111 protein-coding genes, 1 tRNA gene and 1 pseudogene (2 of these 113 only partly in view) are annotated in these 113995 nt (G+C 62.0%); 49 read left to right on the top strand and 64 right to left on the bottom strand.

Going from position 1 to position 113995, the window contains the following annotated elements; genetic code table 11:
* The 12 genes from AB8A23_RS17745 to rpoZ all read right to left on the bottom strand — a co-directional run.
* Positions 1-1157, bottom strand: partial view of a TolC family protein gene (locus tag AB8A23_RS17745; protein WP_439058715.1) — the 5' portion only. It extends 310 nt beyond the left edge of the window; the window shows 1157 of its 1467 coding nt (coding positions 1-1157); the start codon lies at positions 1155-1157; its stop codon lies off the left edge, out of view.
* Between the two features lie 9 nt (positions 1158-1166).
* The gene (locus AB8A23_RS17740; protein WP_439058716.1) at positions 1167-1460 is read right to left on the bottom strand and encodes a hypothetical protein; all 294 of its coding nucleotides are present in this window, start codon (positions 1458-1460) and stop codon (positions 1167-1169) included.
* 77 nt (positions 1461-1537) lie between these two features.
* A complete protein-coding gene (locus AB8A23_RS17735; protein WP_439058717.1) occupies positions 1538-1972 on the bottom strand; it encodes a hypothetical protein in 435 nt (144 codons plus the stop codon).
* A 135-nt stretch (positions 1973-2107) separates the two neighbouring features.
* Positions 2108-2857 carry a DNA repair protein RecO gene (recO, locus tag AB8A23_RS17730; RefSeq protein WP_089263820.1) on the bottom strand — a complete coding sequence of 250 codons (750 nt, stop codon included), beginning with the start codon at positions 2855-2857 and terminating at the stop codon, positions 2108-2110.
* 45 nt (positions 2858-2902) lie between these two features.
* Positions 2903-3295 (bottom strand): hypothetical protein, encoded by a 393-nt coding sequence (locus AB8A23_RS17725; protein WP_120292114.1) that lies wholly within the window; start codon positions 3293-3295, stop codon positions 2903-2905.
* A gap of 33 nt (positions 3296-3328) precedes the next feature.
* Positions 3329-4282, bottom strand: a complete 954-nt coding sequence (era, locus tag AB8A23_RS17720) for a GTPase Era (protein WP_184517685.1) — start codon at positions 4280-4282, stop codon at positions 3329-3331.
* Entirely contained in the window at positions 4272-5093 is an 822-nt protein-coding gene (gene rnc / locus AB8A23_RS17715; RefSeq protein ID WP_089263817.1) for a ribonuclease III, read from the bottom strand. The genes era and rnc overlap by 11 nt, the downstream gene beginning before the upstream one ends.
* Positions 5090-5848, bottom strand: coding sequence for a signal peptidase I (lepB, locus tag AB8A23_RS17710; RefSeq protein WP_089264616.1), 759 nt, complete (start codon positions 5846-5848; stop codon positions 5090-5092). Before lepB ends, rnc begins: the two co-directional genes overlap by 4 nt.
* A gap of 285 nt (positions 5849-6133) precedes the next feature.
* Positions 6134-6553, bottom strand: coding sequence for a holo-ACP synthase (gene acpS, locus AB8A23_RS17705; protein WP_175368494.1), 420 nt, complete (start codon positions 6551-6553; stop codon positions 6134-6136).
* Positions 6550-7314 carry a pyridoxine 5'-phosphate synthase gene (locus AB8A23_RS17700; protein ID WP_439058718.1) on the bottom strand — a complete coding sequence of 255 codons (765 nt, stop codon included), beginning with the start codon at positions 7312-7314 and terminating at the stop codon, positions 6550-6552. The genes acpS and AB8A23_RS17700 overlap by 4 nt, the downstream gene beginning before the upstream one ends.
* 33 nt (positions 7315-7347) lie before the next feature.
* Positions 7348-9669 carry a RelA/SpoT family protein gene (locus AB8A23_RS17695; protein ID WP_439058719.1) on the bottom strand — a complete coding sequence of 774 codons (2322 nt, stop codon included), beginning with the start codon at positions 9667-9669 and terminating at the stop codon, positions 7348-7350.
* A 153-nt stretch (positions 9670-9822) separates the two neighbouring features.
* A complete protein-coding gene (gene rpoZ / locus AB8A23_RS17690; protein WP_068732476.1) occupies positions 9823-10215 on the bottom strand; it encodes a DNA-directed RNA polymerase subunit omega in 393 nt (130 codons plus the stop codon).
* Between the two features lie 369 nt (positions 10216-10584).
* Here rpoZ and AB8A23_RS17685 point away from each other — a divergent pair, with 369 nt between their 5' ends.
* Together AB8A23_RS17685 and AB8A23_RS17680 are read left to right on the top strand one after the other, a co-directional pair.
* Complete coding sequence (locus AB8A23_RS17685; RefSeq protein ID WP_068732474.1) at positions 10585-11211, top strand: LabA-like NYN domain-containing protein; 627 nt, start codon at positions 10585-10587, stop codon at positions 11209-11211.
* The gene (locus AB8A23_RS17680; RefSeq protein WP_439058720.1) at positions 11192-11899 is read left to right on the top strand and encodes a uracil-DNA glycosylase; all 708 of its coding nucleotides are present in this window, start codon (positions 11192-11194) and stop codon (positions 11897-11899) included. The genes AB8A23_RS17685 and AB8A23_RS17680 overlap by 20 nt, the downstream gene beginning before the upstream one ends.
* A 1-nt stretch (position 11900) precedes the next feature.
* Here the strand turns inward: AB8A23_RS17680 and AB8A23_RS17675 are convergent, their stop codons facing one another.
* Positions 11901-12794: a LysR family transcriptional regulator gene (locus tag AB8A23_RS17675; protein ID WP_439058721.1), complete on the bottom strand. Its 894-nt coding sequence runs from the start codon at positions 12792-12794 to the stop codon at positions 11901-11903.
* Positions 12795-12904: 110 nt separating this feature from the next.
* On the opposite strand from AB8A23_RS17675, the gene AB8A23_RS17670 reads away from it, so the two are divergent.
* Positions 12905-13789: an NmrA family NAD(P)-binding protein gene (locus AB8A23_RS17670; RefSeq protein ID WP_439058722.1), complete on the top strand. Its 885-nt coding sequence runs from the start codon at positions 12905-12907 to the stop codon at positions 13787-13789.
* Positions 13790-13795: 6 nt separating this feature from the next.
* Here the strand turns inward: AB8A23_RS17670 and AB8A23_RS17665 are convergent, their stop codons facing one another.
* The 4 genes from AB8A23_RS17665 to dapA form a co-directional block, all read right to left on the bottom strand.
* Positions 13796-14371, bottom strand: a complete 576-nt coding sequence (locus tag AB8A23_RS17665; RefSeq protein WP_093761390.1) for a peroxiredoxin — start codon at positions 14369-14371, stop codon at positions 13796-13798.
* A 38-nt stretch (positions 14372-14409) separates the two neighbouring features.
* The gene (smpB, locus tag AB8A23_RS17660) at positions 14410-14883 is read right to left on the bottom strand and encodes an SsrA-binding protein SmpB (RefSeq protein WP_068732465.1); all 474 of its coding nucleotides are present in this window, start codon (positions 14881-14883) and stop codon (positions 14410-14412) included.
* Between the two features lie 64 nt (positions 14884-14947).
* Positions 14948-15364 carry a large conductance mechanosensitive channel protein MscL gene (gene mscL, locus AB8A23_RS17655; protein WP_439058723.1) on the bottom strand — a complete coding sequence of 139 codons (417 nt, stop codon included), beginning with the start codon at positions 15362-15364 and terminating at the stop codon, positions 14948-14950.
* 100 nt (positions 15365-15464) lie between these two features.
* Positions 15465-16358, bottom strand: a complete 894-nt coding sequence (dapA, locus tag AB8A23_RS17650) for a 4-hydroxy-tetrahydrodipicolinate synthase (RefSeq protein WP_093761388.1) — start codon at positions 16356-16358, stop codon at positions 15465-15467.
* Positions 16359-16694: 336 nt separating this feature from the next.
* Here dapA and AB8A23_RS17645 point away from each other — a divergent pair, with 336 nt between their 5' ends.
* Positions 16695-18854: a lytic transglycosylase domain-containing protein gene (locus AB8A23_RS17645; protein ID WP_439060503.1), complete on the top strand. Its 2160-nt coding sequence runs from the start codon at positions 16695-16697 to the stop codon at positions 18852-18854.
* Between the two features lie 174 nt (positions 18855-19028).
* Here the strand turns inward: AB8A23_RS17645 and AB8A23_RS17640 are convergent, their stop codons facing one another.
* Positions 19029-20573 (bottom strand): porin, encoded by a 1545-nt coding sequence (locus tag AB8A23_RS17640; RefSeq protein WP_120292097.1) that lies wholly within the window; start codon positions 20571-20573, stop codon positions 19029-19031.
* A 659-nt stretch (positions 20574-21232) separates the two neighbouring features.
* On the opposite strand from AB8A23_RS17640, the gene AB8A23_RS17635 reads away from it, so the two are divergent.
* Positions 21233-21323 (top strand) — tRNA-Ser (locus AB8A23_RS17635).
* Between the two features lie 80 nt (positions 21324-21403).
* Here AB8A23_RS17635 and AB8A23_RS17630 read toward each other — a convergent pair.
* Positions 21404-22003 (bottom strand): hypothetical protein, encoded by a 600-nt coding sequence (locus AB8A23_RS17630; RefSeq protein WP_439058724.1) that lies wholly within the window; start codon positions 22001-22003, stop codon positions 21404-21406.
* A 137-nt stretch (positions 22004-22140) separates the two neighbouring features.
* Positions 22141-22443: a hypothetical protein gene (locus tag AB8A23_RS17625; protein WP_439058725.1), complete on the bottom strand. Its 303-nt coding sequence runs from the start codon at positions 22441-22443 to the stop codon at positions 22141-22143.
* Between the two features lie 151 nt (positions 22444-22594).
* On the opposite strand from AB8A23_RS17625, the pseudogene AB8A23_RS17620 reads away from it, so the two are divergent.
* Positions 22595-22942: pseudogene (locus AB8A23_RS17620) on the top strand (AprI/Inh family metalloprotease inhibitor); the annotation flags it as partial.
* A 111-nt stretch (positions 22943-23053) separates the two neighbouring features.
* Here AB8A23_RS17620 and AB8A23_RS17615 read toward each other — a convergent pair.
* From AB8A23_RS17615 to AB8A23_RS17595, 5 genes are all read right to left on the bottom strand, one after another.
* Positions 23054-23323, bottom strand: a complete 270-nt coding sequence (locus AB8A23_RS17615) for a hypothetical protein (protein WP_068732448.1) — start codon at positions 23321-23323, stop codon at positions 23054-23056.
* Between the two features lie 1395 nt (positions 23324-24718).
* Entirely contained in the window at positions 24719-26203 is a 1485-nt protein-coding gene (gatB, locus tag AB8A23_RS17610) for an Asp-tRNA(Asn)/Glu-tRNA(Gln) amidotransferase subunit GatB (RefSeq protein ID WP_439058727.1), read from the bottom strand.
* A 95-nt stretch (positions 26204-26298) separates the two neighbouring features.
* Entirely contained in the window at positions 26299-27267 is a 969-nt protein-coding gene (locus AB8A23_RS17605; RefSeq protein WP_439058729.1) for an aliphatic sulfonate ABC transporter substrate-binding protein, read from the bottom strand.
* 2 nt (positions 27268-27269) lie between these two features.
* Positions 27270-28388 (bottom strand): LLM class flavin-dependent oxidoreductase, encoded by a 1119-nt coding sequence (locus AB8A23_RS17600; RefSeq protein WP_439058730.1) that lies wholly within the window; start codon positions 28386-28388, stop codon positions 27270-27272.
* 15 nt (positions 28389-28403) lie between these two features.
* Entirely contained in the window at positions 28404-29462 is a 1059-nt protein-coding gene (locus tag AB8A23_RS17595) for an ABC transporter substrate-binding protein (RefSeq protein ID WP_439058732.1), read from the bottom strand.
* Positions 29463-29589: 127 nt separating this feature from the next.
* Between AB8A23_RS17595 and AB8A23_RS17590 the strand changes: the two genes are divergently transcribed.
* Positions 29590-30474 (top strand): aliphatic sulfonate ABC transporter substrate-binding protein, encoded by an 885-nt coding sequence (locus tag AB8A23_RS17590; RefSeq protein WP_439058734.1) that lies wholly within the window; start codon positions 29590-29592, stop codon positions 30472-30474.
* Between the two features lie 61 nt (positions 30475-30535).
* Here AB8A23_RS17590 and AB8A23_RS17585 read toward each other — a convergent pair whose 3' ends face one another.
* The 7 genes from AB8A23_RS17585 to AB8A23_RS17555 form a co-directional block, all read right to left on the bottom strand.
* Positions 30536-31924 (bottom strand): patatin-like phospholipase family protein, encoded by a 1389-nt coding sequence (locus tag AB8A23_RS17585; RefSeq protein WP_439058736.1) that lies wholly within the window; start codon positions 31922-31924, stop codon positions 30536-30538.
* A gap of 201 nt (positions 31925-32125) precedes the next feature.
* Positions 32126-33223, bottom strand: a complete 1098-nt coding sequence (locus AB8A23_RS17580) for a sensor histidine kinase (RefSeq protein WP_184517718.1) — start codon at positions 33221-33223, stop codon at positions 32126-32128.
* Between the two features lie 87 nt (positions 33224-33310).
* Positions 33311-34789 (bottom strand): Asp-tRNA(Asn)/Glu-tRNA(Gln) amidotransferase subunit GatA, encoded by a 1479-nt coding sequence (gatA, locus tag AB8A23_RS17575; protein WP_439058738.1) that lies wholly within the window; start codon positions 34787-34789, stop codon positions 33311-33313.
* On the bottom strand, positions 34790-35023 hold the full coding sequence (locus AB8A23_RS17570) for a hypothetical protein (RefSeq protein ID WP_439058739.1): 234 nt from the start codon (positions 35021-35023) through the stop codon (positions 34790-34792).
* Positions 35024-35054: 31 nt separating this feature from the next.
* On the bottom strand, positions 35055-35342 hold the full coding sequence (gatC, locus tag AB8A23_RS17565) for an Asp-tRNA(Asn)/Glu-tRNA(Gln) amidotransferase subunit GatC (protein ID WP_093761362.1): 288 nt from the start codon (positions 35340-35342) through the stop codon (positions 35055-35057).
* A 90-nt stretch (positions 35343-35432) separates the two neighbouring features.
* Entirely contained in the window at positions 35433-36509 is a 1077-nt protein-coding gene (locus AB8A23_RS17560) for an NAD(P)H-dependent flavin oxidoreductase (protein ID WP_439058741.1), read from the bottom strand.
* 148 nt (positions 36510-36657) lie between these two features.
* Positions 36658-36882: a hypothetical protein gene (locus AB8A23_RS17555; protein ID WP_068732430.1), complete on the bottom strand. Its 225-nt coding sequence runs from the start codon at positions 36880-36882 to the stop codon at positions 36658-36660.
* A gap of 83 nt (positions 36883-36965) precedes the next feature.
* Here AB8A23_RS17555 and AB8A23_RS17550 point away from each other — a divergent pair, with 83 nt between their 5' ends.
* Genes AB8A23_RS17550 through AB8A23_RS17540 form a run of 3 tightly spaced genes read left to right on the top strand, consistent with a single transcriptional unit; the run spans position 36966 to position 38993 of the window.
* Complete coding sequence (locus AB8A23_RS17550; RefSeq protein WP_439058742.1) at positions 36966-37523, top strand: GNAT family N-acetyltransferase; 558 nt, start codon at positions 36966-36968, stop codon at positions 37521-37523.
* A 47-nt stretch (positions 37524-37570) separates the two neighbouring features.
* Entirely contained in the window at positions 37571-38062 is a 492-nt protein-coding gene (gene ruvX / locus AB8A23_RS17545) for a Holliday junction resolvase RuvX (RefSeq protein WP_320444534.1), read from the top strand.
* Positions 38063-38066: 4 nt separating this feature from the next.
* Positions 38067-38993 carry an AEC family transporter gene (locus tag AB8A23_RS17540; protein WP_231080347.1) on the top strand — a complete coding sequence of 309 codons (927 nt, stop codon included), beginning with the start codon at positions 38067-38069 and terminating at the stop codon, positions 38991-38993.
* A gap of 62 nt (positions 38994-39055) precedes the next feature.
* Here the strand turns inward: AB8A23_RS17540 and AB8A23_RS17535 are convergent, their stop codons facing one another.
* The 3 genes from AB8A23_RS17535 to AB8A23_RS17525 all read right to left on the bottom strand — a co-directional run bounded on the left by AB8A23_RS17535 (position 39056) and on the right by AB8A23_RS17525 (position 42303).
* A complete protein-coding gene (locus tag AB8A23_RS17535) occupies positions 39056-39850 on the bottom strand; it encodes a lysostaphin resistance A-like protein (RefSeq protein WP_439058744.1) in 795 nt (264 codons plus the stop codon).
* The gene (locus AB8A23_RS17530) at positions 39847-41493 is read right to left on the bottom strand and encodes an acyl-CoA dehydrogenase family protein (protein WP_439058746.1); all 1647 of its coding nucleotides are present in this window, start codon (positions 41491-41493) and stop codon (positions 39847-39849) included. The genes AB8A23_RS17535 and AB8A23_RS17530 overlap by 4 nt, the downstream gene beginning before the upstream one ends.
* A gap of 66 nt (positions 41494-41559) precedes the next feature.
* Entirely contained in the window at positions 41560-42303 is a 744-nt protein-coding gene (locus AB8A23_RS17525; protein WP_439060504.1) for a M15 family metallopeptidase, read from the bottom strand.
* 272 nt (positions 42304-42575) lie between these two features.
* Here AB8A23_RS17525 and AB8A23_RS17520 point away from each other — a divergent pair, with 272 nt between their 5' ends.
* The 5 genes from AB8A23_RS17520 (at position 42576) to plsY (ending at position 47593) form a co-directional block, all read left to right on the top strand.
* On the top strand, positions 42576-43193 hold the full coding sequence (locus tag AB8A23_RS17520; protein WP_175368475.1) for a TetR/AcrR family transcriptional regulator: 618 nt from the start codon (positions 42576-42578) through the stop codon (positions 43191-43193).
* A gap of 99 nt (positions 43194-43292) precedes the next feature.
* Entirely contained in the window at positions 43293-44432 is a 1140-nt protein-coding gene (locus AB8A23_RS17515; RefSeq protein WP_439060505.1) for an MFS transporter, read from the top strand.
* 226 nt (positions 44433-44658) lie between these two features.
* Positions 44659-45612: an aspartate carbamoyltransferase catalytic subunit gene (locus AB8A23_RS17510; RefSeq protein ID WP_089263769.1), complete on the top strand. Its 954-nt coding sequence runs from the start codon at positions 44659-44661 to the stop codon at positions 45610-45612.
* A gap of 5 nt (positions 45613-45617) precedes the next feature.
* Positions 45618-46919: a dihydroorotase gene (locus AB8A23_RS17505; protein WP_089263768.1), complete on the top strand. Its 1302-nt coding sequence runs from the start codon at positions 45618-45620 to the stop codon at positions 46917-46919.
* Positions 46920-47005: 86 nt separating this feature from the next.
* Entirely contained in the window at positions 47006-47593 is a 588-nt protein-coding gene (gene plsY, locus AB8A23_RS17500) for a glycerol-3-phosphate 1-O-acyltransferase PlsY (RefSeq protein WP_175368473.1), read from the top strand.
* 45 nt (positions 47594-47638) lie between these two features.
* Here the strand turns inward: plsY and AB8A23_RS17495 are convergent, their stop codons facing one another.
* Together AB8A23_RS17495 and AB8A23_RS17490 are read right to left on the bottom strand one after the other, a co-directional pair.
* The gene (locus AB8A23_RS17495; RefSeq protein ID WP_439058749.1) at positions 47639-48292 is read right to left on the bottom strand and encodes a hypothetical protein; all 654 of its coding nucleotides are present in this window, start codon (positions 48290-48292) and stop codon (positions 47639-47641) included.
* Between the two features lie 146 nt (positions 48293-48438).
* Positions 48439-48903: a hypothetical protein gene (locus tag AB8A23_RS17490; protein WP_081421847.1), complete on the bottom strand. Its 465-nt coding sequence runs from the start codon at positions 48901-48903 to the stop codon at positions 48439-48441.
* A 108-nt stretch (positions 48904-49011) separates the two neighbouring features.
* Between AB8A23_RS17490 and dprA the strand changes: the two genes are divergently transcribed.
* Positions 49012-50130: a DNA-processing protein DprA gene (gene dprA, locus AB8A23_RS17485; protein ID WP_439058750.1), complete on the top strand. Its 1119-nt coding sequence runs from the start codon at positions 49012-49014 to the stop codon at positions 50128-50130.
* 4 nt (positions 50131-50134) lie between these two features.
* On the opposite strand, the gene AB8A23_RS17480 is transcribed toward dprA, so the two are convergent.
* Positions 50135-50515: a winged helix-turn-helix transcriptional regulator gene (locus tag AB8A23_RS17480; protein ID WP_439058752.1), complete on the bottom strand. Its 381-nt coding sequence runs from the start codon at positions 50513-50515 to the stop codon at positions 50135-50137.
* 97 nt (positions 50516-50612) lie between these two features.
* On the opposite strand from AB8A23_RS17480, the gene AB8A23_RS17475 reads away from it, so the two are divergent.
* Complete coding sequence (locus tag AB8A23_RS17475) at positions 50613-51221, top strand: FMN-dependent NADH-azoreductase (RefSeq protein WP_439058754.1); 609 nt, start codon at positions 50613-50615, stop codon at positions 51219-51221.
* A gap of 172 nt (positions 51222-51393) precedes the next feature.
* Here the strand turns inward: AB8A23_RS17475 and AB8A23_RS17470 are convergent, their stop codons facing one another.
* Positions 51394-52167, bottom strand: a complete 774-nt coding sequence (locus AB8A23_RS17470) for a glucose 1-dehydrogenase (protein ID WP_120292057.1) — start codon at positions 52165-52167, stop codon at positions 51394-51396.
* 126 nt (positions 52168-52293) lie between these two features.
* Here AB8A23_RS17470 and AB8A23_RS17465 point away from each other — a divergent pair, with 126 nt between their 5' ends.
* Positions 52294-52743 (top strand): winged helix-turn-helix transcriptional regulator, encoded by a 450-nt coding sequence (locus AB8A23_RS17465; protein ID WP_439058756.1) that lies wholly within the window; start codon positions 52294-52296, stop codon positions 52741-52743.
* Here the strand turns inward: AB8A23_RS17465 and AB8A23_RS17460 are convergent.
* Entirely contained in the window at positions 52732-52938 is a 207-nt protein-coding gene (locus AB8A23_RS17460) for a hypothetical protein (RefSeq protein WP_439058757.1), read from the bottom strand. The genes AB8A23_RS17465 and AB8A23_RS17460 overlap by 12 nt on opposite strands.
* 232 nt (positions 52939-53170) lie before the next feature.
* Here AB8A23_RS17460 and topA point away from each other — a divergent pair, with 232 nt between their 5' ends.
* The 5 genes from topA to AB8A23_RS17435 all read left to right on the top strand — a co-directional run bounded on the left by topA (position 53171) and on the right by AB8A23_RS17435 (position 59886).
* The gene (gene topA, locus AB8A23_RS17455; protein ID WP_439058759.1) at positions 53171-55915 is read left to right on the top strand and encodes a type I DNA topoisomerase; all 2745 of its coding nucleotides are present in this window, start codon (positions 53171-53173) and stop codon (positions 55913-55915) included.
* A gap of 11 nt (positions 55916-55926) precedes the next feature.
* Entirely contained in the window at positions 55927-58323 is a 2397-nt protein-coding gene (gene rnr, locus AB8A23_RS17450; protein ID WP_439058761.1) for a ribonuclease R, read from the top strand.
* Between the two features lie 4 nt (positions 58324-58327).
* Positions 58328-58750: a DUF983 domain-containing protein gene (locus AB8A23_RS17445; RefSeq protein WP_089263757.1), complete on the top strand. Its 423-nt coding sequence runs from the start codon at positions 58328-58330 to the stop codon at positions 58748-58750.
* 53 nt (positions 58751-58803) lie between these two features.
* Complete coding sequence (locus AB8A23_RS17440) at positions 58804-59541, top strand: NUDIX hydrolase (protein ID WP_439058763.1); 738 nt, start codon at positions 58804-58806, stop codon at positions 59539-59541.
* 126 nt (positions 59542-59667) lie between these two features.
* Positions 59668-59886 carry a hypothetical protein gene (locus tag AB8A23_RS17435; RefSeq protein ID WP_439058765.1) on the top strand — a complete coding sequence of 73 codons (219 nt, stop codon included), beginning with the start codon at positions 59668-59670 and terminating at the stop codon, positions 59884-59886.
* Positions 59887-59937: 51 nt separating this feature from the next.
* On the opposite strand, the gene AB8A23_RS17430 is transcribed toward AB8A23_RS17435, so the two are convergent.
* Positions 59938-60675 carry an SDR family oxidoreductase gene (locus AB8A23_RS17430; protein ID WP_089264610.1) on the bottom strand — a complete coding sequence of 246 codons (738 nt, stop codon included), beginning with the start codon at positions 60673-60675 and terminating at the stop codon, positions 59938-59940.
* A gap of 117 nt (positions 60676-60792) precedes the next feature.
* On the opposite strand from AB8A23_RS17430, the gene AB8A23_RS17425 reads away from it, so the two are divergent.
* From AB8A23_RS17425 to AB8A23_RS17410, 4 genes are all read left to right on the top strand, one after another.
* The gene (locus tag AB8A23_RS17425) at positions 60793-61707 is read left to right on the top strand and encodes a LysR substrate-binding domain-containing protein (RefSeq protein ID WP_439058767.1); all 915 of its coding nucleotides are present in this window, start codon (positions 60793-60795) and stop codon (positions 61705-61707) included.
* Positions 61708-61918: 211 nt separating this feature from the next.
* On the top strand, positions 61919-63244 hold the full coding sequence (locus tag AB8A23_RS17420) for an LLM class flavin-dependent oxidoreductase (RefSeq protein WP_089263753.1): 1326 nt from the start codon (positions 61919-61921) through the stop codon (positions 63242-63244).
* A 126-nt stretch (positions 63245-63370) separates the two neighbouring features.
* Entirely contained in the window at positions 63371-63538 is a 168-nt protein-coding gene (gene rpmG, locus AB8A23_RS17415) for a 50S ribosomal protein L33 (RefSeq protein ID WP_068732385.1), read from the top strand.
* Between the two features lie 262 nt (positions 63539-63800).
* A complete protein-coding gene (locus AB8A23_RS17410; protein WP_439058769.1) occupies positions 63801-64574 on the top strand; it encodes a hypothetical protein in 774 nt (257 codons plus the stop codon).
* Between the two features lie 7 nt (positions 64575-64581).
* Here the strand turns inward: AB8A23_RS17410 and AB8A23_RS17405 are convergent, their stop codons facing one another.
* Both AB8A23_RS17405 and AB8A23_RS17400 read right to left on the bottom strand, forming a co-directional pair.
* Entirely contained in the window at positions 64582-65955 is a 1374-nt protein-coding gene (locus tag AB8A23_RS17405; RefSeq protein ID WP_089263751.1) for a PleD family two-component system response regulator, read from the bottom strand.
* A 10-nt stretch (positions 65956-65965) separates the two neighbouring features.
* The gene (locus AB8A23_RS17400; RefSeq protein ID WP_068732379.1) at positions 65966-66331 is read right to left on the bottom strand and encodes a response regulator; all 366 of its coding nucleotides are present in this window, start codon (positions 66329-66331) and stop codon (positions 65966-65968) included.
* A 221-nt stretch (positions 66332-66552) separates the two neighbouring features.
* Here AB8A23_RS17400 and AB8A23_RS17395 point away from each other — a divergent pair, with 221 nt between their 5' ends.
* The 5 genes from AB8A23_RS17395 (at position 66553) to AB8A23_RS17375 (ending at position 73620) form a co-directional block, all read left to right on the top strand.
* Positions 66553-66846 carry a DUF3572 domain-containing protein gene (locus AB8A23_RS17395; RefSeq protein WP_092144364.1) on the top strand — a complete coding sequence of 98 codons (294 nt, stop codon included), beginning with the start codon at positions 66553-66555 and terminating at the stop codon, positions 66844-66846.
* Positions 66843-68138 (top strand): DNA polymerase IV, encoded by a 1296-nt coding sequence (locus AB8A23_RS17390; protein ID WP_439058771.1) that lies wholly within the window; start codon positions 66843-66845, stop codon positions 68136-68138. Before AB8A23_RS17395 ends, AB8A23_RS17390 begins: the two co-directional genes overlap by 4 nt.
* Positions 68139-68657: 519 nt before the next feature.
* Complete coding sequence (locus AB8A23_RS17385; protein WP_089263747.1) at positions 68658-69065, top strand: FixH family protein; 408 nt, start codon at positions 68658-68660, stop codon at positions 69063-69065.
* On the top strand, positions 69062-70468 hold the full coding sequence (locus tag AB8A23_RS17380; protein WP_439058773.1) for an efflux RND transporter periplasmic adaptor subunit: 1407 nt from the start codon (positions 69062-69064) through the stop codon (positions 70466-70468). The genes AB8A23_RS17385 and AB8A23_RS17380 overlap by 4 nt, the downstream gene beginning before the upstream one ends.
* On the top strand, positions 70465-73620 hold the full coding sequence (locus AB8A23_RS17375; RefSeq protein ID WP_439058775.1) for an efflux RND transporter permease subunit: 3156 nt from the start codon (positions 70465-70467) through the stop codon (positions 73618-73620). The genes AB8A23_RS17380 and AB8A23_RS17375 overlap by 4 nt, the downstream gene beginning before the upstream one ends.
* Positions 73621-73648: 28 nt before the next feature.
* Here AB8A23_RS17375 and AB8A23_RS17370 read toward each other — a convergent pair whose 3' ends face one another.
* Entirely contained in the window at positions 73649-74695 is a 1047-nt protein-coding gene (locus tag AB8A23_RS17370; RefSeq protein ID WP_439058777.1) for a peptidase M29, read from the bottom strand.
* 140 nt (positions 74696-74835) lie between these two features.
* On the opposite strand from AB8A23_RS17370, the gene AB8A23_RS17365 reads away from it, so the two are divergent.
* Complete coding sequence (locus tag AB8A23_RS17365; RefSeq protein ID WP_439058779.1) at positions 74836-75837, top strand: flavin reductase; 1002 nt, start codon at positions 74836-74838, stop codon at positions 75835-75837.
* Positions 75838-76038: 201 nt separating this feature from the next.
* On the opposite strand, the gene AB8A23_RS17360 is transcribed toward AB8A23_RS17365, so the two are convergent.
* Positions 76039-77025 (bottom strand): ABC transporter substrate-binding protein, encoded by a 987-nt coding sequence (locus AB8A23_RS17360; protein WP_120292027.1) that lies wholly within the window; start codon positions 77023-77025, stop codon positions 76039-76041.
* Positions 77026-77199: 174 nt separating this feature from the next.
* On the opposite strand from AB8A23_RS17360, the gene AB8A23_RS17355 reads away from it, so the two are divergent.
* Positions 77200-78579 carry a malonyl-CoA decarboxylase gene (locus tag AB8A23_RS17355; RefSeq protein WP_093761301.1) on the top strand — a complete coding sequence of 460 codons (1380 nt, stop codon included), beginning with the start codon at positions 77200-77202 and terminating at the stop codon, positions 78577-78579.
* A 170-nt stretch (positions 78580-78749) separates the two neighbouring features.
* Here AB8A23_RS17355 and AB8A23_RS17350 read toward each other — a convergent pair whose 3' ends face one another.
* The gene (locus AB8A23_RS17350; protein WP_439058782.1) at positions 78750-79625 is read right to left on the bottom strand and encodes a cell envelope integrity EipB family protein; all 876 of its coding nucleotides are present in this window, start codon (positions 79623-79625) and stop codon (positions 78750-78752) included.
* Positions 79626-79876: 251 nt separating this feature from the next.
* Here AB8A23_RS17350 and AB8A23_RS17345 point away from each other — a divergent pair, with 251 nt between their 5' ends.
* The 4 genes from AB8A23_RS17345 to AB8A23_RS17330 all read left to right on the top strand — a co-directional run bounded on the left by AB8A23_RS17345 (position 79877) and on the right by AB8A23_RS17330 (position 83007).
* Positions 79877-80344 (top strand): RidA family protein, encoded by a 468-nt coding sequence (locus AB8A23_RS17345; protein WP_439058784.1) that lies wholly within the window; start codon positions 79877-79879, stop codon positions 80342-80344.
* Positions 80345-80422: 78 nt separating this feature from the next.
* Complete coding sequence (locus AB8A23_RS17340) at positions 80423-81169, top strand: glycerophosphodiester phosphodiesterase (protein WP_439058786.1); 747 nt, start codon at positions 80423-80425, stop codon at positions 81167-81169.
* Between the two features lie 102 nt (positions 81170-81271).
* Positions 81272-82507 carry a GNAT family N-acetyltransferase gene (locus AB8A23_RS17335; protein ID WP_439058788.1) on the top strand — a complete coding sequence of 412 codons (1236 nt, stop codon included), beginning with the start codon at positions 81272-81274 and terminating at the stop codon, positions 82505-82507.
* 71 nt (positions 82508-82578) lie between these two features.
* Complete coding sequence (locus AB8A23_RS17330) at positions 82579-83007, top strand: HIT family protein (protein WP_089263737.1); 429 nt, start codon at positions 82579-82581, stop codon at positions 83005-83007.
* Between the two features lie 227 nt (positions 83008-83234).
* Here the strand turns inward: AB8A23_RS17330 and tsaA are convergent, their stop codons facing one another.
* From tsaA to AB8A23_RS17305, 5 genes are all read right to left on the bottom strand, one after another.
* Positions 83235-83726 carry a tRNA (N6-threonylcarbamoyladenosine(37)-N6)-methyltransferase TrmO gene (gene tsaA, locus AB8A23_RS17325; RefSeq protein WP_092144388.1) on the bottom strand — a complete coding sequence of 164 codons (492 nt, stop codon included), beginning with the start codon at positions 83724-83726 and terminating at the stop codon, positions 83235-83237.
* Positions 83727-83741: 15 nt separating this feature from the next.
* Positions 83742-84728: a Bug family tripartite tricarboxylate transporter substrate binding protein gene (locus AB8A23_RS17320; protein ID WP_439058790.1), complete on the bottom strand. Its 987-nt coding sequence runs from the start codon at positions 84726-84728 to the stop codon at positions 83742-83744.
* A gap of 90 nt (positions 84729-84818) precedes the next feature.
* On the bottom strand, positions 84819-85163 hold the full coding sequence (locus AB8A23_RS17315; protein WP_120292013.1) for an AzlD domain-containing protein: 345 nt from the start codon (positions 85161-85163) through the stop codon (positions 84819-84821).
* Entirely contained in the window at positions 85160-85894 is a 735-nt protein-coding gene (locus AB8A23_RS17310; RefSeq protein WP_315842666.1) for an AzlC family ABC transporter permease, read from the bottom strand. The genes AB8A23_RS17315 and AB8A23_RS17310 overlap by 4 nt, the downstream gene beginning before the upstream one ends.
* 91 nt (positions 85895-85985) lie before the next feature.
* Entirely contained in the window at positions 85986-86957 is a 972-nt protein-coding gene (locus AB8A23_RS17305; protein WP_439058792.1) for a transglycosylase SLT domain-containing protein, read from the bottom strand.
* A gap of 90 nt (positions 86958-87047) precedes the next feature.
* Between AB8A23_RS17305 and AB8A23_RS17300 the strand changes: the two genes are divergently transcribed.
* Together AB8A23_RS17300 and AB8A23_RS17295 are read left to right on the top strand one after the other, a co-directional pair.
* Positions 87048-87983 carry a glycine/sarcosine/betaine reductase selenoprotein B family protein gene (locus AB8A23_RS17300; RefSeq protein ID WP_175368449.1) on the top strand — a complete coding sequence of 312 codons (936 nt, stop codon included), beginning with the start codon at positions 87048-87050 and terminating at the stop codon, positions 87981-87983.
* A gap of 134 nt (positions 87984-88117) precedes the next feature.
* On the top strand, positions 88118-88468 hold the full coding sequence (locus AB8A23_RS17295; RefSeq protein WP_068734400.1) for a PilZ domain-containing protein: 351 nt from the start codon (positions 88118-88120) through the stop codon (positions 88466-88468).
* Between the two features lie 213 nt (positions 88469-88681).
* On the opposite strand, the gene clpA is transcribed toward AB8A23_RS17295, so the two are convergent.
* Together clpA and clpS are read right to left on the bottom strand one after the other, a co-directional pair.
* Complete coding sequence (clpA, locus tag AB8A23_RS17290; protein WP_089263729.1) at positions 88682-91081, bottom strand: ATP-dependent Clp protease ATP-binding subunit ClpA; 2400 nt, start codon at positions 91079-91081, stop codon at positions 88682-88684.
* 252 nt (positions 91082-91333) lie between these two features.
* Complete coding sequence (gene clpS, locus AB8A23_RS17285) at positions 91334-91666, bottom strand: ATP-dependent Clp protease adapter ClpS (RefSeq protein WP_068734422.1); 333 nt, start codon at positions 91664-91666, stop codon at positions 91334-91336.
* A 601-nt stretch (positions 91667-92267) separates the two neighbouring features.
* On the opposite strand from clpS, the gene AB8A23_RS17280 reads away from it, so the two are divergent.
* Entirely contained in the window at positions 92268-93563 is a 1296-nt protein-coding gene (locus tag AB8A23_RS17280) for a TadE/TadG family type IV pilus assembly protein (protein ID WP_439058795.1), read from the top strand.
* Positions 93564-93634: 71 nt separating this feature from the next.
* On the opposite strand, the gene AB8A23_RS17275 is transcribed toward AB8A23_RS17280, so the two are convergent.
* Entirely contained in the window at positions 93635-93970 is a 336-nt protein-coding gene (locus AB8A23_RS17275; RefSeq protein ID WP_439058797.1) for a phasin family protein, read from the bottom strand.
* 398 nt (positions 93971-94368) lie between these two features.
* Here AB8A23_RS17275 and AB8A23_RS17270 point away from each other — a divergent pair, with 398 nt between their 5' ends.
* The gene (locus AB8A23_RS17270) at positions 94369-96192 is read left to right on the top strand and encodes a serine hydrolase (protein WP_439058799.1); all 1824 of its coding nucleotides are present in this window, start codon (positions 94369-94371) and stop codon (positions 96190-96192) included.
* Positions 96193-96409: 217 nt separating this feature from the next.
* On the opposite strand, the gene AB8A23_RS17265 is transcribed toward AB8A23_RS17270, so the two are convergent.
* The 4 genes from AB8A23_RS17265 to AB8A23_RS17250 form a co-directional block, all read right to left on the bottom strand.
* Positions 96410-97135 carry a DnaJ domain-containing protein gene (locus tag AB8A23_RS17265; RefSeq protein WP_439058801.1) on the bottom strand — a complete coding sequence of 242 codons (726 nt, stop codon included), beginning with the start codon at positions 97133-97135 and terminating at the stop codon, positions 96410-96412.
* Between the two features lie 51 nt (positions 97136-97186).
* Complete coding sequence (locus AB8A23_RS17260) at positions 97187-97909, bottom strand: VWA domain-containing protein (protein WP_439058803.1); 723 nt, start codon at positions 97907-97909, stop codon at positions 97187-97189.
* Between the two features lie 70 nt (positions 97910-97979).
* The gene (locus AB8A23_RS17255; protein WP_439058805.1) at positions 97980-98855 is read right to left on the bottom strand and encodes an alpha/beta fold hydrolase; all 876 of its coding nucleotides are present in this window, start codon (positions 98853-98855) and stop codon (positions 97980-97982) included.
* Between the two features lie 396 nt (positions 98856-99251).
* Complete coding sequence (locus tag AB8A23_RS17250) at positions 99252-100175, bottom strand: division plane positioning ATPase MipZ (RefSeq protein WP_439058807.1); 924 nt, start codon at positions 100173-100175, stop codon at positions 99252-99254.
* A 234-nt stretch (positions 100176-100409) separates the two neighbouring features.
* Here AB8A23_RS17250 and panC point away from each other — a divergent pair, with 234 nt between their 5' ends.
* Positions 100410-101261 (top strand): pantoate--beta-alanine ligase, encoded by an 852-nt coding sequence (gene panC / locus AB8A23_RS17245; RefSeq protein WP_439058808.1) that lies wholly within the window; start codon positions 100410-100412, stop codon positions 101259-101261.
* A gap of 990 nt (positions 101262-102251) precedes the next feature.
* On the opposite strand, the gene AB8A23_RS17240 is transcribed toward panC, so the two are convergent.
* The 3 genes from AB8A23_RS17240 to AB8A23_RS17230 all read right to left on the bottom strand — a co-directional run bounded on the left by AB8A23_RS17240 (position 102252) and on the right by AB8A23_RS17230 (position 107896).
* On the bottom strand, positions 102252-105740 hold the full coding sequence (locus tag AB8A23_RS17240) for an indolepyruvate ferredoxin oxidoreductase family protein (RefSeq protein WP_439058809.1): 3489 nt from the start codon (positions 105738-105740) through the stop codon (positions 102252-102254).
* 300 nt (positions 105741-106040) lie between these two features.
* Entirely contained in the window at positions 106041-106406 is a 366-nt protein-coding gene (locus tag AB8A23_RS17235) for a response regulator (protein ID WP_068731403.1), read from the bottom strand.
* Positions 106407-106408: 2 nt separating this feature from the next.
* Positions 106409-107896, bottom strand: coding sequence for an RAD55 family ATPase (locus AB8A23_RS17230; RefSeq protein WP_184517807.1), 1488 nt, complete (start codon positions 107894-107896; stop codon positions 106409-106411).
* A gap of 210 nt (positions 107897-108106) precedes the next feature.
* Between AB8A23_RS17230 and AB8A23_RS17225 the strand changes: the two genes are divergently transcribed.
* On the top strand, positions 108107-108358 hold the full coding sequence (locus AB8A23_RS17225) for a hypothetical protein (protein WP_184517809.1): 252 nt from the start codon (positions 108107-108109) through the stop codon (positions 108356-108358).
* Here the strand turns inward: AB8A23_RS17225 and AB8A23_RS17220 are convergent.
* Positions 108355-109143: a formyltransferase family protein gene (locus tag AB8A23_RS17220; RefSeq protein ID WP_439058812.1), complete on the bottom strand. Its 789-nt coding sequence runs from the start codon at positions 109141-109143 to the stop codon at positions 108355-108357. The genes AB8A23_RS17225 and AB8A23_RS17220 overlap by 4 nt on opposite strands.
* A 95-nt stretch (positions 109144-109238) precedes the next feature.
* On the opposite strand from AB8A23_RS17220, the gene AB8A23_RS17215 reads away from it, so the two are divergent.
* Positions 109239-109700: a hypothetical protein gene (locus AB8A23_RS17215; RefSeq protein ID WP_184517811.1), complete on the top strand. Its 462-nt coding sequence runs from the start codon at positions 109239-109241 to the stop codon at positions 109698-109700.
* A 59-nt stretch (positions 109701-109759) separates the two neighbouring features.
* Here AB8A23_RS17215 and AB8A23_RS17210 read toward each other — a convergent pair whose 3' ends face one another.
* Positions 109760-110068, bottom strand: a complete 309-nt coding sequence (locus tag AB8A23_RS17210; RefSeq protein ID WP_184517814.1) for an NIPSNAP family protein — start codon at positions 110066-110068, stop codon at positions 109760-109762.
* A 70-nt stretch (positions 110069-110138) separates the two neighbouring features.
* On the opposite strand from AB8A23_RS17210, the gene AB8A23_RS17205 reads away from it, so the two are divergent.
* From AB8A23_RS17205 to AB8A23_RS17190, 4 genes are all read left to right on the top strand, one after another.
* Complete coding sequence (locus tag AB8A23_RS17205) at positions 110139-110852, top strand: ArsR/SmtB family transcription factor (RefSeq protein WP_439058814.1); 714 nt, start codon at positions 110139-110141, stop codon at positions 110850-110852.
* A 72-nt stretch (positions 110853-110924) separates the two neighbouring features.
* Positions 110925-111932, top strand: a complete 1008-nt coding sequence (locus tag AB8A23_RS17200) for an alpha/beta fold hydrolase (RefSeq protein WP_439058816.1) — start codon at positions 110925-110927, stop codon at positions 111930-111932.
* Positions 111933-112119: 187 nt separating this feature from the next.
* The gene (locus AB8A23_RS17195) at positions 112120-112380 is read left to right on the top strand and encodes a GCG_CRPN prefix-to-repeats domain-containing protein (protein ID WP_439058818.1); all 261 of its coding nucleotides are present in this window, start codon (positions 112120-112122) and stop codon (positions 112378-112380) included.
* 120 nt (positions 112381-112500) lie between these two features.
* Positions 112501-113745, top strand: coding sequence for a glycerophosphodiester phosphodiesterase family protein (locus tag AB8A23_RS17190; RefSeq protein WP_439058819.1), 1245 nt, complete (start codon positions 112501-112503; stop codon positions 113743-113745).
* Between the two features lie 9 nt (positions 113746-113754).
* On the opposite strand, the gene AB8A23_RS17185 is transcribed toward AB8A23_RS17190, so the two are convergent.
* A protein-coding gene (locus AB8A23_RS17185; protein ID WP_439058821.1) for a trimeric intracellular cation channel family protein crosses the window boundary here: on the bottom strand, positions 113755-113995 show its end. 392 nt of this gene lie beyond the right edge of the window; the window shows 241 of its 633 coding nt (coding positions 393-633); the start codon falls outside the window, past its right edge — the gene reads right to left on this strand; the stop codon is at positions 113755-113757.

The following is a 113995-nucleotide window of genomic DNA, read 5'->3' as shown; positions in this document are numbered from 1 at the left end:
TCGCGGGCTTCGGAGCGGATATTCACCGCCTTCTCGGTCAACAGGTTGAAGGCCTGATTGTAGATTTCTGCGGCCTGTCGAACGCGCACTTCACCACCGTCAAAGATCGGAATCTGGAACTGCACGTCGAAGCCGGGTTCGCGGAACGGCGCGCCCTCCGGATCACGCGTCTTGCGGTCGATGCCGGCGACGTCGAGCAACGTCACGAACCGGCTTGCTTCAGTGAGGTTCAGCGACTTGGCGAGAGCAGCGAGTTCAATGCGGGCGATCTGCAGGTCAATGCGGTGTGCAACGGCATCGACCTCGATGCGCGGCAACGACAGCGGCTGGCGCGGCAGTATTGGAAGTTTTTGCGGCAGCCTGATGCCGATATCGGTGTCCCAGAGTCCGAGCAGACGGATCAAACGCTCGCGCGAACTCGTGGCCTCCTGGCGGAGCGTTGCGAGATCGGCGGTCGTCTCCGCGTAGAATACCTGCTCGCGGGCTTGGTCGAGCTTGTTCAGCGATCCGGTCTCGCCCAGCTTCTGCGCGAGTTGCGCTGTGGCTTCCGCCGTCGACTTGGCGTCCGTCAGCAGGCCAACAAGTTCATTGGCAGCGACGGCGCGGTAGTAGGCGCGTCTGACGTCAGCGGCCAGCCGCAGCGTCTCTTCCGCGGCGCGCAATTGCGCCTTCTGGAATCGCTGACGGGCGATCTCGGAGCGGAACGGCAGTGTCGCCAGCGCGAGAATATCGCCGACGACCTGTCGCTCGATTTCCAACGCGCCGTTGCCGGAAATGCGCGAGATCGAGAATGTCGGATTGGGCGGCAGGCTGTCGCCGACCAGGTCAGTCTCAGCCAGCGCCAGTTCGTTATAGGCGGCCTGCAGCCCGCGATTACTGAGCAGTGCGATCTGGACCGCGCTGTCGACTGTCAATGGCCGCCGCAGCAGGGCTTTGACGGTCGCATCGGCACGTTGTGCGTCATCCGGCGTCCGGATCGCCATCACGTCCTTGTTGATGGTATCGCCTGCGACCCCGGCGACGACGCCCATACCGCGATCCGGCGAAAACGATGCACATCCCACCAGCAACAGCGTCGATAGCAGCGTAATGCCGGCTGCAGACCTTGAACCGAATTGGCGCGCATGCGTGCGCGACTTGTGATGCCTGTTGAACATGACGTGCCCCTACCGGCCAGATTTCGGCACAGGAGCGACACGGTCGTTCTGCTCGCGCCATGCCGACGGGGCAACCGGCCGGAGGCTGCTGTAAGGAGCCACAGTGGAGCGATAGCCGACACCAGCGACCTTGGCGCCGGGATCTGCCGGGTCGGCGCCAACCAACGGTGCGGTCACTGGCATGCAGCCACCGAGCGCCATACTGGCAGCGGTCATCGCTGCGAGGATTCCAAATCTGATATCGAATAGCTTCCCGACCACCGAACAAACGGCGGCGAGCTTCGCCCCAAGCTGCGCAAGCATGTTATTTTCCTGAAATGACGATGGATCACAGGTGCGCGTGCCCTTAGCGGGCACGGCACCGCGTCGATACGATCAGATCAGGAAATGGGAGGGCGGTAGAGCCGGGCGGGCGCACTGTCGGTGACCGCGCGATAGCCTTCGGTGACACGAAGGACCGTCGGCACCGAAGGGGTCACGATGTCAGTCAGCGGTGCCGGCAGTGCGGAAATACACATCAGGCCGCAGCATGGACCGTTCGGTGAATGCGGCACTTTGTGCGAACCGGAGGCATCGTCGATCGCCGTCAATGCGTGGTCGCCATCAGCATGTGCGGCTGCAGAGTGTGCGGCTGATGCGTGCGCGACAGAATGATCGTGCGCGTGACCATCCCCATGCATGTGCGCAGACGCGCTGCTATTAACATGAACCATGCCGGTCATATGACTTTCGCCAGTCAGGCACGGCGCGACCGGGTGCTGTCCCGGCAAGGCAAAGGAGATCGTCGGCGCCAGCACGCACAACAAATAGGCCAAGGCGACGAACCACCCTGCCCTTAGTCGCTGTACTCTGGTCAGACGAACCGGCATCTGGATGCGATATCTTCCTATCAACCCGTCAACGCACGGAACATAGACGCGAATCCGGCATTCGCCAATGTCGAACTTGCCTCAGGACGATGAGATTCGCGCGAGGTGCCGCGTCACCGCGTTGATGAACCCTTCGCGGGCGTCGGAATGGCCCTGCCCGCGCGGTTCCAGCACGTTGCGGAGCAGAAAGCGCCCGGTCAGGTCGAAGCCATCCTGCAGGTCGCGGTCGGAGATGCTGTTCTGGCCGTCTTCACTCTCGCGCAGGAATGACGGCAGCCGCATCAGCCGGTCGCGATACGGTTCACCCGCGGTCCGGGACACCGCGTTGCCAGATTTGGGTGACACGTAAATCAGGTCAGAGGTCACGCCGGTGGCAGCGCAATTCTCCAGATCGAGGCCGAAGCCGAGTTCGGTCAACATCGCCAGCTCAAACCGGATCACATGGAGCGCGGCTTCGCCGACATCATCGAAGTCATCCAGGATGCGCTCCAGCGTCTCGTAGATGTCTTCATGCGGATCGCGCTCCGGCAGCAACCGCGCCAGCGAGGCGAGATGGGTGATGCCGTAGACCGCATGGGACGAACCCAGCAGCGTCGCGGCACGCATCAACGTGCCTTCCATCAGGTAATAGCCGAGCTGTTCGTCCAGCCGCGCGCGCCATATCGCCTGCACGCTATTGCCGGGTTGCAGCAGCGGTCGCATCTTTGACCCCGCACCACCGCGCACCAGGCCGAGATGACGACCATGGCTACGCGTCAGCAATTCGACGATGGCACTGGATTCGCCATGCCGCCGCACGCCAAGGATGATGCCCTCGTCCGTCCATTCCATGGGGGGCAGTTTACAGGAATTCGGCAGCCGCCGCAGTAAATGCGATCAGGCCTTGAACCACGTTTTCGCATCGCCGGTGAAAGCGCAATACAGCCCGAGCCCGGTCAGGATGCATGACACGATCTCGATCGCACTGTCGAACTGCAGTCCGTACAGGCCAAGCACCTGAAACAGCGACAATACCGAGAATGCCAGCGACACCACCAGCACCCAGCGCGGCCAGCCCTTGCGGTGATAGGCGGCGAGCCAGACGAGCCAGACGAAGAACAACAGCATGCAAGCGGCGACCAGATTCGCCGCCATGATGGTGCTCTCGGACATCGCAAGGTCAGGCGTGCGGTCCTGGAACGCGATCGACAGCGCGTCGAGGATCAGCGACATGTAGAGCAGGACTTCGAAATAGAAGACGTTCTTCGGAAGGTTGGCGGGAGCGGTCATCTTGTCGGCTGCACTTCCATCATCGCTCCCCGATCACTCGTGAGGAAATTCGAGGCCCATTTCGCGATAACGATTGGGATCGTCGCCCCAGTTTTCGCGCACCTTCACGAACAGGAACAGATGCACGGGCGCGCCCACGATCTCGGTCAGCTCCCTGCGCGAGTCCGCACCGATCTGCTTGATCGTCGCGCCGCCCTTGCCGAGCACGATCTTGCGCTGGCTTTCGCGCTCGACGAAAATCGTCTGCTCGATCCGCACCGACTTGTCCTTGCGCTCGGTCCAGCTATCGGTCTCCACGGTCGATTGGTACGGCAGTTCCTGATGCAACTGGCGAAAGATCTTCTCGCGGGTGATTTCCGCCGCGAGATGCCGCATCGGCGCATCCGACATCTGGTCTTCGGGATAATGATACGGGCCGGCGGGAACATCAGCCGCGAGCCTGCGGCGCAGGTCGTCGACGCCGTCACCGGTCATCGCCGAGATCATGAAGGTCTCTTCGAACTTCAGCCGCTCATTGGCCATCTGTGCCAGCTTCAGCAGCTTTTCCTTCGAGACGATGTCGACCTTGTTGATGACGAGGATCTTCGGGTGATTGACGCTCGCAAGCTGCGCGAAAATCGCCTCGGCCTCTTCGTTGATGCCCGCTTTGGCATCGAGCAGCACGCAAACGACGTCGGCATCATGCGCACCGCTCCATGCCGTCTTGACCATCGCCCGGTCGAGACGCCGCTTCGGCAGGAAGATGCCGGGCGTATCGACCAGGATGATCTGGGCGTGGTTCTCGATCACGATGCCGCGGATCAGTGCGCGGGTGGTCTGCACCTTGCGCGAGACGATGGTGACTTTGGAGCCGACCAGCGCATTGACCAGCGTCGACTTGCCGACATTGGGCGCACCGATCAGCGCGACAAAGCCGCAGCGGGTTTCGACGGGTGTCCCTTCGGACTCATGATCTGGTTCAGCATCGCTCACGACATTATCCTTCATTGCCGCCACTGCTGACGCCTTCACGCGCAATCATTGCCTGCGCCGCGGCCTTCTCGGCGGCGCGCTTGCTGCCGCCCTCGCCCTCGGCAGGCGCAAAACCCTTCACATCCACCTCGATCTTGAAATGCGGATCGTGATGCGGACCGGATCGTTCGACCTCCCGATAGGCCGGTGTCGGCAGACCGCGGCCCTGGGCCCATTCCTGCAACACCGTCTTCGGATCGCGCAGCGGGCGCACTGGCTTGCGCATGCGCTCGGTCCAGTTGCGCTGCACGAAGCTTTCCGCAGCCGGATAGCCCCCGTCGAGGAAGATCGCGCCGATCACAGCTTCGCAGATATCGCCGAGGACCGACTTGCGCAACCGCTGACCGGCGCCGGCGCCGACCGTGCCGAGCTTGATACCCTCGAGAAGACCAAGCAACCGTGCCACGTCGGCGCATGCTTCCTTGCGGACGAGGTCGGCGAGCCGCTTCGACAACTCGCCTTCATCCGCATTCGGGAAAGCACGAAACAACATGTCGGAGACAACGAGGCCAAGCACATGATCGCCCAAAAACTCGAGACGCTGGTAGCTCTCGGTCCGGCTGCGCTGCGACTTCAGGGCCGACACATGGGTGAAGGCTGTCGCCAGCAGCAGCGGGTCCTTGAAGCTGTGACCGATCCGCGTTTCGATCTCGGCTGCGGCGACCTTCGCCGCTGCGCGTGCCTTCTTCTTGCGGGCAGCAGCCGTCTCCGGCGTAGCCTCGGTCGTCGAGCTAACTTCGTCGGTCTTCGGCGCGGTCTCGATGGGATTGTTGGAGTCGTCGGTCATCGCACGATAGAGAAAATTCGATTCCAGCGTACGGCGGTCGGCCAGCGCCAGATCTGCCAAGCATGTTCGCCTTCGGCGATCGAGAAGAAGATCATCTGCGCGCGACCGACGAGATTCTCGAACGGCACATAGCCGACGGCCGACAGCACGCGGCTGTCCGTCGAATTGTCGCGGTTGTCGCCCATCATGAAGAAGTTGCCGGGCGGCACGGTGTAAACATTGGTGTTGTCGTAGAAGCCGTTGTCGACGCAATCGAGCGTCTCATAGGTGACGTTATTGGGCAGCGTTTCCTTCCAGCGCTTGACGCGCGCCGTTGCGTCGGAACCGCACGGATCTTCGCCGACGAAGTCGCTCATACGCTCGCGCTGCACGGGCTTCTCGTTGATGTAGAGCAGCCCCTCTTTCATCTGGACGCGGTCACCGGGCAGACCAATCACGCGCTTGATATAGTCGGTAGAGTCGTCCTTCGGCAGACGGAACACCACGACGTCACCACGCGACGGCTCGGAGCCGAAGACGCGGCCGGAGAAGATATTCGGCGACAGCGGGATCGAATAGTGGCTGTAGCCGTAGGAATATTTCGAGACGAAGAGGTAATCGCCGACCAGAAGCGTGGCCTTCATCGAGCCCGACGGGATATTGAAGGGCTGGAACAGGAAGGTCCGGATCACCAGCGCGATCAGCAGTGCGTTGATGACAACACGGATGGTCTCGCCGACGCCGCTTTCAGTCTTGGTCCCGGATGTCACACTCATCGCTTTCCCGATTCCCGCAGCGTCGCCGCGCGGCTGGCAGCGCATTTTGGGGCAAGGCGGCGTCGCGCCTCGCACGAAAAATGCATTAGATTCATATAATTACGGCAAAGTCCTGCAAATGCCATGAGCGGCGTCAGCGAGAATTGGCGTCGGTTCGGTGTCCTCGCAGGTTTAAACGGTTGTTGGTAACGGTGCAATGAACCGCCCCGAAAAGCCGCTATTTCCCGCCAGTTTGACGTGCCGGCTTGTGATCGCACCGCTTCAGGTGCGGCTCCCGGCCAGCCCTCAGGGCTTGGGCGACGGGACGGCCGAAATTATGACGAAAGCCTGCGCCAGCGGCCAATCGTCCGTGATCGACAGATCGATCTGGGCATCATGCCCCGGCGGTATCAGGGCCTGCAGCCGCACCAGCGCACCGCCGGTGAGCTTCATGGAGGGCTTCCCCCCGGGTAGGTTGACGACGCCCATATCCCGCCACCAGACCCCCTGGCGGATGCCGGTGCCCAGCGCCTTGGACATGGCCTCCTTGGCAGCGAAACGCTTGGCATATGTCGCCACCACCATCCTCTCGCTCTTCACGCGGCGCTGCGCCCTCGCCCGCTCAGCCTCGGTGAAGATGCGATCGAGGAAGCGATCGCCATGGCGTTCGATCACCTTGGCGACGCGCGTAATGTCGATCAGATCGGAACCGATGCCGATGATCATGAGGCGCCCTTGGACTGCATCCGCCCGCGATCCATCGCCGCGCGCATCAGACGCACCGTATCGGACAGACCGATGAACAGTGCCTCGCCAATCATATAGTAGCCGATGTTCAGCTCCATGATTTCGGGCAGCGCCGAGATCGTCTCGGCGGTGGCATAGTCGAGACCATGGCCGGCATGCACTTCCAGGCCTGCGGATTTCGCCAGCCTGGCGCCGGCGGCAATGCGCTGCCACTCGTTGGCGGCCTTCGCGGTATCGCCATCGGTGATCGCGTCGCACCAGGCGCCCGTGTGGAGTTCGATCACGGGGGCCTTTAGTTTAGCGGCCATTTCGATCTGCTTGGGATCAGCCGCGATGAACAGCGACACCCGCACGCCGGCTTCGGTGAAGCGCGCGATTGATGGCTCCAGCGATTCACGCTGGCCGACCACGTCGAGGCCGCCTTCGGTGGTCAGCTCCTCACGCCGCTCCGGCACCAGGCAGACGGCATGAGGCTTCACCGCCAGCGCGATCCGCACCATGTCCGGCGTCGCCGCCATTTCGAAATTCAGCGGCTTGGAGATCTCCGCCTTCAGTCGCTCCATATCGGCATCGCGGATATGGCGACGATCCTCGCGCAAATGCGCGGTGATGCCGTCGGCACCGGCCGAAATGGCTTCCAGCGCAGCACGAACGGGATCCGGGTGCTTGCCGCCCCGCGCGTTGCGCAGGGTCGCGACGTGATCGATGTTGACGCCGAGGCGCAGCGAGGATGAAGACATGACGGAATTCCAGAAGGTGCCTAAAGGGAGACGCTATCCATTCACCCGTTCGACCTTGGCGACAACGGCCTTGGCGCGCAACTGGTTGATGATCGCGCTGAGATGTTTGAGGTCGTAGACACCGAGGTCGATGGTCTGTTCGGTGAAATCGGGCGAGCGGCGATGCATGCTGATATTGTCGATATTGCCGTCATGGTCGGCGATGACCTGAGCGATCTGCGCCAGACTGCCCGGCTCGTTGACATTCTGCAAAAAGAGTCTGGCTGGGAAACGCTGCGGCGAGGATTCATCGATATCCCAGCGCACGTCGACCCAGCGCTCCGGCTCCTCTTCAAAATCCTTCAGCGCCGGTGACTGGATCGGATAGATCGTGATGCCCTCGCCCGGCGTAACGATGCCGACGATGCGGTCGCCCGGCACGGCGCCACCGTTCGGAGCGAATTTAATTGGCAGATCGGAATCGACGCCACCGATCGAGATGATTGAGGTGAAGCGTGCCGCGCCATCCGGCGTTCTGACCTTGTCCGCCGTCGACTTCTTGTTGTTGGCCGAAAAGCGGCCGATGCGCTCTTCCTTGTAGTCGGGATACATCGCACGCGCGACGTCCGCGGCGCGCAATTCGCCGCGGCCGACCGAGGCCATCACATCGTCGATAGACGTGCGCGCCAGACGCGGCAGCGCGCCCTTCAACTGGTCGTCCGAATATTCCATCTTGGCGCGCACGAACAGGCGCTCGACGATCCGGCGGCCAAGGCTGGCATATTGATCACGGACCGCTGTTCGCGTCGCACGGCGAATGGCGGCGCGCGCTTTGCCAGTGACCGCCAGGCCTTCCCATGCGGATGGCGGCGCCTGCTGTGCGGCCGAAGTCAGCACTTCGACTTCGTCGCCATTTTGCAGCTCGGACGACAGCGGCGCGAATTTGCCGTTGATCTTGCAACCCACCGCACTGTTGCCGACGTCGGTATGCACGGCATAGGCGAAATCGACCACATTGGCATTGCGCGGCAGCGCGATCAGCTTGCCCTTCGGGGTGAAGCAGAACACCTGGTCGTGGAACAGTTCGAGCTTGGTGTGCTCCAGGAATTCTTCCGGATTGGTACTCTCCGAGAGAATGCCAATGGTATGGCGCAGCCATGAAAACGCATTCGACTCGCGCTTGAGCATTTCGGTCGGCGAACCGATGCCATCCTTGTAGAACGCATGCGCGGCGATGCCGTATTCGGCGATGCTGTTCATGTCCTCGGTGCGGATCTGCAGTTCGACGCGCTGGTTGCCGGGGCCGATCACCGTGGTGTGGATCGAGCGATAATCGTTCTGCTTCGGCGTCGAGATGTAATCCTTGAAGCGGCCCGGCACGACGGGCCAGGTGGTGTGCACGACCCCGAGTGCGCGGTAGCACGCCTCCATGTCCTGCAGCACGACGCGGAAGCCGTAAATGTCCGACAGCTGTTCGAAGCCGACCGACTTGCGCTTCATCTTGGTCCAGATCGAAAACGGCTTCTTGCGTCGGCCGGTGACCCGCGCCGCGATGCCGTTCTTCTCCAGCTTCGTGGAGAGATGGCTCTCGATCATGTCGATGAGGTTGCGATTGCGTTCGGTCAGCGAGTCCAGGCGCTGCATCACCACCAGATAGGCGTCGGGATCGAGCACCTTGAACGACAGTTCCTCGAGCTCCTCGCGCATCGCCTGCATACCCATGCGGCCGGCGAGCGGCGCATAGATGTCGAGGGTCTCCTCGGCGATGCGGCGGCGCGAGGCCGGCGGCATGAACTCCATCGTCCGCATATTGTGCAGACGGTCGGCAAGCTTGATCAGCAGGACCCGGACGTCGTCGGCGATCGCCAGCAGCAGCTTGCGCAGGTTCTCGGCCTGTTTGGCTTCGCGCGACACCAGTTCGAGCCGCTTCAGCTTGGTCAGGCCCTCGACCAGCGCGCCGATTTCGGCGCCGAACAGCTTGTCGATTTCGGTCCGGGTCGCCTCGGTGTCCTCGATCGTGTCGTGCAGCAGCGCCGCCACGATGGTGGCGTCGTCGAGCTTCAGGTCGGTGAGGATCGCCGCCACTTCCAGCGGATGGGAGAAATACGGATCGCCGGAGGCCCGTGTCTGCTCGCCATGGGCGACCATGGCATAGACATAGGCGCGGTTGAGCAGATCCTCATCGGTGTTCGGGTTATAGGCCCGGACGCGGTCCACCAGATCGTATTGCCGCATCATCCGGACACGGGACGTCCGCGGCACCTTGGCCGGAATTGGCGTCTCTGCAGACAGCGTTTCAGGCGAAACTGGCGAGACCGCGGCGACCGTGTCGTTCGCAGCCTGCATCTGCCGTTTATTACGGCGCGAAGTCGCCATCCTAGCCTCGTTCGATCCGGTCAGCAGCGACCTGGATTCTTCGTCTCAAGTTTGCCCCGAAACGGACTGCAAAAGCAAAGGCCCGGACGCATGTCCGGGCCTTTGTGATGACTGATAATCAAAACGGCTAAGCAAAAGACCGTGTGTATCGCTTTACTCGTCTTCTTCGGGCTGCTCTTCCGGCGGAGCGAGGCCTTCGAGACCCTTGAGGAGCTCTTCTTCGGTCATACGCTCGACGGCCACTTCGGTATCGTCGGCATCGACGCTGGCGCCAGCGGAACCGATCAGCGGAATCGTATCCGGCTCCGGCTCGTCGACTTCCACGAACTTCTGCAGCGAATGGACCAGTTCCTCACGGAGATCTTCCGGGGAAATGGTCTGATCAGCGATTTCGCGCAGCGAAACAACCGGATTCTTGTCGTTGTCCCGATCAATCGTAAGTTGTGAACCGGACGAGATCATTCGTGCCCGGTGTGCTGCCAGCAACACCAAGTCGAACCGGTTGTCGACCTTATCGATGCAATCTTCGACGGTTACGCGCGCCATAAAATGTCGCTCCGTTTGTTGTGGGACCGAATATGATGATTAAGTGCTGTGCGTATAGGGACTTTGCGGCATTCGCAAGGACCAATTTGGAATTGCGTCCTTCTTGGCTTGGTTTTCTGCCGCACTATGGTACCCTCAAAAAGACCGCAGAAGCGGTGGCACCATCTGGCCAGAAGCGGATATCTCGACACCAAAAGGCTTCATTGCAAGGGAAGATGGATCGGCATATTCGGGCAGTTCCAGACCAGCTGATTGCGTGGCGTCAATAAAGCCGATCCGACGAAGAGCGGACGACAAATGTGATTCAAATGCGCAACGACGAAGTCGCGCCAAAAACGCTAACAACAACAAACCACATGAGAAAACTTGATGTCCCTCACATCTAACAAGATCGCACTCTTCATCGACGGCGCCAACCTGTACGCCACCGCCAAGACCCTCGGCTTCGACATCGACTACAAGCGCCTCCTCAAGGAATTTCAGAGCCGCGGGACCCTCGTCCGGGCCTTCTATTACACCGCCATTATTGAGGATCAGGAATACTCGTCGATTCGCCCGCTGATCGATTGGCTCGATTACAACGGCTATACGGTGGTAACCAAGGCCACCAAGGAATTCATTGATGCGTCCGGCCGACGCAAGGTGAAGGGCAATATGGACATCGAGCTCGCTGTCGATGCCATGGAACTGGCCGAACATGTCGACCAGATCGTGCTGTTCTCGGGCGACGGCGACTTCCGCTCCCTGGTCGAAGCCGTGCAGCGTCGCGGTGTCCGCGTCACCGTGGTGTCCACCATCTCGAGCCAGCCCCCCATGATCGCCGACGAGTTGCGCCGGCAGGCAGACGTGTTTACCGATCTCATGGAGCTGCAGAGCAAGCTCGGCCGCGATCCGGCAGAGCGCCCTGCTCCGCGCGAGCCGCGTCACCAGACGCCGCAATTCCTGCAGCGCGCGACCACCATGGCGCCACGAGGCGATGAAGATTTCGAAGACTAAGACGCAACTCAGCAGACAACAGCCGGCGGTGGTCGCCTCCGCGATTTCCGCCGGTACTCCCACCGACCCCGGGCGCGATTGTCCCCTCTGCCCACGTCTCGTCGACTACCGCATGGCGGTGCGCGCGAAGGATCCTGGCGGCTATAACGGCCCCGTGCCGTCGTTCGGCACCTCCGATGCAGCGCTCCTGATCGTGGGCCTCGCCCCCGGCGTGCAGGGCGCCAATCGTACCGGGCGTCCCTTTACCGGCGATTATGCCGGCGACCTGCTCTACGAGACTTTGCTGGATTTTGGCTTTGCCTCCGGCACCTATGAAGCACGCCCTGATGACGGGCTGACGCTACAGGATTGCCGGATCACCAATGCCGTGCGCTGTGTACCACCCCAGAACAAGCCGCTCCCCGTCGAGATCACCACCTGCCGGCCGTTCCTGATTGCCACGATGGACACCATGCCGCGATTGCGCGCCATCGTGCTGCTGGGCCGCGTCGCCCACGACACGATGCTGAGGACGCTCGGCATTCGCGCCGTGACAGCGCCCTTTGCGCACGGCGCCGTCCACGATGTCGGCCGCTTCAAGCTCTACGACAGCTATCACTGCTCGCGATACAACACGAACACGCGCGTGCTGACGCCCGAGATGTTTCGTGCGGTGTTTGCGCGAGTGAAAGCGGATCTGGCGCAGTAAGTCAGCGAACCGTTCGCGACACAAAGTCGATGAAGGCGCGCACCTTCGCCGGCGGATGATGTCGCGACGGATATAGCGCGTAGAGCGGAAACGTCTCGTCGGCCCAATCCGGAAACAGGTTGACCAGGCTGCCTTTCGCGAGTTGATCCTTCACGGCAATGGCAAGCACCTGGCAAATCCCCGTCCCCGCCAGGCACTCCGTCAGCATGGTTCCCGCATCGCTCAATACCAGCCGGCTTGAGATCCTGACAGGAAGGACTTTGCCCTTGCGATGAAACTCCCAGTCGTAGGGGCGACCGGTCTGCGGATCGCGAAAATCGATGCATTGGTGCTTCAGCAATTCCATTGGCGCCTGCGGTCGGCCATGGCGTTTCAGATAGCGCGGTGACGAAACGGTCAGCACCTGAATATCTGCAAGCTTGCGCGAGATAAGAGATGCGCCGAGTGGCTCGCCGAACCGCACGGCCACATCAACGCCATCGGCCACCAGATCGCCGACGTGTTCGCGGGTGATCGTCTCCAGTGCCAATTCAGGAAATGTCGCGAGAAAACCACCGAGATGACCGGCCAGCACGAGGCGTGAGAAGAATGGATCGATATTGACCCGGAGCCGACCTCGCACCCGAGCCGAAGCGCCGGAGGCATCGACTGCCGCCTCCTCGATCTCCTCCAGCGACGGCCGCACCCGCTCGTAAAACCTGCGCCCCTCATCGGTGAGCGCAATCGAACGCGTCGTGCGGTCTAGCAACCTTACGCCGAGCCGGGCCTCCAGCCGCGCGATCGCGTGACTGACGCCGGATGCCGACATACCCAGCGCCTCTGCCGCCCGCGAGAAACCTCCACCTGCGATCACAGCATCCAGCACGGTCACGCCGGTCAAAAGTCGTCCGTCCATCGCAACGCCATTCCTGATGTTTTGTCAGCAATGATGTGACCTGTTCTCGTTTCAGTCAAATATCGAAAAATGGGACAACACCGGCATTCTCACCCATTCGGAGAGCCACCATGTTCGCCATCACAGGAGCCACCGGCAAAGTCGGCGGCGCTGTCGCCCGCACGCTGCTTGCCGCCAATCAATCCATCCGCGTCGTCGTTCGAGATCTCAGCAAAAGCAAGACATGGGCAGCACGCGGCGCGGATATCGCCCTCGCCGACACTCGCGATGCCTCGGCGCTGACAAAAGCTCTCTCGAACGTCGACGGCGCGTTCGCGATGCTGCCGCCGACATTTGACCCGAGCCCCGGTTTTACCGAGGGCCGCGCGATGATCGAAGCCCTCCACACCGCACTCCGCGTGGCGCAGCCGCCGAAACTGGTTGTGCTTTCAACTATTGGAGCGGATGCGCCGCAGCCGAATCTGCTCAACCAGCTCGGACTGCTCGAACACGCACTCGCCGACTTGCCGATGCCCGTGACCTTCCTGCGCGCGGCATGGTTCATGGAGAACGCGGCGTGGGATGTCACACCTGCACGCACGGATGGCGTCATTTCGAGCTATCTCCAGCCGCTGGATAAAACCTTCCCGATGGTCTCCGCGGACGACGTCGGCCGCACAGCAGCAGAGCTCTTGCTCGAAAGCTGGGTGGGCCATCGCGTGATCGATCTCGAAGGTCCACGCCGCGTGTCGCCGAACGATATCGCCAAGGCGTTCACGAACGCGCTCGGCGGTCCCGTCAAAACTCGCATCGTTGCGCGCGATGGCTGGGACAGACTATTTCGCGAGCAAGGCATGACGAATCCGACACCGCGAATGCAGATGCTCGATGGCTTCAACGAAGGCTGGATCGACTTCCCCAAACGCGAGGCGGAATCGCGCAAGGGCACGATCACAATCGATCAAGCGATCAAAGCGCTCGTTGTCGAGACACCCGTCAAAGCAGGCTCGTCCTAGCCTGGGCTAGACCGGGTTCGCCTTCAGCCATTCCAGAACATCGCCTGCGTTCCGGTCCGGCGGAAACACCGGATAGAACACATGGGTGATCTTGCCGTCATCGATGATCATGGCCATGCGCTTGATCATCGTGAGATCGGCGACCTCCATGGTCGGCAGGCTGAGTGCGTCACTCAGCTCAAGTTGCTCGTCGGACAGTACCGGAAACGGCAGATGCAGCCGTCCAGCCATTTCGGTCTGATATTCGTTGCTCTGCGTCGACAGGCCAAACACATGCTTGGCACCAGCGGCCTTCAGCTCCGCGAACAGATCCCGGAACGAACAGGTTTGCGGCGTGCAGCCACGCGCGCCCGGAATCATGTCCCAGTCATCGACCAGCCCAATCTTGCCGGGCTCGCCGGTGCGCGGATAGCCGAACACCACAGTGCGACCAGTGAGCTCGGACAGCGTGACCGCCGTATCGTTGGTGGCGCGCAGGCTGACCGGCGGGATGGTCATGCCGGTCAGATGATTGGCGGCGCCGTCGTCTTCCGGCGCCGGAATCTTGCTCCAGTCGACTTCGAGCAGGTTGCCTTGCGTCATCTCATCCTCTTGTTTGAAAGAATGGGCGACGCCCAGCCTTATCCCCGCGCGCGCAACAGACGGCCCTTCTCGCGGCCCCAGTCACGGTCCTTCTCGCTCGCACGCTTGTCGTGGAGCTGCTTGCCCTTTGCCAGCGCGAGCTGCAGCTTAACCCGGCCGCGTTCGTTGAAGTACATCTTCAACGGCACAAGGGTCATGCCCTGGCGTTCTACCGCACCCATCAGCTTGTTGATCTGCTTGCGATGCAGCAGCAGCTTTCGCGGCCGCTTCGGCTCGTGGTTGAAGCGGTTGGCCTGCAGATATTCAGGTATGTTGCAGTTGATCAGCCAGATCTCGCCGTCCTTCGGATCGGCGTAGGATTCCGCAATGGTGCTCTTGCCGTTGCGGATCGACTTCACCTCGGTGCCTGTCAAGGCGATACCCGCCTCGACCGTGTCCTCGACGGCATAGTTGAACCGCGCCTTGCGGTTCTCGGCGATCACTTTGATCGGGCGTTCGTTCTTTTCGGCCATCGTTCAATACTTTCAGCGTGCTGACCGAATATAGGGCCCCGAATGCCCGACCCAAGCCTTGGGCTCAGGCCTTCTTGAGCAGGTCGCGGATCTCGGTCAGCAGTTCTTCTTCACGGGTCGGCTTCGGCGGTTCAACCGGCTTGGCGGCATCGTTGCGCTTCAGCTGGTTCATGAAGCGGATCACCAGGAACATGACAAAGGCGACAATGATGAAGTTCAGCGTCAGGGTCAGGAAGCTGCCCCAGGCCAGCACGGCGCCCTGCTTCTTGGCGTCGGCCAGATTGGTTGCCGTAACGGATTTTGAGAGACCCGTGAAGTAATTCGAGAAATCGAGACCGCCGGTGATCGCACCGATGATCGGCATGATGACGTCGGCCACCATCGACGAGACGATGGCACCGAAGGCCGCGCCGATGATCACGCCGACCGCGAGATCGACCACATTGCCCTTCATCGCGAAATCGCGAAATTCCTTCAGCATCTGCAATTCCTTTTTGTTTTCAACGAACGACAAGTACGCGCTTACAAATAGGGAGAGATGACGCAGCCAAAATCACTCAACATCCGGTTGATGCAGATGCCTAGTTGATGAGGCCGGCGAAGACCATGGCGTCGCGGATCACCTTGCCGGTCGGCGGCGTCACCGTCATCAGCGGCAGACGTACCTCTTCCTTGATGCGGCCCAGCAAAGCGAGGCCGTGCTTGGCGCCGGCAAGGCCCGGCTCCTTGAAGATCGTGTCATGCAGCGGCGTCAGGCGATCCTGGACCTTGAGCGCCCCGGCATAGTCGCCCTTGAGCACCAGCGACATCAGTTCGGCACACAGCTTCGGCGCAACATTCGCCGTCACCGAAATGCAGCCATGACCACCCGCCGCCATATAGGCCAGCGCGGTCATGTCTTCGCCGGACATCTGGATGAAATCCGGTCCCATCGCGTGACGCTGCTTGGACACACGCGCGAGATCGGCAGTGGCATCCTTCACGCCGGCGATGTTCTTCAGCTCATACAGGCGCGCCATGGTGTCCACGGACATATCGACCACCGAACGGGGCGGAATATTGTAGATGATGATCGGAATGCCGATCGCGTCGTTCACCGCCTTGAAGTGCTGATACATGCCCTCTTGCGTGGGCTTGTTGTAATACGGCGTCACCACCAGCACCGCATCCGCACCGGCCTTCTCGGCGTGCTTCGCCAAAGCTACCGCTTCCTTGGTGGAGTTGGATCCGGCGCCAGCGATCACCGGCACGCGGCCCTTGGCTTCGTCGATGCACCATTCGACGACCTTGTAATGCTCTTCGTGGCTCAACGTCGGGCTCTCGCCCGTGGTGCCAACCGGAACGAGGCCGTTGCTGCCCTCGGCCATCTGCCAGCTGACGAGCGCACGAAAGCCTGCCTCGTCCAGCGCGCCATCTTTGAACGGCGTGACCAGCGCGGTGTAAGACCCCCGGAAATTCGTCTTGGTGGCTGCCATGGTCTGCTCCGAACGCGATGCGGCTTTAGCCGTCTGCTTGAACCGATTGATTGAACAGCAAGTCTTACCGAGTCTGTGGCTGCGGCGAAAGACCGCCCGAAGCGGTTTCAGCGCGGTTTACCGGCTGTTTGGCCGTGATTTCGCCGCCGTGGCCGGGCAGAGAGGAGCAAGCGGTTACAGAAATTGACGATTTGGTCACCGTTTCAATCAAATACATCATGGGAATGCGTGCGATTGTCTGATTCGCCGCGAGGGAACGCCGTGAAGCACCTGCTCCTCACCTCGACTGCGCGGCGGACGGCCTTGCAACGGACAGCCTTGGGCTCCGGTCTGGCGCTGGCGGTCGGAGTATCGGTGCTGGCCGTCGAGGCCTGGGCGGCCACCAAGGTTCCATTGCCGAAAGCGCGCCCCATTGCGCGCAGTGCCGCACAGGCCCCCACGGCCGTGGCGACCCCGGCGAAGCCGCTCGCGCCGGATGCTGCGAGCCCGGCTCCCGCGATCCAGCCCGCCACCCGCCAGCACGCGGCGCTTCCGCCGGCTGCCAAGAAGCCGGTCGCCCGCGCTGCCGTCGCGGCGACGACATCCACCCCACAGGCGGATGCCGAAACGCTCGAAAACGTCATCGAGCTGATCCGCAAGCGCAAGGGTTCGGAAGCCGCGCAGGTCGTGCAGACGATTGGCGATCCGGTGGCGCGCAAGCTCGGCGAATGGATCTATCTGCGCAGCGATGACAATGGCGCTTCGGTCGAGCGCTATCGCGCTTTCGTCGCCGCCAATCCGAGCTGGCCATCGCAGACCTTCCTGCGACGCCGCATCGAAGCGGCGCTGTGGGACGACAAGCGCGACGACTCCGCGATCCAGTCTTATTTCGAGAGCGAGAAGCCGATTTCCGCCAAGGGCAAATTCGCGCTCGCCAAGTCGCTGCTCGCGCGCGGCGACCGTGCCGGCGCGGAGCGGCTGATCCGTGATGCATGGCGCAGCGATCCGTTATCGGGCGATACCGAGAACATGGCCATCGACATGTTCGGTCCGCTGATCACACCCGGCGATCACAAGGCGCGCATGGACATGCTGCTCTATGGCAGCGATTCAGATGCCGCGCTGCGCTCTGCCAAGCGCCTCGGCGGCGCGCAGATGGCGCTCGCGCGGGCCCGCATCGGCGTCACCAAGAAGGCATCGAACGCCAACGCGCTGCTCGCTGCAGTGCCGTCCGAGCTGCATAGCGACCCCGGCTACATCTTCAGCCACATTCAGCAGCTGCGCCGCGAGGAGAAATTCGGCGAAGCAGCGCGGCTGATGATTGCAGCGCCGCGCGAACCGCAGCGCCTGCACAATCTCGACGAATGGTGGATCGAGCGACGTCTCACGGCGCGCAAGTTACTCGACGTCGGCGAACATCGCTCGGCCTATCTCGTGGCACGCGATGCTGCCCTGCCGGCGCGCGACATCTACAAGACCGAGCAGGAGTTCACTGCCGGCTGGATCGCGCTGCGCTTCCTGAAAGATCCCGCAACTGCCGCTCAGCACTTCGCACGTATCGGCGTCGGCAGCGTCAATCCGACAGCCCTCGCCCGCGCCGGTTACTGGCAGGGCCGTGCTGCGGAAGCCGCAGGCCGCAGCCAGGAAGCCCGGGCCGCCTACACGCGCGCAGCAGAGCAATCCACCAGCTATTACGGCCAGCTCGCGCGCGCCAAGCTTGGCCTGCAGCAGCTTGATATCAGCGGCGCGTTGACCGCCCGCGCGCGCGGGCTCGATCGACTGGAAATCGTCCGCGCGGTGCAACTGCTCTATGCCATGGACGAGCGCGAAGTCGCCATTCCCATTTTTGGCGATGTCGGCGAGAACGGCGATCCGGAAGCTGTGCTCGGCCTTGCCGAGCTCGCGCAACAGAACAAGGATGCCCGCGGCACATTGCTGGTCGGCAAGGCGGCGCTCAATCGCGGCCTGCCCTTCGATCACTATGCCTATCCGACAACGGGCATTCCGAGCTACCGCCCGATCGGTCCCGAAGTCGAGTCTGCCGTGGTCTATGCGATCGCACGGCAGGAAAGCGCCTTCAACCCGGCCGTCGTGTCACCGGCCCAAGCCTATGGTCTGATGCAGGTGACGCCGAGCGCGGCGCAATACGTCACCAAGCGGCACGGCGGCACCTATGACCTTGCGCGCCTCAAGGGCGATTCGGTCTACAACGCCACGCTGGGCGCCGCCGAACTCGGTGGCCTCCTTGAGGACTATCGCGGCTCCTACATCATGACCTTCGCCGGTTACAACGCCGGCCGCGGCAGCGTGCGCAAATGGATCGAACGCTACGGCGATCCGCGAGATCCCAAGGTCGATCCGGTCGATTGGGTCGAGTCGATTCCGTTCTCGGAAACGCGCAACTACGTCCAGCGCATCATGGAGAACCTGCAGGTCTATCGCGCCCGCTTCGGCGGTGGCTCACGGCTGCAGATCGAGGCCGACCTGCATCGCGGTGCCAGCAGCAGCGTCGAATAGCGTCAATCAGGACAGTGCAAATACGTCGGATGGGGTAGACCGCAGACGCGTAAGCGTCGAAGCGAAACCCGTCCTGCCCCTCGGCATAGCGATCAATCACGCAAGCAAAAACCCCCGGCAGTTTCCTGCCGGGGGTCTTTGTTTCAGATAGCGATTGCCGTGAGGCAGTCGATATTAGAACGAGCGTAGGATCTGCACCGAACCGTTGTAGAGGTTCTGGTTGCTCGTGTTCAGGAGCGTGCCGGCCGGCTTGCCGGACATGCTCGTCACGGCGTAGGTGCCGTTCAGGTTCTGCTCGAGGCGGCTGTAGGTGAATTCAGCCGACAGGGTCAGGTTCTTGACGGGGGTCCAGGCAGTACGGGTACCGATCTGGGCCACGGCGAAGTCGAAGTTGCCGGTGCCGGTGAAGGTGCCAGCGCGAGACGCTGCAGCCGACGAGCTGCTGGTGCCCGGGCCACCGGTGGACAGGCCCTGGAATGCGGCGAGCATCAGAGCATTGCCGTCACCATACGAGATGCTGCTGTAGCTGCCGAACAGCGACGTGCGCCATGCCGGGTTCCAGTAGTGCTCGTAAAAGCCAGCGACCGACCAAGCTTCGCTCTGGATGATCTGACCGCCGTTGCTGTAAACGCCGTCCAGAACATAGCCGAAGCCGATGGTGTTGCCGTCGACCTTCGCGAAACGACCGCCGCCCGAGGTGTCGGTGGTGCCGCCGGCGATCGCGTACTTCGCTGCGCCCTTGGCGTAGGTTGCTTCGAGCTTCAGAGTGTCGCCAGCGCCGGTAGGCAGGTTCTTGAATTCAACCGCACCGTTGACTGCGAAACCGTACTTGTCATCCGGATGACCGAGCGCCTCGGTGCCTCCACCGCCAGCCGCAGTGGCGTAGAAGCCCGGGGTTGCAGCGTGCATCGCAGCGCCGAAGTGCAGCGTGCCCCAAGCCTGGTCGAGGCGGATGTTGCCGACGACGTCAGGAATGTGGTTGCCGCCGTAGGCGTTACCCAGGAAGGTGTTCGAGTTCGTACCGTAGAACGTACCCGTGAACGTGCTCGCGCCCGGTCCGGTGATGAAGGTGTTGGTGTTCCAGAGACCTGCGTTGCGGTAGGCCGAAGCATTTTCGAGCGAGATCGTCGCCGACACGCCGTTACCGAACGAAGCGGTGTAGGCGATCTGCGGGATACCGGTCGTGTTGTTCGAACCGGCCATGAAGCCCGACGAGATGTAAGGCTTGTTGAGGGCCCACTGCGGATCGAACTGCGAGACGGCCTTACCGAAGGTGAAGCCGGCGAACTGAATGAAGGCGTAGTCGACTTCGGTGAAGCCACCAGCGATCGATTCACGGTTCTGCGAGAAGTCGAACTGCATGTTCGCGTAGGTACGAACGACACCGTATTCGGTGGCAGTGCGGGTATCGGTGGTCAGGTTGATACGTTCGCGGGTGATGAAATAATCCTTGGTCCAAAGATTATTGCCACCAGCGCCACCCTGCCAGAACGGGGTGTCGTAAGCTGCGGCGTTGAACGAGGTGTCCAAACGGATCGCGCCGCCGATCTTGATGCAGGTGTCGGTGCCCGGGATGTAGTAGAAACCCGCGCCGTAAAGGGAGCAGATCTTCACGTATTCGACCGCTTTGGCCTTGACGGGAAGATCGGCTGCCTGAGCTCCGCCAACGGCGAGCAAAGCTGCCGTCGAGCCGAGAATAAGGCCCTTAATCGTCTTCATGTAAACCTCCAAGTTGCTTTAGGGAAGGTTCTGCAACGGGGTGGAGGCCACCCTGAAGACAAGTCCCTTTAATCCCTGACAACCCGCAAACGCTCCGAATCGCAAAACCCGTCGCACAAAGTGTGCCGACGAGGTTCAGGACGAACCACCTTACGGGACGACCTCGGGATGCCCCCCTCCGTCGCACCGAGACCATCTCCTAAGGTTTCTCGCTCCGCAACAATGGAACGCCTCAAAGCGGCCTCCATTCGGCCGTTTCCCGGGCTGTGTTGCTTAAATCACACGGACCCGTGAATGTGCATTCTCGGCAAGCAATTGTTTCAACATCAGAATTTCCAGCACCGCATTTCAGGGTACCGATCCATCCCGTAACGAGCAGAAACAAATTCCCACTCGCATTCGATGTATCTGGCCGACTTTGCTGGCCCATCGGCCGAATCGCCTCGCATTTGCCTGAGCGATAAATTCCGGGCGGATGGCAATCGATAAACGGCCTCGGGGCCCATTTCCCAGCGGCAAATGCACCACAGGCGGGCGCGGCATCTGAATATTATAAAGACACATCCACATCAGATGCGTCCGATTTTTGCGAACATGCGCTGCAGACTGCGATCTGGCGCTTGCGGCTCGCGACGGTGTCGGGCATATGCAGCAATGATGGAGCTGTGGCCGAGTGGCTGAAGGCACCGCTTTGCTAAAGCGGCATACCTCTCAAGGGTATCGAGGGTTCGAATCCCTCCGGCTCCGCCATTACTTCCCGCAACTATCTGAAATCATTGATTTAGGCTCGTCGATTGGATTCTGCCCCAACACGAGCCCCAAACGCGCGATTAGAGTAGCCCAAACGGCTCGGCTGAACCGACGCTAGCAACGCCTCGGAGTTGTCCTGTGGAGAGATTGAGCCGAATTGCCGGAAGCAAGATGACCGTGGAGGCAAGCCGCCTCCTGATCTCAGATGTCCCGGGGGCCCAACCTTCCCGCTCCGTGCATTTATCCTCCAAAGCCTGGACCGAAAATTCGTAACGGTCCTTCTTTAGTCGGCCATCCTGAATCTTCAGGTGGGTTACGACAAATGAGCCATCATCCATTTGCGCGAGATGGCCGTGTGCGAGTTTTACCCGCATTTCGTTCAGTGCCAGAGCCTTGCTCATTGCCTTCCTAGCCATCTCGACGACGGGTTGCTCTAGTTTGGGTCTGTCCTGAGTGCCCGGCTGGCTGCCATACGAAGTCGCATTATCAAGACCCGCTTTAATAGCATTGGTCTTGGCGGCGAAATTTCCGATCGCTGCAAGTATAAGATCCTGATGCGGCCCCTCAGCCTTGAGCAGAGATTTCAGTACTTCTCCAATTCTCATTTCGACGTCAGCAAAGGCAACAAAGAAGCCGCCCAAAGCAAGTCGGCCTAAGCTTTTCGGATTCAGGTCTGACATCCGCCGTCCTCGCTGCGAGACATGATTATGATAGACGAAGCCGGGTACGAATCCGCCATCACCTGCCACGACAGCACGCCCCCTCCCCGGACGACGCTCGCGGTCGCCGCCGTGGCGTCACATCCTGGATGACGGATCTACCAGGTCTGGTTCCGCGAATTGTCTCCAACGCCATAACCGTAGCCGGGATAGGACTGCGCGCCGGGCGCCCCAACATAGCTGCCATAGGCATCACGCGGAGATGTGCGCCTCACCTGCCGGTTCTTGCGTGCCGCACTGATATCGGTGGATGTGACAGCAGCGGGCGCGCTGATCGATTGCGGATATGCGGGCGCCGATGCAGCAACTGCAGGCTGGGCTGCGCCAACAGCAATAACCACCAGACTCGCAAGGCCGCTGGCGCGGATGATCGATGGGAGCGTGAGTTTCTTCGTCGACATGGCATTGTCCTTTTTGTTGCGCGGCCTCTCGGCCTCGTTGCAAGCGACGAGACAGACATTGGGGCGCACATGCCCGTTACAACCGTGATGCTCGTAACAAGGCCGTGACGTGGCTACGGTACATTTGGAAACATGCGAGGGAGTGCGCGATATGAAATGGGCTGCCGTGATGGCCGTCGCGATGGCGATCTCATCTGCCGCCCCGGGGCAGACCCTCAAGCTGATGGATCTCAAGGAGGTCGATCCGGCGCTGCTCAGGGATATCTACGGAGCCTGGGAGCTGCAGGACGCCAAAGGCAGCAAACGCTGCCGCGTCGTTTTGAAGAGCGACAACACCATCGGCGGTTCACAGATCGACGTGGCCAAGGACTGCGCCAGGACTTTCCCCGTCATGGACGAGATCGCGGCATGGCGCCTCTATGAGGGATGGACGATCGGCTTTGCCGACGCGACCCGCAAACTGCGCATCCGGTTCTCGACGCCGGACAACCGCTATGTGGCGGAGCCGGAGACCGACGGCATCTTCACCGTCGTCAAAGAAGTAGCGGCTCATCACACTGCCCTGGCGGGCATCGCGCCTGCCGAACCACCGCGAAAACGCGCAGTCGGATTAGTGAACCGTCGACAGCCAGGCGCGGGCATCGCGCTGCGCGGCGGCGATCTCGACATCCGACATCATCTCGGCGACTTCGCGGCGCATCGGGATGGCGTCGACCCGGCCCTTGAGGGCAGCGAGGTTGAACCACTTGTGCGCGGCGACGAGGTCAACGATCCCCGAACGGCCCGACGCCCAGTACAGACCGCGCTCGAACAGCACGTCCTGGATGGCGGTCTCTGCGATCGGCATCGCAGCTTCAAAATCGATCTGCCCCTGAAACATCGGTCATTCCTTTTTTTGCTTTTGCCGCCCCCAACCGAGCGCGGCTCCTGTCCGTTATCTGATGCAATCCCAACCGCCGTTTGCCGGCTTGTTGGGATCAATATGACCGATCAAATTTGAAGAGCAGTTTAAGTATCGGGATGAACGAAATCTGAAGAGCCGAAGCCTGAATCGGCCCGCATGCGGCCAGAAACCCAGCATTTATGCGGGTTTTCTGCATTTTCGCGGAATTCGGTTTACCCTGCTGTTTGGGGATGCCGTAACCATCTCAGCAGCGTCGGCGACCAGGGATATTAAAAGGGCCTGCTCCGCACATGCGACGACGCCAACGCGAGAGACGTCACAGCGAGGCGATCAAAGCTATTCGGGATCGGGAAATTCAAAGCGCCGGGGATGAACCGCACCGGCAAAAACGAGGGCGTCGGCAACACGTCAGGATCATATCTCATGTGGCCGGAGCCACCGATGAAACTGCGGACCAATGATCCGCACCGAATAAAGAACGCCAATCACGGAATGACCGGCTTCTTTGCCGGACCGGTTCGCGGGAAGAGCAAGCCCTGCCCCGGTGTGACGGTCCAGCCGTTTGACCTGATGTCTCGCCGACACCCTCTTTCGTCGACCAGAGCTGCGATCAATATCCGCTTCGAGAAGCAAATTGTCGTCGAGGCTCTCGTGACGTCGCCGGCGTTGCCACCGGCGTCGATCGTGGCAGAAGAAGTTACTTCTTCTTGGCGACCTTCTTGGTCTTCTTCGCGGTCTTCTTCACAGCGCTCTTCGCTGCCTTCTTGACGGTCTTCTTGACTGCCTTCTTCGTAGCTTTCTTGGCCATGTTGCCCTCCAATAAAGAGATGACTTGATCGCTGCGTGCACTCGGGAATCGAAATGCACTTCATCCCGAATACACCAACGATTTCAAAAGAACAGTCTCCCGCTTAAGGAAGTGTTGATGAGCGCAACGCGCCACTTCCCCCACGGGCTCAGTCACAACTTGAAATCCGGCACGCGAGGCGACGCGAGAAACGCCCGAAAACGTTGCGTCCACAAATGTCAAGATTGCAGAAAGTGCTTATTTTTTCCGTACGCCCGCAATTCGTACTATCAAACAACTACACAAACTTCTGCCGCCCCCAGGCCTGAGTCGGGGCACTGAAAACAGGTGCTGCGGACTCTGAGTCGAGATTTTTGGCAATGAAAATATTTTTCGGGAAAACGCGTTCGCGACTTATCGGTGCTGGCCACAACCGCACTTTTTGTCGGCTGACGGCACGCCGATTCGCGATCTGATCCCGCGCTCGTGACCGCTTATCGCGTAGGTTACGACGCGCCAACGAGGTCTGCCAAAACGAAAACGGCGCCGCTCGAGGCGGCGCCGCGGTCATCGCAAGGCCGTCGTCAGATACCGAGCTTGCTCTTGAGGAGGTCGTTGACGACCTGCGGATTGGCCTTGCCGCCCGAGGACTTCATCACCTGGCCGACAAACCAGCCCATCAGAGCCGGCTTGGCCTGCGCCTGCGCGACCTTGTCGGGATTGGCTGCGATGATGTCGTCGACCACCTTCTCGATGGCGCCGGTGTCCGTCACCTGCTTCATGCCGCGCTCTTCGACGAGCGCGCGCGGGTCACCGCCCTCGGTCCAGACGATCTCGAACAGGTCCTTGGCAATCTTGCCGGAGATCACGCCTGCCCCGATCAGGTCGATGATGGCGGCCATCTGCGCCGCTGACACCGGTGACGATGCGATGTCCTGGCCTTCCTTGTTGAGGCGGCCGAACAGCTCATTGATCACCCAGTTGGCGGCGAGCTTGCCGTCGCGCGCCTTGTCGGCAAGCCCGGCGAGCGTCGTCTCGAAGAACTCAGCGCTCTCGCGCTCGACCACCAGCACGGCAGCGTCATAGGCCGACAGGCCGAACGCGCTGATGAACCGCGCCTTCTTTTCGTCGGGCAGTTCCGGCAGCTCGGCCTTCAGCGCTGCGACATAGTCCTCGCTGAATTCCAGTGGCAGCAGGTCGGGATCCGGGAAGTAGCGGTAGTCATGCGCCTCTTCCTTGGAGCGCATCGACCGGGTCTCGCCCTTGTTCGGGTCGTAGAGCCGCGTCTCCTGATCGATCGAACCGCCGTCCTCGAGAATGCCGATCTGGCGGCGCGCCTCGTAGTCGATGGCCTGGCCGATGAAGCGGATCGAATTGACGTTCTTGATCTCGCAGCGGGTTCCCAGGGGATCGCCCGGCTTGCGGACCGAGACGTTGCAATCGGCGCGCAGGTTGCCCTTCTCCATATCGCCGTCGCAGGTGCCGAGATAGCGCAGGATGGTGCGCAGCTTCGACACATAGGCCTGCGCCTGTTCGCTTGAGCGCATGTCGGGCTTGGAGACGATCTCCATCAGCGCGACGCCCGAGCGGTTGAGATCGACGAAGGTGTTGGTCGGGCTCTGGTCGTGCACCAGCTTGCCGGCGTCCTGTTCGAGATGCAGGCGCTCGATGCCCACGATCGCGGTCTCGCCGTCCGCAAGCTCGATCGTGACCTCGCCCTCGCCGACGATCGGCGACTTGTACTGGCTGATCTGATAGCCCTGCGGCAGGTCCGGATAGAAGTAATTCTTGCGGTCGAAGGTCGAACGCCGGTTGATCTGCGCTTTCAGGCCCAGCCCGGTGCGGACCGCCTGCTTGACGCATTCCTCGTTGATGACCGGCAGCATGCCCGGCATCGCCGCATCGACCAGCGAGACATGGCTGTTCGGCGAACCACCGAACTCCGTGGACGAGCCGGAGAACAGCTTGGCGTGAGAATTGACCTGGGCGTGGATCTCCAGACCGATGACCATTTCCCAGTCGCCGGTGGCGCCCTTGATGAGCTTCGAAGGTTTGACAGGTGCGTTCATGGAGCGGTTTCTACCGCGACCGCGGGCGCGGGAAAACCCCTTCCAGCACGTTCCGGCAGCATTGCTGCGGCACGGCCGGACCGGTCTTGCAACCGTCAGCGGCCAACCGCGATGACGTGATCCTTGATCGCCGCGGGCTTGGGCAGCAGCTTGCTGCCGACCAGCCAGTCATTCAGGCTCTCAAGTGCCACCAGTTCCTTCTCGCCGACCGGAACGGGTTCGTCGTTCCGGTAATTTGCCACCCGGGTGGCGACTGCGGGGCTGAGCTTCAGCTCCTGCACCCACAGGCGCGCAGCTTCCTCGCGATTCTGGTGAGCCCACCGCGCCGACTCCCGCAGATCCTCCAGGACATCCTTCAGAATATCCGGATGCTCCGCGGCAAACGGCGTTCGCACGACATAGACAACAGCGTTCTGCGAACCGAAGTCGCTCGCCTGCGCGATCACGCGGGCATCCCCGTCGACCAGCGCGGTGGGAAAGAAGATGCTCCAGGCCGACCATGCGTCCACATGGCCGCTGGCGAAGGCGGCAGCGGAATCCACCGGGCTGAGGAAAGCGCGCTTGACCCCCGAGGACGGCACACCCGCCTTTTCCAGGGCCTTGGTCAGTTGATAATCGCCGGTGCCGCCACGATTGACCGCCACCGAGCGGCCGGCGAGATCCGCGACGGTCTTGATGTCCGACCCGTTCCTCACCACGATGCCCGAGGAATCCCCGGCATCCCACTGATAGGCAAAGAGCGAAATCGGTGCGGTGCCGACCAGCGACGAGATTGCCGCGCTTGAACTTCCGATCGTGATGTCGATCGCATTGGCATTCAAGGCTTCCGCCGCCGGCGCATAGGCGATGAACGGCCCGACCCAGGCAACCTTGACGTTCCTGGCCGCCAGACGCTTCTCCAGCGTGCCGCGCAGGCGGCTGATCGACAGCGGTTCAGGTCCGCGCAGGAAGCCGAGCCGGACTGTCACCGGCGTCGCCGGAGATGCGGCCACGCTCGCTGACGTTGAGGCAAGCCCGATCAGAAACGCGGCGACAGCCGCCCGCAGGAAAGTAGAGCGCAACATCGTCAACCTCGTGCAGCGTTGAAGAAAGGACCGATCGGATGTGCCGTTTGTCGCCGTTCGCCGCGATCGAAAGGAAGCAGCGGCAGCAGCAGGTCCGCCACCCGGTAGGTTTCCTCGAGCAGAGGCTGGCCAGAGACGATGAAGGTGTCGAAACCGACGTCGCGATATTCCAGGATGCGCGCCGCGACCGTTTCCGGATCTCCGACGATTGCGGTGCCCGGCCCGTTTCGCACCAGTCCGAAGCCGCCCCAGACATCCGGATAGATCTCCAGCTCCTGCGCGTGTTTAGGCTTTTGCGTGCCGACAATCTCTCGCATCCGGCGTTGGCCGACCGAGTCGGAGGCGGCATTGCGTGCCTGGGCGCCCTGCACCGCAGTGTCGTCCATGCGATCGAGCAGCCACTGCGCAGCGTCCCAGGCTTCCTGCTTCGTCTCGCGGACGATCAGATTGATCCTGATGCCGAATTTCACGTTGCGACCGAGCGCCCTGGCACGCTCGCGCACCACCTTGATCTTCTCCGCAGCCTGGGGCGGCGGCTCGCCCCATGTCAGGTAGGTGTCGGCATGGCGCGCCGCGACGGACAGCGCGGGCTCCGACGAACCGCCGAAGAACAGCGGTGGATACGGCTTCTGCACCGCAGGCAATTTGAGCTGGGCGTTGCGCAGGTTCAGGTACTTGCCCTGGAAATCGACCACCTCGCCTGTCATCAGCCGGCGATACAGGCCCCAGTATTCGTCGGTGAGCGCGTAGCGTTCGTCATGAGCAAGCTCGATGCCGTAAGGCGGCATCTGGTGCTGCTCGCCGGTGACCATGTTGAGGATTAGTCGGCCGTCCGAAAACTGGTCGAAGGTCGCCGCCTTCTGCGCCAGCATCAGCGGCGCGACGATGCCCGGATGCACGGCAATGATGAACTTCATGCGCTTGGTGAGCGGGATCAGCGACGCGCCCAGAACCCAGGCATCATGCTCGCCGCCACCGGTCGCCAGCAGCGCGCCCGTATAGCCGAGCTGATCGACCGCGCGTGCGATCTGCGCGAGATAGTCATGATCGACCGGGCGCCGGCCCTTCGCGTTCCAGGGATACGGGCCATCTTGCGGGATCAGGTACCAATAGATCTCCATCGTAACCTCCCAGCCTTACTTGAGCAGCTCATGCGCGAGCGCGAGCGGCTCCGGGTTGATCCAGCCGGCCACGTCGAAATCCCTGACGATGAAGCCGTGGCGCAGCAGGAAATCCTTCTGGCTTGCCAGGCCCCGTTTCCTCACGTCCGAGAGATCGAGCCCGAAACTTCGCGGCGCGGCCGATCCATAGGCCGCGCGCGCCTCGTCGGCCGAGCGCCCGACCTCCTTGCCGATGATGTCGAACACCTCGGCCGGATGCCCCTGTGCCCAGTGCGACGCCCGCAACAGCACTGCGAGATAGCGTGCCACCACATCCGGGCGCTCGAGCGCGGTGCGCCGATCGACCGTCACCGGCCGCGGATTGCCGTTGTTGACGCGCAGCAACGGATCGTCCTGCTCCGCCAGATTGATCAGCGACCGCAGTCCATGCGTCCCCACGGTTCCGAGCCCCGGCGCGCCCTTCACATAAATGGCATCGACCTCACCGCGCGCGAGCGCGGCGGCTTCGAGCTCGTGAAAGCGGCCATTGGCGACGCCAGCCGCCACGGCGAATGTCGGCTGATCGCTGGTGATATCGACGAGTTCGCTGTCCGCGAGGTGCAGCCCGGCAATCCCGAGACCGGTCTCGATGCCGCGTAGCGACATGGCGCGCGAGAAATCAACGCGTTGGCCGTCTTGCCGCGGCAGACCGATCCTTCTGCCGCGAAGGTCGGCCAGAGAATGAATGTCCGAATCCGCGCGAACGACGATGGCCTGGTATTCATCTATCCACGTCAGCGCCACGGTTACCGTGTCGCGTCCTTCGGACTGCGCCCAGATCGCGGGAATGTTGCCGCCTTCGCGAAACAGGCCGGGCAGCGAATGATCGAAATGCGAAATGTTGACGCGCGGATCTTCGGAATCGCGGATCGATCGAAGTACGATTCCGGACGTCGCGAATTCATCGCGCAGCAGCCCTAGATCAAGCGCTATGCCGGACGCCGTCGGCACAGGACAACGTGTGTACCAGAGCTCATCGACGGAGGATGATTTTTCAAACTCACGCGTTGCCAGACGTTCCGTCGTTACAGTCATCGGCATCTCCTGTAAGTAAATCGAGCGCGTTGCGAAACTTCGATAGACCATCATCGATGGATGAACGACCGAAAAAGAGCGTCGAAGTGTAGTTTGAAATGAACACGCTGCTATCAGGAGAGATGTAATGACATTTGTTCTTCGCATTGGCGTCCACGCCAACAATCCGTCTCTTCTTGTGCTCAGCCAGAACGGGTTGTTCGAAAAACGGATCTCGGCGCGCGGCGGAAGCGTCGAATGGGTGAAGATCGCGGCAGGCGCACGCACTGTCGAATATGTCGGCGCCAATCTGATCCAGATCGGCGGCACCGGCCTGACACCGCCTATCGCCGCGCAGGCCAAAGGCGTGCCGATCGTTACTTTCGCCGCATCAGAAGCGCGCGCAGTCGGCGGCATCTATGTTCGCAAGGACAGTCCGGTGAAAACGGTTGCCGATCTCGCCGGCAAGACGATCTCGCTCGGTGTCGGCTCGTGGCTGCAGGCCCTGCTAGCAACGGCGCTCGACCGTGCCGGCCTGACCTGGAACGATATTGTGCCGCTCGATCTTACCGAGCCGGAGTCACGTCAGGCATTGTTGGCTGGCGACATCGATGCGTGGGTTTCAGGCGGAGGACTTCGTGGCGGCGCGGATGAGATCCGGGCCATCGCCAACACCGGCGATCTCGTCACCAACCCCTCGGTGTTTTTCGCACGCCGCGATTTCGCAGATGATAATCCGAACATTATTGCGGCCGTAGCGAGCGCCTTGCACGAAACGGATCGCTGGATTGCGCAACATCCGGCAGACGCTGCAGCGATCCTCGCACGCGTCGCCGGGGGGCCGCTCGACGCCGCCGAATGGGAAAAGCACATCGCACAGCGCCCATGGGGCATCCATCAGGTCGACGACAGGTTCATCACCGAGCAGCAGAAGGCAGCCGATCTTTTCTTCAGGTTTGGTCTGCTGCCACGCAAAGTCGATATTCGCGACGCAATCTATCGCCACTCGCTTAATCTCGATCACGCTGCGTAACATCCAATCCCGAAACGCATGAGCGGGTAAGAACCGCTTGTCGCATCCGTTAGGAGGCCGGCTATATCCCCGAAGCGAAGGCCCTGAACACGGAGCTGGCACGCAACGTCTCGCGACCGGCCAGGATTAAGTCATCGACCTGTCCCTGCGGCAGCTGGAAACGCGTCGGAACGGCTTCGAGCACTGCGGCACGCGCCGGATCTAGCTGATCAAACCCAAGCCGGCCGACGAAGAGCTGCAGATCGGTACAGCGCCAACCGGGCCGCGCGCCATAGCGGGCTCGCTCTGCCGCCGACAAGCCGCAGCGCCACTTGATCAGCGACGATTGCCAGTCCTTCATGGTTCGGTCGAATGCGGTGTAGCTGGAGCCGATGCTCGCATCCATGGTGGTGTCCACCGCAGCCTTGATCAGATCGACGCCTTCAGGCCCTTCCACCGTATTAATCCAGTTGCCAGAGAGACCGACTTTGGAATCCACCACCATGAAGATCCCGCGGCGCAGCCGGACCGCCTGCTGCGGTGTCATCGGGCCATAGGATGTCTCGGAGGATTCGCGCACGATGGTCAGCGCAGAGACGCCGTAATTGTCGACCAGCCCGCCATCCATCAGCTTGATGTAGGGCACCGCGCCGTCGCGGTAACGCATCACTGCCTTGGAATAGGCACTCAACATCGGCGACGCATTGCGGTTCGCGGCTGCGCGCGCGACCCAAGGCGGCAGCGGCTCGTTGCATGTGCCGGGGAAGGCCTGCACCACGGCCGGCGCAAAGGCGAGCGGCACCGCGGCCGACGCAGCCACGGCGCCCGACAGCGGATACTTGCTGAGATCGCTGCAGATCGCAGCGAAGGCCGTGTTGTCGAACACGAACGGCACGCGGTTATAGATGTCCGAGGCGTTGATCCAGACCCGTGGCGAACCGCTATTTCGCAGGCTGCCGAAAGTCGCATTGTGGAACAGGTTGGCGTCGAGCCAACTCGTGAAGCCCTTGGAGTCATTGATGCCGCCGCCCAAGGCACGGCCGATAGTACCTAGCGACAGCTGCGTCGTCAGTCCGGCCTCGGCATTCTGCAGCAGGAAACGTTCACGGAAGTCCGACAGCGCGGCGCGCTTCTTGAGGCCGAAATAGGCGGCGGTCACCGATCCGCCGGAGACGCCGGACAGAAAATCGATGCGTTCCAGCATGGTGTCGGATGCACCGCGCATGCGGATGCTGCCCAGTTCTTCCAGGACACCGAACGAAAACGCCGCAGCGCGCGTGCCACCGCCTGAGAACGAAAAACCGATCAGCAGGTCGTCCTGCTCGGCAGCATCCTTGAAAACGGCGTCGAGATTGGGATCGAGGGAGGCGCCGGCCAGCGGCACGTTGGCGGGAAGGTTGTAGACCGACGTACAGCCCAGCAGCAGCGCACAGGTCGTGACCACGACACCGATCGAACGCAACGCACTCATCACTTCTCTACCGATCCCACAAGACGGCCGCACCAAACGGCACGGACCGTGTCCGGACGGTCCCCAATCCGGAATCTCAATCAGATATTACCGTAAAGCATTGCAATTCGATGCAAACTGACGATCCGGCACCAATCGCGCCAGCAACGTGGCTAATGAATGGTGAAACAAGGTGCGCGCCAAATGGCGCGGCGCCAATCCTCAATTCAGCTGCGTGCCCGGCGCGGCATCAAATACCAGCGTGAACCAGCTACCCTGTCCGCGAATGCTCTCGGCGTTGAACTTCACGTTCGGCGCATTCTCTTTGAGCGTCTGCAGGATCAGCGCGCCGAGCTTGCGCGGCGACGGCCACTCCTGGCCTTCGCCAAGGCCGATGCCGTCATCGGCGACAACCACCGTGACGTGGCCGCCTTCCAGCTTGCAGATCAGTTTGATCTGACCGCCGGCACGGCCGATGAAGGCGTATTTCAGCGCGTTGGTGAGCATCTCGTTGACCAGCAGTCCCGCCGGCATCGCGATATTGATCGACATCGGGCAATAGCCAACCTGCAGATCGAGCGTGATATCCGCCGTCGCGCTCGCAGCCATCACGGCATTGGCGATGTCCGACAGATACTGGCCGAGATCGATCTCGGGCGTCGCATTCTCGTCGGACAGCGTCCGGTACAGTACTGTCAGCGCATCGATCCGGCTCGCCAGCCGGCCGAGCGCAACAGCCTCGCCTTCTACTGCCGAGCGGGCTTCGAGCCGCACCAGCGCCGTGATGAGCTGCAGATTATTCTTCACCCGATGCTGCAGCTCGCGCATCAGCATGTCGCGGTCGCGTATCTGGTTCTCGAATTGCTCGATCTGCGCACGCTCGCGGCCACCGACATCGACCAGCGCGGCGATCCGGAAATTCTCGACGCCGTCGTCACTCTCGATCACCGAGGCATAGGCCTGCACGATCACCAGCCGATCGACCGGCACCGAAGGACGGAAAACACCGATGAAATCCTCGCCGTCGCGGATCGCTTCGCCCAGCGTCTGGCTCTGGTTGTCTTCGTTGAGAAAGCCGTCGAGACAGGTCCAGCTCTGGCCTTCGACATCGGCCGGCGCCATTGTCATCAGTTGCTCGAAGGCCTTGTTGATATAGACAACCTGCTGATCGCTGCCCAATCCGCGCGAGATGGCGAGCGCAACGGGAACATGATCCAGCAGATGCTTGTAGCGATCATTCTCGATCGCCTGCGCAAGCTTCGGGGAACCCAGAATCTGATCGACCTGTTGGGAAGGCGGAAGCCCGTCGTCGGTGCTCATGCACGGTCCATGCTCATAGGCAAACCATGGCCAAGTGCACCGCAAAACGCAATGTCAAACGCGCAACACTTCACGCGGATGATAATGTCAGGCCCACCACTTGGGCGGCGTGAAACGCCCCGATGCCTGCTCAATGGTTTCGCCGAGCGAGAACAGCGTCTCCTCATCGAACGGACGGCCGATCAGCTGCAATCCGAGCGGCAATCCCTGCGCATCCTTGCCGGCGGGAACCGCGATGCCCGGCAGGCCCGCCATGTTCACCGTCACCGTGAAGATGTCGTTGAGATACATCTCGATCGGATCGGCGCCGCCCTTCTCACCAATGCCGAAGGCGGCCGACGGCGTCGCCGGGGTCAGGATGGCATGGATGCCCTTGGCGAAACATTCCTCGAAGTCACGCTTGATCAGCGTGCGCACCTTCTGCGCGCGCAGATAATAGGCGTCGTAATACCCGGCCGACAGAACGTAAGTTCCGATCATGACGCGGCGGCGCACTTCCGCACCGAAGCCTTCAGCGCGGGTATTCTCATACATGTCACTGATGCTGCGGCCGGGTACGCGCAGGCCGTAACGCACGCCGTCATAGCGCGCGAGGTTCGACGAGGCTTCGGCGGGCGCCACGATGTAATAGGCCGGCAGCGCGTATTTGGTGTGCGGCAGCGATACGTCGACGAGTTCGGCACCGGCGGCCTTGAGCTGCGCAGCGCCTTCCGACCAGAGCTTCTCGATCTCGGCCGGCATGCCGTCGATGCGATACTCCTTCGGAATGCCGATCTTCATGCCCTTGACGGACTTGCCGATCGCGGCCTCGTAATCCGGCACTTCGCGATCGACCGAGGTGGAATCCTTCGGATCGTAGCCGGCCATCGAGCGCATCAGGATCGCGGTATCGCGCACGGTGCGCGCAATCGGCCCGGCCTGATCGAGCGAGGACGCGAAAGCGACGGTGCCCCAGCGCGAGCAGCGGCCATAGGTCGGCTTCATGCCGACAATGCCGGCGAAGGCCGCGGGCTGGCGGATCGAACCGCCGGTGTCGGTCGCGGTGGCACCGAGGCACAGACCTGCAGCGACCGCCGATGCCGAACCGCCGGACGAGCCACCGGGCACCAGATTGACGTCGGAGCCGTCGCGCCGCCACGGATTGATCACCGGACCGAAGAACGAAGTCTCGTTCGCCGAGCCCATGGCGAATTCATCATTGTTGAGCTTGCCGAGCATCACGGCCCCGTCACGCCACAGCTGTGCGGTCACGGTCGACTCATAAGGCGGCACGAAGTTACCGAGGATCTTCGAACATGCGGTTGTGCGCACGCCCTTGGTCGCGAACAGATCCTTGATGCCCAGTGGGACGCCGCCGAGCCAGCCACCCTCGCCCTTGGCGAGTTTCGCGTCGGCTGCCTGCGCCATCGCACGCGCCTGCTCCGGCGTCTCCAGCACATAGGCGTTCAACACGCGTGCGGCTTCCATCGCCTTGAGATGCGCATCGGTCAGTTCGACTGACGTGAAGGATTTGGTCGCAAGGCCGTCACGCGCCTCGGCGAGTGTCAGCGACGTCAGATCTGTCATCTATTTATTGACCGGGCTGCAAAAGAAGGGAGAGAGCGTCTTGTCGTTTTCAGGTGCATCTTTTTTGAAAGAGCTGCGGCGGAGCTTGTCGTCAGCCTCCTGTGCGGCCTGAACCTTGTCGAGGATGGCATCCATGGCCGCGTCGACGTTCTTGACCTTCCCCTGACGCTCCATCTCGTCGAGGTAGTCCATATAGAGCTGATAGGACTTCTCATCGTCGCAAAGCAGGCACATGGCGGTTTCCGTCCAAACGGTTCTTGCTCGATTACTCGACGACCTTCGGCACCAGGAAGAAGTGATCCTCGGACTCCGGCGCATTCGCTGTCACCGCATCAACGATCTCGCCGTCATTGACGACATCGGCGCGCTTTTTCATTTCCATCGGCATCACCGAGGTCATCGGCTCGACGCCGTCGACATTCACTTCCTGCAACTGCTCGACAAAGGCCAGCATCGCGTTCAGCTCGCCCTGCAGATGGGGAACTTCGGCGTCTGTGACCGCGATCCGCGCGAGATGCGCGATACGGCGAACGGTGGCAGCATCGACGGACATTATATAGGCCTCAGAGCAACATCTGTCCGCCGTATAGCAGACGGAGGTTTCGCGCCGCAACCGGCGGACGCCTCCGCCTGTTTGGCGCCTCTAGCCCCGCAATTCAGCCATCCGCGCCAATGCGGCCGCCGCCAGCGACCGTGTCAGCTCTGCCGCAGGCCGTTCGCTGCCCATTCCGACCGATTGCCCGGCCCAGAGATTGGTAAAATCGGTCCGTCCGAGCTTCTCGGCAGCGGCTTTCAGCGGCCCAAGCGCGGTCGCCGAATGCGGGAATGCCGGCGCATCGGGCGAGACCGGCCCAACTTCCCGCATCACCCGGTTGACGACGCCCCGCGCCGGCCGCCCGGTCATGACATTGGTAATGACGGTGGAAGCATCCGACGCCCCGGCCAGGGCTGCACGACCCGGCCCGCTGACCTTCGATTCCGGCGTACGCAGATAGGCGGTGCCGATCTGCACACCGGCCGCGCCGAGCGCAAAGGCCGCCGCGATGCCACGCCCATCGGCGATACCGCCGGCCGCGATCACCGGCACCTTCACCGCATCCACCACCTGCGGCAACAGCGCGAACAGGCCGGGCTGCGCGGCGATATCCTCGGTCAGGAACATGCCGCGATGACCGCCGGCCTCCGCCCCCTGCGCAATGACCGCGTCGACGCCGCGCTCTTCGAGCCAGACGGCTTCCTTGACGATGGTCGCCGAGGCAATGACCCGACAGCCGGCTGCCTTGATGCGCTTCAAGAGCGCCGGGGCCGGCAGGCCGAAGTGAAAGCTGACCACTTCGGGCTTCAGCTCTTCCACCAGCGCACACATCGCTTCGTCAAACGGCGCACGGTTGGCCGCATTGATGTCTGCATTCGGATCGAGCCCGAGTTCGGTGTAATAGGACGACAGCCGCTTGCGCCAGTTGGCCTCGCGTGCCGGATCAGCGTCTACCGCCGTGTGGCAGAAGTAATTCATGTTGACCGGCGCGGAGACGCGCTGCCGCACGATATTGATCTGCTCACGGGCTTTCTCCGGCGAGATCATTGCGCACGGCAACGAGGCCAGCGCGCCGCCCTCCGCTGCGCCGATCATGATGTCGGCATCCTGCACACCTGCCATTGGCGCCTGCACGATGGGAAATTCGGTGCCGAATAAGTCGATCAGTCGGCGGTCGGGCCACATGGGGGATCTCCGGATTCTTGCGACAATCTTGCGGCAATGCCTCTGAATCCAGCGGCAAAGCAGTGACGATCTTGAGACAAACGTGAGGAAATGGCACGCGCATCATTGCCGAGCCATGCTCAGGCTAACACGGCCGCACCCGCGTGAGCTATGCGGTTGCGCGGGGGATGAGCATCCACTTGCGCAGCGCCACGCCGGCCCAGATCGCCTCCACCAGCCCGAACGGCCAGGCGCCCTGCAGGAAGCCATAGAGCGATCCGAGCCCGCAGGCGCCGGCAAAGGCCAGCGTGAACCACGGACTGCGCGCTTCCAGCGCGTAACAGACCAGCATGGCGCTGACGGCGAATAATCCGAACAGGCTGAGGGCGTCCATAGATCGGGCTCGTGACGTAAGACGCAGAAACGCGGGAACGATGCTACCTTGCCGCAAATCACCACCGATGTGAAACGCGACCGATGACCGCTGCCATTCCCGAACTCACCACGCCCAGGCTGATCCTGCGCCCACTCGTGCTGGCTGACTCCGATGCCGTGCAAAAGCTTTTCCCGCGAATAGAGGTGGTGCGTTTCCTGGCCAGCCGCGTGCCATGGCCCTACCCGGCTGACGGCGCCTTCACTTTCCTGCGCGATGTCGTGCTGCCAGGCATGGAGCGCGGCACCGAATGGCACTGGTCGATCCGCCTGAAGAGCGCACCGGAGCAACTGATCGGCATGATCAATGTCAGGGACAGCGGCGACGACAACCGCGGCTTCTGGCTCGATCCCGCCTGGCACGGGCAAGGGCTGATGACCGAGGCCAGCGACGCCGTCACCGAATTCTGGTTCGACACCCTGCAGCGGCCCGTGTTGCGCGTTATCAAGGCCATCGCCAACACCGCTTCGCGCCGGATTTCGGAAACGTCCGGCATGCGCGTGATTGCCACCGAGGATCGCGACTACGTCTCCGGCCGTTGGCCCTCGGAAATCTGGGAAATGACCGCCGAGGAATGGCGCGGCCGCCGTCCACCCCGATAATTGCGGCGCAGCGTTTGATCTGATGGCTCCGCGTGTTATGCGGGACCATGCCTGCAGTCATCCTTCCCCTCGTCGAAGCCGCCGCACATCTGCCCGTCCGCGGCGCACTGATCGGTCTCGATCTCGGCACCAAGACCATTGGTGTCGCGGTGTCCGATCCCGATCGCCGTCTCGCGACCGGCATTGAGACTGTCGAGCGAACTGCCTTCAAGGCCGATGCCGCACGCCTCATCAAGCTTGCCGCTGAGCGAAATATCTGCGGCTTCGTCCTTGGTCTTCCCATCAATATGGACGGCAGCGAGGGACCGCGCGCGCAATCGACCCGCGCCTTCGCCCGCAACTTCTCGAAACTGACTGAATTGCCGATCGCCTTCTGGGACGAGCGGCTCTCCACATCTGCGGTCGAGCGCGAACTGATCGCCAATGATGTCAGCCGCGCCAAACGCGCCAAGGTCATCGACGAACATGCCGCGATCTTCATTCTTCAGGGCGCGCTAGATCGCCTCGCCGCCTTGCTGCGCACGCCGGATATTCGCTGACCCCATGCTGACGGTATTTGCCGCTCTCGTCCCGGTCTTCCTGCTCATCGTGCTCGGCTACGCGCTGCGGCGCCTGCTGCTGAAACAGAACATCGAATGGGTCGGGCTGGAACAGCTCGTCTATTATGTCCTGTTCCCCGCCCTGCTCATCGACACACTGGCGCGCGCCAATCTGGCGTCGGTGCCCATCGCAGGTGTCGGCGGTGCCTTGTTGCTCTCCGTCATCCTGATGTCTGCGCTATGTCTGGCGCTGCGTCCGTTGCTGGCGCGGGCCATCGGCCTCGATGGGCCGGCATTTACGTCGCTATTTCAGGGCGCCACGCGTTGGCAGACCTTCGTGGCACTCTCGGTCGCCGGCAATCTGTGGGGCGATCTCGGCATCACACTGGCCTCCGTCGCCATGGTAGCGATGATCCCGCTGCTGAATATTCTGGCGGTCTGGGTGCTGGCGCATTACGCCTCACCGCAGCGGATGGCGTGGCCGGCGCTGCTGCTGACCATCGCCAAGAACCCGCTGATCTGGGCCTGCGTGATCGGCCTCGTGATCAACCTCGCCGGATTGCCCGTGCCGCGCCCCGCACACGAATTCCTCGATGCCCTCGGACGCTGCTCTCTGGCGATGGGTCTGCTCATTGTCGGCGCGGGCCTTCAACTCGAAGGCCTGCACAGACCCGGCATGGCTGCAGCACTGACGGTCGTCTTGAAACTCGCCGTGATGCCGCTGATTGCCATGGGCCTCGGCATCGCCTTCGGCCTGTCCGGCGCCAACCTCGCGGTGGTCGTCTGCTGCGCGTCGGTGCCGTCGGCATCGAACGGCTATATTCTGGCGCGGCAGATGGGCGGCGACGCGCCCCTCCTGGCGCAAATCCTGACCATTCAAACCACGCTGGCGGTCCTGACCATGCCTGTATTCATCGCGCTGGCGGAATAGGTTTTTCTTTTTTTGAGCATGATCTTGCCCGAAAACCGGTTCCCACTTTTCGGGATCATGCTCTAGGGCGATATCACACCGTTCGCGATGAGCAGCGTCTGAACAGTCGCCGCCAGATTGTTGAGACCGTGCAGAAAAATCGTCAGCCATGTCGAGTGGCTGCGATAGCGCATATAGCCGAACAGCAGGCCGATGGTGAAAATCTCGACGAAGAAGAACCAATCGTATTGCAGATGCATCGCCGTCCAGACCAGCGATGACGCCACGATGGCGCCAAACGGCCGCAAAAATGATTCCGACCAGCCGCGATAGAGGAAGCCACGCGCAAAGAACTCTTCGGTCATCGGCGCCCCGACGCAGAACGCGATCACGAGCAGCCACAGCGCGCCGTCGGCACGGGCCGACTTCAGCACTTCCAGCATGAAAGTCGGCGCGGAGTCGCGCCCCATGCCTTTTGCGACCAGCTCCCAGGCGCCGACCAGCGCGATCAGCGCCACCGTGCCAATGACATAGTTTTTCCAGGACGTGCCGCGCAGGCCGAGGTAGTCGGCAAAGGATTGCCGCGCCATGCGCGTCGCCAGCCACAGCGCCAGGCACACTGCCGGAAGCCCCATGAGAACGGACGCGGCGATGGTCGTACCGCTGCTCATCGCCTTGATCAGCAGCGTCGCATCGAGCGGCGCATCCTTGATCAGCAGGTAATAGGCGACGACGGTCAACTGACCGACGAACATCGCTGCAAAAGCGAACAGACCCCAGAGGCACGTGCCCCAGAATTTCCAGACCCGCGGCGGCTTTGTCGCGGGTGGCAGATCCGAGGGTACAGCGGGAGCGATCGGCGTCTCCAACGCACTCACTGCGGCAACGCCCGCTCGAGCAGTCCCCGACCCTGAGCTTCGGTCAATTCAGCGGTGCCGTAGATCGCGTTGCGCACACCATCGAGGCGGGTCCGAGCAAACAGTTCAGCATGGGGCGGATGCACCATGTTCAGCGCGGCGCAGGCTGCCAGCAACGCCAGCGATTCCACTGCTTGCCGCGCTACACGCTCGCTATCGGGCCGCAGCAAGGTGCGAATGATAAAGGCCGCAGTGTCGGCCGCGCCGGGCAGTCCGCGCGTCTCCAGCATCAGATCCTGCAGCACCGCGGTCGATGCGTCGCCTTCGCGCGACAGCGCCCGTAGCACATCGAGGCACATCACATTGCCGGAGCCTTCCCAGATCGCATTGACCGGCGCCTCACGATAGTGCCGCGCCAGAATGCCCTCCTCGACATAGCCGTTGCCGCCCATGCATTCCATGGCCTCGTAAAGGAAGCCCGGCGCCGATTTGCAGACCCAGTACTTCACCACCGGCGTGAGGAAACGCATATACGCCGCCTCGGATGTATCCTCCGCCGCCAGGTCGAAGGAGCGACACAGCCGCATCACCAGCGCCGTCGATGCCTCCACATGCAGCGCCATATCGGCGAGCACGCTTTGCATCATCGGCTGATCGGCAAGATGTTTCTGGAACACGCTGCGATGCCTGGCGTGATGCAGCGCATGAGCCAGACCCGAGCGCATCAATCCGGCCGATGCTGTGGCGCAATCCTGCCGCGTCAGCTGCACCATCTGGATGATGGTGCGGATGCCCTTGCCCTCGTCGCCGACGCGCAGTGCATAGGCGTCGTTGAATTCGACTTCCGACGAGGCGTTGGAGCGATTGCCGAGCTTGTCCTTCAGACGCTGGAAATTCAGCGCATTGAGCGAACCATCCGGCCGGAACCGCGGCATGAAGAAACAGCTCAATCCGTCCTCGGCCTGCGCCAGCACCAGGAATGCATCGCACATCGGTGCCGACATGAACCATTTGTGGCCACTGATGCGATATGCATCGCCGTCGCGCATCGCGCGCGTCATGTTGCTGCGCACATCCGTGCCGCCCTGCCGCTCGGTCATGCCCATGCCCAGCGTCATGCCACGCTTGGCCGACCATGGCGCAAAGCTCGGATCGTAATCGCGGCTGGCGATGACCGGCATCACCCGCGCCAGCACATCCGGCTGCATCGCCAGCGCGCCGACGGCAGCCCGTGTCATGGTGATCGGGCATAGATGTCCGGTCTCGACCTGCGCGGCCATGTAGAATTTTGCGGCGCGCGCCACTTCGGACGCGCCTCGCGCGGACTTGCCGTCACGCGTCCATGTCGAATTGTGAATTCCCGCTGCAACGCTCTGTGCCATCAGCTCGTGATAGGCTGGATGAAACTCAATCTCGTCGCGCCGGTTACCGCGTGCATCGAAAGTCCGCAGCTTCGGCGTATTCTCGTTGGCCAGCCGCGCGCGCTGCGCCATCTCGGCCGATCCCCAGAGCTGACCGAATTCGGCGTGGTCGACATAGGCGAACGAGCCCTCATTCATCGCAACGGCTTCCACGAGCGGCCGGTCCAGCTCGAACAGATTGACGTCCTCGAAGGGAGGCGACTGGTTGAGCACCGCATGAATGGCAGAGGTGGCGTCGGTCATGAATCAGTTCCGGCTGAGGCGATATTGCGAATCATTTTACGCCGGATCGACCGGGATTTCACGGTGCTATCTTGCCTGCCGTGCAATCGGGAAATCGTAGGCGCGTGCGCCTGCGCCGGGCAGCGAGAAGTGCCACCATTCCTTGGAATAATTCACGAAGCCCTGCCTGCCCATCGCCAACGTCAGGAGATCCCGCCAGCGCCGCTGCGCGGGTGAGATCGCGCGCGATCCGGTATGCGCCTTGGCATCGGAGCAATCGTAACCCGTGCCCATGTCGACGCTGCCCTCGGGCGCGCGCTGTGCTTCCGGCGCGATGCAGCCTGCATAGGCCTTGTTCGGATCGAATGCGGGCGACGCAGGCGCACGCAGATCGACCAGCGTCAGATCGAGCGCCGCACCGGTGGAGTGGCCCGAGCGCTCGGCGATATACCCGAGCTTGAACAGATCCGCCTTGCTGAAGGATGGATTGTAACGCTTCTGCGCAGGCGTCTCGTTGCCATCGCGCGCCCACGCCACCATGTCGCGCGACGCCCGCACCGGCCGATAGCAATCCAGCATTTTCAGCGACAGGTTTTGCGCCATCAACTCGCGCTGCACCTTCTGCAGAGCGAGGCCGACCGGGCGCTTCACCACGCATTCCGCGCTATCATAGCCGCTGAGCTTGCGGCCGACGAAATTGTTGACGCCGGCATAGCGGATGTCCTGCCGGATCGAGGGATCGATATCGCGCAGAAACACGAAATCATCGGGCAACGTCTGTGATTGCGCGGGCGTAACGCCAAGCATGATCGCGGAAAGGCCCCATATCATCGCAACGGATCGTTTGAGACAATTGATCATCAGGGCTTCCGCCATCCAATCGGGGCGACTTGATGCAAAGGCGGCTGGGGCGAACGCGCCGATAAGTCGGGTCATAGTCGTTCGAGCTGACGGACCCGCCGCCAATGATTGACCGAACAGGGCGCGCTCCGCGTCAGGAGACAGTCGTATCGGCGTGCTGACCGTTTGGAAAGGACCGAAAGCTTGGCGCTTTACCTGCTCAAAGCCCTTGATTTGGAAACGTTCATTTTCTATAAGGAGTGATGTCGAACGCCGTACCATCATCCGCTTCCCGGGGCCCCGGCCGACCGCGTGAGTTCGACGTAGACGAAGCTCTCGATAAAGCCGTTCGGGTGTTTTGTGAGCGTGGCTATCACGCCACGTCGATCGGCGATCTGACAGATGCAATGGAACTGACCCAAGGCAGCATCTACAAGGCGTTCAAAGACAAGCGCGCGGTTTTTATTGCCGCCTTCGATCGGAACAAGGCGGTTCGCAATGAAAAGCTAGCTCGCGCCATCAAAAATGGCGCAACGGGACTGGAGCGTATTCGTAATGCCCTGGCCTTCTACGTCGAATCGTCACACGGCGCGGAGGGGCTGCAGGGATGCCTTGTCGTCGGGAGCGCAACGGAACTTGCGATCTTCGACAAGGAGGTCGCCGAGCGTGTCACGGCATCCTTCAAGCGGAATGAGGCCATGATGGCCGAGTTGATTCAACAAGGGCAGGTTGACGGCTCCATTCCCACCGGGATCGACAGCAAGGCAACCGCCCGGCTGATGCTCTGCCTGCTTCAAGGCATGAGGGTCATCGGGAAGACCGGGCGAACCCGCGCGGAGATGGCAGCCGTAGTGGAGGTTGCCATGCGCACGCTCACCTGATTTTTTTGCCAAATTAGAAAACGAATGTTTCCTATTGTGAGGACGACCGTGACCACCATCACCGACCACCTGCCCGACAGGCGGATTGTTTCCACTGGAATGACTTTCCTCCTCGCCGCCGCCTGCGGGCTTATCGCGGCCAATGTTTATTATGCCCAGCCACTGGCCGGGCCGATCAGTGCCGCCCTCGGCCTCTCGCCGCAGGCGACGGGACTTATCGTCACCTTGACGCAGATCGGATACGGGGCGGGTCTGCTGCTGATCGTGCCGCTCGGCGATCTCATCGAGAACCGTCATCTCACCCTCATTATGCTTGGCGTCGCCACCCTAGGGCTGCTGGGCGCGGCACTGTCACCTCACGCACTTCCATTCCTGATCGCAGCCCTCTTCATCGGCCTCGGGTCGGTCGCGGTGCAGGTTCTCGTTCCCTATGCAGCTCATATGGCTCCTGAAGCGAGCCGGGGCCGCGTTGTCGGCAACGTCATGAGCGGGTTGATGCTTGGCATCATGCTGGCCCGCCCGGTGTCCAGTTTCATCGCTGAATTGTCGTCATGGCACGCCGTGTTCTTCCTGTCGGCGGGTGCGATGATTGTCCTCGCATTGGTTCTCAGCCGCGCGCTGCCACGGCGTATGCCGACGTCGAAACTTCGTTACGGAGAACTGCTGGCCTCGATGGGGCATCTGGCGGTGACGACGCCGATCCTGCAAAGGCGTGCGCTCTATCACGCCTGCCTGTTCGGTGCGTTCAGTCTGTTCTGGACCACGACGCCGCTGTTGCTCGCGGGGCCGGAATTCCACCTGTCGCAAGGCGAGATCGCGCTTTTCGCGCTGGCGGGTGTTGCCGGTGCTGTCGCCGCCCCGATCGCGGGCCGGATTGCCGATCGCGGATGGAGTCGCCCTGCGACCGCTGTCGCCATGCTTGCGGTGGCCGGTGCTTTCCTGATGACGCACATCGCGCCTGAAGGTTCGACGCTGGCCCTCGGTCTTCTCGTCGCAGCAGCGATCCTCCTCGATTTCGGCGTCTCGGCTAATCTGACTCTCGGGCAGCGCGCGATCTTCTCACTTAGTGCGGAATTCCGCAGCCGTCTCAACGGGCTCTACATGGCGACGTTTTTTGTCGGCGGGGCGGTTGGCTCGGCGGCAGGCGGATGGGCCTACGCGCAGGGAGGATGGACACTCGCCTCATGGGTCGGTTTTGCGTTCCCCGTCGTGGCGGTCGTGTACTTCGCAACGGAATAGAACGATGCCGAGACTGCCCAGCCGCTGTCAGCTCTTTGGACGCGGCTTGTCGGCCTCGGCGTCGCCCCTCACTGAAGGTGGTCCCAAAACGGTACGCCGTGGAGAGGATACCCGGCATTCGTCGGGCATGACGGCAAGAATGTGGTCGGACTGACCGGGGGATAACCGAAAAGCGGGCGAATCGCGCTTGCTCCGCTTTTCAACTCTGCCTATAGCTTTCGTTTTAATGACCCAAGCCACGAAATCCTCTTTCGTCCTCGGACACCGGCATTTGCTGGGCATCGAGGGCCTTTCCGCCGCGGATATCACCGGCCTCCTCGACCTGTCCGAGGAATATGTCGAGCTGAACCGCCAGGTCGACAAGAAGCGCTCCAGCCTGCGCGGTCGCACCCAGATCAATCTGTTTTTCGAGAATTCGACACGCACCCAGTCGTCGTTCGAACTGGCCGGCAAGCGGCTCGGCGCCGACGTCATGAACATGTCGGTGTCATCGTCCTCGATCAAAAAGGGCGAGACGCTGATCGACACCGCGATGACGCTGAACGCGATGCATCCGGACATTCTCGTGATGCGCCATCATGCCTCCGGCGCGGTCGAACTACTGGCCCGCAAGGTCGACGGCTCCGTCATCAATGCCGGCGACGGCGCCCATGAACATCCGACGCAAGCCCTGCTCGACGCATTGACCATCCGTCGCAACAAGGGCCGCCTCGAAGGTCTCGTGATCGCGATCTGCGGCGACGTGCTCCATTCGCGGGTCGCGCGTTCCAACATTCTCTTGCTCAACACCATGGGCGCACGCGTCCGTGTGGTCGCGCCCTCCACGCTGCTGCCACCGGGCATCGAGCGCATGGGCGTCGAGGTCGCGCGCGACATGCGCGAAGGCCTCAACGGCGCCGACATCGTCATGATGCTGCGGCTGCAGCGCGAGCGCATGAACGGCTCCTTCGTGCCCTCCTCTGCCGAATATTTCCAGTATTTCGGCCTTGACCAGAAGAAGCTCGCTTATGCCAAGCCTGACGCGCTGGTGATGCATCCCGGCCCGATGAACCGCGGTGTCGAGATCGACTCCCTCGTCGCGGACGGCGCGCAGTCGCTGATCCGCGAACAGGTCGAGATGGGCGTAGCGGTCCGCATGGCCGTGCTCGAAGCGCTCGCGCGCAACCTGCCGAACGCGTGATGCCCATGCTGACAGATCGCCGCCCTATCCTCCTCGCCAATGCGCACCTGATCGATCCATCCAGCGATCTCGACGGCGTCGGTGACGTCCTGATCGCCGACGGCGTTATCCGCGATGCCCGCCGTGGCATCGGCGCAGCCGGTGTGCCTGAAGGCACCGACATCATCAATTGCGTCGGCAAGGTCGTGGCCCCCGGCCTCGTCGACATGCGCGCTTTCGTCGGCGAACCCGGCGCCAGCCACCGCGAGACTTTCGCCTCCGCCAGCCGTGCAGCCGCAGCCGGCGGCATCACCACCATCATCTGCCAGCCGGACACCTCGCCGACCATCGACAATTCTGCCACCGTCGACTTCGTGCTGCGGCGCGCCCGCGACACCGCCATCGTCAACATCCATCCGATGGCCGCCCTGACCAAGGGCCTCGAAGGCCATGAGATGACCGAGATCGGGCTGCTGAAAGCGGCCGGCGCGGTCGCTTTCACAGACGCCGACAAGAGCATCACCAACGCGCAGATCATGCGCCGTGCTCTGACCTATGCGCGCGATTTCGACGCGCTGATCGTGCATTACACCGAGGATCCCGACCTCGTCGGCGAAGGCGTGATGAATGAAGGCGAGCGCGCGTCACGGCTCGGCCTGATGGGAATTCCCAATGCGGCCGAAGCCATCATGCTGGAGCGCGACATGCGTCTCGTCGCCCTCACCGGCGGGCGCTACCATGCGGCCTCACTGACCTGCATCGAATCCATCGAGATCCTGAAGCGCGCCCGCGACGCCGGCTTGCGCGTCAGTGCCTCGGCGTCGATCAATCACCTGACGCTGAACGAAAACGATATCGGGCCCTATCGCTCATATCTCAAATTGTCGCCGCCGCTCCGCACCGAAGAGAACCGCCGCGCGCTGGTCGAGGCCGTCGCGTCAGGATTGATCGACGTCATCATGTCCGACCACAATCCGCAGGACGTCGAAACCAAGCGCCTGCCATTTGCAGAAGCCGCGCCGGGCGCCATCGGCCTCGAAACAATGCTGTCGGCGGGATTGCGGCTGATCCACAATGGCGAGCTCACCTTCACCCAGTTGATCCGTGCGATGTCGACACGCCCGGCCGAACTGCTCGGCCTGCCGGGCGGCACGCTGCGCCCCGGCGCTGTCGCCGACATCATTGTCATTGACGCCGATGTACCGTGGGTGCTGGATCCCGCGGACCTGAAATCGCAATGCAAGAATACACCATTCGACGAAGCCCGCTTCACGGGGCGCGTCGCACGCACTATTGTCGGCGGACGCACCGTTTACGAGCACGTCTAACGCCATATGCGTGTCTTAGGACACCGAAAGCGCGGAGCGCGTCTGGGAGCACGAAAGTGCGAAGCGCGTCTTAGAATAGAGGTCCAATGATCGTTCTCTACATATTCGCCGCCGCGCTCGGTTATTTCCTCGGTTCCGTCCCGTTCGGACTGGTGCTGACCAAGCTCGCCGGCACGCAGGACATCCGCACCATCGGCTCGGGCAATATCGGCGCCACCAACGTGCTGCGCACCGGCCGCAAGGGCCTCGCAGCGGCGACGCTGCTGCTCGACGCCCTCAAGGGCACCGTCGCCGTGATCATCGCCGGCAGTGTCGGCGGTCCTGTCCCGGCCATGATCGCCGGTCTCTTCGCTTTCCTTGGGCACCTTTTCCCGGTCTGGCTCGGCTTCAAGGGCGGCAAGGGCGTCGCCGTCTATATCGGCATCATGTTCGGCCTGTACTGGCCGGCCGCCATCGTGTTCTGCCTCGCCTGGCTCGCCTGCGCTTTCACCTCGCGCTACTCGTCATTCTCGGCCCTGACCGCCAGCGCCATCACGCCGATCTTCCTGTGGTGGGCCAAGGCACCGCAACTCGCCGTGCTGGCCACGGCGCTGACGCTGCTGCTGTGGTTCATGCACCGCGAGAACATCAAGCGATTGCTGAACGGCACCGAAGGCAAGATCGGCGCGAAGTAGCTCAAAGCAGCGGAAGATTGAGAAGAAGCGGTTCCTGCGAATTGCTCAATCGAGATACTTAGCAAGTAACGAGCCTACAGCACTCATTGGGATCTGACGCCTTAAAAGCTTGAGTCGTTGCTGAGTTTTATCGGGTCCATCCCACTCAATATCCGTGTACCCACGCGGATAACCAAGCTGCTCTTCAACGTCCTCAAGCGTCCAGCCTTTGGTCAGAAGCCCATCTGCCGAGTAGATCTGATCTGGATCGATTAAAAGGCCGAACTCCCGGTAGCAATCGCGGATCAATTCGCACAGAATTCGCATATAGGTTCGGCAGGCGGCTGCCACATCTTCCTCAGGTAGCCACTCATAGCGACCGCGTTCAGGTTGCCCGAACCAGCAAACCTGAAAATTCTTGGAGCCGGAGCCGCCCATCACGGGATTAATCCCAATGTGTTGCGTATCTGTACGACAAGCGTGAAAAAAACGAGCGAGTTCATTCGCTCTCAGCTGTTGTTGCCACTTGTCGTACCACGTATCAAAACCATCTGCGTGCTTGATGGAAGCTTGTAGTGCAAACGTAACACTCCGGGCAGCGGCAACGAACGCGCTAAAATAATAGCGAACCTTGAAAAAATCCGCTCCACCTTCTGCAACTAAATCGCAGAAGAAATCGGCCTCTGCGAGCTTATCATCCACAATTCCGAAGTTGCGCACGATCCATCCCTAAAGTTTGAAGACATGATCAATGCGAAAGCGCTGCGACACAGCAAAGTTAATGGCGCTCGCGCCCTAAACTACGAATGATGAAATCAATCATATAAAAATAGCGCCGACCACCTTCCTACCTAAATAAGCCCCCGTCAAAACACTCGCGCGCCCTGCTTCGCGTCGAGATCGAACTCCCAGATCTCGACGCCGCGGCTGATCAGGTGACCGTTGTTCTTGATATAGTGCGAGATCAGACTCACCTTCGAATGCGGGTGAAGATGTTTGAGCACGAACAGAATCTTCCGATAGTCGCGCGGCGCCGCACCGAACAGCAGCATGGCTTCGTTCATGCCGCGGATCTTGGCGCTCGGCCGATTGCCGGACACTGTCCAGGTGTAGGACTTGCACTCCACCAGGATGCGCGGGCTGGCGCTGCCGAGATCGAAGCGCTTGTTCTTCTGTAGCCGGTGGCCGACGGGTACGACGAAATTGCGCGCAAGCTGCACGCCCTCGGAATGAAAGAAGATCTGCGCCGCTTCCTCGAACTCACGCCCAACGGCGGCGTTGCTCGATGCGCCGATCCGCTGGAAGTTGTTCACGTCCCAAAGCATTGCCATCACTGAACACAAGCCATCAGGGCTCACCCCTACTCTCGCACCTTAAGTGCGAATGTCAATTGAATGCATCCTTAAGTTGATAGACACTCCCCACCGGGGGAGCATGGCTTGGACAGCATCTCACAGGGCAGCACACAGCTCACGGACGCCCAGCGGCTCGACTGGTTGCGGCTGATCCGCAGCGACAATGTGGGGCCGCGTACTTTTCGATCGCTGATCAACCATTTCGGCAGCGCACGCGCCGCGCTGGAGCGGCTGCCCGATCTGGCGCGCCGCGGCGGCGCTGCCCGCGCCGGCCGGATCTGCAGCGCCGACGACGCACAGCGGGAACTCGACCTCGGACGCAAGATGGATGTCGCGCTTGTCGCGCCCGGTGAGCCCGGCTACCCGCCGCGATTGGCGGGGATCGACGATGCACCGCCGCTGCTCGGCATCCGCGGCAAAGTGGACGCGCTGATGCGGCCGATGATCGCCATCGTCGGCTCGCGCAATGCGTCCGGCGCGGGACTGAAATTCGCGGAGAGACTGGCGCGCGACCTCGGCGATGCCGGTTTCGTGATCGTGTCGGGCCTCGCACGCGGCATCGATCAGGCCGCGCATCGCGCCAGCCTGAATGGCGGCACCGTGGCTGTGCTGGCTGGCGGTCATGACAAGATCTATCCGCCCGAACACGAGGACCTGCTGTTCGCCCTGGTGGACAACGGCGGCGCGATTTCCGAGATGCCGCCCGGCCATGTCCCACGTGCTCGCGATTTCCCGCGTCGCAATCGCCTGATCTCGGGTGCAGCGCTCGGCGTCGTCGTGATCGAAGCGGCGCATCGCTCGGGCTCGCTGATCACCGCGCGGATGGCCGCCGAACAGGGCCGCGAAGTGTTTGCCGTGCCGGGCTCGCCGCTCGATCCCCGCGCCGCCGGCACCAACGACCTCATCAAGCAAGGCGCAGCGCTGGTGACCGAAGCCTCCGACGTCATCAATGCGGTCGCGCCGATCATGGAGCGGCCGATCGAATTGCCGAGCCGTGAACCTGATGACGTCACGTCATTCGATGAACCAGACAGCAGCGACCGCGCACGCGTGATCGCATTGCTCGGTCCAAGCCCGGTCGGCATCGACGATCTTATTCGCCTTGCCGGTACATCGGCTGCCACCGTACGCATCGTGCTGCTGGAGCTCGAGCTTGCCGGACGGCTGGAGCGTCATGGCGGAGGGTTGGTGTCGATGATCTGAGGACTCAGTCCTGCGAATTGCGCCCGTCGAAGTTTTTTCGTGCGGTGTCGATATCGGGCAGATGTTGCTGCGCCCATGCGCCGAGCTTTATGACCGGATCGCTCAGGCCTCGGCCGAGATCCGTGAGTTCATAGTCCACACGCGGGGGCACGGTCGGAAACACGGTACGCGTCACCAGACCGTCGCGTTCAAGCCCGCGCAAGGTCAGGGTCAGCATCCGCTGCGAGATGCCGCCGACCATCCGTTTCAACTCGTTGAAACGCCGTGGACCCTCGCCGAGCAGCATGATCACCAGGACGCTCCACTTGTCGCCGACCCGCGCCAGCACCGAGGCAACGCCGCGACAATCGCTCTCCTGATGCGGAATCGCCGGCAAAGCAGGCACCTTTTTGTGCTCGGGTTTCAAAATTGTGCCTTCTTGTGCAGTTTCGGCCAGTCACTCATGTAGCGTCAGTTACAAACCTATACCATGAGGTGACCACATGAAACTGCTCCATATCGATTCCAGCGTTCTCGGCCCCCATTCCGTCAGCCGGCAGGTTTCCGCCGCCATTACCGACCGGCTGGCCAAGGCCAATCCTGGCCTTGAGACCACCTATCGCGATCTCACCGCCACGCCGCTGGCGCATCTGTCCGGCTCCCATCTCGCTGTCGCGCAGGGCGCAGCGCCCGATGCGGCGCTTCAGCCCGATCTCGCCGCCGGTAGTGCCGTGCTGGAGGAGTTTCTTGCTGCCGATATCGTGGTGATCGGCGCACCAATGTACAACTTCACCATTCCGAGCCAGCTCAAGGCGTGGATTGATCGCATCCTCGTCGCCGGCAAGACATTCAAATACGGCGACAAGGGTGCCGAAGGCCTCGCGGGCAGCAAGCGCGTCATCGTTGCCGTTTCACGCGGCGGCTTCTACGGCGCGGACATGCCGACGGCTGCCGGCGAACATCTCGAAACCTATCTGCGCTGGGTGTTCGGCTTCATCGGCGTCACCAATCTCGAATTCATCGCCGCCGACGGCATCATGATGGGACCGGAGCTACGCGAGAAAGCCGTTGCCGGTGCCTTGCAGGCAGCGACAGATCTCCGCGCGGCTTAACTAACGCGTCGTTCCGGGGCGCGTTTTCAGCGCAGCTGAATGCGCGAACCTCAGCCACTCCAATTGGAGTGGCGAAGAACCTCGAAATGAGATTCACATATCGAGATCCCGGGTTCATGCCATCCGCTGCGCGTTCGGCCTGCCCCGGGATGACGATGCGCGTTGCGATCATTCAGCTACGATAGGCCGGTGCACCTGCCGGGGCCGATGTCACGCCGCCATCGACGAAAATCTCGGCGCCCTGGATGTTCGATGCATCATCCGACGCGAGAAACAGCACGGTCTTCGCAACTTCTTCCGGCTTGCCGAAACGCCCGAGCGGAATGGTCTGCGACAGGCGTTTCTCGAATGCGTTGAAAGCTTCCGGCGTCGGCGCAACACGGTCCCAGATCGGCGTCGCGGTCGCGCCCGGCGAGACCACGTTTACGCGGATGTTGCGCGGCGACAGTTCGGACGCCATCACGCGGGCCATCGCGCGCACGCCGGCCTTGCTCGCGGCATAGGCAGCATAGCCGGGATTTCCGAGCACGGAGATCACCGAACCGTTGAGAATGATGGACGCGCCATCGTTGAGATGCGCGGCTGCCGCCTGCACGGTGAAGAACACGGCGGTGATGTTGGTCTTCAAGACGGACTCGAACACATCGAGCGCGGTGCCACCCACTGGCGTATGCGCGCTGATGCCTGCATTGGCGAATACGATGTCGAGCTTGCCGAATTTCTCGACAGCTTTGGCCACGGCATTCTCGGTGGCAGCAATGTCAGTCGCATCAGCCACGATGCCGATCGCATTCGGGCCGAGTTCGGCCACCGCCGCGTCGAGCCTCGCCTTGTCGCGACCAGTGATGGCCACCTTGGCGCCCTCAGCGACGAAGAGCTTCGCCGTGGTCAGTCCAATACCGCTATTGCCGCCCGTGATGAGCGCCGTCTTGTTCGCCAAACGCATGGTGATCTCCTGATGATCAAGTGGTTGCTTTTTAAAACCACATGGACATTTAGGGCGGATGGTTTCATAATGCAACCACATGTCCGCTAATCACTGCATTTCTTTTTCCCGCCGCTGGAAAGTCGCATGGCCAAACGCACCAGTCTCAAGGACTCCACCTGCCCGGTCGCCCGCTCCATGGAGGTGATCGGCGACTGCTGGACGATGATGATCATCCGCGACGCCATGCTGGGCGCGCGGCGCTTCGGCGAATTCCAGAAGAGTCTCGGACTGGCGAAGAACATTCTCGCCGTCAGGCTGAAAGCCCTCGTGGAGGACGGCATCCTGAAACTGGAGCCGGCAGCCGACGGCAGCGCCTATCAGGACTATGTGCTGACCCCGAAAGGCCAGGCGGTTCATCCAATCATGGTGGCGCTGCGCCAGTGGGGCGAGGATTATGCGTTCAACCCCGGCGAACCGACGACCATCATGGTCGATCGCAAGAGTGGCAAGCAGATCAAAAAGCTGGAACTGCATGCGGCCGACGGCAGGCTGCTCAGCTATGGCGACACCACGATTGTGCCCTCAACTGCCTGAGGGCTTGCGCAGTCCTTGCAGCCGCAGGATCTCCTCGGTTTCGAGATGCGCCATATCGAGCAAGTAAGCGAGCATGTCGTGGCGATGGCGGCGCGCCATCCGCGACAGATCGCGGACCGCACTCTTTATATAAAGAGCCGCCTCCTCGGGCCCGCCATCGCCCTGCGGCTGATCGTCCGGAATGGGCGGTGTCATAGGCATTCCCTACCCGCGCAGTCCGGGCGAAATCAGCACCAAAGAAGCATCAAATCATACTCCTAATGGTTGCATTTTACAACCCCTGGTAATTGACTGGGAACCAACAGACGCGGCCATCAACAACTCACGATTTGACACGGGACCCCTTCGCACCCATGTTCGCCGCGAAACGGCTGGCGCGACTCTCGCAGACCCAAGCCGGATTCCCCCTGTAAGTTATTGGAATCACATGAATCTCGTCATTGTCGAGTCGCCTTCAAAGGCCAAGACGATCAACAAGTATCTGGGCAAGGACTATGAGGTCCTGGCGTCGTTCGGCCATGTCCGCGACCTTCCCGCCAAGAACGGATCGGTCGATCCCGACGCCAATTTCCAGATGATCTGGGAGATCGACCCCAAGGCCGCGAGCCGACTGAACGACATCGCCAAGGCGGTCAAAGGCGCCGACAAGCTCATTCTCGCGACCGACCCTGATCGCGAAGGTGAGGCCATCTCCTGGCACGTGCTCGAAGTCCTCAAGCAGAAGCGCGCGCTGAAAGACCAGAAGATCGAGCGCGTGGTGTTCAACGCGATCACCAAGCAGGCCGTCACCGACGCGATGAAGAACCCGCGCGAGATCGATGGCGCACTGGTCGACGCCTATATGGCGCGCCGTGCACTCGATTATCTGGTGGGCTTTACGCTTTCTCCTGTGCTGTGGCGCAAGCTGCCCGGCGCCCGCTCCGCGGGCCGCGTGCAATCGGTCGCGCTGCGCCTGGTCTGCGACCGCGAGCAGGAAATCGAGAAGTTCATCCCGCGCGAATACTGGTCGCTGGTGACCACGCTGGCGACGCCGCGCGGCGAGAGTTTCGAAGCCCGCTTGGTCGGCGCTGACGGCAAGAAGATCCAGCGTCTTGATATCGGCACCGGTGCGGAAGCCGAAGACTTCAAGAAGGCCATCGAAGCCGCCAACTTCACGGTCTCCACCGTCGATGCCAAGCCCGCACGCCGCAATCCGCAGGCGCCGTTCACGACCTCCACGCTGCAGCAGGAAGCCAGCCGCAAGCTCGGCTTCGCGCCGGCGCACACCATGCGCATCGCGCAGCGTCTGTATGAAGGCATCGACATCGGCGGCGAGACCACCGGTCTCATCACCTATATGCGAACCGACGGCGTGCAGATCGACCCCTCCGCCATCACGCAGGCTCGCTCCGTCATCGGCGAAGACTACGGCAAGCAGTATGTGCCGGACGCCGCGCGGCAATATACGAGCAAGGCCAAGAACGCGCAGGAAGCGCACGAAGCGATCCGTCCGACCGATATGTCGCGTCGCCCGGCGAGCCTGCGCGGCCGTCTCGATAGCGATCAGTCGCGGCTTTACGAATTGATCTGGATGCGCACCATCGCCAGCCAGATGGAATCCGCCGAGATGGAGCGCACCACCGTCGATATCGCTGCCAAGGCAGGATCGCGCCTGCTCGAATTGCGCGCCACCGGTCAGGTCGTGAAGTTCGATGGTTTCCTTGCCGTCTATCAGGAAGGCAAGGACGACGACGCCGAGGATGAAGATTCACGCCGCCTGCCCGCCATGAGCGAGGGTGAAGCGCTGAAGAAAGAAAACCTCGCGGTTACCCAGCATTTCACCGAACCGCCGCCGCGCTTCTCGGAAGCCTCGCTGGTGAAGCGCATGGAAGAGCTCGGCATCGGCCGTCCCTCGACCTATGCATCGATCCTGCAGGTGTTGAAGGATCGCGGTTACGTTCGTCTCGAAAAGAAGCGCCTGTATGGCGAGGACAAGGGCCGCGTCGTCGTCGCCTTCCTCGAAAACTTCTTCGCCAAATATGTGGAATACGATTTCACCGCGGCGCTGGAAGAGAACCTCGATAGGATCTCCAACAACGAGATTTCCTGGCAGCAGGTGCTCAAGGATTTCTGGACCGACTTCATCGGCGCCGTGAACGAGATCAAGGATCTGCGCGTGGCGCAGGTGCTTGATGCGCTCGACGAGATGCTCGGCCCGCACATCTACGCCCCGCGCGAAGATGGCGGCGATCCGCGCCAGTGCCCGACCTGCGGCACCGGTCGTCTCAATCTGAAGGCCGGCAAGTTCGGCGCCTTCGTCGGCTGCACGAATTATCCGGAATGCCGCTACACGCGTCCGCTCGCCGCCGATAGCGGCGCCAACGCCGATCGCGTGCTCGGCCCCGATCCGGTGTCAGGTCTCGAAGTGGCGGTGAAGGCCGGACGCTTCGGGCCCTATATCCAGCTTGGCGACGCCAAGGATTACGAAGAAGGCGAGAAGCCGAAGCGCGCCGGCATTCCGAAGAACACGTCGCCCAGCGATGTCGAACTCGATCTGGCACTCAAGCTCTTGTCGCTGCCGCGCGAGATCGGCAAGCATCCGGAGACCGGCGAGCCGATCACCGCAGGCCTCGGCCGCTTCGGACCATTCGTGAAGCATGAGAAGACCTATGCCAGCCTCGAGGCCGGCGACGAGGTGTTCGATATCGGCCTCAACCGCGCGGTCACGCTGATCGCCGAGAAGATCGCCAAGGGGCCATCAGGCCGCCGCTTCGGCGCCGATCCCGGCAAGCCGCTCGGCGACCATCCGACCCTCGGCGGCGTTGCCGTGAAGGGCGGGCGTTATGGCGCCTATGTCACCGCGGGCGGCGTCAATGCGACGATCCCGAGCGACAAGACGCAGGAGACGATCACGCTCGAAGAGGCGATCGCGCTGATCGACGAGCGCGTGGCCAAGGGCGGCATCAAACCGAAGCGCGGCGCCAAGAAAGCACCGGCGAAGAAGGCTGTCGCCAAGAAGGCCGATGCCGCGGAGAAGAAGCCGGCAGCCAAGAAGGCGGTTGCGAAGAAAACGGCAACCAAGCCAAAGGCTGAGGGCGCTGCCGCCAGCAAGGCGCGCGCGCCGGTGAAGGCGAAGACATCGCCTGCCAAGAAGAAGGCCGCGAAAACGGTCGCGAAGAAGAGCGCTGGCTAGAACGGACAATTGTGAACAAGAAACGTGACAGCAGCTTTCCAACCAGGGATGCCATCGTCGCGTTCGTTCGCGCGTATCCCGGCAAGATCGGCACCCGCGAGATCGCGCGTGAATTCGGACTGAAGAACGCCGCCCGTGTCGAGCTCAAGCGCATGCTGCGCGAACTCGCCGACGAAGGCGCCATCGCCAAGAAAGGCCGCAGCGTGCGCGAGCCCGCAGCGCTGCCACCGACAGTGCTGGTCGACATCACCTCCAGGGATGCCGATGGCGAGTTGATCGCCACGCCCGTCGAATGGGACGAGGCAGACGGCACGGTGCCAAAAATTCGCATTCACACGCCGCGCCGTCCCCTGCCCGGCACCGCGGCAGGTGTTGGTGACCGCGCATTGTTGCGCATCGAGAAGATCGAGAACGATGGCGAGTTAGCCAGCTATCAGGGCCGCGTCGTGCGGGTGCTCGAAGGTGCCCGCACACGTCTGCTCGGCATCTATCGCGCGCTGCCGAATGGCGGCGGACGATTGATCCCGGTCGACAAGAAGCAGGCCGGGCGCGAACTCAACATCGCCGCGTCAGACGCCAACGGCGCCGAGGACGGCGATCTCGTCAGTGTCGATCTCATTCGTACGCGTGGCTATGGCCTCGGCTCCGGCAAGGTGAAGGAACGGCTCGGTTCGCTCTCCTCCGAGAAGGCGGTCAGCCTGATCGCGATCCACTCGCACGATATCCCGCAAGCGTTCTCCCGCGATGCGCTGAAGGAAGCGGAAGCCGCGCAGCCTGCGACATTGCAGGGGCGTGAAGACTGGCGCGACGTGCCGCTGGTCACCATCGATCCGCCGGACGCCAAGGATCATGACGACGCCGTTTACGCGGAGCTCGATTCCGATCCGAACAATACAGGCGGATACATTGTCAGCGTCGCGATCGCCGATGTCGCTTTCTATGTGCGCCCCGGCTCTGCGCTGGATCGCGATGCGCTGATCCGCGGCAACTCCGTCTACTTCCCCGATCGCGTCGTACCGATGCTGCCGGAGCGCATCTCCAACGACCTGTGTTCGCTGGTGCCGGGCGAACCGCGCGGCGCCCTCGCCGTACGCATGGTGATCGGTGTCGATGGCCGCAAGAAGTCACACACGTTCCATCGCATCCTGATGCGCTCGGCGGCCAAGCTGAATTACGCACAGGCGCAAGCCGCCATCGATGGCCATCCCGACGATACTACCGGCCCGCTGCTCGAACCGATCCTGAAGCCGCTCTATGCGGCCTATGCGCAGGTCAAGCTCGCGCGCGACGAACGCGATCCGCTCGATCTCGACATCCCAGAGCGAAAAATCCTGCTGAAGAAGGACGGCACCGTCGATCGCGTCATCGTACCGGAGCGGCTCGACGCGCATAAGCTCATCGAAGAGTTCATGATCCTGGCCAACGTCGCCGCAGCCGAAACGCTTGAAAAGAAGGCTCTGCCGCTTATCTATCGGGTACATGATGAGCCTTCGGTGGAGAAGGTTCACAACCTGCAGGAATTCCTCAAGACCCTCGACATGCCGTTCGCCAAAGCGGGCGTATTGCGGCCATCGGTATTCAACCGGGTGCTGTCACAGGTCAAAGGTCAGGATTCCGAACCGCTGGTGAATGAAGTGGTTTTGCGCTCGCAAGCCCAGGCGGAATATGCCGCCGAGAATTACGGACATTTCGGTCTGAACCTGCGCCGCTACGCGCATTTTACCTCGCCTATCAGGCGATACGCAGATCTGATCGTGCATCGCGCACTGATCCGTGCGCTCGGGCTTGGCGAAGGCGCACTGCCTGAGACCGAAACCGTGGAAACACTGAGCGAAATCTCGGCGCAGATTTCGGCCACCGAACGCCGGGCCATGAAGGCCGAGCGCGAGACGTCCGACCGGCTGATCGCGCACTTTTTGGCCGACAAGATCGGCGCCACCTTCCGGGGCCGGATCTCCGGCGTCACCAGGGCTGGACTCTTTGTCCGATTGACCGAGACCGGCGCCGATGGCCTGATCCCGATCCGCACGTTGGGCACCGAATACTTCAACTATGACGAAGCTCGCCACGCCCTCGTCGGTACACGCAGTGGTGCCATGCATCGGTTGGGTGACGTCGTCGATGTCCGTCTGGTCGAGGCAGCCCCCGTTGCAGGTGCCTTGCGGTTCGAAATGCTTTCCGAGGGCAATACCGCCCCACGGAACCGCCGACGCGAACATGCCCGCAGCAATGACGCTGCAGACCGGCCGCGTCATCCGGGTGCCAGGTCTTCTGGTGCGACGAAGTTCAAATCGTCGAAGAAGGTCAAGGCGCCCAAGAAAGCCAAACCCGGTCGCAACGCCCGGCAGGCTGCCAAAGCTGACAAGGCTCGCGCCGGTGGTAACCCCGGCAAGCCAAAAAAGGGGTAACGTCATGATGACATTGACCACACCGAAGATCTGGAGCGCGACGCTGGATTCCTCCGCCAAACGCAATGTGTGGACCGCGATGAAGCGCGGCTTCGCCTGTCGCTGCCCGAACTGCGGCGAAGGCAAGATGTTTCGCGCCTTCCTGAAAACCGCAGATCACTGCGACAAGTGCGGACAGGATTTCTCTGCACACCGCGCCGATGATCTTCCCGCCTATCTCGTGATCGTCATCGTCGGTCACATCGTCGTGCCGATCGCATTGTGGATCGAGACCAACTACTCGCCATCGGTCGCGCTGCAACTTGCGATCTACCTGCCGATCACGCTGATCGCGTCGCTGTTGCTGCTGCAACCCGTCAAGGGCGCCGTGGTGGGATTGCAGTGGGCATTCCGCATGCACGGATTTGGCGACGGCCCGGCTGACTGATACGTTCTCCGTCCCTTGAACAGCACGTAATAAGAAGAATTTCAGGAGACGGAATGAGCGACGCAGTCGAGATCGGCAAGGAAGCCGACCACCATCCCTATAAGCGTCCGCGCGACGCTGCGACCCTGATGCTGGTCGATCGCTCCGGCCCGATTCCGAAAGTGCTTGTCGGCAAGCGTCACGACAAGGTCGTGTTCATGCCCGGCAAGTTCGTCTTCCCCGGCGGCAGTGTCGACACGACCGACAACAAGATTCCGGTGGCTGCACCTTTGCCGCCGGAGCTTGAAGCCAACCTGATGAAAGGCAGCCCGAAGACGCCGCCGTCGCGCGCGCGTTCGCTCGCTGTCGCTGCGATCCGCGAAGCCTGCGAAGAAACGGGCCTCTGCCTCGGCCGCAAGGTTGATGGCGCGACCAGGAAGCTCCCCGGCGTATGGGAAGCTTTTAGCGATGCAGGTCTCCTGCCCGATCCCTCGGGCCTGTTTCTGATTGCGCGCGCCATCACACCACCCGGCCGTATCAAGCGCTTCGATACGCGTTTCTTCACAGCAGATGCATCGTCGATCGCGCATCGCGTCGAGGGCGTGGTGCATGCCGATGCCGAACTGGTGGAACTGGTCTGGGTCGAACTCGGCTCCGCACATCTCGCCGACGCGCACGCAATGACGAAGAACGTGCTCAATCAATTGCAGCAGCGTCTCGCCACCGGCCCGCTCCGTCACGACGCGCCGCTGCCCTTCTTCCATTGGTACAGCGGCAAGATGCAACTCGACATGCTGCCCAGCGATAGCTGAGTTAATCAAGTAAGAGGTCTCGCTTTTCGATCTATTCTAATTCTAACTGTTTCCGTAGTGGGATAACTGGTGAGGCACGGTAAGCTACCGTTGTCTTGCTCACAGGAATTCCCAGTTATGGGACAGATGAATTGGACGCCGCAGGTCGAGTCTTCGACATTTACGCGCGCGTCACTGGAATATCGTCGCAAGGCGTCGGCACTCAGCCAGCGCGCCAGCGTGGAAGCTGACCCACGCAAAATTCGTGCATTGCTACAACTCGCCATCTCGTGGATTCAGGTTGCTGAAAACGAAGAGTTGATGGCGAGCGAGTATCGCGCCAGCGCACACATGCACAGTTTCTGACACGAGAAGACGCCGCATACGCGGCGCCTTCCTGCTCTGCCAAGCCCATCGTCAGATCTGAGCGAGACCACCGTCGACGAACAATTCTGCGCCGGCGACGAAGCTGGAGTCATCCGATGCCAGGAACAGAACCGCCTTCGCGACTTCGTCCGCGGTACCGAGACGGCCGAGCGGCACGATGGTCTTGAGGTAGCCCTTCACATCGTCATTGGCGAAGACGTCGAGGCCGGGGGTCTGGATCGGTCCGGGGCTGACGACATTCACGCGAATTTTGCGCGCCTTGAGGTCCGAGGTCCAGCTGCGCGCGAACGAGCGGATCGCTGCCTTGGTGGCGTTGTAGACGCTGAAGGACTCCATGCCCTTCGATCCCGATACCGAGCCGGTGAGAACCACCGAGGCGCCGTCGGACAGCAGCGGCAATGCCTGCTGCACCGTGAACAAAACGCCCTTCACGTTGATGTCGAACATCTTGTCATAGACGTCTTCGGTGATCTGGCCGAACGCGCTTAATTCATAGCCGCCGGCATTGGCGAACAGCACGTCGATCTTGCCCTTGGCAGCCTTCACCGTATCGAACAGATGCGCGAGATCGGCGAGCTTGGCAGCGTCCGCCTGCACGCCGACGGCCTTCGGTCCGAGCTGCTTCACGGCGGCATCGAGTTCGGCCTGGCGGCGGCCGGTGATGAACACGGTGGCGCCTTCGTCGATAAAACGCTGCGCGGCGGCCAGACCGATGCCGGCGCTGCCACCGGTGACGACTGCGATTTTGCCTTCGAGTTTGCGGGTCATGATGCTCTCCATTTGATCTGGGGCGGCGCCATCGCCGTCCGACATGGAGAACATCGTCCATTCGCTCACTGGCGGTTATGGGCTTGTTCGGATATTATTTATCCGTATTCTGGATGAATGACCGATACATTCGCCCTTTTCCAGGCTTTCATCCGCGTCGTCGAAGCAGGCTCATTCACCCGTGTGGCTGAGGAGCAGAATTCCAGCCAGCCGACCGTCAGCCGCCAGGTGGCAACGCTGGAAGACCATCTCGGCACCCGATTGTTCACCCGCACCACCCGCAAGCTGACGCTCACCGATGACGGCCGCAGTTTCTACGAGCGCGCCAAACTGGCGCTGGAAGCCGTTGCCGAGGCCGAGGGCGCGGTGGGACGACGCCGGGCCAGACCATCAGGCACGTTGCAACTGGCCCTCCCGGTGGTGTTCGGACGGCTGCGGGTGATCCCGCATCTCAAGGGCTTTCTGGCGCGCTACCCCGATGTCAGTGTCGACCTCGTGATGAGTGACGGCTTCAGCGATCTGGTCGAGGACGGCATCGATCTCGCGATCCGCTCCGGCGTCGTGACCGACCCGAACCTGATCGCCAGGAAGATCGGCGTGACACGCCGCATCCTCGTGGCGTCGCCGTCCTATCTGCGCGGCAAGACGCTGCCTGCGCATCCGAACGATCTCATCGGGCATGATTGCATCCCCTATACGCGCTTCACCGGCGGCGTGACCTGGCGCTTCGAAAGTCCGGACGGCCCGATCGCTATCGAAGCCACGGGGCCGGTGCGAACCCAGAGTTCGGAAGGCATTCGCGAAGCCGTGATGTCCGGCCTCGGTATCGGGTTTGTGCCGATCTGGCATTTCAGGGATGAGATCGAGACCGGTCGTCTCATTGTGTTGCTCGAAGCCTTCGAACCGAAACCGGTGCCGATCAGCGCGGTCTATCCCTCGCGCCGCTTCGTGCCGCAGAAGACCCGCGCCATGATCGACTACCTGGAAACGCAATTTGCGATGGACCCGACGCTGAATCCGAAGCGGGTGTGAGCTCCGTCCTCATGGTGAGGAGGCGCTACTTCAGCGCCGTCTCGAACCATGAGCGCCGGCCTCCATCCTTCGAGACGCGACGAAGACGCCGCTCCTCAGGATGAGGTTCTGCAGATAATCCACAAATCGCAATAATCTTCTCGTGAGCAGCATCTACCTGCGCGCGTCGGCGTCCCTATCTGTTCCCGACCAGCATCACGGGGAATTCCAGATGGCGAAGCGTCAGTTGAAGCTCGGGGCCTTCATGCGCCCGATCAGCATCCATACCGGCGCATGGCGCTATCCCGGCGCTCAGCCTGACGCCAACTTCAACTTTCCCTTCCTCAAACAGATGATCCGCAAGCTCGAGGCCGGCAAGTTCGACGCCTTCTTCATGGCCGATCATCTTGCCGTGCTGAATATGCCCGTCGAGGCGCTGAAGCGCAGCCACACGGTGACATCGTTCGAGCCCTTCACACTGCTGTCAGCGCTGGCCGCCGTCACCGACAACATCGGCCTCGTCGCCACCGGCTCCACCACCTTTGACGCGCCCTATCACGTCGCCCGCCGCTTTGCGTCGCTCGATCACATCTCGGGCGGCCGCGCCGGCTGGAATATCGTGACAACGTCGAATCCTGATGCCGCGCTGAACTTCGGCCTCGACGATCACATGGAGCATGCCGAGCGCTACAAGCGCGCGCGCGAGTTCTACGACGTCGTTACCGGGCTGTGGGATTCCTTTGCCGATGATGCCTTCGTCCGCAATGTCGAGACCGGCATATTCATGGACCCTGAGAAGATGCATGTGCTCGATCACAAGGGCCCGTATCTCTCGGTGCGCGGGCCGCTGAATATCGCGCGTCCCGTGCAGGGGTGGCCCGTCATCGTGCAGGCCGGCGCGTCCGAAGACGGCAAGCAGCTTGCCGCCGAAACCGCAGAAGCGGTGTTCACCGGCGGCGGCGCGATCAGCGATGCGCAGAAGCTCTATGCGGACATCAAGGGCCGCATGGAGAAGCTCGGCCGCAACCGCGATCATCTCAAGATCCTGCCCGGCGCCTTCGTGGTGGTCGGCGACAGCGTGGATGAAGCCAAGGAGAAACGCGCGCTGCTCGACAGCAAGGTGCATTACGCCAACGCCATCGCCTCGCTCTCGATCAATCTCGGCACCGATGCCTCCGGCTTCGATCCCGATGGCCCGCTGCCCGAGATTCCCGAAACCAATGCCAGCAAGAGCGGCCGCGAGCGCGTGATCGCCCTCGCGAAGCGCGAGAACCTGACCGTGCGCCAGCTTGCCCAGCGCCTCGGCGGCTATGGCGGCTCGGCCTTCGTGGGCACGCCCCAGACCATCGCCGACGAGATGCAGGAATGGCTGGAAACCGAGGCCTCAGACGGCTTCAACATCATGTTCCCCTATCTGCCGGAGGGGCTGAACGACTTCGTCGACCGGGTGATCCCGGAACTCCAAAAGCGCGGGGTTTTCCGCAGGGAGTATGAAGGCCGGACGCTCCGCGAGAATTTGGGGCTACCACGGCCCGAAAACCGCTTCTTTCCGGGCTAAGACCAGCAAATCCCCGGATTTACCGCCCCGGAAAACCTTGACTTTGGGGCGTTCGGGGCTAGGTTGCGCCCCAACACGGCCAGTTCTCTGGCTGTCACCCGATTCCCGACATTCAGAGGTTCTGCCATGGCCAAAGCGGTCACCATCAAGGTCAAGCTCGTTTCCACCGCGGACACCGGCTTCTACTACACCGCCAAGAAGAATTCGCGCACCATGACCGACAAGATGGTCAAGAAGAAGTACGACCCGGTCGCGCGCAAGCACGTTGAATTCAAGGAAGCCAAGATCAAGTAAGCGCTGAACGCAGCTGCTGACGGATTTTGAACGGGGCCCTTTCGGGTCCCGTTTTCTTTTGAGCCTCTCCCCCGCAACGCGCGGGGCGAGGTTAAGTAAGAAGCCCAGCTCAATCGTTTCAATTTTAGCGATCCGCGCAGCGCCACGTTTACCCTGCCACAACTATGGCGGGCATGAAGCCTGCGATTGAAACGGTATTCACGTCATTTCGTGCGACAAGTCGGTATCATTCGACGCAATTGATTTGCATCGGGAGCAACCCTTGTCTTTCCGCGATTCAGACACGACGGCTGGCCAGTTCACGTCTGCGGTGTTTCTGGCAGGCGTCTTCGTCCGCTACGGATTCTATTTTTTCGGAATGATCGTGTTCGGGCTCATCGCCTTCGGGGTGATCTGGCTCTGGGGCAATCGCGTCCAGGTGGTCCAGGACAAGCCAGCTTTCAGGATCACTGACGGCAGCTTCACACGGTTACCCGTCAGCTCCGATATCATCACCAGTGGACTGCTTGGCCGTGTTGAGGTCATGCAATACGGGGCACTGGATCATCGCGGGATCGATCTCACCGTGGCGATCGCATTCCCGCCCCCAGGCGGCCTCCAGACGCGGCCGACTTTCGAACCGCGCGAAACAAAGCTTTTGCGCAACATGCGCTTCCAGACGCTCTCCACGCACTTCGATCTGGAAACGCGCTACGGCCCTGTCCATGCCGTCGAAACGCGCGTCGAGACCGATGGCCGCTGGAAACAGTGCCTCGCCTTCAGCTCGCGCTTCGATACCAGAACTGTGTTCCTCTCCGGCTGGACCTGCGACGCCACCGGCACCAAGCCCGGCGCGGATGCCCTCGCCTGCGCGCTCGACAAACTCGTGATCGATAAGGAATTGCCGACGAAAGAAGCCGACGCCTATCTGCGCGCACGCATGACGCGCCCGGCTTACTGCGCGGCCCGGCAGGTCACACAGACCTTCGATACGGGATCGCGCCCGATCTCGCCGCCATCGCGATGGTCGCAACCATCGGCACGAACGCGGCTGTGATAGTAACTTAAGCCGCCGCCGCAACCACGCGGTTGCGGCCGTCGTGCTTGGCGCGGTACAGCGCCACGTCGGCACGCTTGAGCACGTCGGCGACGGGCTCGCCTTTCTTCTCCAGCGTCGACAACCCGATCGAGATCGTGACCTCGATGCGCTTGTTGCCCTTGTCGATGGAGAACGGCTCGCCGGCGATCGAGCGGCGCAGACGCTCGGCCACCATGCTGGCGACGTGCATGTCTGTCTCGGGCATGACGATGACGAATTCCTCGCCGCCGTAGCGACAGGCCAGATCGATACCGCGGATCGACTTGCGAATGCGAACGGCGAATTCGCGCAACACGTCGTCACCGCAATCATGGCCATGATTGTCATTGATCGACTTGAAGAAGTCGATGTCGAGCATCATCAGCGCCAGCGGCTTGCCGCGGGTGGCCGCCTGCTCTGCCAGCGTTTCCAGATGGCTTTCCATGTAGCGGCGGTTGTGCAGTCCGGTCAGACCGTCGGTGATCGCAGCTTCGATGGAGTGCTGAACGTTGTCGCGCAGATGATCGGTATAACGGCGACGGCGGACCTGCGTGCGGGCGCGGGCCAGCAGCTCGTTCTTGTCCACCGGGCGCATCAGGTAGTCGTTGACGCCGATCTCGAGACCGCGCAGCAGCCGCGGATTGTTATCGGCATCGGCAATGGCGAGAATCGGAATCTGCCGCGTGCGCTCCAGCGAACGCGCCTGGCTGCACAGCCGCAATCCGTCGTAATTCTCGAGGCTCAGCGAGACAATGAGCAGGTCGTAATTGCCCTCGGCGGCATGAAACAGCGCCTCGGTCGGATTGGGTTCGACATCGACGGTGTGTTCGGCCGACAGGACCGGCGCCAGCCGCTCATAGGATGACGGACGGTCGTCGACCAGCAGGATGCGTCCGCCCACACCCAGATCAGACACGGCGCTGCGCTCGGGCGCCTGTACGCCGATTTCCAGCGAGGTGATGGCGCGCATGCGCAACTCATCGGTCATCATCTTCAAACGCGTCAGCGAGCGTACGCGCGCCACCAGCACGGCATCGGCGACGGGCTTGGTGAGGAAGTCATCGGCGCCGGCTTCGAGGCCGCGCACGCGATCCGACGGCGAATCCAGCGCGGTGACCATGACCACCGGAATGAAATGCGTCTTCGGATTGGCTTTCAGGCGACGGCAGACTTCGAAGCCGTCCATGTCGGGCATCATGACGTCGAGCAGGATCAGGTCGCATTCGGAACGCGCGCAGACTTCCAGCGCCTGTGCGCCGTTGGAGGCGGTGATGACGTCGAAATACTCCGCCGAGAGACGGGCTTCCAGAAGTTTCACGTTGGCGGGGATGTCATCGACGACAAGAATACGCGCTGACATAGGGAACTCCCTAACCGATGAACCGACGCACGGTTTCGATAAATTTTCCGACCGAAATGGGCTTTGATAAATAGGCTTCGCAGCCGCCTTCGCGGATACGTTCTTCGTCGCCCTTCATGGCGAAGGCTGTGACGGCGACGACGGGGATCATGCTGATCGCAGGATCCTTCTTGATCCAGCCGGTCACTTCGAGACCGGAGACCTGCGGTAGCTGAATATCCATGAGGATGAGATCGGGGCGGAGCGAGCGGACAAGATCGAGCGCTTCATAGCCATTGCTCGTGCCGACTGTCTGATAGCCATGGGCTTCCAGCAGGTCACGGAAGAGCTTCATGTTGAGCTCGTTGTCCTCCACGATCAGGACGGTTTTTGCCATCCCGCCCTCCAATCCAGAACCCGAGCGTTCTTGTTTCGCGGAGCATGATTGCCCTGCGTCACCGGCCAATGTGATGTTCGAAGCGAACTTCCAAATTCACTTCGGCCACCCGCCGAAGTGCCCGTGTACCGCGCATATCCCTGCAACTGGAATCGCCCCGGTGACTCGGGCATGATGATTTAAAATAGAGACGATAAGTTACGGAAAGGCAAACACGCGTGATGAAAAAACCCCAGCGCCACCCCAGCGAAGTTGCTGAAATCGTTGCGATTCAGGCGCTTTCCTTCGTTGCCGGTGACCCCGAGCGGCTGGGCCTGTTCCTGTCCGAGAGCGGAATCGGTCCGGAGACTCTCCGCTCGGCTGCAAAGGATCCACAGTTCCTCGTCAGCGTGCTCGATTTCGTGCTGCGCGACGACGAGACCGTGAAGGCGTTTTCGGCGTCGTCGCAACTGGATCCGACCACCATCGCCGCCGCGCGGCAGGCGCTCGATCCCCGCGGGCAGGACTTTACGTGAGCCCCTCTCCGGCAGAGCTGAGCGGACCGCGCTGCTTCTGCCGGGATTGCCTTGTGGATCTGGATGCACGCGTCAAGCGCTGCACGTCATGCGGGTCGCCGCGCCTGGTGCGACACCACGCGCTGCCGTCCCTGACGCTGGCGCATATCGATTGCGACGCGTTCTACGCCACCGTCGAGAAGCGCGACAATCCCGACATCGTCGATCGGCCCGTCATCATCGGCGGCGGCAAGCGTGGCGTGGTGTCTGCGGCCTGCTACATCGCGCGCACCTATGGCGTGCGCTCGGCTATGCCGATGTTCAAGGCGCTCGATCTCTGTCCCGACGCCGTCGTGGTGCGGCCCGACATGGCGAAATATGTCCGCGTCGGCCGCGAGGTGCGCCATGCCATGCAGGCACTGACGCCGCTGGTCGAACCATTGTCGATCGACGAAGCCTTCCTCGACCTGTCGGGCACACAGCGCGTCCACGGCATGATCCCAGCCAAGGTGCTGGCGAAATTCGCCGCCGACATCGAGCGCACCATCGGCATCACGGTTTCGGTTGGCCTGTCGGTGAACAAGTTTCTCGCCAAGATCGCCAGCGATCTCGACAAGCCACGCGGCTTCGCCACGCTCGATCAGGACGATGCCGTGGCCATGCTTGCCGACAGGCCTGTCAGCTTCATCTTCGGCGTCGGCCCGGCGACCGCGGAGAAACTCTCGCAGCGCGGCTTTCGCAAGATCAGCGATCTGCAGCGCGCCGATGAGACCGACCTGATGAAACAGTTCGGCGGCGAAGGCCGCAGGCTGTGGCGCCTCGCCCGCGGCATCGACGATCGCCTCGTCGTCGCCGATCGCGGCGCCAAGACGATTTCCAACGAGACGACGTTCAACGAAGACATCCGCGACTACGCCACGCTGGAAAAGATCCTGTGGCGATTGTCGGAGAAGGTCTCATCACGGCTGAAGAGCAGCGAATTATCCGGCACCACGGTCACGCTGAAACTCAAAACCGCGGATTTCCGCCAGCGCACCCGCTCGCAATCGATCCAGTCGCCCACGCAGATGGCGGCGCGCATCTTCGATATCAGCCGCGAGATGCTGGCAAAGGAAATCGACGGCACCGCCTTCCGCCTGATCGGCACCGGTGTCAGCGCGCTGAAGCCCGGCAACGAGGCCGGCGACGACAACATGCTCGACCGCCGCTCGTCGCATGCCGAGCGGGCGATGGACGATCTCAGGAAGAAGTTCGGCAGTGCCGCGGTGATCCGCGGCATTGCCTATGACGGACCGGAGAAGCCAAGGACATAATCCCCATAGGGATTGCGAACTTGTGATGTGCCCGGGCTTCCCACGCTGTGGTGGCCGTGAGATGGTCGAATATGGATCTTCGTCGGCTCCTGAAACTCTTTCTAGCGATCTTCGTGACCATCGGCCTCTCGGTGGCGCCAATGGTGACTCCGGCGGCCGCCAAAAGCCCGTCGGCCACGATGACCGACATGTCGGCGATGTCCGGTGACATGCCCTGCTGCCCATCCGAACAGAAGAGTAAGGATTGCCAGGACTGTCCACTTCTCGCGATTTGCGTGTTGAAGACCGTCCAGGCGGGGCCCTCTTTGGCGCCACCCATGACGGTTCGCCACGCCGTCCGAACCTACCACTCGGTGCTGAATGACGCGCTGACCGATGGCGTCAACCGTCCCCCTCCAGACCACCCTCCTCGCACTTCGATCTGAGCGGCGCTGAGCGCCGTCGCTGCCGCGTGCCTCCAGGCGCGCGGATGACGCATGCCGTTCGCGGCACATCAGATTCAATCGAGGATACCAAACCATGAAGACGTCTAACTCCCCGCGCGCCTTCCGGGCCGCGTTGCTCGCTGTCGCTTTGGGCGGCGCAAGCACGGCTGCACTGGCTGACATCAAGGACTACACGTTCGAGCTCGTCGATCAGTCCGTTCAGGCCGGCCCCGACAAGATCATCACCGTTCGCCTGATGAATACCAAGACCGGCAAGCCCGTGCCGGATGCCGTTATTTTTGCAACCCGTCTCGACATGGCTCCTGACGGCATGCAGGAGATGGCCACCAAGGTCACGCCAGTATCGGGGGCCGAGCCCGGCACCTACAAGTTCAAGGCCACTTTCGGAATGGCCGGTCGCTGGCAGCTTTCTCTGGGCGCCAAGGTGCAGGGAGAAACCGGCTCCGTCGAGAACAAGCTCGTCATCACGGCGCAGAAATGAACCGCGCCGTTTTAGCTGGCACCGCCGCCGCGTTCATCGCGGCGGCCGGAGGCGGATTCATCATCGCGCAGCGACCGTTGACGCACGCCCTCGCCGTAGCCACCCCCGCCGATGCGCAGGAAGCCCGAGCGCCGATCTACTATCAAGATCCAGACGGGAAGCCCGCATACTCGTCGACGCCGAAGAAAACGCTGGACGGCCGCAACTACCGCGCCGTTCCGGCGAACGCTGACATCAGCTTCGAGGATATCATAACCGAGCCGATGCCGGGTCCGAACTCGGTGAGTACAGAGCGTAGGATCAAGTATTACCGCAATCCGATGGGACTGCCGGACACGTCGCCAACGCCGAAGAAGGACTCCATGGGGATGGATTACATCCCGGTGTTCGACGGTGACGATTCCGACAATGGATCAGTCAAGCTCTCTCCGGGCAAGATACAGCGCACGGGCGTGAAGTCCGAGCCAGCCGCCAAGCGCGTGATCCTGACGACGATCCGTGCACCCGGCACGATCCAGCTCGACGAACGGCGCATCTCCGTGATCTCGATGCGCGCGGAAAGCTGGGTGCAGAAGGTTGCCGATGTCACCACCGGCACGAAGGTCCGCAGCGGGCAGCCCTTGATGGATATCTACAGCCCGGCGATCTCGTCCGCTGCGGCGGAATACGTCGCGACGATCACGTCGAAGACAACCGGCGGCGACGGACTGTATGGGCGCGGGTCCCGTCAACGGATCATGAATCTCGACGTTCCGGACACGGTGATTGCCGAAATCGAGAAGAGTCGCATCGTCCCGATCTCCATCGCGTGGGCCGCCCCGCGGGACGGCATCGTTCTTGAGCGCAACGCCGTCGAAGGAATGCGGGCGCAACCCGGCGACATCCTCTTTCGTATCGCCGACACGTCGCTCGTCTGGGCGATGGTCGATGTCGCGGAGCGCGATCTTGGCGCCATCGCCGTCGGACAGCCGGTGACCGTCCGGACGCGTAGCCTCTCCGGCAGGCAGTTTGCAGGCAAGGTCAACGTGATCTATCCGCAGGTCAATCGCGAGACCCGGACGACACGCGTCCGTATCGAACTCACAAACGCCGATCTCGCTCTGCTACCGGACATGTATATCGACGCTTCGATCGAGACCGGAAGTGCGGATCCGGTCGTGTCCGTCCCGGAGAGCGCTGTGATCGACACCGGCACCCGGCAATCGGTGCTCATCGACAAAGGACAGGGTCGCTTCGAACCGCGCGGCGTCGAACTCGGCCGTCGCGGCGGCGGCTATGCCGAAATCCGCGAGGGAGTCGCAGACGGCGAACCAGTCGTCATTTCGGCCAATTTCCTGATCGATGCTGAAAGCAATCTGAAGGCCGCACTGAAGGGCTTTTCCGACGCGAGGAGCCCACAATGATCGCCCGCATCATCGCATGGTCGGCGCGCAATCTGCTGCTGGTGTTGTTCGGCACAGGGTTCGCCGCAGCCGCTGGCATCTACGCACTGGCGCATCTGCCGCTCGACGCCATCCCGGATCTCTCCGACACGCAGGTCATCGTCTATACCGAGTACCCCGGCCAGGCGCCGCAGGTGATCGAGGATCAGGTCACCTATCCGTTGACGACGGCAATGCTCACGGTGCCGAAGTCGAAAGTGGTGCGCGGGTTCTCGTTCTTTGGCGTGTCGTTCGTCTATGTCATCTTCGAAGACGGGACCGACATCTACTGGGCCCGGTCGCGCGTTCTCGAATTCCTGAACGGAGCCACGTCCCGCCTGCCCGCCGGCGTCACGCCGACGATGGGCCCCGACGCCACCGGCGTCGGCTGGGTCTACCAGTACGCGATCATGTCCAAGGAATTGAACCTTGCCGACACACGGGCGATCCAGGACTGGAATTTGAAGTTCGCGCTCGCTAAAGCCGAAGGCGTCGCCGAAGTCGCCAGCGTCGGTGGCTTCGTCAAGCAATATAACGTCGTGCTCGATCCACTTCGGATGCGCGACCTCGGCATCACCATGCAGAAGATGCGGGATGCCATCCGCGCTAGCAACGCCGATGTCGGCGGTCGCACGGTGGAGCTGTCCGAATTCGAGTATGTCATCCGTGGCAGAGGCTATCTGAAGTCAATCAACGATCTCGGCAATGTCGTGCTCAAGACCAACAACGGCACGCCGGTCCTGCTCCGCGACGTCGCGCGCGTCGAACTCGGCCCCGACGAGCGGCGCGGCATCACCGAACTCAATGGTGAAGGCGAAGTCGCCAGCGGCATCGTGCTGCAGCGTTTCGGCGTCAATGCGCTCGACGTCATCGAGAACGTCAAGAAGCGCTTCAAGGAGATCGCCAGCAGTCTGCCGAAGTCCGTCGAAATCGTTCCGGTTTACGACCGCTCGAACCTGATCAACGCCGCCATCGCCACGCTCAAGCACACATTGCTGGAGGAAAGCGTTGTCGTCGCGCTCGTCTGCATCTTATTCTTGCTGCATGTCCGCAGTGCCCTGGTTGCGATCCTGATGCTGCCGGTCGGCGTGCTGATGGCGTTCGGCGCCATGAAACTGCTCGGTCTTGGCTCCAACATCATGAGTCTCGGCGGCATCGCGATCGCCATCGGCGCCATGGTCGATGCCGCCATCGTCATGATCGAGAACGCCCACAAACATCTCGAACGCGCGGCCCCCGGCAAGTCGCGTGTCGAGGTCCTGATCGAGGCAGCCTCCGAAGTCGGCCCGGCGCTATTCTTCAGCCTGTTGATCATCACCGTGTCGTTCATGCCGATCTTCACGCTGGAATCCCAGGAAGGACGTCTGTTCAGCCCTCTGGCATTCACCAAGACGTTTGCGATGGCCGCCGCCGCCATCCTGTCGGTGACGCTGGTCCCGGCCCTGATGATCATCTTCGTTCGCGGCCGGATCGTTCCGGAACACAAGAATCCGATCAACCGCTTTCTGATCTGGGTCTACCGGCCTGTCATCACCGTTGTGATGCGCGCAAAGACGCTGGTCGTCCTGCTCGCAGTCGCCGTTCTCGCGGCGAGTGTCTGGCCGGCACGTCAGCTCGGGACCGAGTTCATGCCCAGTCTCAATGAGGGCACGCTCATGTATATGCCGACGACGCTGCCGGGCATCTCCGTTACGAAGGCCGGAGAACTGCTGCAGACACAGGACAGGATCATTCGGTCGTTTCCGGAGGTGGCTTCGGTCTATGGCAAGGCAGGGCGCGCTGCCACAGCGACTGATCCGGCCCCCTCCGAAATGTTCGAGACAATCATCAACCTCAAGCCGAAGGAAGAGTGGCGATCCGGTCTCACGGTCGATGGACTGATCGCCGAGATGGACAAGGCGCTGCAGTTTCCGGGCGTGTCGAATGCCTGGACCATGCCGATCAAGGCCCGCATCGACATGCTGTCGACGGGCATCCGCACGCCCATCGGCGTGAAGGTGATCGGCACCGACCTCGTCGAGATCGATCGGCTTGCCAAGCAGATCGAGCAGGTGCTCAAGGCGGTGCCGGGCACGTCGTCGGCCTATGCCGAGCGCGGCATCGGCGGCTACTACCTCGATGTGACCCCGGATCGTGAGGCATTGGCGCGCTACGGCATCATGATCCAGGACGTCCAGGACGTCATCGGAACCGCGCTCGGCGGCCAGACGGTGACGACGACCGTGGAAGGCCGGCAACGCTTCACCGTCAACATGCGGTACCCCCGCGACCTCAGAGACAGCCCGCAAGCTATCGCCAGTGACGTGCTGGTGCCGATGCCCGGAGGTGGCGCGGTCCCACTCGGCGAAGTGGCCAGGATTGCGCTGGCGAGAGGGCCGACGTCGATCCGGACAGAGAACGGACAGTTGGCCACCTACATCTATGTCGACATCCGCGACCGCGACCTCGGCGGCTACGTGGCCGACGCGCAGCACGCGGTCCAGGCAACCATTCAATTTCCGCCTGGCTATTACGTGATGTGGAGCGGCCAGTACGAATATCTCGAACGTGCGACGGCGCGCCTGAAGATCGTCGTGCCGGTAACGCTGTTGATCATCTTTCTGCTGCTGTACCTGAACTTCCGGTCGATCACCGAAACGATGATCGTCATGCTGTCGCTGCCGTTCGCGCTGGTCGGCGGCCTTTGGCTGATGTGGTGGCTCGGCTTCAACCTGTCGGTTGCAGTCGTGGTCGGTTTCATTGCGCTGGCCGGCGTTGCCGCCGAGACCGGCGTGGTGATGCTGATCTATTTGAATCAGGCATTGACCGCGATCCAGGCGCGACGGGACATTGAAGGACGATCTCTGACGCGCAACGACCTATACGACGCCATCATGGAAGGAGCCGTCGAACGCGTCCGTCCCAAGATGATGACGGTGGTCGCCATCATGGCGGGCCTGCTGCCGATCATGTGGAGCACCGGCACGGGCTCGGAGATCATGCAGCGCATCGCGGTGCCGATGATCGGCGGCATGATCTCGTCGACGCTGCTGACATTGATTGTGATCCCGGCGATCTATGCAATTGTTAAGGGCTATCGGCTGCCTCAGGCCGGCTTGATCTCGGCAAAAGGGATAGTGCCCGTAACCAGATAGCCCGGAGCTTGGAGGGACGTGTTCGGACTCAGCCGAACACGTCCTGCACCACGCCGTCCTTGATCACGTCCACACCATCGAGCGTGATTGTGGTCTTGAAGATCGGCAGATCGAAATGCCCCGCGGTGTAGCGGCCCGCAAATTCGTTGGCGCCGGTCGAGAACAGGAAGTTGCCGGCCACTGCGCGGATTTCCGTGCCGTTGGTGTCGCGTTGATCATACATCTGCAGCGCCTCGTAACGTGCATTGGGGTTCATGCCCCAGCCGACATGCGACACGGCGTAAGCTTCGCGATCGCCCCAAGCGGCGAGATAGCGCTTCATCATCTCGGCGTCGGCGCCCTCGCCCGTCAGCTCGGTGAGATAGTCGTCCTTGAACAGCATCCGCACCGGCGACGTCAGATAGCGCTTGAAGGTCAGGTTGATATCGCCTGCATCCATCACCACCGTGCCATTGATGGTCTTGCTCTTCGGGAAGCTCACCACGATGCCGCCCGGCCAATGTGCCAGCGTGCCCGGCTTGTCGGTCCAGCCCCAGACGCCGACGGTGGCTGCGCCTTCCATGTTGACGTCCAGATCAGTGCCCGCCCTCGACGTCACCTTCATGTGCTTCGTGCCGCGCAGCATCTTCGCCGCCGCGCGCACGCGCTTCTCGAGCGCGGAGTCCGGCACCATGCGCTCGAGCGCTTCCGGATGCTCGTTGGAGATCACGAGAATGCGCGCGCCGGCCTTCAGGATCTCCGGTGTTTCCTTCGCATGCATCAGGCCTTCGATGGTGCAGTCGACGACGAAGCCGGCCTGCTGCAGCGCAGATACAACCGGCCCGAGCTGCTGGATCGCTTCGGACGCGCCGGTGGAGCGGATTGGCACGACCTGCTTGTTGCGCGGCGTCGGCACCACGACGTGGAACGGCCGCGCGCCCATGCGCAGCAATGCCAATTCGGCAATGTGCACATTCAGCGCGCGCGATTGCGTCTCGGAGAGGATGGCGGCAGTGTCGCCGGGCTTGACCGCGCAGCGTTCGAAGATCTCGCAGAATGCGTCGATCCATTTCGCCTCGATGCGATCCGCCAGCATGCCGTTTCTCCGTGTTTTAAAGCGATTATGGTTGGATGATAGGCGCGGTCATGTTATATGAAAAGGAATATTTTTAATCTTGAAGGACAATCCGGCGCTGTATTTTGGGCAGTCGCGGGTGTCGCGGAGCGGCGAATTCCATGGCGTTTGACAAGACGGCGCAGGACAAGGTCGCGGATAACAAGCTCCCGGACAAGGCGCAGGCGGTCAACCCCGCCACCTTCCGTCAGGCGCTGGGCCAATTCCCGACCGGCGTCACCGTCGTCACCGCCACCAATGGCGACCATCCTGTCGGCATGACCGCGAACTCCTTCTCGTCGGTCTCGCTCGATCCGCCGCTGGTGCTGTGGAGCGTCGCGAAATCTTCGCCGAGCCACGATCCCTTCGTCGAAGCCGATGCCTTCGCCATTCATTTTCTCGGTGCCGATCATGGCGAACTCGCGATGCGCTTCGGCCGTCGCGGCTCCGACAAGTTTGCTGATATCGCCCATGCGCCGGGCATCAGCGGTGCACCGCTGATCGAGGGCCTCGCACCGATCTTCGAATGCAAGACCTGGGCGCGCTATCCCGGCGGCGACCATACGATCCTCGTCGGCGAAGTCGTGCACTTCGTCGAGCGCAATCACGACCCCCTCGTCTTCCACTCCGGACAACTCCGCCGCATCGACAAGGCACAGCCACGTGCGCCGGCTCTGGCCAGCAACAGTTTTGCGCGCAGCTACCTGTCCTATCTCCTGGCGCGCGCCAGCTTCAACGTGTCCAGCTCGTTTCACGCGCGGCTGAAGGAATGGGAGCTCACGGTGCCGGAATGGCGCGTATTGGCCTGCCTCGCCGATGTCGAGGGCCTGTCGGTCGGCGAGCTCGCCGCAATGGCGCTGATGAAGCAGCCGGGCCTGACGAAAGTGCTCGACCGCATGGAGCGTGACGATCTCTTGAAGCGCAAGAGCACCTCGAACGATCGGCGCCGCGTCACGCTCTACCTGACCGCAAAGGGTCGCGCACGCGTCAAGCCGGTGCAGAAGGCGGCGCTCGAACATGAGACAGAGCTGCTGAGCCGCTTCAGCGACGACGAGCGCGCGACCATCAAATACACGCTGGATCTCCTGATCGACAGCGGCATGTCGGACGCGACGAGCGAATAGCAACAATCACTGCTTGTCTCCTCCGTCATTGCGAGGAGCCCTTGCGACGAAGCAATCCAGTCTCTCTTCAAATAAAGAACTGGATTGCCGCGTCGCTTCGCTCCTCGCAATGACGGCGGAAAGGCTCGAGCAAACGAAAATGCCCGGCGCAAGGCCGGGCATGACGGAGAGAGTGTCATTGTTTGTAAGTGAGCGACGCCGTTACTTGATCGGCGCGACGACCTTGCCCTTCAGCTCGGAGACGTCGAGCTTCTTCGGCAGCATTCCGGATTCGACATAGGTGTCGAGCATCTTCTGGATCGCATCGAAATTCGGCGCGGCGCCGGGGTCGCGTGCGAAGTCGTTATCCTTCAACAGGTAGGTTTCCAGCACCGGGATCGGCGCCTTCATCACTTCATTGACGACCTTCAGCGTTTCGTCGCGGTTGGCCAGCGCCTTCTGCATGCCCAGCGTCAGATCGCGCACATACATTTTGGCCAGTTCCGGATTCTTCTCGATGAAGTCCGCACGGCACGCTTCGAGAATATGCACGATGCCGTCCTGCTGCTGCGACAGCGAGAACAGCTTGCGGGTGCCGCCCTTGGCTTCCATGCGCGCGGCGAAAGGCTGGTTCATCACGGCGGAATCGACGCGGCCCGAACGCAGCGCTTCTTCCGAGAGCGCGAAGCCGACTTCAACCAGCTTGACGTCCTTGGCCGGATCGAGGCCGGCCTGCTTCAGCAAGATCGCCATCGGGCCATAGATGCCGGAGCCGAGCGTGTTGATCGACATCGTCTTCCCCTTGAGGTCGGCGATGGTCTTGATCGGCGAGTCGTCCTTTACCGCCCAATAGACCGAGAAGCTGCCCGGTTTTTCGAACACGTGCTGCGCAACGATCGAAGCCTTGAGGTTGCCGCTCTGCACGCCCTGCGCCAGTGCCAGCACCGATTGCGTCGCGCAATCCAGCGCGCCGGCCGCGAGTGCCTGCGTCATCGGCGCGGTGCCCTGAAACTGCACCCACTCGATATTGTATTTCTTGCCGAGATCCGCGAATTCCTGCGGACGCTTCATCATCCAGTATTTGGATTCTTCGGCCGGGATGGTCCAGCCAACCTTGATGGTTTGTTGGGCAAATGCCGAGCCACTGCTCAGCAACGCTCCGAGTGCCAGAGCCGCCACAACGCCACGCTTCGATGCGATCCGCTTCATCCTGAATTCCTCTGTTTTCAGCGATCCGGCCGCAGTCAGAAACGAATGCAATTCTCTTGCCGAAGCGCTCCCCACTCACAATTGTTTCATGCTTCAAATGATCGCGCAATATGCCTCGCTATGGGCTATATTGAAGCAGACTGGTTGGACTGCCAGCCCGGGAATTGATTCACCATGAGCAATGACTCCTTCTTCTCCGATCTCCTCGCATCCATCTCGGAACGCGGACGCACTCTGCTGCGGCTCGGTCCCGCATCTGTCGATCCCAAACAGAACGCATCGGACTTGATCGAACTCTGTACGGAGCTGTTGTCAGGACGCGGCGAAGCGTCCGGCACGGTCCTCGCGCGCGGCGTGCTCGATCGCTACAAGAGTCTCGACGAGGCCGGTCGCCTCACCTTCTTCGAAAACCTCGCACAGAATTACGGTCCCGATCGTGACAAGCTTGAGAAGGCCATCGAAGCATGGCGTGCCAAGCCGACCGGCGACGTCTCCGGCGAATTGCATTTCGCATCCGAACCGCAGCGGCAGGAACTGTTTCGCCGGCTGAACCGCGCGCCGAACGCGACGAGCGAACTCGTGAAGATGCGTGAAGATCTTCTCGATCTGAAGAATGGTAACAAAGACCTCAACGCCGTCGATCGCGACGTCGTTCATCTCTTGGCATCGTGGTTCAACAGGGGATTTCTGGTGCTGCGCAAGATCGACTGGTCCACGCCCGCCAATGTGCTCGAAAAAGTCATCAAATATGAAGCGGTGCATGAGATCCACGACTGGGACGATCTGCGCCGCCGCATCGATCCCGTCGATCGCCGCTGCTACGCGTTCTTCCACCCTGCCCTTGTCGATGAACCGCTGATCTTCGTCGAGGTCGCCCTCACCGAAACCATTCCGGGCGCCATCGCGCCGCTGCTCGCCGTCGATCGCCAGCCGGTGCCGATCGAGCGCGCGCGCACCGCGGTGTTCTATTCGATCTCCAACTGCCAACGCGGTCTCGGCGGCATTTCGTTCGGCAACTTCCTGATCAAGCAGGTGGTCGAGGAACTGCGCCGCGAATTGCCGAAGCTCGATACGTTCGTGACACTGTCGCCGGTGCCGGGTTTCATGAAGTGGCTCAAGAAGGCCGATGACCTCAACCTGTCCAATGAGGATCAAGCGCTGGTCGACATGCTCGCCGATCCGCTATGGGTCAACGACACGGCACTGACGGCGCAGCTCAAACCGGTGATGGAGCAGCTCGCCGCGCATTACTTCCTGAGAGCCAAGAGCCCACGCGGCGGCCCGATCGATTCCGTTGCCCGCTTCCATCTCGGCAATGGCGCACGGCTCGAGCGCATCGACTGGCTCGGCGACACCTCAGCCAAGGGCCTGCGCGAGTCCGCCAGTCTGATGGTGAACTATCTGTATCGTCTCGACGATATCGAGAAGAACCACGAAGCCTATGCCGACCATTACGAGATCGCGGCATCGAGCGCGGTGAAGAAGCTGCTGAAGAGTGAAAGCGGCGGTGGCCTGCGTTTGCTGGACAGCATGCGGTTGTCGCGGGCGGAGTGACGAACTTCACCTCTCCCCGCTTGCGGGGAGAGGTCGACTGAAACGCGCGAAGCGCGTGGAAGTCGGGTGAGGGGGACTCTCCACCTGCTCAGCTCTCGGAGAGTCCCCCTCACCCGTCGCGGACTTCGTCCGCGCCACCCTCTCCCCGCAAGCGGGGCGAGGGGCATCCCTCACTTACAAGGCTTGCTGTCCTTCACATTGAACTTGCTCATGGCGCCGCCGATGACGAAGTCATTATAGTCCAGCATCAGCGACCGCGAGACGCCGTTCTCATAGAGCTCGAACGACATCGCATAGACCGGGGTCTGCTCACCGCCGTCGGACGATTTGGCTGACTTGTCGTAATAGCTGACGGTGACCGGCCAGCGCGTCAGCTTCTTCATGCCGTCATCGCCGGTCGAGGGATCGGGCTCGTTGACCTTGCGATCCCCCGGGATCGCCTGCCCGATCACCGTGAGCGTGCTGTAGACTTTCTCGCCTGTATCCGACCCGTCATAGACATTCAGTTCCAGCACCGACTTGCCTTCGCGTGCGGCGGCGATGATGCGGTGGATCTGCTCGGTCGGAAATACGGTGGAGCCCTCCAGCGTGAAGGTCTTCGCCACCGGCTGCTTCAGCTTGACGGTGACGTGATCGCCCTCCCGCTCCGCCATGCCGTCAACGGCGCTGGCATCGCCATCATTCATGCGGGTGTCGATCTTGAACCGATAACTCTTGCCGTCGCCGGCTTCCCAGCTGGTGGAGCGCAGATCGCTCAGCGTGGTCTTGTCCTCGCCGCTGTTGAGCTCCGAGACCTGACGGAAATCCGACGTGTAGCCTTCGCAGGCGCTGCCGGTAAAGTTATAGAGGATGCGGCCGCTGGCGCTGTTGACGCTGGCATTGCCGCGCGACTTCAACAGCTTCAGCTCATACAGCGCCTGATGCGCCACGAACGGCGTGCCCGCAGCAGGCGGAGCCGCGAATGCCGACACCGGCGCCGCAAAGGCCGCTATGGTCAGTGCCAGCGAGGCAGCCTGGAATCGCGAAACGGAGGAAATGCGGCGCATGGGTTTTCCCTAGATTCTGGAACTACAACAATAGAGAGCGTCCTATTGCGTCGCAACTACGGCCGCGCCGGATTCGCACTGCGCAAATGCCACATTCTGCAGCAAATCTTGCCAGAACCGCACTATTGCGGGGCGGCCCGGCGTCGCCGGATCGTCACTTGCGCGGCGACGCGGTATGGGTGAAACAGACGGTGCCTGAACCCTTTGGGGAGTTTTGTTCGGGCACTTCATCAATCATTTGGGGAATCATAATGGCAGGCACTGTCGAGCAGAAACTTGCGGATCTGGGGGTCAAGCTTCACGAGCCCATCAGCCCCGTGGCGAATTATGTCGGCTTCGTCCGCACGGGCAATCTGCTGTTCGTCTCCGGTCAGATCTGCAAGGACGCGAACGGCCAGCTGATCGCCAAGGGCAAGCTCGGCGCCAGCGTGACCATCGAACAGGGCGTCAATGCCGCCCGCGTTTGCGCGATCAACCTGCTCGCTCAGGTCAAGGCTGCCCTCGGCGATCTCGACAAGGTTGCACGCGTCGTCCGCCTCGGCGGCTTCGTCAATTCGACGCCGGATTTCATCGACGCACCGACCGTCATCAACGGCGCCTCGGATCTGATGGTCGCAGCCTTCGGCGACAAGGGCCGTCACTCCCGCGCCGCTGTCGGCGTCGCTGCGCTCCCCGCCGATTGCGCGGTCGAGGTCGACGCGGTGTTTGAAGTCATCTAGCTTTTCGTTTTGACGCGTTTTCTTCACGCGAACCGGTATCCACTTCGCTTGAAAACGCTCTGATGCAGGACAATCCCGATGCGCGCACCTGACTGGCTCATCGCCCGGCCGGTCGCGCATCGTGGCCTGCACGACCCTGCCCGCGGCATTGTCGAGAACATGCCCGGCGCCATGCACGCCGCCATATCAGGCAATTTCAGCATCGAGACCGATGTGCAGCTCACCGCCGACGGCGAGGCGATGGTGCATCATGACGATGAACTCGGCCGCCTGACCGAGGGCTCCGGCCCCTTGCGCGCGAAGACCTCCACCGAACTCAAGAAAATTGCCTTCAAGGACACGCCGGAGCGCATGATGACGCTCGGCGATCTGCTCGCTCTGATCGATGGCCGCGTCGGGCTCGTGATCGAGATCAAGAGCCATTTCGACGGCGACCGCAAACTGGTCACCCGCGTCGCCGAGATTCTCAAAACCTATCGCGGACCGATTGCCTGGATGTCGTTCGATCCCGATCAGGTTCTTGCGATGCGCGAAATCGCCCCCGAGATCCCGCGCGGTATCACCGCCCAGCGCACCTATGACGACGGCGAATGGCTGACGCTGACGCAGGCCCAGCGCGACGGCATGCGCCATCTCCGCCACGCCTTCCGCACCCGCCCGCATTTCGTCTCCTATTGGGTCAAGGAACTGCCGGCCCCAGCGCCCTGGATCGCGCGCAACCTGTTCGGCTGCGCGCTCCTGACCTGGACCGTGCGCACGCCGGAACAGCGCGCCATCACCGCCCGCTATGCCGACCAGATGACGTTCGAAGGCTTCGTGCCGTAACCTGAAGGCGTTGCGGCCGGGACTTGAACTGTCCGGCGCGATGCACAATCTTAGGAGCGGTCACCGCGACGGTTGATCGCATATGACCGGTTCAAGTGATTGATGACGTCATCGGAAATTACGCTCGAAGCAGTGGCGTCCATCAGCCAGATTCCGGCCACGGACTGGGATGCCTGTGCCACCGGCCATGCCGATCTCGGTGGCATTGAGAGCCTCGATACGCTGGCCCCGGCGGCCAATGGTTGCGCCTCGAAGCCCACTTACAACCCGTTCGTGTCCCACGCCTTTTTCACGGCTGTCGAAAAATCGAACTCGGCCTGCGCCCGCACCGGCTGGGGACCGCGACATCTGATCGCCAAGAGCGAGGGCCGCATCGTCGGTGTCGTGCCCTGCTATCTGAAGTCGCACTCGCAGGGCGAATACGTTTTCGACCGCGGCTGGGCCGATGCCTATGAGCGCGCCGGCGGGCAATATTACCCGAAGCTGCAGGCCTCGGTTCCGTTCACGCCCGCCACCGGCCCGCGCCTGCTGATCCGCGACGGCGTCGATGTGGAACGCGTCGGCGCGGCGCTGGCCGGCGGCCTCGTCGGTCTCTGCGAGGCCACCGATGCATCGTCCGTCCATGTCACTTTCGCGCGCGAAAGCGAATGGCAATTTCTCGCCGCGCGCGGCTTCCTGCAGCGCACCGACCAGCAGTTTCATTTCCGCAATGACGGCTACGCCACCTTTGACGATTTCCTGGCAACGCTGAATTCGCGCCATCGTAAGGCGATCAAGCGCGAGCGCCGCGATGCGCTGGCCAATGGCATCACCATTCACCCCCTCACCGGCGGCGACATCACCGAGGATGCGTGGGACGCGTTCTTCGCCTTCTATATGGAGACCGGCTCGCGCAAATGGGGACGCCCCTATCTGACACGCGAGTTTTATGCGCTGATCGCCGAGAGCATGAGCAACGATGTCGCGCTGATCATGGCCAGGCGCGATGGCAAGTGGATCGCCGGCGCCATCAATTTCATTGGTTCGGACACGCTGTTCGGCCGCCACTGGGGCGCCATCGAGCATCACCCGTTTCTGCATTTCGAGGTCTGCTACTATCAGGCCATCGACTTCGCGATCCGCCGCGGGTTGAAGACCGTCGAGGCCGGCGCGCAAGGCGAACACAAGATCGCACGGGGCTATCTGCCGCAAACCACCTATTCGGCGCATTACATCGCCGATCGCGGACTGCGTCAGGCCGTCGGTGAATATCTTCAGCGCGAGCGCGAATATGTCGCGGAGGCCGTCCGCGAATTGACCGAGGCCGGCCCGTTCAGGAAGGGCGACGAGCAGGATTAAGCCGTCTTGACCGGCTCCCCTCTGGCGGCGACAGTCGCCCAAACTTGCGCCGAAATTCTCCGGAGGATTCCATGACCGCGTATGACCCGAACAACATCTTCGCCAAGATCCTGCGCGGCGAATTCCCCTGCTACAAGGTCTATGAGAACGACCACGTGCTGGCGTTCCTCGACATCATGCCGCGCTCCCCCGGCCATACGCTGGTGATCCCCAAGGCGCCCGCGCGCAACATCTTCGACATCACGCCTGACGACTACGCCCATGTGATCCGCGCCGCCCACAAGATCGCCGCTGCCTGCAAACAGGCCTTCAAGGCCGACGGCATGACCGTCGCGCAATATTCGGAAGCGGCCGGCGGCCAGGTGGTGTTTCACCTGCACATGCATGTGATGCCGCGCCACGACAATGTCGGCCTGCTGCCGCCGGCATCACGCAAGGAAGACCCGAAGGTGCTGGAAGACAACGCGACGAAACTGATCGCGGCACTGGCGGCGCTGTAGGCTACGCACCGGCCGTGCGCTCCCTCTCCCCGCTCTGCGCGGGGAGAGGGGTGGGGTGAGGGGCAAGGCACACAGCCAATCGCAATAGTGATCTATCGGATCGCTGCCTGCGGCTTCAAATTACCGACCCGAGAGCGTTTACTCGCGTCAACGTCGTGCACAGCCCCTCACCCGCCGCGAAGACGCGGCGACCTCTCCCCGCAAAGAGCGGGGAGAGGTTAAGTCCCCTACTCCGTCTGAAAGTCGCCCGGCTGCGGCGGGGCCAGCGGTGTGAACTCGCAGCGGTCGGGCTTCACATCCAGCAGCGGCGTCTCGTCGAGGCAATCGAGCCCGCGCACCAGCACGGTCGATCCCTCGATCCCCACCAGCTTCACCATGGATGTGCCGAGCGGATTGGGCCGCACCGGTGTGCGCAACGAGAAGATACCGCGCGCATTGCCGTCGTTTTTCGGACTCTGCAGCACGAGGTCGCGGCGTGACAGATGCAGCCAGTAGATCACTTCGAGATGCTTGTAGAGGTCGAGGTCCTTCAGCCCCGGCACCCATGGCTCGAAGATCTCTAGCCGGCACACCGGGCCGTCATGGCGGCCCTGCCGCGGCGTTTCCAGCCGCGACGTCCAGGGCGTGCGGATGCGCCCGATATAGACCAGGCCCGCATGGTTCGGCTTCGGTGCATCGACGGCGAGTTCGCCGGCGCGGATTTCACTTTCACGAACCATTGCCCACCATTCTGATCAATCCAGCGAGATATTCTGCGCCTTGATCACCTTCGACCACCGGGCCCGGTCTTCGTCAACGAATTCGTTGATCTCCTTGACGCTCTTCGGTCGCAGTACGGGGAAGCCGATCTTTTCTAGCGATGCGCGGAACGTATTGTCGTTCAAGGCGCGGTCCATGCTGGCCATCACGGTCTTCACGACATCATCCGGCAGTTTCGACGATCCCGCCAGACCGAACCAGACGCCGACCTGATAATCCGGATATCCGCTCTCGATGACGGTCGGCACGTCAGGCAGATCAGGGCTACGTTCTTTCGAGCTGACACCGAGCGGCCGCAGCAACCCGGCCTTCACCGGCGGCAGCGCCGTTGAGAGCGTATCGAACATCACCTGGATATTGCCGGAGAGGAGATCGGTCAGCGCCGGCCCCGCACCCTTGTAGGGCACATGGGTCATCTCGACGCCGGCGATCTGCTTGAACATCTCGCCCGCCAGGTGAATCGTGCCGCCGGTGCCGGCCGATCCGAAATTCAGCTTGCCGGGATTGGCCTTCGCGTAAGCCACGAACTCCTTCACCGTCTTGGCCGGCACGGACGGATGCACTTCCATCACGACGGGCAGATCGGTCACCACCGTCAGCATCCGCAGATCCTTCTGCGGATCGTAGGACAGCTTTTTGTAGAGCAGCGGATTGAGCACCATGATGGACGCAGCAGTGACAAACAGCGTGTAGCCATCGGGCTCTGCACGCGTCACCATTTCGGCGGCGATGGCACCCTGCGCGCCCGGCTTGTTCTCGACGATCGTCGTTTGCTTGAGGTCGCGGCCGAGATAATCCGCCACGAGACGCGCGAGCACGTCGGTCGGCCCGCCGGCTGCATAGGGCACCACGAGCTTGATCGTGCGCGTCGGATATTCCGCCGCACGGGCGAGCGGCGCGGCAAAACCCAGCGCAGCGATAACGATGCCGGTTATCAAGGCAGAACTTGCGCGCAATCTCATATCGGCTCCCGACCCCTATTTTTAAGTTGAGCGGAGACTATCGCGTTCACGCAGTCATACAAGGCCGATACAGCCTGACGCTGTCGTCTATCAACCGAGGATGTATTTGCCGGTGACCATCACCAGCTCGCCGCATGCGACGCCGAGAAAGATCGAGCGCCTGAAAGCAACGAAGACGACGAGGCCGACAGCCACCGCGCCATAGCGCAACGGCGGCGGAATACTCGCCAGCGCGCCGGGCGGCACGACAAGAATTTGCGCAATGACACCGGCGAGGATCGCGGTGGCCACCGCCCTCACCCAGATCAGGATCTCGGACTCTTCGTCGACGCCGCCGCCGAGCCACAGGCCGAGCATGCGCCAGACTTCATTGGGCAGGAAACCCGCCAGCAGCAGTACGAGCAACGCATGCCAGTCGCCGATGAAGTCGCTCACCGCCGCCTCCAGCGATGCACGCCATAGGCGATCGTCCCGGCCGAGACGCCGGAGATCAGAATATCGACGCCGGTGTTGAAGAGCGACACGACAGGAAACAGCGCGAGACCGAGCACGAGCGCCACGACATCGGCGAGCTGCTTGCAGTTGCGCGCCGTCGACAGCAGAAATGCCAGCGGCGTCAGCAACAGGATCGCCGCGCCGAACAGCGGCGGCAGATTGGCCGCGAGATGATAGCCGATGAAGGTCGCGGTCAGCGACGACAACACAAGTCCGAGGCCGAGGCCGTTGACGAAGGCGATGCGCCGCTCGCGCGGGACCAGCGGCATCAGCCGGAAGCATTCCACCCACAGCGTCACGGCGATGAAATGCGACGGCAAGATCAGTTGCCGCTTTTTGGTCTCCGGCATGCGCAGCATCGGCAGCACCGACACCACCATGGGAAACAGACGGATCGCGCTCACGGTGACCGCGAGCGCCGCCTGGATCACTGTGGCGCCGGAGCCGAGTGCGACGAGAAGAATAATCTGTGCGGGGCCGGCCCAGACGAACAATGTGCTCGCCAGCGCCCAGAACAGGCTGAAATGCGTGTCATGGGCCAGCGCACCGATGCCGATATAGGTCGCGAACAGTACCAGCGTCAGGATGGTCGTAGTGATCGACCGCATGCCGTAAAGGAAGGCCGCCGCACTGCCCTGCCATCTCGGTGAATCCAGTGCAGGAAGTGACACGTGGGTTTGTTTCTTCTTGGTTGATCCGGCCTGTCATAGGCTGCCGAAAGCCGCCGGCGTCAAGAGGCGCCAATGCATGGGGTGCCAGCAGTCACGCTCTGCCGTTGCGCAGCACCAGACAGCCCTGCCCGGCCCGGCGGATTTTGCCGCAGAGATCGTTGGCCTCGTCACGCGTGTCGGTCCCGATCCGCACCTGATAGAAGGTTCGCGTACCACGGCTTCGGAACAGCGAACTCAGCAGGTTGGGATCGCGTTCGCCGACCACCGTGCGCAAGCGCAGCATCACGCGTGCATAGGACATCAAAGCACGATCACGATTGAAGCCTGCCGCCAGTTGCACACCCCATGGCCGTGCTTCGCCGAGCTTCACGCGCGCTTCCAATTGCGTAACGAAGGGATTGGGCGCGCGCTGCAGCAGTGCCATCAGCTCGCGGCAGTTCGACGTCGCGGCACGCGGCGGCGTCTTGCCGTTGCGGCCCGCAGCCTGCCAGTCCTCGACCGTCGCGCCGGTGATCGCGGAGACGTAGTTGCGGGTCTCGCCGGGCATGTATCCCTTGCCGTCGAGCCAGTCCTGCACACGGCGCGGTCCTGCATTATAGGCCGCAGCCGCGAGGCCGAGATTGCCGAACTGGTTGCGCAGCTCGCTGAGAAACTCTGCCGATTTCGGCAGCGCCTGCACCGGATCGAACGGATCGAGCAGACGCCGCTCATTGGCCGTGCCCGGCATGAATTGCGCGATGCCCTGCGCGCGCTGGCCATTGCGCGTCACGGGACCGACGGCATCGGGCTGAAACCGGCTCTCCTGCCAGATCACGCGGGCGAAGAACTCCAGCGGCAGGTCGTTGGCCCGCGCAGCGGACTCGATCATCAGACACATCGACTCGCGGGCGCCGCTGTCCCGAGCCAGATTGGGCTTCTCCGGAGTCGTCATTGGCATCATCCGGTCCGCGCCGGGCTTCGCCAGTTCGCTGACCGGGAGCTCTTCGGCGCGCACGCCCGCGACCGGCGCAAGCAACAGCGCCGCGAGGCAAATTATCCGGCCGATGATGCTTCCGAACGCCATGCCTGATCCCGCGCGGATTCCCCGCGCCTTGACAGCGGGACCCCAGCAGCTAGCTATGAATGAAAGACGGCAAAAGCGGGAGTGCAAACAATGGCCGAGGCGCGCGACGATACATCCGGCTTTGCCAGCGACGACGATGTTCCGATCCAGTATATGGCCCGCACCCGCGCCTATTATCAGGCGATCGGCTACGACGTTCCCTATCGCTGGGCCCATCACGTCGACGCGCCGTTCCAGCCGCTGAAGAAGCCGCTGGCGCAGTCACGCGTCGCCATCGTCACCACCGCAGCCCCCTTCGATCCCGCCAAGGGCGATCAGGGTCCAGGCGCGCTCTATAACGGCGGCGCCAAGTTCTATCAGGTCTATGACGGCGATACGTCGGTCGATCATGACCTGCGCATCTCGCACATCGCCTATGATCGCGTGCACACGAGGGCGGACGACAGCGGCACCTGGTTTCCACTGCCCGCGCTGCGTGAACTCGCCGCATCCGGCCGCATCGGCAGTGTCGCGCCGCGGTTCTATGGCGCACCGACCAATCGCAGCCATCGCGTGACCCTTGAGACCGACGCGCCGGAGATCGTCAAGCGCGCCAAAGCCGATGGTGTCGATGTCGCCGTCCTGGTGCCGAATTGCCCGGTCTGCCACCAGACCATCAGTCTCGTCGCCCGCGAGCTGGAGGCCAATGGCATTGCCACCGTGGTAACGGGCTGCGCCAAGGACATTGTCGAACACGCTGCCGTGCCCCGTTTTCTGTTCAGCGACTTCCCCCTAGGCAATTCCGCCGGCAAGCCGCATGACAAGGCCTCGCAGGCGCAAACCCTGGAATTGGCCCTGCGCCTGCTGGAATCCGCCGTGGGTCCGCAGACCACCCTGCAGTCGCCGCAGCGCTGGGCCAGGGATGCCGTCTGGAAGCGCGACTACAACAATGTCGCTCTGCTCAGCGCCGAGGAACTGGCGCGCCGCCGGGCCGAATTCGACAAGCAGAAAGACATTGCCCGGGGACTGCGCGAAACGACGGCCTGAGGCCGATCACCCCGTCTTTCGGCGATCGCCCTTAACTTTGGTTTACGTTAAATCCGTTCAATCCGCGCGAGAGCCTTCCCCGCCGGATGGAACTGCGTACAGTCCCCGCCTGTAACCTCAGGGGGCCTCAGGACATGGACGAGCGGCGCAAGAACGTCAGAGACAAGGTGATCTACGGTGCCGTCGCGTCCAAGGACCAGAAGGCCAAGGAATGTGTCGTGCGCGACATTTCCGAGGATGGCGCCCGCATCGAATTTGGCAGCGGCGCTCGACTGCCAAAGGATGAGCTGACGCTCAACATCGCGCGAAAGGGCCGTTCGTTCCTCGCCAGGATCGTCTGGTGGCGCGACAACATCGTCGGCGTCGCCTTCACCGATCCGCCGGTGGAGAGCAAGGAAAGCTCCGACATCGAAGAGCGCCTGCGCAAGAGCGAGAAGAAAAAGCGCGAATTGCAAAAGCAGATTCAGAAACTGCTGGGTCAGTAAGGCGTTTGGCCAAATAACAAAACCGCAAACTCAGCCCTCATCCTGAGGAGCGCGCTTGCGCGCGTCTCGAAGGATGGGTGCATATGCATTCATGGTTCGAGACGGCGCCGAAGAGGCGCCTCCTCACCATGAGGACAGAGAGCGTATCCCCCAAAACAAAAACGGCCGGTGATCTCTCACCGGCCGTTTTCATTTGTTCAATCGCCCGATGGCTTACGCCTTCTCCAGCGGTCCCTTGGCCGAACCCGAGCCCTTGCCCGACTTCGGCTTCTTCGCCGCGCCGCGCTTCGCCGGCAGCTTCTCCGGCTTCGGCGTCACGGGACCATCGACGAATTCGAAGCCGATGCTTTCCTGCTCGACACCGAGCACCGCCTCGTCCTTCTTCAGGATGACGCGGACATGGCCGCCATTCTTGAGCTTGCCGAACAGCAGTTCGTCGGCCAGCGGCTTCTTGATGTGCTCCTGGATCACGCGACCCATCGGGCGCGCACCCATCTGCTCGTCATAGCCGTGCTGGATCAGCCAGGCCTTGGCGGGATCGGACAGTTCGATGGTGACGTCGCGATCTGCAAGCTGGGCTTCCAGCTGCAGCACGAACTTCTCCACCACCATGCCGATCACATCCGAATTCAGATGTGCGAAGGACACGACCGCATCGAGGCGGTTGCGGAATTCCGGCGCGAACTGCCGGTTGATCGCCTCCTGATCCTCGCCTTCCCGCTTGCCGCGGGTGAAGCCGAAGGCCGCACGCGCCATGTCGGCAGCGCCGGCATTGGTCGTCATGATCAGGATCACGTTGCGGAACGAGACCTGCTTGCCGTTATGGTCGGTCAGCCGGCCGTGATCCATCACCTGCAGCAGCACGTTGTACAGATCCGGATGCGCCTTCTCGATTTCGTCGAGCAGCACCACGCAATGCGGATGCTGGTCGACGCCATCGGTGAGCAAACCACCCTGGTCGAAGCCGACATAGCCGGGAGGCGCGCCGATCAGGCGCGACACGGTGTGCCGCTCCATATATTCGGACATGTCGAACCGGATCAGCTCGACACCCAGCGACGACGCCAGCTGCTTCGCCACTTCGGTCTTGCCGACGCCGGTGGGGCCCGAGAACAGGTAGCTGCCAATGGGCTTCTCCGGCTCGCGCAAGCCGGCACGCGCCAGCTTGATCGATGCCGCCAAGGCTTCGATCGCCTTGTCCTGCCCGAACACCACGCGCTTCAAAGTCGACTCAAGGTGCCGCAGCACCTCGGCATCGTCCTTCGACACGCTCTTGGGCGGGATCCGCGCCATGGTCGCGATCGTGGTCTCGATTTCCTTGATGCCGATTGTCTTCTTGCGCTTGCTCTCGGCCACCAGCATCTGCGCCGCACCCGACTCGTCGATCACGTCGATCGCTTTGTCCGGCAGCTTGCGGTCGTGGATGTAGCGCGACGACAGCTGCACCGCAGCCTCGATGGCCTCATTGGTGTATTTGAGCTTGTGGTAATCCTCGAAATACGGCTTGAGGCCCTTCAGGATCGAGATCGCATCTTCAACGGTAGGTTCGTTGACGTCGATCTTCTGGAAGCGGCGCACCAATGCGCGGTCCTTCTCGAAGTGCTGGCGATATTCCTTGTAGGTGGTCGAGCCCATGCAACGGATCGCCCCCGAAGCCAGCGCGGGCTTGAGCAGATTCGAGGCATCCATCGCGCCGCCCGAGGTGGCGCCGGCGCCGATCACCGTGTGGATTTCGTCGATGAACAGGATCGCATTCGGATGCGCTTCGAGTTCCTTGAGCACCTGCTTCAGGCGTTCTTCGAAGTCACCGCGATAGCGCGTCCCGGCCAGCAGCGTGCCCATGTCCAGCGAGAACACGGTGGCCGCCGACAACACTTCCGGCACGTCGCTGTCCACGATGCGCTTGGCCAGACCTTCGGCGATCGCCGTCTTGCCGACGCCGGCTTCGCCGACGAACAGCGGATTGTTCTTCTGACGGCGGCACAGAACCTGGATCGCACGGTTGATCTCGGCCGTACGCCCGATCACCGGATCGATCTTGCCGTCACGCGCCTTCTTGTTGAGGTTGACGCAATAGGTGTCGAGCGCCTCGCCCTTCTTCTTGGCGTCGTCGCCGTTCTTGGTCTCGGTCTCCTCGTCAACGCCGCGCACCGGCCGCGCCTCGGAAACGCCCGGCCGTTTGGCAATGCCGTGGCTGATGTAATTCACTGCATCATAGCGCGTCATGTCCTGCTCCTGCAGGAAATACGCGGCATGGCTTTCGCGCTCGGCGAAGATCGCGATCAGCACATTGGCGCCGGTCACTTCTTCGCGACCCGACGACTGCACATGAATGACGGCGCGCTGGATCACGCGCTGGAAACCGGCGGTCGGCTTGGCGTCATCTGCGCCATCCGTCACCAGGTTTTCGAATTCGGTTTCGAGATAATTGACCAGACTGCCGCGCAGCTTGTCGAGATCGACGCTGCACGCCCGCATCACCGCCGCGGCGTCGCTGTCATCCACCAGCGACAGCAGGAGATGCTCCAGCGTCGCATATTGGTGGTGCCGCTCGTTCGCAATCGAGAGCGCCCGATGCAGCGATTGTTCAAGGCTTTGAGAAAAAGTTGGCATTCCGCGTCCTCGTTGGCCCCCACCATCATGATCGTCGTTGCCGGGTCAGGCAACAAGAACCTTTCTCACATATAGTGATGTCTGATCGTGGTGAAAGGCTGGTTCCCGCTGCTTGTTGTGACGCGTCCGCAGAGCACGTCTGTTCATTCCAGCGCATTGTCACATGCGCTGTTGACGCAGCCGAACGACCGCGTTCGACTCACATCAGTTCAATGCAAGACCCGTTCCCAGTTTCCGGGAATTCACGCGAGGCTACTTCTTTTCCATCACGCATTGCAAAGGGTGCTGGTGCTTGCGCGCAAAATCCATCACCTGCGTCACTTTGGTTTCGGCGATCTCATAGGTGAAAACGCCGCATTCCCCAATCCCGTGATGATGAACGTGGAGCATGATCTGCGTCGCCGCCTCGGCGTCCTTCTGGAAGAACTTTTCTAGCACGTGGACGACGAATTCCATCGGCGTGTAATCGTCGTTGAGGATCAGCACGCGATACAGGTTGGGACGCTTGGTCTTGGGTTTGACCTTGGTGATGACCGAGGTGGCCGGCCCACCGGGCGCATTGGACCGGTTGTCGTCCTCTGCCATGCCACGCGGCCGCCGGCGGCGATCGTCGAGGGCGCCGGCCACAGGCATCAGGATGCCGTCAGGCATGAATTTCGAAGGTTTCTGGAACATAGCGCCTGTATAAAAGTCCCTAGCCGATATTGGCCAGCCCCGAATTGACAGCGTCCCCAGCCACGACGTGCTGCCGGACGCCTCGGGCACAGAGGCGCCCCGGGTCGCCGCATGGGTGCGACGCTGTCCGTTACAGGACCGATGGAGCCAATATGGGTTCCTATGGCCGTTCTCGCAAGCGCACTGCAAGCACCTTGAATGGCTCGCCGCGCACCCCGCCTGACGGCCCCCGGTTCGGTCAGGGTTAACCGATCGTGCTCGATTTGACCGGATAAGCAAACGAGCCATTTAACCGTCGTTCACGATAATACCGGGCGCTGACGCAGCGGCACGCCAATAGTTGGCCTTTTACCGATTTTCTGAGGACACCTTTACCACCTGTTTAGCCGCAGCCGCCGACATGACCGCCAGAAACCTACCATTGGCGGTGACAATGTTTATTCAGTCCGTGTCTAGCCAGGCAAAGCGCCTCGCATCCCGATTTGCACGCCACGACGGCGGCAATATCGCAATGACCTTCGCCGTCGCTCTGGTGCCCCTGCTCGGCTTCGTGGGCGCCGCCGTCGACTACTCCCGGACCAACGCCGCCCGCTCGGCGATGCAAGTCGCGCTCGACTCTGCAGCCTTGATGGTCTCGAAGGACCTGTCCGCCAATCCGACCATGTCGGCAGCCGATGTCACCTCGAAGGCGACCGCCTATTTCAACGCGCTGTACACCAATACGAATGCCGGCCAGATCACGGTGACAGCGAGCTACACGACCAATACCAAGAATGGCTCCACCGTCACGGTCAACGGCACGGGTGCTGTTGCAACCGATTTCATGAAGATGGTCGGTTTCCCGCAAATGGGGATTAGCAGCGGCTCGACCACGACCTGGGGCTCGACGCGCATGCGCGTTGCCATGGCGCTCGACGTCACCGGGTCGATGGGTATGGGGACCGGAAAATTGAAGGCGATGCAGGACGCAGCAACGGGCCTCATCGATACACTGAGCGCCAACTCGCGCATGACCGAGGACACCTATGTCTCGATCATTCCGTTTGCGCAGATGGTCAATGTCGGCGCGTCGAACAAGAACGCGACCTGGCTCAAATGGGACGAATATGGATCCTGCAGCAGTTCGTACTACGATACCAAAGCCGAGTGCCAAGCGGCTAACAAAACCTGGAACGCGAGCTCCAACAAGAACGCCTGGAATGGCTGCGTCACTGACCGCGATCAGCCTTACGACACCACCAACGAAGCCCCGTCGGGCACGGCACGCTATCCGGCCTACCAGTACGATGCATGCCCCGCAGCCATTCTGGGGATGACGTCGGTCTATGGTTCGACCAACAATGTTAGCAACGCTGATACGCTCAAGAAGAAGATCACCGACTTAACCGCCAACGGCGGCACCAACCAGGCTATCGGCATGGCATGGGCCTGGCGCACCTTGCAGATCGGTAGCGATCCATTTCCGGCACCGGTCAAGGATTCGAACTACAAATACACAGATGCACTTATCATCTTGTCGGACGGCATGAATACCAAGGACCGATGGTATGGTGACGGCAGTAATTGGTCGACACAGGTTGACGATCGACAGAAATTACTGTGTGCCAACATCAAGAAGCCTGACAGCAATAATCAGGCAATCGTTGTCTACACCATCCAGGTCAACACCGGCGGCGACCCGGAATCCGCAGTTCTGAAATCCTGTGCCGATGCCGGTAATTTCTTTCCTACAAGCACCAACGCCGGCATCGCCGCAGCGTTCACAGCGATCGGCAACTCGCTGAACAAGCTCCGCGTCGCCAAGTAAGACCGAGCGCGCCTTCAAACAAAAACGCCCGGCCATCAGGCCGGGCGTTTTGATTTGAAAACCGTGTCGCGTCAGCGCGCCGGGTTCATTTTGGCGACGAAGCCTTCGAACGGCTTGTAGGCCTGCTTGGCGAGATCGACATAGAGTTCGCTGATCTTGTGCGATTCAGCGACGAAGGATTCATAGGCCGACTTGGCGTATTCGGTCTGCACTTCGAGCACCTTGTCAAGCGACTGCACGCCGGACAGTTTGGTCACGAAGGCATTGCCGTCCTCAAACGACTTCTTGGTGTAGTCGCCAACCGCGACAGCGATAGCCTGTGCACCGTTCTGAAGCGTGGCCGCCGATGCGACTGCACTCTCGAACTGCTCCTTGCCGTACTGCTGGATGTCTTCGACCTTGATCACTGCAAATCCTTTCCCGGATTGGACGGGTCAGCCGCGGCCGGGTGGACCCCGGTCTGATCTGACCCGCCCATCTATCGTGCGGTGCACAATGACGTCAAGAATCCTGTGCGATGCACAATTTTTACCATTGGCGATAAATGCACGGGTGGTTGGCAAGGGTTGCTTAACCTTTTGGAAACTCGCCGGACCTACCCTGATTTCTTGCATTGGTGCGTTGGGGCCCAAAAGCCCAAAAACTGCATGAGTACATACTCTTAGCCAGAATGGCCGCGTATGCTTCTGCCATCCCGCCGAGAGAACCGCTCAGGCTGACGCTTAAAACTGAGACACATCTCCGGTTGTTGGGCATAATTTAGCCTCACGATCCGGGGAATGAGACTGATCTGACGGGGAAGTCCATGCTTCGCACAACGTTTGCTTCGTCGCGCACCTTGCGGGTGTGCGCTCTTGGACTGGCAACTCTCAGCATCGCGGTCATCTTTACGACTGACAGTGCGGATGCCCGCCGGCGACATAAATCGCGAAGCCACGTCGCGCGCGTCTCCAGTTACAATCCCGCTTTCTCCTCGATCATCGTCGATGGCAATTCCGGTGCGGTTCTCTCGTCCAACAATCCCGACGGTTCGAGGCATCCGGCGTCGCTGACCAAGATCATGACGCTGTACATGCTGTTCGAGAAGCTGGAATCCGGCAAGCTCACGCTGGACAGCGAAATGGACGTCTCGCAGCACGCCTCCGTGCAGGCTCCGACCAAACTGGGCCTGCGCCCCGGTCAGACGTTGCGCGTCGAGGACGCGATCAAGGCCTTGGTGACCCGCTCCGCCAACGACGCCGCCGTTGTGATCGCCGAGGCCATTGCCGGCGACGAAGACGATTTCGCCAAGCTGATGACCAAGAAGGCGCGCGCGCTCGGCATGAGCCGCACGGTGTATCGCAATGCCTCCGGCCTCCCTGACGATGCGCAGGTAACCACGGCACGCGACCAGTCGGTGCTCGGCCGCGCCATCCAGGATCGCTTCCCGCGCTACTACCGCTACTTTGCCACCGCCTCTTTCAACTATCGCGGCCGCAACATCCGCAACCACAACCGCCTGATCGGCAGTGTCGAAGGCGTCGACGGCATCAAGACCGGTTACACCCGCGCCTCCGGCTTCAACCTCGTCTCTTCGATGAAGCGCGGCAACCGCCATCTGGTCGGCGTCGTACTCGGCGGCCGCAGCGGCGGCGCCCGTGACGCCGCGATGCGCAACCTGCTCGCCGAGAACCTGGACAAGGGTGCCACCCGCCGCACCGTGGCCGCGATCACCGAGCGCAATCCGTCCGAATCCGCGACCGAGGTCGCCGAAGCCGAGGCCCAGGCGCGTCCGACCGACACCAAACAGGTCAACGGCGCCATTCAGGTGGCTGCTGCAACGCCGGTCGTCGCTGAACCGGTCTCCGAACCGCCGGCTCGTGTCGCTACGCCAGCGGCGCGCCCGTCGGTCTTCGCCGCCGCCACCGCAGCGCTGCCCCCGGCAGCGCCGATGCCACAGCCCCGCAAGCCCGAGCCCGGCCCGCTCAACAGCGGCGTCATCCAGTCCGAGCCCATCTCGACCATTCCAGGCTCGTCAGAGCCGATGAAGCCGGTTCGGGTCCGTACCGTTCAGGTCAAGTCCGGTCAGTACAAGCTGGCCTCCGCCGGCGGCGAGCAACCCGCCCCTCCCGCCGCCACCAATGCCATCACGGCGCGCTCTGAGCCCACCGCCCGCTCGCCCGAGACCACCAATTCGCTCTATGCCCGCTCGGAGATGCCGCGTCAGCCGGCGGGCTTCGGGACCGGCAATGGGCTTCTCGGTGTTCTTCCAGCCTCTGGCGCCGCTCAGAGCGGCACCCAGATGGCCTATGCCGACCCTGCCCCGCGTAACGTGCCAGCCCCTCAGGCTCCCGCTCCGCAGACGGTACAACAGGGCGGCGCCATCAAACCCGCAGCGATCCACACCGGTTGGATCATCCAGGTCGGTGCACTGGAGAGCGAGAGCGAGGCACGCACCCGCCTCGACGCCGCGCGTGAACAGGCCCGTGGCCTGCTCGGCAAGGCCGACCCGTTCACTGAAGCCGTCGTCGGCAAGGGCGACAGGAAACTCTACCGTGCCCGCTTCGCCGGCCTTGACCGCGAAAAAGCCGAAGCTGTCTGCAAGACGCTGAAGCGTTCCGAGATTTCCTGCATCACCATCAAGAACTGATCGACTGATACCGTCGGATACGCAAATGGCCGGGACATTGTCCCGGCCATTTTGCTTTTGGTCACCATAAATCCCCGTGGTGACAACTTCTCGTCAAGACTTAGCCAGTACAAAATACAGACGGGGATTGATCGACCATGCCGGACAACGGCGGGCGATGGGGCGTTCTCAGAGAAACGGAAGCTGCTCGCAGTTGTAGCGTAAAAGCGTGCTGGAGTTAGCTGCGATGCGTGCGAAGCAGAGTGTCCTTGGCCTCGTTGACTCGGGCCGCCAGGTACGTCGAGCCCCCCTGGTCGGGATGCAGTTTCTTCATGAGGGATCGGTGCGCGCGGCTGATCTCGTCGCGGGTCGCACCCGGCTTCACGCCAAGGATCTGATAAGCCTCCTCTTCCGTCATTTTACTGCTCGACGCCGGGCGGTCGTGCCGCCCTGCCGTATCGCCCTGCGCGTTCTGACGCCAGGCGGGAAACCGGCGGTCAAGATAACTTTCAAGTAGCGCCACGCTCTCCGCGTCGAAGCCGGCCATCATCGCCGCCAGTTGCGGCAGGTCGAATGCATCGAGCGACTGCCCGGCATAGGGGCCGGCGACGATCCGTCCGCTGAGCTGGCCGCTGTCATGATCGAGGGTCATGTCGAGAAACGCCGAGCGGACCTGTGAGGTCTGGCCGGACGATTTGGTCCCGCCCCCAAACATGCCGCCGATACTGCTGAAGCCCGCGGTGCCGAACGGCGCCCAGCCCAAGAGGCCCGCCCCGAAGATTCCGAGCGGGATCGCCACCGCCAGTTCGCCCTTGATCCCGGTGAAGGCCGCTACGGCCAGCGCCAGCACACCGCCGGCCAGCTTGATGCCGCGCGCCAGCAGCGCCGGGTTGGCCGAGCGGAACATCTGCAGCAGCATGTAGAGCACGAAGACGGCGAGCGCGCCGGCGATCAAAGTAGGCATGAGGGATAGATAGTCGGTTGCCGCGATCCGCGAAACGGTTTTGCGGACCGTTTATCGCATCTGGCCGAGCAGCTTTGCCGCATCCGGCGCCGACGACGCCAGCCGCGTCAGCGCCTCACGTCCGCCAGCGGCATAGGCGGCTACCGCACGCAGCAGTTCGCGGAGCTGCGCAGCGGCTCCCGGATCGAACCGGCACCAGGCGCCACCGGTCAGCCGGGCAATCTCGCGAAACGCCTGTTCGGCCGCGGGGTCTTGCCCTTCCTGGAACATGAAGACCGGTACTTTCAGCAGGCCGAGCTCGCCGGCTCGTGCACAGAGCTCGTCAACGGACTCCTCCATGGCGTCGCCCACGAACACCAATGCACGCACGCCTGAGGCCACCGCCTCGCGCCGTGTCTCCGACAGCACCTTGCCGATCTGGGTCTGACCGCCCTGGCAAGCGATCTTACCCATCAGCCGCGCCAGTTGCGCGGTGTCCGAAATCCAGCCGGTCGCGCGGCACTCGCTGAGACCACGGAAATAGACGAGACGGATATCGAGACTGCCGATCGATGCGGCTTCGCGAAACATATCGGCCTGCAGCGTGCAGGCCATATCCCAGGTCGGCTGCCGGCTCATGGTGGCATCGAGTGCAAACACCAGCCGCCCGCGCCCGCCCGCTGCATGCGGCGCCATGGCTTTCGCCTTCGCTACAAATGCTGCGATGTCGGCCGATGCCGACGGCTGCGCCAGCGCATCGGTTTTCGATTTGGGGATCGTGGGATCGCTGGCCATGACAACTCGCGTTTGGTGCAAGCTTCATGTGGCGAGCATAGGCCGCGCGGTCAACCGCGCAGCGCAGAACTCAGTTCACGCTCGGCGTATACTGCGCGACCTTGTTCGGGTCAGTCGCACTGCTCTGCTGCGCAGGCTGCTCGATGATCTTTGGCTTGCCGGTGACCGGCGACAGCTTGCTGTCGTCGTCTAGGAACTTGTCGAGCAGCCCCTGAATTTTGGTCTTCAGGGTTTCCGGACCGCGATCGCTCATGTCGGTGTGCTGCGCGCCGGTGTTGACGACCGTGATACCGGCCTTCTCGCAGATCTCGTCATCCGGCACGACACCGGGATCCGGCTTGAACACCGTATCGTGCGAACGGAACGACAGGATCTTGAATTTGCCATCGGTCATGAACGGCACGCGCAGGTTATCCAGCGTCACGACCTTCTTGACGTCATCAGGGAATTCCTTGGCGTAGAACATCGAGATGTCGCCGCCGTTGGAATGACCGACCAGCGTCAGATGATCGTAGTCGGAGTTCGGCTGAATCTTCTTCAGCTCCTTCACCGCATATTTGATGTTCTGAACGCCGCGCTCATAGACCGGCAGACGGCCGACATAGAGCTCGCCGACCTTGGTCACGAGCGGATCGTCGGTATCGAGATCGTGCTGGATGCTGACGGCCATATAGCCGCGCGCCGCAAACACGTTTGCCAGGAACGAGTATTCGGTGAACTTGACGGTGTTACCGTGATTGAGAACCGCAACAGGCAGAGTGATCATGCCGGCATTGGCCTGCATTTCCTTGTCGCGGCGAACGGCGATGTCGACCTGCACAGGACGATTACGCGACGCGTCGAAGAACGTCAGCGTCTCATGCCGAATAGCCCACTTCGACGCGGTGAAGTACGCGGCGGTGGTCAGCACGCAAACCGAAAGCAGAATGAGAAGTCCGCGTTTCATGTTCGTCCCTGATCGGCCAGCTAGAGATAGGTCTCAGCCGGCTACAGCACTTATGGGCCGGAATGGCCTCAAGCGGCTGCTTCAACAGCATATATGTCACAGCCCGGTGACAGAAAGGCTAAATATTGTGAATTCCGAGCCATGTTATTGTGCGCCGCACCCGTTTCTTGTGCAGTTGCTAAAGAAAGCCATGGTCGAATTGAGCGATTTTGAACAAGTTTCGCAAGGGATCGGAATTTCAAAAACGTCCTGTTTTCAACGACAAATCAACTGTCGAACGGGTGACTCGTTCCCCGGTAAAAGAAAATGATACCTGTGGTATCAGCGTGAAGTTGAGTGCGGGATCGTTCATAGCCTGCCGAACGGGCAGCGCTGGCTTTGCACCGTGAACGCGACTCAGTTGCCAAGGATGTCGTGAACGTCGAGCGGCTTGTCGACCTGGGCAAACCACTCGGCGCGGTTGGCGGCGCGGCGACGGCCACGCTCATCGAGCGGCAGCTTCAACTTGCGCAGCAGTTCGATGACTTCCTCGCGCGCCGTGACATGGCCCATGCTCGGGCGTCGCCCGAGCGTGGCTTCGTTGAGATCGTCGAGCGCCGTCAGGCCACGCGGGAAGAACTCACGATACATCACGCGCTCGGCGAGACCGTCGATCGCGCGGAAACCGAGCTGCAGCGAGAGTTGATCGAGGACGCCGGCGACCAGCATCTTGTTGCGCGAGCCGAGCACCGAGAGCCGGTTGCGCACCACGATCCAGTCGGTGGTGGAGCCATCGTGCTGGCGGCGCTCGCGCCGCGCCTCACGCGCCATCTTCGAATAGTGGCTCTCGCCGGTCACCTTGTAGCTTGTAGCATCGACGGCGCCGAGCACGTCGAAATCGAGAAAGCTGTCATTGATCGGCGTCACCAGCGTATCGGCCATCGAATGCGCCAACCGCATCAGATAGGTATCGCTGCCAGGCGTGTCGATGACGATGAAATGGTGGGTACGTTCCACCGCGCTCACCGCGGTCATGAACTGATCGAGTTCGAAGGCTTCGTTGTCGGCGATCTGCATCGTCTCGCCGAGCTTGACGCAGCTATGGGTCGGCACTTCCAGCGCAAGTCCGGCGCTCTGCGCCCAGGCTGCGCGGTTGGCGATATAGCGCGTGAAGCTCTGCTGGCGACTGTCGAGATCGATGGTGGCGACGCGCTGACCGGCTTTCAATAGCGCCACAGCAATATGAAGCGCGGTGGTCGATTTGCCCGACCCGCCCTTCTCATTGCCGAGCACGATCACATGCGCCGTGCCGGACTGCCCCTGGGTAGTTTGCATCAACATCGCGCGATCCTTCGATCATCTTCAAATCGCGAGGCGTGGCAAGGGTCAAGCTAAATACAGGGGCATCCTGCTCTGCGGGCGATCAGCCGCGCTTAATCATGAATCCCGGCGGCCGGTTGCGGCATCAGGACACCCGGCAGCCTGGTATCGTGAGGCTTGGGTGATCCCGCGAGCTTTGATAAGCAGGGCGCGCACGCCCTCACCCGCCGCAGCCAACAACAAGAACGAGCCGCAATGCCCCGCACCCCGATCGTCGCCCGCACCCTGCCCGCCCTCCGCAAGGCGCTCGAAGGTCTCCGGGCACGCAAGGCGACCATCGGCCTGGTGCCGACCATGGGAGCGCTGCATGACGGCCACGTCTCCCTGGTGCGCCTCGCCCAGCGCCGCACCAGCAAGGTCGTGGTGTCGATTTTCGTCAATCCAACGCAGTTCGCGCCGACCGAGGACTTTGGCTCCTATCCGCGGACCTGGAAGAGCGACGTCGCCAAACTCACCGAAGCCGGCGTCGACCTGATCTGGAATCCCGACGCCAAGGTGATGTATCCGGAAGGCTTCGCAACGAAGATCACGACCGGAGGCCCGGCCACCGCCGACCTCGAGGATCGCTTCCGCCCGCATTTCTTCGGCGGCGTCGCGACAGTCGTCGGCAAGCTGTTCACGCAGGTGCGGCCGGACATGGCATTCTTCGGCGAGAAGGACTACCAGCAACTCAAGGTCGTGACGCGCATGGCGCGGGACCTCGATCTCGGCGTCAAGGTGACCGGCGCAACCACGGTGCGCGAGCGCGACGGTCTCGCGATGTCGTCGCGCAACGTCTATCTCTCGCCGGACGACCGCGCCACGGCGCCGGTGCTGTATCGCGCGATGAAAGAAACCGCCAAGCGCCTGAAGGCGGGCGATAATTTCGAGACCGCCATGGCGGGCGGCGCCGCGACGATCACGGCGGCAGGCTTCGCACTCGACTACTTCGAGGCGCGCCATGCGGAGTCACTGGCGCCGGTCACCTCGATGAAGGACGGCCCGGTGCGACTGCTGGTGGCTGCGAGGATCGGCAAGACGCGCTTGATCGACAATATCGGGGTGTGAGGCTTTCGTCCTGACTCGTCATTCCGGGGCTCGGCCGGCACTTGCCGGACGCGAACCCGGAATCCCAGAGTGTTTTGCGCTGTCTGGAGATTCCCATGCTGGGATTCCGGGTTCGGTCCCGTCGCCTCCGGCGCCGGTCCCGCTCCGGAATGACAGTGTGGGGCGGCAAGACAGCGCCTAAACATTTTTTCCTATCTTTCGTTGACAACACCCTCATCAGGTTTATATTCCCCTCTGTCCTGCCCCACCGAGAGGGGCGATCGCGATCGTCACGTTCGCGGGGTGGGATGCGGTGGACGTCGGAGATGCGGCGTTACGCGGTTCATGGGGGAACGTCTGTCTTCGGGCAGGACGGAGCTGCGCCAGCACTGCCACTGGCAAGGAGACGGCCGACCTTGGGATGGACAGACCCCTGGGCAGTGTGACGGACGACCAAGTCAAAACGCGTTCGGCTTACTCGCTTGAGGCTCCCTTCCCATCGCCTTGGGACTTTAATTCGCGATCGGAGCGTTCGTCGAGGCAAAGTGCAAGCAACCGAAAAAACACCGCAGGCGGAACGTCGGGCACTTGCTCGGCGCCTCCGAAAGTCCTGATGCACTCTCAATTGCGGAAGACCGCATCGCATCAGGCCCAAGGGTGCAACGGGCACCCGGCGTTCCGCACGCCCTCTCACAGGGGGCGGGAATGCAAGCGACGACGGCGCCCCCGCGCCGTAAATAATGGGGGCGATGACGCATGTCTGAAGAGCAGCGCTGTTTGACAGTTGAAGACGCTGAGACGCGCAGGCTGTGGCGTGATCCCTCCCTCAAGCAGCGAAGCTGCGCAGTGGGGTCTGGCGGACGAATTCGTCCGCCATGGTCGGCCGAGCGAAGCGGAGGCCGGGGTGGGGTCTCTCCACGAACTCCGAGCTTGAGGAGGCACCCCCACCCGACCGGCCAAGAGGCCGGCCTCCCTCCCCACGCAAGCGCGGGGGAGGGAAAAGCAAGAGCCCTACTCCGCTGCGATCTGGCGCGGCGCCGGCGGCGGATTGGCGAGGTCCTTGGCGAGTTCGGCGTAACGCACCTTCGCGGCCTGCACCGAGGCTTCCTTCACCGGGCCGTAGCCACGAATGCTGTCCGGCAACGAGAGGAGCTGCACGGCCGTATCCACCGTGAGCGGCGACAGCAGGTTCAACACTGTGGCCACGTCCTTCTCGTAACCCGCGATCAGATCGCGCTCCAGTCTGCGGTCGGCGCTGTAGCCGAACACATCCAACGGCGTGCCGCGCAAGGTGCGCAGCTTCGCCAGAATGCGAAACAGCGGCAGCATCCAGGCGCCGAAGGCGCGCTTCTTCGGGCGCCCCGATGCATCGGTACCCGGCAACATCGGCGGCGCGAGATTGAAGCTGATCTTGACGTCGCCCTCGAACTGATCGCGCAACTGCTTCTCGAACCTGCCGTCGGTATAGAGCCGCGCGACCTCGTATTCGTCCTTGTAGGCGAGCAGCTTGGCATAGTTGATCGCCACCGCGCGCGGCAGTTCATCGTCATAGCCGCCGCGCATGGCGGCTTCGCGCACCAGATCGACCATCGCCTGGTAGCGCTCGGCGAGCTTGGCACTCTGATAGTCGGTGAGCAGTCCGCTGCGATGGGCGACGATCTCGTCGAGGCTCATCTCATCCAGCGTCTTTGGCGCGATGGTCTCATCGGCGCCCTTGAGCATATTGGCGAGCCGTGCCGGATCGGCGGCGGCAAGACGGCCAAGCTGGAACGCCAGCATGTTCATCTTGATCGAGACGCCATTGAGCTCGATGGCCTGTTCGATGGACGCTGCCTGCAGCGGCAGCAGCCCCTGCTGATAGGCAAAGCCCATCATCATCATGTTGGTGGCGATGGAATCGCCAAGCAGCGCTTCGGCCGCCTTGGTGAAATCGAGGAATGTCGATTCCTTGCGCAGCGACATTTCCAGCACGTTGTTGACCTTGCGGGACTGGAAATTGAAATCGCGGTTGCGCACGAAATCCGCGATCGGAATGAGATGGGTGTTGACGATGCCAGTGGTGCGCGAGCTCTCGCAGAGCGAGATCGTATCCTTGGCAATGGCCACCACTTCATCGGCCGCGATCAGGACATCCGCTGTGCCGGTGACGATGCGCGAGCAGGTGACGTCGCCGGTGTCGTTGGCGAGACGCACATGGCTGAGCACCGCGCCACCCTTCTGCGCGAGCCCCGACATGTCGAGAATCATCGAGGCCTTGCCCTCGATATGCGCGGCCATGCCGAGCAGCGCACCGATGGTCAGCACGCCGGTGCCACCGACGCCACCGACGGCGACATTATAGGGCTTGTCGAGCGCTGGCCGCGTGGCCGGCTCCGGCAATATACCGATGGTGCCGAGTTCGACGGGCGCCTTGCGCTTCAGCTTGCCGCCATCGACCGTGACGAAGGACGGGCAAAAGCCCTTGAGGCACGAATAGTCCTTGTTGCAGGACGACTGATTGATGGTGCGCTTGCGACCTAGTGCGGTCTCCAGCGGCTCCACCGAAATGCAGTTCGACTGCACCGAGCAATCGCCGCAGCCTTCGCAGACTGCCGGGTTGATGAGCACGCGGCGCTGCGGGTCTTCCAGAATGCCCTTCTTGCGACGGCGACGCTTCTCGGCAGCGCAGGTCTGCACGAACACGATGGCCGAGCAGCCCGGCACGTCGCGTAGCGTCTTCATCACGTTGTCGAGTTCGTCGCGATGCGCCAGCTTCACGCCCGGCGCAATGGTGTTGGCGGGATAGGCATCGGGATTCTCGGACACGAGATAGATCTCGCGGATGCCCTCGCTGTGGAGCTGGAACGTGATCTTCTGCGGCGACAGGTCACCGTCATGGTGCTGACCACCGGTCATCGCCACGGCATCGTTGTAGAGGATCTTGTAGGTGATGTTGGCCTTGGAGGCGATCGACTGACGGATCGCCAGAGAGCCGGAATGGAAGTAAGTGCCGTCGCCGAGATTGGCGAAGATGTGCTTCTCCTTGGTGAACGGCGCAATGCCCGTCCATGGCACGCCCTCACCGCCCATATGGGTGAAGGTCTCGGTGGAGCGATCCATCCACAGCGACATGAAGTGGCAGCCAATGCCGGCCAGCGCGCGCGAGCCCTCCGGAACCTTGGTCGAGGTATTGTGCGGACAGCCCGAACAGAAATACGGCGTGCGCGTGATCGGCACGACGTTCTGGACCTGCGAGGCCTCGCGTCCGTGAAACCAGTCGGCCTTGGCGCGCAGCAGTGCTGCGATCTCCGGATCGATCTCCATCGCCAGCAGGCGATCCACCAGCGAGGTCGCAACCTTGGCGACGCTCAGCTCTTCGGCGAATGGCAGGAAGCGATGATCGTGGGAATCCATCTTGCCGACGATGCGTGGCCGGACATCGTCGCGCCAGTTGAACAGCTCCTGCTTGACCTGGTTCTCGACAATCTCGCGGCGCTCCTCGACGATGAAGATCTCTTCGAGGCCCACGGCAAACTTGCGCACGCCTTCCGGCTCCAGCGGCCACGGCATGCCGATCTTGTACAACCGAAGACCAATCTTGGCGACGACCTTTTCGGTAATACCCAGCTCACGCAATGCCTGGCGCACGTCCTCATAGCTCTTGCCGGAGGCCATGATACCGAAGCGCGCGTTCGGCGAGTCCATGGTGACACGGTTGATGTTGTTGGCGCGGGCAAAGGCGATGGCAGCAAAGCCCTTGTAGTTCTGCAAGCGGCGATCCTGCACATAGCGGTCGTCCGGCCAGCGCAGGTTCAGACCATCCGGCGGTAGTTCGAAATCGGTGGGAATATTGAACGGCGTCATCTCGTCATTGAGGTTGATCTCCGCCGTGGTCTCCACGGTTTCGGTGATCACCTTCATGCCAACCCAGCAGCCGGAATAGCGCGACATCGCGATACCGAGCAGACCCATCTCGATCATCTCGTGGATCGACGACGGGTAGAGATAGGGCATCAGCGCCGAGATGAAGGCATGGTCGGACTGATGCGGAACGGTCGAGGACTTGGCGCCGTGGTCGTCGCCGGCGAGACAGAGGACGCCACCGAATTTCGCGGAGCCGGCGGCATTGCCGTGGCGGAAGACGTCGCCGCAGCGATCGACGCCGGGGCCCTTGCCGTACCAGATGCCGACCACGCCATCATATTCGGCGCCGGGCGAGAGATTGAGTTGCTGGGTGCCCCAGATCGCGGTGGCTGCGAGATCTTCGTTGACGCCGGGCTGGAATTTGACGCCGTACTGATCGAGATGTTTCCGCGCGGCCACGAGCTGCTGGTCGTAGCCGCCGAGCGGCGAGCCGCGATAGCCGGTCACAAAGGCTGCGGTGTTCAGACCCGCCGCGCGGTCCCTGCGGACCTGCGCCATCGGCAGTCGCACCAGCGCCTGAATGCCGGTCAGGAAGATGTGGCCGGAGCCCTGGGTGTATTTCTGATCGAGACTGATCGCGCCTTGATTAATTCCCATTCCCACCCTCGTCACTGCGGCCTCTGAGCTGTCGCCCGGGGCTATCGCCCCGGACTGCGTCGTCCGGCCTGCTCGCGCCTATTATCTGGGGTCGTTCGACTCCCTTAGAAACAGTCTATGTTGGATTTTGAACGGGACGCACCACAATTCTGGGCAATGGAGCCCCGCGTCCAAAGAACGCAATTTCGTGATGAATGCGGCCGGTAGACTTGTCACGTTGTGTCGCCGCAAAGGCCTTTGGCGCAAGGACGTAACGGCTTCACGCTGCAGTGCGATGCAGCACAAACTGCCCAAGGAGGCTCAGGCCTCGCCCGGGAATATCTCACTGATGATCTTCATCAGATCGGCCTCGCGAAACGGCTTGCGCAGATAGGCGCGAAAACGCCCTGCCCGGTCGCGCACGACGTGCTCCAGCAACGAGGTCATGACGACCACCGGAATTCCGCTCAGCCGCTCGTCCTGCCCCATCGCTGCGATCAGGCCGGCGCCGTCGAGGAACGGCATCATGAAATCGGTTAGCACGAGATCAGGCGTGTCCCGATGCAGAATGTCGAGCGCCTCACGGCCGTTGCCGGCTACGAGGACATTGAAGGCATATTCGCTCAACAGGACTTCGAGCCAGTCGGCGATCGCCCATTCGTCCTCGACAATCAGGACAGTTCGCACCGCTATTCTCCAGTCAACTTAAGATCCGTCGATGGAGTTGGTGCAGGTCCCTGACTAGAAATGTCCCTGAGGATGCGCTCCGCACTCTGGAAATCGGCATCAAGAACGATGCCGCCGTCGAGAATTTCAAAGCGGCGCATGCGCATATCGGTCCGGCGGTCACGCGATTTCAGAATGGTCATCAGACGATGGTTTTCCGAGCGCAAGGCTGCGAGATGCAGCGCGATGATGTTCTCGGCAACCGCCGAGAGACCCGTCTGGTTGACGCCCTTGAGCGGCTGCCCGGGTGTCATGCCAGCGTGGTCCGTTTCTGCGGTTGCCAGCGTGGTAACACCGAGTGCGCGCAACTCGTTGCACAGCGCCGACAAAAAAGAGCCGATGCGCTCCTTTTCGTCGGTGAGCTTCGAGAAGCCTTCGATGCCATCGATCACCAGACGGCGCACGCCGTTCTGCCTGATGGTCGAGAGCAGCTCGGTTGCGACCTCGTCGAGCACCGCTTCTGTCTGCGGACGCCACATCAGCGTGACTTTGTCGCCCCGCGATTTGAGCGGCAGCTTGAGGCTGTCGGCCTTGATCCGCAGCGCCATCGGATTCTCGTGAAACCCGAACAGCATCGCCGGTTCATTGGCGGGACCGCCGGTCAGGAACTGAAGACCGGCCGTGGTTTTGCCCGAGCCCGATGGTCCGAGCACCACCGTCACCGAATGCGTATCGACGCCGCCGCCGAGCATCTTGTCGACGCCGCCAATGCCGACCGACACCATCGGACCGTCGGCGCTGTCCCAGACGCTGGGCGTCTCCAGCAGCGCCTCGATACGCGGATAGATGGCGTGCCCATTCTCGGTGATGCGATAGGAGTGCTTGCCGCCCATGAACCAGGTGCCACGCAGCTTGTGGACCTGAAGCGACCGCTCGGCGCGGCGGCCATGCAGTGCCGACTGCAGCTCGATGAGACCGTCCACCATCGTATGCTCAGGCGGATGCGCATCGGCGTCGAAGGCGCTGGTGAGCAGGAACATGGTGCAGTTGCTGAAGGCAGCCTGGGTCTGCAATTCGTGGATGAATTTTTTCAGCTCGAGTTCGGAACGCGCCTTTTCGTGCACGGTGATGAGACCATCGAGCACGAGGATGCTGGCCTTGCGGGTGCGGACCTCGCGGCGGACCACGTCCAGCAGTCCGCGCAGCCCGTCGTCTTCTAGCGTCTTGAAGGCGCCGACATAGGACATGCGGTCGGGAATTGCTGCTTCATCGAAGAAGGTCATCCGCCGCATGTGTCCGATCATGCGGGCGTGGCTCTCGGCAAGCAGCGTGATGTAAAGCGCGTTCCGCCCCTGCGCGGCCTGCGCGAAACAGATCTGGTTGCCCAGAATCGTCTTTCCGGCGCCCGGGGCGCCCTGAATGATGTAGATGCCGCCGTCGAAAACGCCCCCGCCCAGGATCGCATCGAGACCCGGTACGCCGGTTGCAAACCGGCCGTTATCGCCACTCATTCCGAAACTGCCCCTAACGTGTCACCTATACCGGTGAGATGTTGAAACGTGTCGGGGAGCGATGGGTTCCAAAGCTTTTTCAGAAATATTTCGAAACGCTGCCTCTCAGCAAGGCAGCATCCCGCTAATAGCACCCCCGAAACGGAACATCGGCCTTTACGGGCCATTTCTGTCCGGTCACCCTGACAACATCAGGCATGGAGGACGGAAATGGATCAGAAGCTGAATACCTGGACGTCGCAGCCTGAACTCGCCGGCAGCGATATGGCGTCGACGAATGACGGTTCTTATCATCCGGATTGCGGCGAAGAGCACGATCACAAGCCGACCAAGGCCATCATCGGCGTGGGGCTACTCGTGGTGCTGAGTTTCCTGCTCTATGAATTCAACGGCAAAGTGTCCAAGACACACACGTCAGCAACCCCGCCCGCGCAGCACCAGAGCTTCGCGGCTAACCGCTAGGCTTCGGCAGCTTCGTCCGCAATAGCGCTTTCAGTCTCGGGCACGACGACCCGAAACTGGAACCCATGCAGACCGATGGTCGGCACGATGCCGAAATGGTCGGTGCCGAAGACTTTGACCCGATGCTGCAGTTCGTCTTTCTCGATGCTTACCGGGATATCGCAGATCTGCTCATAAGCCTTACGCGTGTGATGCGTGCTGCCCCAGCGCAGCGCCCGCTCGATCAGCGGCTCCGGCTGTGTGGCCAAGACGCGCGCCATCCGCCAGAAAGTCTGCACCAGCTTCGTATAGGCAATCTCTTCCAGACCCGCGACACTGATGTCCGCCGGAATTGGGAACGCCTCGACATCCACGATCGGTCCGGCATCGACACGTGCAATCATGCGATGGACCGTGCAGCCGAAGTCGGTCGCATGATCGTAGAGCGCAAAATGTGCCAGGGCCCAGCCGGGATATTGCGGCGGACCGGGATGGAAATTGTAGGCGCCAAAGCCAAGCTGATCGAGCACCGCGCCGGGGACTATCACGCCAGTGGTGAACGAAATCATCCGCGCCCGGCCTAGCCAATCGGGCTCGATCGCCGCCAGATCTTCAGCTGTGAAAACAGGAAGGACCGTCAGGGCCGGATTGTGACCACGGAGCAAGGTTGTAAAGACCGAGTGCTCAGCAGGACCCGTCAGGAGGATAATCGTATCGAACATTCGGGCCGCCACGCGCTTCTGCGAATCAATAATCGCCTCAGCGTCGCAGCCAGGCCTTAACATCTGATGAGCAGACCCGATCACGCTGCATTGCCACATAGGATGAGGCTCTGGAATGGCACAATCTCTGGAACATGCACCTCATCTGACGATTGTCTTGCCGCACAGGAGGACACGACATGGCGAACATTCCCAATCCCAATGATCCGTATCGTCCAAATCCCGCTGATGACATCCGCAATCCTGCGCGGCTCGACAATGAGCTGCAGGCCGATCCTGAACTCGCGGAAGGGCCAGCGAGCGGCAGCCGCATGGCTATTTATGCACTTGGCATTGTTGTCTTGCTCGGCGCCGTATTCTACGGCCTGAACAATACATCGATGAATCCGGGCGACGCGACGAAGACCGCATCCCAATCCGCCCCGGCGACGCAGGACAGCACGCCAAAGGCGCCAGCGCCAACCAACAATATCGCGGATTCCTATTCGAAGCCGCCAGTGGCTCCCGGCGTACGCGACGTGACGCCAACCAACAATCAGCCCGGCGTCACCACCGGTGCGGCACCTGCGAGACCGCAGGCCCCGCAATCGGCTCCGACCGGCACCGAGATCGACAGCTCGAAGGGCGGCGCGCCGAAGTAACGGCGCGACGGGCAGACAAAGCTGCGGATAGCTATGCCCGCGGCTTTGTCGCGCGTGGACTATGCGGTCACCTGGCGCAGGAATGTGCGTTCCTCAGCGAGGATAAACTGGTGCTCCTCGGCCGAAGCAAAATTCGCAACGCCGTCCGCGTCGCTCCGCAGTCTGGCGCGATACGCCTCATAGGCCGCGAGACTCGGAAACGAGATCAGGCCGAATGCGATGTTGTTCGTTCCTTCATGGGGCATCCAATAGCCCTGCAGATCACCACCGCATTTGGGAATAATCGTCAGCCAGCGCTTGGCATAGGCCTCGAACAATGTGCGTTTGAACGGATCGATCTGATAGCGAATGAAGACAGTGATCGTCATGGCGGCTCCCTCTGCAGATGCCTGGATATAGCCGCTTGATCGACTGTAATACTTCGATTAGCGTCGAAGTATGAAAGCAGGTCCGGACATCGCCATGGTCGCTGCACTTGTTGGCGATCCTGCGCGCGCCAATATGCTCACGGCGCTGATGACAGGCCGTGCGCTGACCGCGAGTGAGCTCGCCCAGGAAGCCGGGATTACGGCGCCAACCGCGAGCTCACACCTCTCCAAGCTCGAAGCCGGTGGCCTGATCGAGCCGGAAAAACAAGGGCGCCATCGCTATTACCGCCTCACCGGCCCCGATGTCGCCGGTGTGCTGGAAGGTCTGGCCGGCCTGGCGGCCCGTGCGGGCCATCTTCGCGTGCGCACCGGGCCGAAAGAACCCGCATTGCGCCGCGCACGGATTTGCTACGATCATCTCGCCGGCGATCTTGGCGTGCAGATGCTCGACAGTATGCGGGCACAGAAGCTGATCCGGCAGACCGAGCGGGTCATCGAACTCACGACTCAGGGCAGCCGGTTCGTCGCTGAAGAATTGAGGATCGATCCGACGACGCTGGCGCATCCGCGCCGGCCGGTCTGCAAGGCCTGCCTCGACTGGAGCGAGCGCCGCCACCATCTCGCCGGCACACTTGGCGCCGCCATCATGATCTCATTTACTGCCATGAAATGGGCGGCCAGAGACCCCTCGCCCGGCAGCCGCGTGGTGCATTTCACCCGCAGCGGCGAGAAGCGCTTCGAGGCATTGTTCGGCACCACCGGCGACGCCATCCGGAAAACGTGAAGACGCCGGCTTACCTTCGCCGCAATGCAGCCTGAAACCGCGCCCGACCTTCCTTCTCCTGGAGTCTTCTCGATGAACCGCCTGCTGCTCGCTGCGCTGATTGCAACCCTGCCGTTCACCTCATCGCAAGCGGCCGAGCCTCCTGCGGCGCGCGAGCCTTACGGCATCGGCCTCGAAGGTTTCCCCTATCCCTACCCCGTCAACATGCTGCCGCTGGTTAATGACGGCGAGCAGCTGCGCATGGCCTATATGGACGTGCCATCGAGCAAACCGAACGGGCGCACCGTGGTGCTACTGCACGGCCGCAATTTTCCATCGAGCTACTGGGCGCCGGTGATCGGCACGTTGAACGATGCAGGTTACCGCGTCGTGGTCCCCGATCAGATCGGCTTCGGCAAATCGTCGAAGCCATCAGGCGATCTGCATTTTGACAACCTTGCCCGCAACACTGTTGCGCTGATGGATCACCTCGGGATCGCGAAATTCGACATCGTGGCGCATTCGCTGGGCGGCATGTTGAGCGTGCGCATTGCCCGCGCTTATCCCGATCGCATCGATCACCTGCTGCTCGCCGCGCCGATCGGACTTGAGGACTATCGGCTCTATGTGCCACCGACACCAACCGAAAAGATTCTGGAGAACGAAGACAAGCTGACGGCGGAAGGTTACCGCAAACAGCTCGAGGTGAACTATTCGCTGAAGATGCAGCCCGACCAGGTAACGCCCTTTATCGACGCGCGTTTCAACATCAAGGGATCGCCGGAATATCCGCGCTGGCTGCGCGCCTTCGTCAGTTCGGCGCAGCTCATTTATCGCGAGCCCGTGGTCCACGAAATTCCGCTGATCGCCCTGCCGACCCTGTTCATCATGGGCGCCGACGATCACAACGCACCGGGCAAGCCGAATGCGCCGGAAGCGTTGCGGCCAAAGATGGGCCAGAACGCCGATCTGGCCAAGGCGCTGGCGGCGAAGATGCCGAACGCGAAGGCCGAGGTGCTTCCGGACGCGGGCCATATCGTGTTTCTCGATGCACCGGCCAAATTCAACGAATTGATGCTGGGCTTCCTCGCGGCGAAGTAGCAACTGCCGCGCCCTACTACGCGGATATCCCGAAACATTCATGCTGTATTCAGATCGAATCGGCTTAATCGTGCTGTGCAGCGTTGATCCCCAGCAATTTTCTTGCCCGTAAGAGTCCTGCAGCGGGTGATGCGATGCCATCATTATTCTCTGCGCCGCATCGCGGCACCATCGAGGGAGAACACGAATGAAGACGATCTTTGCGGCAGCCTTGTTTGCCGTTAGCGTCGGGGGCATCGGTGCCGCCAGCGCAATGCCTCTGGCTCCGCTGAGCACAGCCGAGACGGCTGGCGTGATCCAGGTCGCTCAGGGCTGCGGCCCCGGCTATGCCCGCGGTCCCTATGGCGGTTGTCGCCCGATGTTCCGCGGCCCGCCGCCGCGCGGCCCGGGTTACTGCCCCCCCGGCTTTTTCCGCAATCCCTACGGCCGCTGCATCCGCCGCTGGTGATCGCTGCATAATCCTGACGAAGAAGACCCCGCCTATGGCGGGGTTTTCTGTTGCCCACGAGCCGGTTACAGCCGTCACACGAAGATGACAGAATGACACTTCGCTATTCTGGAGATCGTCATGTCGCGCGCTTTGCGTCGTCTCATACTGGCCGGGCTGCTCGGCCTCTCATCGCTGACGACCGGCCGCGCCGACACCATCGCACTGCCCGAGCCGCAGCTCGGTCCGCGGCCATTCTATCTCGTCGACAAGATGAAAGACGGCCCGCTAAAGACGAAGCTGAGCACCTGCACCGGACCATTTCGCAGGAGCGATTTCTCCATCGCCCATCGCGGCGCGCCGCTGCAATTCCCCGAGCATACAAGGGAGTCCTATCTCGCTGCGGCACGCATGGGCGCAGGCGTGATCGAATGCGACGTGACTTTCACCAAGGACCGCCGGTTGGTCTGCCGGCATTCGCAATGCGACCTGCACACGACAACGAACATCCTGTCGATGCCATCGCTTGCAGCGAAGTGCACGCAACCCTTCAGCCCCGCCGATCCCGCGACCGGCAAGAAGGCGTCGGCGAAATGCTGTACCAGCGACATCACGCTGGCGGAGTTCAGGACGCTCACGGCGAAGATGGATGCCGGCAACACGACCGCGACCACCGTTGCGGAATATCAGAACGGCACGCCGCGCTGGCGCACCGACCTCTATGCCAGCTCGGGCACGCTGATGACCCACGCGGAGAGCATCGCGCTGATCAAGAGCCTCGGCGCCAAATTCACGCCCGAGCTGAAGGCGCCGGAAGTGCCGATGCCATTCGACGGCGATTACAGCCAGGAGAAATACGCGACCCAGATGCTCGACGAATATCGTGCCGCCGGCATTCCGCCTGGCGACGTATTTGCCCAGAGCTTCGATCTCAACGACATCAAGTTCTGGATCCGCACCGCGCCGGAATTCGGCGCGCAGGCGGTCTATCTCGACGGCCGCTATGAAACACCGGGTTTCGATCACATGCGCGCGGAAACGTGGAAACCGTCGATGGCCGAACTCAAGGCCGCCGGCGTCAAGATTCTCGCGCCGCCGATCTACATGCTGCTGACGCTTGATGGCACCAACAAGATCGTGCCCTCCCCTTATGCCAAGGCAGCGCGCGACGCCGGCCTCGACCTGATCACCTGGTCGCTGGAGCGCGACGGGCCACTCGCAAACGGCGGCGGTTTCTTCCATCGCTCGGTCAAACCCGCCATCGACCGCGACGGCGACACACTGACGGTGCTGGACGTGCTGGCGAGAGACGTCGGCGTGCGCGGTGTGTTTTCCGACTGGCCGGCCACGACGACGTTCTATGCGAGCTGCATGGGGCTGCGCTGACGCCGCACGCTATTTGGCGTCACTGTCGTAGATGAATTTGGGCATTTCCAGCTTCAGCCGGATTGCCAGCAGGCGGAGCGCCAGTCCGGTCACGGCCGCAACGAGCGTCACCAGATCGGGACTGAATCCGTATTTAATGCCGCCGATATACAGAAGCCCCGTGACGATCGACACGCTGGCATAGAGCTCGGCGCGAAACAGCAGCGGCACGTCGTTGCACAGCACATCGCGAATAACGCCGCCGACGCAG

Origin of the sequence: Tardiphaga sp. 619_E2_N8_4 (assembly GCF_051810905.1) — a bacterium.
GTDB classification, from domain to species: Bacteria; Pseudomonadota; Alphaproteobacteria; order Rhizobiales; family Xanthobacteraceae; genus Tardiphaga; species Tardiphaga robiniae.
The sequence above is the reverse complement of the archived record's forward strand: the minus strand, read 5'-3'. Positions and strand labels throughout refer to the sequence as shown.

Bases quoted from the DNA above. Each gene is read 5' to 3' on its own strand.
- AB8A23_RS17740 (WP_439058716.1), bottom strand. From the start codon at position 1,460: ATGCTTGCGCAGCTTGGGGCGAAGCTCGCCGCCGTTTGTTCGGTGGTC.
- recO (WP_089263820.1), bottom strand. From the start codon at position 2,857: ATGGAATGGACGGACGAGGGCATCATCCTTGGCGTGCGGCGGCATGGC.
- AB8A23_RS17725 (WP_120292114.1), bottom strand. From the start codon at position 3,295: ATGACCGCTCCCGCCAACCTTCCGAAGAACGTCTTCTATTTCGAAGTC.
- era (WP_184517685.1), bottom strand. From the start codon at position 4,282: ATGAAGGATAATGTCGTGAGCGATGCTGAACCAGATCATGAGTCCGAA.
- rnc (WP_089263817.1), bottom strand. From the start codon at position 5,093: ATGACCGACGACTCCAACAATCCCATCGAGACCGCGCCGAAGACCGAC.
- lepB (WP_089264616.1), bottom strand. From the start codon at position 5,848: ATGAGTGTGACATCCGGGACCAAGACTGAAAGCGGCGTCGGCGAGACC.
- acpS (WP_175368494.1), bottom strand. From the start codon at position 6,553: ATGATCATCGGCATCGGTTCCGATCTGATCGACATTACGCGCGTCGCC.
- AB8A23_RS17700 (WP_439058718.1), bottom strand. From the start codon at position 7,314: ATGTCTTCATCCTCGCTGCGCCTCGGCGTCAACATCGATCACGTCGCG.
- AB8A23_RS17695 (WP_439058719.1), bottom strand. From the start codon at position 9,669: ATGGCGACTTCGCGCCGTAATAAACGGCAGATGCAGGCTGCGAACGAC.
- rpoZ (WP_068732476.1), bottom strand. From the start codon at position 10,215: ATGGCGCGCGTAACCGTCGAAGATTGCATCGATAAGGTCGACAACCGG.
- AB8A23_RS17685 (WP_068732474.1), top strand. From the start codon at position 10,585: ATGTCCCTCACATCTAACAAGATCGCACTCTTCATCGACGGCGCCAAC.
- AB8A23_RS17680 (WP_439058720.1), top strand. From the start codon at position 11,192: ATGAAGATTTCGAAGACTAAGACGCAACTCAGCAGACAACAGCCGGCG.
- AB8A23_RS17675 (WP_439058721.1), bottom strand. From the start codon at position 12,794: ATGGACGGACGACTTTTGACCGGCGTGACCGTGCTGGATGCTGTGATC.
- AB8A23_RS17670 (WP_439058722.1), top strand. From the start codon at position 12,905: ATGTTCGCCATCACAGGAGCCACCGGCAAAGTCGGCGGCGCTGTCGCC.
- AB8A23_RS17665 (WP_093761390.1), bottom strand. From the start codon at position 14,371: ATGACGCAAGGCAACCTGCTCGAAGTCGACTGGAGCAAGATTCCGGCG.
- smpB (WP_068732465.1), bottom strand. From the start codon at position 14,883: ATGGCCGAAAAGAACGAACGCCCGATCAAAGTGATCGCCGAGAACCGC.
- mscL (WP_439058723.1), bottom strand. From the start codon at position 15,364: ATGCTGAAGGAATTTCGCGATTTCGCGATGAAGGGCAATGTGGTCGAT.
- dapA (WP_093761388.1), bottom strand. From the start codon at position 16,358: ATGGCAGCCACCAAGACGAATTTCCGGGGGTCTTACACCGCGCTGGTC.
- AB8A23_RS17640 (WP_120292097.1), bottom strand. From the start codon at position 20,573: ATGAAGACGATTAAGGGCCTTATTCTCGGCTCGACGGCAGCTTTGCTC.
- AB8A23_RS17630 (WP_439058724.1), bottom strand. From the start codon at position 22,003: ATGTCAGACCTGAATCCGAAAAGCTTAGGCCGACTTGCTTTGGGCGGC.
- AB8A23_RS17625 (WP_439058725.1), bottom strand. From the start codon at position 22,443: ATGTCGACGAAGAAACTCACGCTCCCATCGATCATCCGCGCCAGCGGC.
- AB8A23_RS17615 (WP_068732448.1), bottom strand. From the start codon at position 23,323: ATGTTTCAGGGGCAGATCGATTTTGAAGCTGCGATGCCGATCGCAGAG.
- gatB (WP_439058727.1), bottom strand. From the start codon at position 26,203: ATGAACGCACCTGTCAAACCTTCGAAGCTCATCAAGGGCGCCACCGGC.
- AB8A23_RS17605 (WP_439058729.1), bottom strand. From the start codon at position 27,267: ATGTTGCGCTCTACTTTCCTGCGGGCGGCTGTCGCCGCGTTTCTGATC.
- AB8A23_RS17600 (WP_439058730.1), bottom strand. From the start codon at position 28,388: ATGGAGATCTATTGGTACCTGATCCCGCAAGATGGCCCGTATCCCTGG.
- AB8A23_RS17595 (WP_439058732.1), bottom strand. From the start codon at position 29,462: ATGACTGTAACGACGGAACGTCTGGCAACGCGTGAGTTTGAAAAATCA.
- AB8A23_RS17590 (WP_439058734.1), top strand. From the start codon at position 29,590: ATGACATTTGTTCTTCGCATTGGCGTCCACGCCAACAATCCGTCTCTT.
- AB8A23_RS17585 (WP_439058736.1), bottom strand. From the start codon at position 31,924: ATGAGTGCGTTGCGTTCGATCGGTGTCGTGGTCACGACCTGTGCGCTG.
- AB8A23_RS17580 (WP_184517718.1), bottom strand. From the start codon at position 33,223: ATGAGCACCGACGACGGGCTTCCGCCTTCCCAACAGGTCGATCAGATT.
- gatA (WP_439058738.1), bottom strand. From the start codon at position 34,789: ATGACAGATCTGACGTCGCTGACACTCGCCGAGGCGCGTGACGGCCTT.
- AB8A23_RS17570 (WP_439058739.1), bottom strand. From the start codon at position 35,023: ATGTGCCTGCTTTGCGACGATGAGAAGTCCTATCAGCTCTATATGGAC.
- gatC (WP_093761362.1), bottom strand. From the start codon at position 35,342: ATGTCCGTCGATGCTGCCACCGTTCGCCGTATCGCGCATCTCGCGCGG.
- AB8A23_RS17560 (WP_439058741.1), bottom strand. From the start codon at position 36,509: ATGTGGCCCGACCGCCGACTGATCGACTTATTCGGCACCGAATTTCCC.
- AB8A23_RS17555 (WP_068732430.1), bottom strand. From the start codon at position 36,882: ATGGACGCCCTCAGCCTGTTCGGATTATTCGCCGTCAGCGCCATGCTG.
- AB8A23_RS17550 (WP_439058742.1), top strand. From the start codon at position 36,966: ATGACCGCTGCCATTCCCGAACTCACCACGCCCAGGCTGATCCTGCGC.
- ruvX (WP_320444534.1), top strand. From the start codon at position 37,571: ATGCCTGCAGTCATCCTTCCCCTCGTCGAAGCCGCCGCACATCTGCCC.
- AB8A23_RS17540 (WP_231080347.1), top strand. From the start codon at position 38,067: ATGCTGACGGTATTTGCCGCTCTCGTCCCGGTCTTCCTGCTCATCGTG.
- AB8A23_RS17530 (WP_439058746.1), bottom strand. From the start codon at position 41,493: ATGACCGACGCCACCTCTGCCATTCATGCGGTGCTCAACCAGTCGCCT.
- AB8A23_RS17525 (WP_439060504.1), bottom strand. From the start codon at position 42,303: ATGATATGGGGCCTTTCCGCGATCATGCTTGGCGTTACGCCCGCGCAA.
- AB8A23_RS17520 (WP_175368475.1), top strand. From the start codon at position 42,576: ATGTCGAACGCCGTACCATCATCCGCTTCCCGGGGCCCCGGCCGACCG.
- AB8A23_RS17515 (WP_439060505.1), top strand. From the start codon at position 43,293: ATGACTTTCCTCCTCGCCGCCGCCTGCGGGCTTATCGCGGCCAATGTT.
- AB8A23_RS17510 (WP_089263769.1), top strand. From the start codon at position 44,659: ATGACCCAAGCCACGAAATCCTCTTTCGTCCTCGGACACCGGCATTTG.
- AB8A23_RS17505 (WP_089263768.1), top strand. From the start codon at position 45,618: ATGCTGACAGATCGCCGCCCTATCCTCCTCGCCAATGCGCACCTGATC.
- plsY (WP_175368473.1), top strand. From the start codon at position 47,006: ATGATCGTTCTCTACATATTCGCCGCCGCGCTCGGTTATTTCCTCGGT.
- AB8A23_RS17490 (WP_081421847.1), bottom strand. From the start codon at position 48,903: ATGGCAATGCTTTGGGACGTGAACAACTTCCAGCGGATCGGCGCATCG.
- AB8A23_RS17475 (WP_439058754.1), top strand. From the start codon at position 50,613: ATGAAACTGCTCCATATCGATTCCAGCGTTCTCGGCCCCCATTCCGTC.
- AB8A23_RS17470 (WP_120292057.1), bottom strand. From the start codon at position 52,167: ATGCGTTTGGCGAACAAGACGGCGCTCATCACGGGCGGCAATAGCGGT.
- AB8A23_RS17465 (WP_439058756.1), top strand. From the start codon at position 52,294: ATGGCCAAACGCACCAGTCTCAAGGACTCCACCTGCCCGGTCGCCCGC.
- AB8A23_RS17460 (WP_439058757.1), bottom strand. From the start codon at position 52,938: ATGACACCGCCCATTCCGGACGATCAGCCGCAGGGCGATGGCGGGCCC.
- topA (WP_439058759.1), top strand. From the start codon at position 53,171: ATGAATCTCGTCATTGTCGAGTCGCCTTCAAAGGCCAAGACGATCAAC.
- AB8A23_RS17445 (WP_089263757.1), top strand. From the start codon at position 58,328: ATGATGACATTGACCACACCGAAGATCTGGAGCGCGACGCTGGATTCC.
- AB8A23_RS17440 (WP_439058763.1), top strand. From the start codon at position 58,804: ATGAGCGACGCAGTCGAGATCGGCAAGGAAGCCGACCACCATCCCTAT.
- AB8A23_RS17435 (WP_439058765.1), top strand. From the start codon at position 59,668: ATGAATTGGACGCCGCAGGTCGAGTCTTCGACATTTACGCGCGCGTCA.
- AB8A23_RS17430 (WP_089264610.1), bottom strand. From the start codon at position 60,675: ATGACCCGCAAACTCGAAGGCAAAATCGCAGTCGTCACCGGTGGCAGC.
- AB8A23_RS17425 (WP_439058767.1), top strand. From the start codon at position 60,793: ATGACCGATACATTCGCCCTTTTCCAGGCTTTCATCCGCGTCGTCGAA.
- AB8A23_RS17420 (WP_089263753.1), top strand. From the start codon at position 61,919: ATGGCGAAGCGTCAGTTGAAGCTCGGGGCCTTCATGCGCCCGATCAGC.
- rpmG (WP_068732385.1), top strand. From the start codon at position 63,371: ATGGCCAAAGCGGTCACCATCAAGGTCAAGCTCGTTTCCACCGCGGAC.
- AB8A23_RS17405 (WP_089263751.1), bottom strand. From the start codon at position 65,955: ATGTCAGCGCGTATTCTTGTCGTCGATGACATCCCCGCCAACGTGAAA.
- AB8A23_RS17400 (WP_068732379.1), bottom strand. From the start codon at position 66,331: ATGGCAAAAACCGTCCTGATCGTGGAGGACAACGAGCTCAACATGAAG.
- AB8A23_RS17395 (WP_092144364.1), top strand. From the start codon at position 66,553: ATGAAAAAACCCCAGCGCCACCCCAGCGAAGTTGCTGAAATCGTTGCG.
- AB8A23_RS17385 (WP_089263747.1), top strand. From the start codon at position 68,658: ATGAAGACGTCTAACTCCCCGCGCGCCTTCCGGGCCGCGTTGCTCGCT.
- AB8A23_RS17380 (WP_439058773.1), top strand. From the start codon at position 69,062: ATGAACCGCGCCGTTTTAGCTGGCACCGCCGCCGCGTTCATCGCGGCG.
- AB8A23_RS17375 (WP_439058775.1), top strand. From the start codon at position 70,465: ATGATCGCCCGCATCATCGCATGGTCGGCGCGCAATCTGCTGCTGGTG.
- AB8A23_RS17370 (WP_439058777.1), bottom strand. From the start codon at position 74,695: ATGCTGGCGGATCGCATCGAGGCGAAATGGATCGACGCATTCTGCGAG.
- AB8A23_RS17365 (WP_439058779.1), top strand. From the start codon at position 74,836: ATGGCGTTTGACAAGACGGCGCAGGACAAGGTCGCGGATAACAAGCTC.
- AB8A23_RS17360 (WP_120292027.1), bottom strand. From the start codon at position 77,025: ATGAAGCGGATCGCATCGAAGCGTGGCGTTGTGGCGGCTCTGGCACTC.
- AB8A23_RS17355 (WP_093761301.1), top strand. From the start codon at position 77,200: ATGAGCAATGACTCCTTCTTCTCCGATCTCCTCGCATCCATCTCGGAA.
- AB8A23_RS17350 (WP_439058782.1), bottom strand. From the start codon at position 79,625: ATGCGCCGCATTTCCTCCGTTTCGCGATTCCAGGCTGCCTCGCTGGCA.
- AB8A23_RS17345 (WP_439058784.1), top strand. From the start codon at position 79,877: ATGGCAGGCACTGTCGAGCAGAAACTTGCGGATCTGGGGGTCAAGCTT.
- AB8A23_RS17340 (WP_439058786.1), top strand. From the start codon at position 80,423: ATGCGCGCACCTGACTGGCTCATCGCCCGGCCGGTCGCGCATCGTGGC.
- AB8A23_RS17335 (WP_439058788.1), top strand. From the start codon at position 81,272: ATGACGTCATCGGAAATTACGCTCGAAGCAGTGGCGTCCATCAGCCAG.
- AB8A23_RS17330 (WP_089263737.1), top strand. From the start codon at position 82,579: ATGACCGCGTATGACCCGAACAACATCTTCGCCAAGATCCTGCGCGGC.
- tsaA (WP_092144388.1), bottom strand. From the start codon at position 83,726: ATGGTTCGTGAAAGTGAAATCCGCGCCGGCGAACTCGCCGTCGATGCA.
- AB8A23_RS17320 (WP_439058790.1), bottom strand. From the start codon at position 84,728: ATGAGATTGCGCGCAAGTTCTGCCTTGATAACCGGCATCGTTATCGCT.
- AB8A23_RS17305 (WP_439058792.1), bottom strand. From the start codon at position 86,957: ATGGCGTTCGGAAGCATCATCGGCCGGATAATTTGCCTCGCGGCGCTG.
- AB8A23_RS17300 (WP_175368449.1), top strand. From the start codon at position 87,048: ATGGCCGAGGCGCGCGACGATACATCCGGCTTTGCCAGCGACGACGAT.
- AB8A23_RS17295 (WP_068734400.1), top strand. From the start codon at position 88,118: ATGGACGAGCGGCGCAAGAACGTCAGAGACAAGGTGATCTACGGTGCC.
- clpA (WP_089263729.1), bottom strand. From the start codon at position 91,081: ATGCCAACTTTTTCTCAAAGCCTTGAACAATCGCTGCATCGGGCGCTC.
- clpS (WP_068734422.1), bottom strand. From the start codon at position 91,666: ATGGCAGAGGACGACAACCGGTCCAATGCGCCCGGTGGGCCGGCCACC.
- AB8A23_RS17280 (WP_439058795.1), top strand. From the start codon at position 92,268: ATGACCTTCGCCGTCGCTCTGGTGCCCCTGCTCGGCTTCGTGGGCGCC.
- AB8A23_RS17270 (WP_439058799.1), top strand. From the start codon at position 94,369: ATGCTTCGCACAACGTTTGCTTCGTCGCGCACCTTGCGGGTGTGCGCT.
- AB8A23_RS17265 (WP_439058801.1), bottom strand. From the start codon at position 97,135: ATGCCTACTTTGATCGCCGGCGCGCTCGCCGTCTTCGTGCTCTACATG.
- AB8A23_RS17260 (WP_439058803.1), bottom strand. From the start codon at position 97,909: ATGGCCAGCGATCCCACGATCCCCAAATCGAAAACCGATGCGCTGGCG.
- AB8A23_RS17255 (WP_439058805.1), bottom strand. From the start codon at position 98,855: ATGAAACGCGGACTTCTCATTCTGCTTTCGGTTTGCGTGCTGACCACC.
- AB8A23_RS17250 (WP_439058807.1), bottom strand. From the start codon at position 100,175: ATGTTGATGCAAACTACCCAGGGGCAGTCCGGCACGGCGCATGTGATC.
- panC (WP_439058808.1), top strand. From the start codon at position 100,410: ATGCCCCGCACCCCGATCGTCGCCCGCACCCTGCCCGCCCTCCGCAAG.
- AB8A23_RS17240 (WP_439058809.1), bottom strand. From the start codon at position 105,740: ATGGGAATTAATCAAGGCGCGATCAGTCTCGATCAGAAATACACCCAG.
- AB8A23_RS17230 (WP_184517807.1), bottom strand. From the start codon at position 107,896: ATGAGTGGCGATAACGGCCGGTTTGCAACCGGCGTACCGGGTCTCGAT.
- AB8A23_RS17225 (WP_184517809.1), top strand. From the start codon at position 108,107: ATGGATCAGAAGCTGAATACCTGGACGTCGCAGCCTGAACTCGCCGGC.
- AB8A23_RS17215 (WP_184517811.1), top strand. From the start codon at position 109,239: ATGGCGAACATTCCCAATCCCAATGATCCGTATCGTCCAAATCCCGCT.
- AB8A23_RS17210 (WP_184517814.1), bottom strand. From the start codon at position 110,068: ATGACGATCACTGTCTTCATTCGCTATCAGATCGATCCGTTCAAACGC.
- AB8A23_RS17205 (WP_439058814.1), top strand. From the start codon at position 110,139: ATGAAAGCAGGTCCGGACATCGCCATGGTCGCTGCACTTGTTGGCGAT.
- AB8A23_RS17200 (WP_439058816.1), top strand. From the start codon at position 110,925: ATGAACCGCCTGCTGCTCGCTGCGCTGATTGCAACCCTGCCGTTCACC.
- AB8A23_RS17195 (WP_439058818.1), top strand. From the start codon at position 112,120: ATGAAGACGATCTTTGCGGCAGCCTTGTTTGCCGTTAGCGTCGGGGGC.
- AB8A23_RS17190 (WP_439058819.1), top strand. From the start codon at position 112,501: ATGTCGCGCGCTTTGCGTCGTCTCATACTGGCCGGGCTGCTCGGCCTC.